The 113,731-nt window shown below is 60.0% G+C and carries 105 protein-coding genes, 1 pseudogene and 1 riboswitch (1 of these 107 cut by a window edge); of the genes and pseudogenes, 63 read left to right on the plus strand and 43 right to left on the minus strand.

The features are described from left to right. Positions 1-226: 226 nt before the first annotated feature. From HU743_RS10820 to HU743_RS10850, 7 genes are all read left to right on the plus strand, one after another. Positions 227-817, plus strand: coding sequence for an amino acid synthesis family protein (locus tag HU743_RS10820; RefSeq protein ID WP_186620466.1), 591 nt, complete (start codon positions 227-229; stop codon positions 815-817). A 32-nt stretch (positions 818-849) separates the two neighbouring features. Then, the gene (locus HU743_RS10825; protein ID WP_186620468.1) at positions 850-1,683 is read left to right on the plus strand and encodes an alpha/beta fold hydrolase; all 834 of its coding nucleotides are present in this window, start codon (positions 850-852) and stop codon (positions 1,681-1,683) included. After that, complete coding sequence (locus HU743_RS10830) at positions 1,680-3,161, plus strand: aldehyde dehydrogenase (RefSeq protein ID WP_186648600.1); 1,482 nt, start codon at positions 1,680-1,682, stop codon at positions 3,159-3,161. The genes HU743_RS10825 and HU743_RS10830 overlap by 4 nt, the downstream gene beginning before the upstream one ends. Before the next feature lie 12 nt (positions 3,162-3,173). After that, positions 3,174-3,659: a flavin reductase family protein gene (locus HU743_RS10835; protein ID WP_186648602.1), complete on the plus strand. Its 486-nt coding sequence runs from the start codon at positions 3,174-3,176 to the stop codon at positions 3,657-3,659. Positions 3,660-3,787: 128 nt separating this feature from the next. Continuing rightward, complete coding sequence (locus HU743_RS10840; protein WP_186648604.1) at positions 3,788-4,192, plus strand: carboxymuconolactone decarboxylase family protein; 405 nt, start codon at positions 3,788-3,790, stop codon at positions 4,190-4,192. Positions 4,193-4,234: 42 nt separating this feature from the next. Then, positions 4,235-4,999, plus strand: a complete 765-nt coding sequence (locus HU743_RS10845) for a GntR family transcriptional regulator (protein WP_186552521.1) — start codon at positions 4,235-4,237, stop codon at positions 4,997-4,999. 1 nt (position 5,000) lies between these two features. Beyond that, positions 5,001-5,564, plus strand: a complete 564-nt coding sequence (locus HU743_RS10850) for an NUDIX hydrolase (RefSeq protein ID WP_186620473.1) — start codon at positions 5,001-5,003, stop codon at positions 5,562-5,564. Between the two features lie 130 nt (positions 5,565-5,694). Here the strand turns inward: HU743_RS10850 and HU743_RS10855 are convergent, their stop codons facing one another. Then, positions 5,695-5,991, minus strand: coding sequence for a DUF1330 domain-containing protein (locus tag HU743_RS10855; protein ID WP_186648606.1), 297 nt, complete (start codon positions 5,989-5,991; stop codon positions 5,695-5,697). 68 nt (positions 5,992-6,059) lie between these two features. On the opposite strand from HU743_RS10855, the gene ribBA reads away from it, so the two are divergent. The 5 genes from ribBA to HU743_RS10880 all read left to right on the plus strand — a co-directional run bounded on the left by ribBA (position 6,060) and on the right by HU743_RS10880 (position 11,415). Beyond that, on the plus strand, positions 6,060-7,169 hold the full coding sequence (ribBA, locus tag HU743_RS10860) for a bifunctional 3,4-dihydroxy-2-butanone-4-phosphate synthase/GTP cyclohydrolase II (protein ID WP_186648608.1): 1,110 nt from the start codon (positions 6,060-6,062) through the stop codon (positions 7,167-7,169). Positions 7,170-7,496: 327 nt separating this feature from the next. Next, a complete protein-coding gene (locus HU743_RS10865) occupies positions 7,497-8,522 on the plus strand; it encodes an ABC transporter substrate-binding protein (RefSeq protein ID WP_186552517.1) in 1,026 nt (341 codons plus the stop codon). Continuing rightward, positions 8,519-9,427 (plus strand): ABC transporter permease, encoded by a 909-nt coding sequence (locus HU743_RS10870; RefSeq protein ID WP_186621415.1) that lies wholly within the window; start codon positions 8,519-8,521, stop codon positions 9,425-9,427. The genes HU743_RS10865 and HU743_RS10870 overlap by 4 nt, the downstream gene beginning before the upstream one ends. A gap of 6 nt (positions 9,428-9,433) precedes the next feature. Then, a complete protein-coding gene (locus HU743_RS10875) occupies positions 9,434-10,243 on the plus strand; it encodes an ABC transporter permease (protein WP_007918021.1) in 810 nt (269 codons plus the stop codon). A gap of 17 nt (positions 10,244-10,260) precedes the next feature. Continuing rightward, positions 10,261-11,415: an ABC transporter ATP-binding protein gene (locus HU743_RS10880; protein ID WP_186648610.1), complete on the plus strand. Its 1,155-nt coding sequence runs from the start codon at positions 10,261-10,263 to the stop codon at positions 11,413-11,415. A 172-nt stretch (positions 11,416-11,587) separates the two neighbouring features. Here the strand turns inward: HU743_RS10880 and map are convergent, their stop codons facing one another. Together map and HU743_RS10890 are read right to left on the minus strand one after the other, a co-directional pair. After that, positions 11,588-12,379, minus strand: coding sequence for a type I methionyl aminopeptidase (gene map / locus HU743_RS10885; RefSeq protein WP_186648612.1), 792 nt, complete (start codon positions 12,377-12,379; stop codon positions 11,588-11,590). Beyond that, positions 12,376-12,603, minus strand: coding sequence for a ParD-like family protein (locus HU743_RS10890; RefSeq protein WP_186552514.1), 228 nt, complete (start codon positions 12,601-12,603; stop codon positions 12,376-12,378). The genes map and HU743_RS10890 overlap by 4 nt, the downstream gene beginning before the upstream one ends. Positions 12,604-12,723: 120 nt before the next feature. Beyond that, positions 12,724-12,916: riboswitch (cobalamin riboswitch) on the plus strand. Between the two features lie 142 nt (positions 12,917-13,058). Here HU743_RS10890 and HU743_RS10895 point away from each other — a divergent pair. The 6 genes from HU743_RS10895 (at position 13,059) to yecR (ending at position 19,280) form a co-directional block, all read left to right on the plus strand. Then, on the plus strand, positions 13,059-14,072 hold the full coding sequence (locus HU743_RS10895; protein WP_186648613.1) for an ABC transporter substrate-binding protein: 1,014 nt from the start codon (positions 13,059-13,061) through the stop codon (positions 14,070-14,072). Continuing rightward, positions 14,069-15,085 (plus strand): iron ABC transporter permease, encoded by a 1,017-nt coding sequence (locus HU743_RS10900; RefSeq protein WP_238351726.1) that lies wholly within the window; start codon positions 14,069-14,071, stop codon positions 15,083-15,085. Before HU743_RS10895 ends, HU743_RS10900 begins: the two co-directional genes overlap by 4 nt. After that, a complete protein-coding gene (locus HU743_RS10905) occupies positions 15,082-15,846 on the plus strand; it encodes an ABC transporter ATP-binding protein (protein ID WP_186552512.1) in 765 nt (254 codons plus the stop codon). Before HU743_RS10900 ends, HU743_RS10905 begins: the two co-directional genes overlap by 4 nt. 367 nt (positions 15,847-16,213) lie before the next feature. Continuing rightward, positions 16,214-17,590, plus strand: a complete 1,377-nt coding sequence (locus HU743_RS10910; protein WP_186630545.1) for a pyridoxal-phosphate dependent enzyme — start codon at positions 16,214-16,216, stop codon at positions 17,588-17,590. Next, complete coding sequence (locus tag HU743_RS10915) at positions 17,587-18,759, plus strand: cystathionine gamma-synthase (protein ID WP_186648614.1); 1,173 nt, start codon at positions 17,587-17,589, stop codon at positions 18,757-18,759. The genes HU743_RS10910 and HU743_RS10915 overlap by 4 nt, the downstream gene beginning before the upstream one ends. Positions 18,760-18,971: 212 nt before the next feature. Next, positions 18,972-19,280 (plus strand): YecR family lipoprotein, encoded by a 309-nt coding sequence (yecR, locus tag HU743_RS10920; protein ID WP_090284101.1) that lies wholly within the window; start codon positions 18,972-18,974, stop codon positions 19,278-19,280. Here yecR and HU743_RS10925 read toward each other — a convergent pair. Continuing rightward, positions 19,252-20,880, minus strand: a complete 1,629-nt coding sequence (locus HU743_RS10925; protein ID WP_186648615.1) for a hybrid sensor histidine kinase/response regulator — start codon at positions 20,878-20,880, stop codon at positions 19,252-19,254. The genes yecR and HU743_RS10925 overlap by 29 nt on opposite strands. Before the next feature lie 115 nt (positions 20,881-20,995). Between HU743_RS10925 and HU743_RS10930 the strand changes: the two genes are divergently transcribed. After that, positions 20,996-21,601 carry a response regulator transcription factor gene (locus HU743_RS10930; protein WP_186648616.1) on the plus strand — a complete coding sequence of 202 codons (606 nt, stop codon included), beginning with the start codon at positions 20,996-20,998 and terminating at the stop codon, positions 21,599-21,601. 556 nt (positions 21,602-22,157) lie between these two features. On the opposite strand, the gene HU743_RS10935 is transcribed toward HU743_RS10930, so the two are convergent. From HU743_RS10935 to HU743_RS10950, 4 genes are all read right to left on the minus strand, one after another. Further along, complete coding sequence (locus HU743_RS10935) at positions 22,158-22,526, minus strand: fe2+ zn2+ uptake regulation protein (RefSeq protein ID WP_186648617.1); 369 nt, start codon at positions 22,524-22,526, stop codon at positions 22,158-22,160. Positions 22,527-22,625: 99 nt separating this feature from the next. Further along, positions 22,626-24,866, minus strand: a complete 2,241-nt coding sequence (locus tag HU743_RS10940; protein WP_186648618.1) for a TonB-dependent siderophore receptor — start codon at positions 24,864-24,866, stop codon at positions 22,626-22,628. A gap of 104 nt (positions 24,867-24,970) precedes the next feature. Then, positions 24,971-25,378, minus strand: coding sequence for a ParB N-terminal domain-containing protein (locus HU743_RS10945; protein ID WP_186648619.1), 408 nt, complete (start codon positions 25,376-25,378; stop codon positions 24,971-24,973). 22 nt (positions 25,379-25,400) lie between these two features. Beyond that, positions 25,401-26,291 (minus strand): CoA ester lyase, encoded by an 891-nt coding sequence (locus tag HU743_RS10950; RefSeq protein WP_186648621.1) that lies wholly within the window; start codon positions 26,289-26,291, stop codon positions 25,401-25,403. Between the two features lie 615 nt (positions 26,292-26,906). On the opposite strand from HU743_RS10950, the gene HU743_RS10955 reads away from it, so the two are divergent. From HU743_RS10955 to HU743_RS11010, 12 genes are all read left to right on the plus strand, one after another. After that, on the plus strand, positions 26,907-28,301 hold the full coding sequence (locus tag HU743_RS10955; protein ID WP_186648623.1) for a Y4yA family PLP-dependent enzyme: 1,395 nt from the start codon (positions 26,907-26,909) through the stop codon (positions 28,299-28,301). A gap of 14 nt (positions 28,302-28,315) precedes the next feature. After that, a complete protein-coding gene (locus HU743_RS10960) occupies positions 28,316-29,359 on the plus strand; it encodes a cysteine synthase family protein (protein WP_186552248.1) in 1,044 nt (347 codons plus the stop codon). Between the two features lie 28 nt (positions 29,360-29,387). Continuing rightward, positions 29,388-30,548 (plus strand): NAD/NADP-dependent octopine/nopaline dehydrogenase family protein, encoded by a 1,161-nt coding sequence (locus HU743_RS10965; protein WP_186621319.1) that lies wholly within the window; start codon positions 29,388-29,390, stop codon positions 30,546-30,548. 36 nt (positions 30,549-30,584) lie between these two features. Further along, positions 30,585-32,435 carry an IucA/IucC family siderophore biosynthesis protein gene (locus HU743_RS10970; RefSeq protein WP_186648625.1) on the plus strand — a complete coding sequence of 617 codons (1,851 nt, stop codon included), beginning with the start codon at positions 30,585-30,587 and terminating at the stop codon, positions 32,433-32,435. Positions 32,436-32,448: 13 nt separating this feature from the next. Next, a complete protein-coding gene (locus HU743_RS10975) occupies positions 32,449-33,693 on the plus strand; it encodes an MFS transporter (protein WP_186648627.1) in 1,245 nt (414 codons plus the stop codon). Between the two features lie 16 nt (positions 33,694-33,709). Then, positions 33,710-34,894, plus strand: a complete 1,185-nt coding sequence (locus HU743_RS10980) for an aminotransferase class V-fold PLP-dependent enzyme (RefSeq protein WP_186648629.1) — start codon at positions 33,710-33,712, stop codon at positions 34,892-34,894. Between the two features lie 86 nt (positions 34,895-34,980). Beyond that, positions 34,981-35,496 carry a sigma-70 family RNA polymerase sigma factor gene (locus HU743_RS10985; protein WP_186552243.1) on the plus strand — a complete coding sequence of 172 codons (516 nt, stop codon included), beginning with the start codon at positions 34,981-34,983 and terminating at the stop codon, positions 35,494-35,496. Next, the gene (locus HU743_RS10990) at positions 35,497-36,474 is read left to right on the plus strand and encodes a FecR family protein (RefSeq protein ID WP_186552242.1); all 978 of its coding nucleotides are present in this window, start codon (positions 35,497-35,499) and stop codon (positions 36,472-36,474) included. Between the two features lie 94 nt (positions 36,475-36,568). Beyond that, positions 36,569-38,983, plus strand: a complete 2,415-nt coding sequence (locus HU743_RS10995) for a TonB-dependent receptor (protein WP_186648631.1) — start codon at positions 36,569-36,571, stop codon at positions 38,981-38,983. Positions 38,984-39,045: 62 nt separating this feature from the next. Further along, complete coding sequence (locus HU743_RS11000) at positions 39,046-40,227, plus strand: ABC transporter substrate-binding protein (protein ID WP_186648632.1); 1,182 nt, start codon at positions 39,046-39,048, stop codon at positions 40,225-40,227. After that, positions 40,224-41,285, plus strand: a complete 1,062-nt coding sequence (locus HU743_RS11005; RefSeq protein ID WP_186630559.1) for an iron ABC transporter permease — start codon at positions 40,224-40,226, stop codon at positions 41,283-41,285. The genes HU743_RS11000 and HU743_RS11005 overlap by 4 nt, the downstream gene beginning before the upstream one ends. After that, positions 41,279-42,034 (plus strand): ABC transporter ATP-binding protein, encoded by a 756-nt coding sequence (locus tag HU743_RS11010; protein ID WP_186648633.1) that lies wholly within the window; start codon positions 41,279-41,281, stop codon positions 42,032-42,034. Before HU743_RS11005 ends, HU743_RS11010 begins: the two co-directional genes overlap by 7 nt. Before the next feature lie 10 nt (positions 42,035-42,044). On the opposite strand, the gene HU743_RS11015 is transcribed toward HU743_RS11010, so the two are convergent. After that, entirely contained in the window at positions 42,045-43,043 is a 999-nt protein-coding gene (locus HU743_RS11015) for a bile acid:sodium symporter family protein (RefSeq protein ID WP_186648634.1), read from the minus strand. Between the two features lie 84 nt (positions 43,044-43,127). On the opposite strand from HU743_RS11015, the gene HU743_RS11020 reads away from it, so the two are divergent. Both HU743_RS11020 and HU743_RS11025 read left to right on the plus strand, forming a co-directional pair. After that, a complete protein-coding gene (locus tag HU743_RS11020; RefSeq protein ID WP_186648635.1) occupies positions 43,128-43,916 on the plus strand; it encodes a helix-turn-helix transcriptional regulator in 789 nt (262 codons plus the stop codon). A 256-nt stretch (positions 43,917-44,172) separates the two neighbouring features. Continuing rightward, positions 44,173-45,147 carry a TerC family protein gene (locus HU743_RS11025; protein WP_186648636.1) on the plus strand — a complete coding sequence of 325 codons (975 nt, stop codon included), beginning with the start codon at positions 44,173-44,175 and terminating at the stop codon, positions 45,145-45,147. 117 nt (positions 45,148-45,264) lie between these two features. Here HU743_RS11025 and HU743_RS11030 read toward each other — a convergent pair whose 3' ends face one another. Both HU743_RS11030 and HU743_RS11035 read right to left on the minus strand, forming a co-directional pair. Then, complete coding sequence (locus HU743_RS11030) at positions 45,265-46,365, minus strand: polyamine ABC transporter substrate-binding protein (protein ID WP_186648637.1); 1,101 nt, start codon at positions 46,363-46,365, stop codon at positions 45,265-45,267. A gap of 330 nt (positions 46,366-46,695) precedes the next feature. After that, a complete protein-coding gene (locus tag HU743_RS11035) occupies positions 46,696-48,102 on the minus strand; it encodes a cytosine permease (RefSeq protein WP_186648639.1) in 1,407 nt (468 codons plus the stop codon). A gap of 324 nt (positions 48,103-48,426) precedes the next feature. Between HU743_RS11035 and HU743_RS11040 the strand changes: the two genes are divergently transcribed. Beyond that, positions 48,427-48,912 (plus strand): flavin reductase family protein, encoded by a 486-nt coding sequence (locus tag HU743_RS11040; protein ID WP_186648640.1) that lies wholly within the window; start codon positions 48,427-48,429, stop codon positions 48,910-48,912. Between the two features lie 152 nt (positions 48,913-49,064). Further along, positions 49,065-50,108: an LLM class flavin-dependent oxidoreductase gene (locus HU743_RS11045; protein ID WP_186648641.1), complete on the plus strand. Its 1,044-nt coding sequence runs from the start codon at positions 49,065-49,067 to the stop codon at positions 50,106-50,108. 91 nt (positions 50,109-50,199) lie between these two features. On the opposite strand, the gene HU743_RS11050 is transcribed toward HU743_RS11045, so the two are convergent. From HU743_RS11050 to HU743_RS11075, 6 genes are all read right to left on the minus strand, one after another. Next, positions 50,200-51,207: a glycosyltransferase family 2 protein gene (locus HU743_RS11050; protein ID WP_186648642.1), complete on the minus strand. Its 1,008-nt coding sequence runs from the start codon at positions 51,205-51,207 to the stop codon at positions 50,200-50,202. A gap of 257 nt (positions 51,208-51,464) precedes the next feature. Then, positions 51,465-51,779 (minus strand): hypothetical protein, encoded by a 315-nt coding sequence (locus HU743_RS11055; protein WP_186648643.1) that lies wholly within the window; start codon positions 51,777-51,779, stop codon positions 51,465-51,467. 117 nt (positions 51,780-51,896) lie between these two features. Next, positions 51,897-52,211, minus strand: coding sequence for a hypothetical protein (locus HU743_RS11060; RefSeq protein ID WP_186648644.1), 315 nt, complete (start codon positions 52,209-52,211; stop codon positions 51,897-51,899). A 486-nt stretch (positions 52,212-52,697) separates the two neighbouring features. After that, positions 52,698-53,276: a hypothetical protein gene (locus tag HU743_RS11065; RefSeq protein ID WP_346656520.1), complete on the minus strand. Its 579-nt coding sequence runs from the start codon at positions 53,274-53,276 to the stop codon at positions 52,698-52,700. A 2-nt stretch (positions 53,277-53,278) separates the two neighbouring features. After that, positions 53,279-64,804, minus strand: a complete 11,526-nt coding sequence (locus tag HU743_RS11070; RefSeq protein ID WP_186648647.1) for a filamentous hemagglutinin N-terminal domain-containing protein — start codon at positions 64,802-64,804, stop codon at positions 53,279-53,281. A 26-nt stretch (positions 64,805-64,830) separates the two neighbouring features. Continuing rightward, complete coding sequence (locus HU743_RS11075; protein WP_186648649.1) at positions 64,831-66,537, minus strand: ShlB/FhaC/HecB family hemolysin secretion/activation protein; 1,707 nt, start codon at positions 66,535-66,537, stop codon at positions 64,831-64,833. A 224-nt stretch (positions 66,538-66,761) separates the two neighbouring features. Between HU743_RS11075 and HU743_RS11080 the strand changes: the two genes are divergently transcribed. Beyond that, positions 66,762-67,580, plus strand: a complete 819-nt coding sequence (locus HU743_RS11080) for an alpha/beta hydrolase (RefSeq protein WP_186648651.1) — start codon at positions 66,762-66,764, stop codon at positions 67,578-67,580. A 114-nt stretch (positions 67,581-67,694) separates the two neighbouring features. Then, a complete protein-coding gene (locus tag HU743_RS11085) occupies positions 67,695-68,318 on the plus strand; it encodes a glutathione S-transferase (RefSeq protein ID WP_186648652.1) in 624 nt (207 codons plus the stop codon). A gap of 1 nt (position 68,319) precedes the next feature. Here the strand turns inward: HU743_RS11085 and HU743_RS11090 are convergent, their stop codons facing one another. Then, complete coding sequence (locus HU743_RS11090; protein WP_186648653.1) at positions 68,320-68,817, minus strand: helix-turn-helix domain-containing protein; 498 nt, start codon at positions 68,815-68,817, stop codon at positions 68,320-68,322. Between the two features lie 99 nt (positions 68,818-68,916). Between HU743_RS11090 and HU743_RS11095 the strand changes: the two genes are divergently transcribed. Then, complete coding sequence (locus HU743_RS11095) at positions 68,917-69,552, plus strand: isochorismatase family cysteine hydrolase (protein ID WP_186648654.1); 636 nt, start codon at positions 68,917-68,919, stop codon at positions 69,550-69,552. Here HU743_RS11095 and HU743_RS11100 read toward each other — a convergent pair. Continuing rightward, on the minus strand, positions 69,530-70,447 hold the full coding sequence (locus HU743_RS11100; protein ID WP_186548076.1) for a LysR family transcriptional regulator: 918 nt from the start codon (positions 70,445-70,447) through the stop codon (positions 69,530-69,532). The genes HU743_RS11095 and HU743_RS11100 overlap by 23 nt on opposite strands. Positions 70,448-70,549: 102 nt before the next feature. Here HU743_RS11100 and HU743_RS11105 point away from each other — a divergent pair, with 102 nt between their 5' ends. Continuing rightward, positions 70,550-71,941: an aldehyde dehydrogenase family protein gene (locus tag HU743_RS11105; protein ID WP_186630577.1), complete on the plus strand. Its 1,392-nt coding sequence runs from the start codon at positions 70,550-70,552 to the stop codon at positions 71,939-71,941. 252 nt (positions 71,942-72,193) lie between these two features. Here the strand turns inward: HU743_RS11105 and HU743_RS11110 are convergent, their stop codons facing one another. Beyond that, positions 72,194-73,363 (minus strand): DUF1624 domain-containing protein, encoded by a 1,170-nt coding sequence (locus HU743_RS11110; RefSeq protein WP_186648655.1) that lies wholly within the window; start codon positions 73,361-73,363, stop codon positions 72,194-72,196. A gap of 209 nt (positions 73,364-73,572) precedes the next feature. Here HU743_RS11110 and HU743_RS11115 point away from each other — a divergent pair, with 209 nt between their 5' ends. Both HU743_RS11115 and HU743_RS11120 read left to right on the plus strand, forming a co-directional pair. Then, positions 73,573-74,169: a paraquat-inducible protein A gene (locus tag HU743_RS11115; protein WP_186547733.1), complete on the plus strand. Its 597-nt coding sequence runs from the start codon at positions 73,573-73,575 to the stop codon at positions 74,167-74,169. Beyond that, the gene (locus HU743_RS11120) at positions 74,166-74,852 is read left to right on the plus strand and encodes a paraquat-inducible protein A (RefSeq protein ID WP_186648656.1); all 687 of its coding nucleotides are present in this window, start codon (positions 74,166-74,168) and stop codon (positions 74,850-74,852) included. Before HU743_RS11115 ends, HU743_RS11120 begins: the two co-directional genes overlap by 4 nt. Here HU743_RS11120 and HU743_RS11125 read toward each other — a convergent pair. Continuing rightward, positions 74,785-77,811 carry an FAD-binding and (Fe-S)-binding domain-containing protein gene (locus HU743_RS11125; protein ID WP_186648657.1) on the minus strand — a complete coding sequence of 1,009 codons (3,027 nt, stop codon included), beginning with the start codon at positions 77,809-77,811 and terminating at the stop codon, positions 74,785-74,787. The genes HU743_RS11120 and HU743_RS11125 overlap by 68 nt on opposite strands. Before the next feature lie 157 nt (positions 77,812-77,968). Here HU743_RS11125 and HU743_RS11130 point away from each other — a divergent pair, with 157 nt between their 5' ends. Further along, positions 77,969-78,853, plus strand: a complete 885-nt coding sequence (locus tag HU743_RS11130) for a LysR substrate-binding domain-containing protein (protein ID WP_186547740.1) — start codon at positions 77,969-77,971, stop codon at positions 78,851-78,853. 97 nt (positions 78,854-78,950) lie between these two features. Here the strand turns inward: HU743_RS11130 and HU743_RS11135 are convergent, their stop codons facing one another. Together HU743_RS11135 and HU743_RS11140 are read right to left on the minus strand one after the other, a co-directional pair. Continuing rightward, a complete protein-coding gene (locus tag HU743_RS11135; RefSeq protein ID WP_186648658.1) occupies positions 78,951-80,225 on the minus strand; it encodes a glucarate dehydratase family protein in 1,275 nt (424 codons plus the stop codon). Positions 80,226-80,255: 30 nt separating this feature from the next. Then, positions 80,256-81,623: an MFS transporter gene (locus HU743_RS11140; protein WP_186648659.1), complete on the minus strand. Its 1,368-nt coding sequence runs from the start codon at positions 81,621-81,623 to the stop codon at positions 80,256-80,258. 119 nt (positions 81,624-81,742) lie between these two features. Between HU743_RS11140 and HU743_RS11145 the strand changes: the two genes are divergently transcribed. Beyond that, complete coding sequence (locus HU743_RS11145) at positions 81,743-82,642, plus strand: LysR family transcriptional regulator (protein ID WP_186648660.1); 900 nt, start codon at positions 81,743-81,745, stop codon at positions 82,640-82,642. 141 nt (positions 82,643-82,783) lie between these two features. Here HU743_RS11145 and HU743_RS11150 read toward each other — a convergent pair whose 3' ends face one another. Both HU743_RS11150 and HU743_RS11155 read right to left on the minus strand, forming a co-directional pair. After that, the gene (locus HU743_RS11150; RefSeq protein ID WP_186648662.1) at positions 82,784-83,389 is read right to left on the minus strand and encodes a DUF6338 family protein; all 606 of its coding nucleotides are present in this window, start codon (positions 83,387-83,389) and stop codon (positions 82,784-82,786) included. A gap of 328 nt (positions 83,390-83,717) precedes the next feature. Beyond that, complete coding sequence (locus HU743_RS11155; protein WP_186621347.1) at positions 83,718-84,053, minus strand: hypothetical protein; 336 nt, start codon at positions 84,051-84,053, stop codon at positions 83,718-83,720. 184 nt (positions 84,054-84,237) lie between these two features. Here HU743_RS11155 and HU743_RS11160 point away from each other — a divergent pair, with 184 nt between their 5' ends. After that, entirely contained in the window at positions 84,238-84,477 is a 240-nt protein-coding gene (locus HU743_RS11160; RefSeq protein ID WP_186547752.1) for a hypothetical protein, read from the plus strand. Positions 84,478-84,539: 62 nt separating this feature from the next. Here HU743_RS11160 and HU743_RS11165 read toward each other — a convergent pair whose 3' ends face one another. After that, on the minus strand, positions 84,540-84,737 hold the full coding sequence (locus HU743_RS11165; RefSeq protein ID WP_186547754.1) for a DUF2188 domain-containing protein: 198 nt from the start codon (positions 84,735-84,737) through the stop codon (positions 84,540-84,542). 222 nt (positions 84,738-84,959) lie between these two features. Between HU743_RS11165 and HU743_RS11170 the strand changes: the two genes are divergently transcribed. Next, positions 84,960-85,322, plus strand: coding sequence for an NUDIX hydrolase (locus HU743_RS11170; protein WP_186621348.1), 363 nt, complete (start codon positions 84,960-84,962; stop codon positions 85,320-85,322). Between the two features lie 4 nt (positions 85,323-85,326). Here the strand turns inward: HU743_RS11170 and HU743_RS11175 are convergent, their stop codons facing one another. The 3 genes from HU743_RS11175 to HU743_RS11185 form a co-directional block, all read right to left on the minus strand. Continuing rightward, positions 85,327-85,569: a DUF1652 domain-containing protein gene (locus HU743_RS11175; protein ID WP_186648663.1), complete on the minus strand. Its 243-nt coding sequence runs from the start codon at positions 85,567-85,569 to the stop codon at positions 85,327-85,329. A 103-nt stretch (positions 85,570-85,672) separates the two neighbouring features. After that, positions 85,673-86,572 carry a polysaccharide deacetylase family protein gene (locus tag HU743_RS11180; RefSeq protein WP_186621352.1) on the minus strand — a complete coding sequence of 300 codons (900 nt, stop codon included), beginning with the start codon at positions 86,570-86,572 and terminating at the stop codon, positions 85,673-85,675. Between the two features lie 130 nt (positions 86,573-86,702). Beyond that, positions 86,703-87,650 (minus strand): ABC transporter substrate-binding protein, encoded by a 948-nt coding sequence (locus HU743_RS11185; RefSeq protein WP_186648664.1) that lies wholly within the window; start codon positions 87,648-87,650, stop codon positions 86,703-86,705. 382 nt (positions 87,651-88,032) lie between these two features. Between HU743_RS11185 and HU743_RS11190 the strand changes: the two genes are divergently transcribed. Beyond that, complete coding sequence (locus tag HU743_RS11190; RefSeq protein ID WP_186621356.1) at positions 88,033-88,305, plus strand: hypothetical protein; 273 nt, start codon at positions 88,033-88,035, stop codon at positions 88,303-88,305. Between the two features lie 44 nt (positions 88,306-88,349). Here the strand turns inward: HU743_RS11190 and HU743_RS11195 are convergent, their stop codons facing one another. Continuing rightward, a complete protein-coding gene (locus HU743_RS11195) occupies positions 88,350-88,496 on the minus strand; it encodes a hypothetical protein (protein WP_186547766.1) in 147 nt (48 codons plus the stop codon). A 109-nt stretch (positions 88,497-88,605) separates the two neighbouring features. Between HU743_RS11195 and HU743_RS11200 the strand changes: the two genes are divergently transcribed. After that, positions 88,606-88,992, plus strand: coding sequence for a DUF2784 domain-containing protein (locus HU743_RS11200; RefSeq protein WP_186547768.1), 387 nt, complete (start codon positions 88,606-88,608; stop codon positions 88,990-88,992). On the opposite strand, the gene HU743_RS11205 is transcribed toward HU743_RS11200, so the two are convergent. Then, on the minus strand, positions 88,989-89,516 hold the full coding sequence (locus HU743_RS11205; protein WP_186621361.1) for a DUF3087 family protein: 528 nt from the start codon (positions 89,514-89,516) through the stop codon (positions 88,989-88,991). The two genes, HU743_RS11200 and HU743_RS11205, sit on opposite strands and share 4 nt — an antisense overlap. A 223-nt stretch (positions 89,517-89,739) precedes the next feature. On the opposite strand from HU743_RS11205, the gene ppnN reads away from it, so the two are divergent. Then, positions 89,740-91,113: a nucleotide 5'-monophosphate nucleosidase PpnN gene (gene ppnN, locus HU743_RS11210; RefSeq protein WP_186648665.1), complete on the plus strand. Its 1,374-nt coding sequence runs from the start codon at positions 89,740-89,742 to the stop codon at positions 91,111-91,113. A 198-nt stretch (positions 91,114-91,311) separates the two neighbouring features. Here ppnN and HU743_RS11215 read toward each other — a convergent pair whose 3' ends face one another. Both HU743_RS11215 and HU743_RS11220 read right to left on the minus strand, forming a co-directional pair. After that, on the minus strand, positions 91,312-92,712 hold the full coding sequence (locus HU743_RS11215; RefSeq protein ID WP_186648666.1) for an FAD/NAD(P)-binding protein: 1,401 nt from the start codon (positions 92,710-92,712) through the stop codon (positions 91,312-91,314). Then, positions 92,713-93,276, minus strand: a complete 564-nt coding sequence (locus tag HU743_RS11220; RefSeq protein WP_186547775.1) for an XRE family transcriptional regulator — start codon at positions 93,274-93,276, stop codon at positions 92,713-92,715. It lies immediately after the preceding gene. A gap of 85 nt (positions 93,277-93,361) precedes the next feature. Here HU743_RS11220 and HU743_RS11225 point away from each other — a divergent pair, with 85 nt between their 5' ends. The 7 genes from HU743_RS11225 to HU743_RS11255 all read left to right on the plus strand — a co-directional run bounded on the left by HU743_RS11225 (position 93,362) and on the right by HU743_RS11255 (position 100,591). Beyond that, complete coding sequence (locus HU743_RS11225) at positions 93,362-94,297, plus strand: DMT family transporter (protein ID WP_186648667.1); 936 nt, start codon at positions 93,362-93,364, stop codon at positions 94,295-94,297. Between the two features lie 236 nt (positions 94,298-94,533). Continuing rightward, positions 94,534-97,452: a monovalent cation/H+ antiporter subunit A gene (locus HU743_RS11230; RefSeq protein WP_186648668.1), complete on the plus strand. Its 2,919-nt coding sequence runs from the start codon at positions 94,534-94,536 to the stop codon at positions 97,450-97,452. After that, on the plus strand, positions 97,452-97,796 hold the full coding sequence (locus HU743_RS11235) for a Na+/H+ antiporter subunit C (protein ID WP_150647313.1): 345 nt from the start codon (positions 97,452-97,454) through the stop codon (positions 97,794-97,796). Before HU743_RS11230 ends, HU743_RS11235 begins: the two co-directional genes overlap by 1 nt. Then, positions 97,793-99,472 (plus strand): monovalent cation/H+ antiporter subunit D, encoded by a 1,680-nt coding sequence (locus tag HU743_RS11240; RefSeq protein WP_186648669.1) that lies wholly within the window; start codon positions 97,793-97,795, stop codon positions 99,470-99,472. Before HU743_RS11235 ends, HU743_RS11240 begins: the two co-directional genes overlap by 4 nt. Next, a complete protein-coding gene (locus HU743_RS11245) occupies positions 99,469-99,957 on the plus strand; it encodes a Na+/H+ antiporter subunit E (RefSeq protein WP_186648670.1) in 489 nt (162 codons plus the stop codon). Before HU743_RS11240 ends, HU743_RS11245 begins: the two co-directional genes overlap by 4 nt. Next, positions 99,954-100,232 (plus strand): K+/H+ antiporter subunit F, encoded by a 279-nt coding sequence (locus HU743_RS11250; RefSeq protein ID WP_003225959.1) that lies wholly within the window; start codon positions 99,954-99,956, stop codon positions 100,230-100,232. The genes HU743_RS11245 and HU743_RS11250 overlap by 4 nt, the downstream gene beginning before the upstream one ends. Beyond that, positions 100,229-100,591, plus strand: a complete 363-nt coding sequence (locus HU743_RS11255) for a Na+/H+ antiporter subunit G (RefSeq protein ID WP_186621373.1) — start codon at positions 100,229-100,231, stop codon at positions 100,589-100,591. The genes HU743_RS11250 and HU743_RS11255 overlap by 4 nt, the downstream gene beginning before the upstream one ends. Before the next feature lie 159 nt (positions 100,592-100,750). Here the strand turns inward: HU743_RS11255 and HU743_RS11260 are convergent, their stop codons facing one another. From HU743_RS11260 to HU743_RS11275, 4 genes are all read right to left on the minus strand, one after another. Beyond that, entirely contained in the window at positions 100,751-101,191 is a 441-nt protein-coding gene (locus tag HU743_RS11260) for a DUF3995 domain-containing protein (protein ID WP_186648671.1), read from the minus strand. A gap of 144 nt (positions 101,192-101,335) precedes the next feature. Then, positions 101,336-102,352 (minus strand): ABC transporter substrate-binding protein, encoded by a 1,017-nt coding sequence (locus tag HU743_RS11265; protein WP_186648673.1) that lies wholly within the window; start codon positions 102,350-102,352, stop codon positions 101,336-101,338. 124 nt (positions 102,353-102,476) lie between these two features. Beyond that, positions 102,477-102,674, minus strand: a complete 198-nt coding sequence (locus HU743_RS11270) for a hypothetical protein (protein WP_186547793.1) — start codon at positions 102,672-102,674, stop codon at positions 102,477-102,479. After that, positions 102,671-103,120 carry a hypothetical protein gene (locus tag HU743_RS11275; RefSeq protein WP_186630643.1) on the minus strand — a complete coding sequence of 150 codons (450 nt, stop codon included), beginning with the start codon at positions 103,118-103,120 and terminating at the stop codon, positions 102,671-102,673. Before HU743_RS11275 ends, HU743_RS11270 begins: the two co-directional genes overlap by 4 nt. A gap of 422 nt (positions 103,121-103,542) precedes the next feature. On the opposite strand from HU743_RS11275, the gene HU743_RS11280 reads away from it, so the two are divergent. Continuing rightward, a complete protein-coding gene (locus tag HU743_RS11280) occupies positions 103,543-103,818 on the plus strand; it encodes a hypothetical protein (RefSeq protein WP_186648674.1) in 276 nt (91 codons plus the stop codon). A 44-nt stretch (positions 103,819-103,862) separates the two neighbouring features. Beyond that, on the plus strand, positions 103,863-104,102 hold the full coding sequence (locus HU743_RS11285) for a DUF2789 family protein (protein WP_186648675.1): 240 nt from the start codon (positions 103,863-103,865) through the stop codon (positions 104,100-104,102). Positions 104,103-104,107: 5 nt separating this feature from the next. On the opposite strand, the gene HU743_RS11290 is transcribed toward HU743_RS11285, so the two are convergent. From HU743_RS11290 to HU743_RS11300, 3 genes are all read right to left on the minus strand, one after another. Next, a complete protein-coding gene (locus HU743_RS11290) occupies positions 104,108-104,311 on the minus strand; it encodes a hypothetical protein (RefSeq protein ID WP_186547799.1) in 204 nt (67 codons plus the stop codon). 114 nt (positions 104,312-104,425) lie between these two features. Next, positions 104,426-106,030, minus strand: coding sequence for a methyl-accepting chemotaxis protein (locus HU743_RS11295; protein ID WP_186648745.1), 1,605 nt, complete (start codon positions 106,028-106,030; stop codon positions 104,426-104,428). A 225-nt stretch (positions 106,031-106,255) separates the two neighbouring features. Next, a complete protein-coding gene (locus HU743_RS11300; protein WP_016775095.1) occupies positions 106,256-106,660 on the minus strand; it encodes a TraR/DksA family transcriptional regulator in 405 nt (134 codons plus the stop codon). Positions 106,661-107,063: 403 nt separating this feature from the next. Here HU743_RS11300 and HU743_RS11305 point away from each other — a divergent pair, with 403 nt between their 5' ends. Genes HU743_RS11305 through HU743_RS11315 form a run of 3 tightly spaced genes read left to right on the plus strand, consistent with a single transcriptional unit; the run spans position 107,064 to position 109,744 of the window. Continuing rightward, positions 107,064-107,972, plus strand: coding sequence for a MurR/RpiR family transcriptional regulator (locus HU743_RS11305; RefSeq protein ID WP_186648676.1), 909 nt, complete (start codon positions 107,064-107,066; stop codon positions 107,970-107,972). Positions 107,973-108,032: 60 nt separating this feature from the next. Continuing rightward, the gene (locus HU743_RS11310) at positions 108,033-108,638 is read left to right on the plus strand and encodes a glutathione S-transferase (protein WP_186648677.1); all 606 of its coding nucleotides are present in this window, start codon (positions 108,033-108,035) and stop codon (positions 108,636-108,638) included. A 2-nt stretch (positions 108,639-108,640) separates the two neighbouring features. Continuing rightward, positions 108,641-109,744 carry a DNA alkylation repair protein gene (locus HU743_RS11315; RefSeq protein ID WP_186648678.1) on the plus strand — a complete coding sequence of 368 codons (1,104 nt, stop codon included), beginning with the start codon at positions 108,641-108,643 and terminating at the stop codon, positions 109,742-109,744. Positions 109,745-109,788: 44 nt separating this feature from the next. On the opposite strand, the gene HU743_RS11320 is transcribed toward HU743_RS11315, so the two are convergent. Further along, positions 109,789-110,955, minus strand: a complete 1,167-nt coding sequence (locus tag HU743_RS11320; RefSeq protein ID WP_186648679.1) for an MFS transporter — start codon at positions 110,953-110,955, stop codon at positions 109,789-109,791. Between the two features lie 94 nt (positions 110,956-111,049). On the opposite strand from HU743_RS11320, the pseudogene HU743_RS11325 reads away from it, so the two are divergent. Continuing rightward, positions 111,050-111,941: pseudogene (locus tag HU743_RS11325) on the plus strand (LysR family transcriptional regulator). A gap of 27 nt (positions 111,942-111,968) precedes the next feature. On the opposite strand, the gene HU743_RS11330 reads toward HU743_RS11325, so the two are convergent. Next, positions 111,969-112,607 (minus strand): hypothetical protein, encoded by a 639-nt coding sequence (locus HU743_RS11330; RefSeq protein WP_186648681.1) that lies wholly within the window; start codon positions 112,605-112,607, stop codon positions 111,969-111,971. Between HU743_RS11330 and HU743_RS11335 the strand changes: the two genes are divergently transcribed. Beyond that, positions 112,590-112,952: a hypothetical protein gene (locus HU743_RS11335; protein WP_186648682.1), complete on the plus strand. Its 363-nt coding sequence runs from the start codon at positions 112,590-112,592 to the stop codon at positions 112,950-112,952. The two genes, HU743_RS11330 and HU743_RS11335, sit on opposite strands and share 18 nt — an antisense overlap. Before the next feature lie 62 nt (positions 112,953-113,014). On the opposite strand, the gene HU743_RS11340 is transcribed toward HU743_RS11335, so the two are convergent. Continuing rightward, positions 113,015-113,470 carry a GNAT family N-acetyltransferase gene (locus HU743_RS11340; protein ID WP_186648683.1) on the minus strand — a complete coding sequence of 152 codons (456 nt, stop codon included), beginning with the start codon at positions 113,468-113,470 and terminating at the stop codon, positions 113,015-113,017. Between the two features lie 166 nt (positions 113,471-113,636). Here HU743_RS11340 and HU743_RS11345 point away from each other — a divergent pair, with 166 nt between their 5' ends. Continuing rightward, a protein-coding gene (locus tag HU743_RS11345; RefSeq protein ID WP_186648684.1) for a PaaI family thioesterase crosses the window boundary here: on the plus strand, positions 113,637-113,731 show its 5' end (the start). The gene runs 319 nt beyond the window's last position; only the first 95 of its 414 coding nucleotides appear in the window; the start codon lies at positions 113,637-113,639; its stop codon lies off the right edge, out of view.

The raw sequence follows: 113,731 nt of genomic DNA on the forward strand, positions 1-113,731 counted from the left end.
CGCGAAGGCGTCGTTTCAGTCAACATCTTCATTGCCTGACCCACCGCTTTCGCGAGCAAGCTCGCTCCCACAAGGGTCGGAGGTGATCTCAGGATTTTGTGGTGGACGTGAATACGCAGCCATTCGGAGGATGGATGACGCAATTTTTGCGGTGGGACTTGCAGGATCGGTATTATGGTATACCATCAGACGCACAGACACTCTCAATCCCCCAACGGAGCAGCTCATGAGTTTCGAAATTCGCAAGATCGTCAGCTATGTCGAAGAAACCTTCATCGAAGGCGGCAAAGGCGCTGACAAGCCGGTAACCATGGTCGGCCTCGCCGTGGTCATGAAGAACCCGTGGGTGGGCAACGGTTTTGTCGAAGACCTCAAGCCGCAGATCCGCGCCAACTGCTCTGACCTCGGCGCAATGATGGTCGAGCGTCTCGTCGGCATCATCGGTGGCGCGGAAAAGATCGAGGCTTACGGCAAAGCGGCGGTGGTCGGGGCTGACGGCGAGATCGAGCACGCTTCGGCGGTGATCCACACCCTGCGCTTCGGCAATCACTACCGCGAAGCGGTGAAAGCCAAGAGCTACCTGAGCTTCACCAACAAGCGCGGCGGTCCGGGCACTTCGATTCAGATCCCGATGATGCACAAGGACGACGAAGGCCTGCGTTCGCACTACATCACCCTGGAAATGCAGATTGAAGACGCGCCGCGTGCCGACGAAATCGTCGTCGTGCTCGGTTGCGCCGACGGTGGTCGTCTGCACCCGCGCATCGGCAACCGCTACATCGATCTGGAAGAACTGGCCGCCGAAAAAGCCCAGTAATCACAACAAGAAAGGCACTGCAGGAGCGCTCCATGATTCGGCTCACCGCTGAACTCACCCCGGCTGGCACCAGTTACCTGGCGACCGGCCAAGGCCAGCCCGTGGTCTTGATCCACGGCGTGGGCCTGAACAAAGAAATGTGGGGCGGGCAGATTGTCGGCCTCGCCAGCCAGTATCAGGTGATCGCCTACGACATGCTTGGCCACGGCGCCAGCCCGCGACCGGCCAGTGGCACCGACCTGCTCGGTTATGCCGATCAGTTGCTTGAGCTGCTCGACCATCTGAACCTGCCGCAGGCGGCGGTGATCGGTTTCTCCATGGGCGGCCTGGTCGCGCGGGCCTTCGCCCTGCACTACCCGCAGCGCCTGCAAAGCCTGGTAGTCCTGAACAGCGTGTTCAATCGCAGCGAAGAACAGCGCGCCGGCGTCATTGCCCGTACCGCCCAGGCCGCCGAGCATGGCCCTGACGCCAATGCAGAAGCGGCGCTGTCGCGCTGGTTCAGCCGTGAATATCAGGCGGCCAACCCGGCGCAGATCGCGGCGCTGCGCCAGACCCTGGCGAACAACGATCCGCAGGGCTACCTGACCACTTACGAACTGTTCGCCACCCAAGACATGTACCGCGCCGACGACCTGAGCAGCATTCAGGCGCCGACGCTGATCGCCACCGGCGAACTCGACCCGGGATCGACCCCGGAAATGGCCGAGCAACTGGCCCGGCGTATCCCCGGTGCGAAGGTTGCCGTGCTGCCCGAGCAACGGCATATGATGCCGGTAGAGTCGCCGCGTCTGGTCAACCAGATGCTGCTGGAATTTCTCCAATACGCAAACGCCCGACAAAACCATATAAAGGGGATCGTTGCATGACGCTCGCACGCTTCCAGATGTGCATCGGCGGAGAATGGGTCGACGCCCTCTCCGGCAAGACTTTCGAAAGCCTCAACCCGGCCTCGGCGCAAGCCTGGGCCGAACTGCCCGACGCCGATGAAGCGGACGTCGAACGCGCCGTGCAGGCCGCGCAAACCGCGTTCGACAGCCCGGCGTGGCGCGGCCTGACCGCCACCGCTCGCGGCAAGCTGCTGCGCCGCCTCGGCGACCTGATCGCGGAAAACAAGGAACACCTGGCGCAGCTGGAGAGCCGCGACAACGGCAAGCTGATCCGCGAAACCCGTGGTCAGGTCAACTATCTGCCAGAGTTCTTTCATTACACCGCTGGCCTCGCCGACAAGCTCGAAGGCGGTACGCTGCCGCTGGACAAGCCCGACCTGTTTGCCTACACCGTGCACGAAGCGATGGGTGTGGTCGCCGCGATCATTCCGTGGAACAGCCCGCTGTACCTGACCGCAATCAAACTGGCCCCGGCCCTCGCCGCCGGCAACACGATTGTGATCAAGCCGTCCGAGCATGCGTCGGCCACCATTCTGGAGCTGGCACGTCTGGCACTTGAGGCCGGGATACCGCCGGGTGTGGTCAACGTCGTCACCGGTTACGGCCCAAGCACAGGCGCTGCACTGACCCGTCATCCGCTGATCCGCAAGATTGCCTTCACGGGTGGCGCGGCAACGGCGCGGCATGTGGTGCGCAGCAGCGCCGAAAACTTCGCCAAGCTGTCGCTGGAACTGGGCGGCAAGTCGCCGAACATCATTTTCGCCGACGCCGATCTCGACAGCGCGATCAACGGCGCGATTGCCGGGATCTACGCCGCTTCAGGGCAGAGCTGCGTGTCCGGTTCGCGCTTGCTGGTGCAGGACGAAATCTACGACGAGTTCGTCAATCGTCTGGTCGAACGCGCTCAGCGCATCCGCATCGGCAACCCGCAGGAAGACCACAGCGAAATGGGCCCGATGGCTACCGCGCAGCAACTGGCGGTGGTCGAAGGTCTGGTCGCCGATGCCATTGCCGAAGGCGCGCGTCTGCGCACCGGCGGCAAGCGTCCGGCCGATCTTGGCGAAGGCTGGTTCTACGAGCCGACGCTGTTCGAGTGTGACCGCAACTCGATGAAGATCATGCAGGAAGAAGTCTTCGGCCCGGTGGCTTCGGTGATTCGTTTCAAAGACGAAGCTGAAGCGCTGGCCATCGCCAACGACTCGCAGTTCGGCCTCGCTGCCGGCATCTGGACCCGCGACCTGGGTCGTGCCCATCGTCTGGCGCGCGATGTGCGCTCGGGGATCATCTGGGTCAACACCTACCGCGCGGTCTCGGCGATGGCGCCGATCGGCGGCTTCAAGAACAGTGGCTATGGACGCGAAAGCGGCATCGATTCGGTGCTGGCCTACACCGAACTGAAAACGGTGTGGATCAACCTCTCTCAGGCGCCGATGCCTGATCCGTTTGTGATGCGCTAGGAGTCCTGCGAAATGATCGAACCCGGCATTTACAAAGACGTCATGAGCTCGTTCCCGTCCGGCGTCACGGTGGTCACCACCCTCGACCCGGACGGCGGCATCGCCGGCATCACCGCCAGCGCCTTCAGCGCGCTGTCGATTGATCCGGCGCTGGTGCTGTTCTGCCCCAACTACGCCTCCGATACCTACCCGGTGCTGCGTGACAGCAAGAAATTCGCCATTCACTTGCTCTCCGCCGAGCAGACCGCCGAAGCCTACGCGTTTGCCGGTAAAGGCAAGGACAAGGCTAAAAACATCGAGTGGCATTTGAGCGAACTGGGCAACCCGATCCTGGCCAAGGCCACGGCGATCATCGAGTGCGAGTTGTGGCGCGAATACGACGGCGGCGACCACGCGATCATTGTCGGCGCGGTAAAGAACCTGATCCTGCCGGCGCAACCGGTGACACCGATGATTTATCACAAGGGCAAGCTCGGTGCGTTGCCGACCCTTGTTTGAGAACAATGCAAAACCCTGTGGGAGCTGGCTTGCCAGCGATGGCGGCGGAACATTCAACATCAATGCTGGCTGAACTACCGCTATCGCTGGCAAGCCAGCTCCCACAGGATTGAGGTGAGGCGAAAGATATGAGTAGCGAGAAGTATGAAAAGGGTCTGAAAATCCGCACGCAGGTACTCGGCGAAGCCTATGTGCAACGCTCTATAGAGAACGCCGACGACTTCACCCGCCCGCTGCAGGAAATGGTCACCGAATACTGCTGGGGCCATGTCTGGGGCCGCGAAGGTTTGTCGCTCAAGGAGCGCAGCATGATCAACCTGGCGATGATCTCGGCGCTCAACCGCCCGCACGAACTCAAGCTGCATGTGCGTGGCGCCTTGCGTAACGGCCTGAGTCGTGAGCAAATACGCGAAATTCTGCTTCAGGTCGGCATTTATTGCGGCGTTCCGGCAGCCGTCGACAGTTTCCGGCTGGCCCGTGAAGCCTTCGCCGAAGCCGACGCCGAGGCCTCAGTCAACCCCTCGGCTGTTTAGATGCCCGTCTGGCATGGACAGCCAACTTAAAGAGCGGACCCTATGAAACGCCAGCCACTCGACGACAGCTTCAAGGTCAATCGCAACCCCGTTACCCTGCGCGAAATCGTGTTGGACAAACTGCGTAGCGCGATCATGAATTTCCAGCTCATGCCAGGCGATCGTCTGGTCGAACGCGACCTCTGTGATCGGCTCGGTGTCAGCCGCACGTCGGTGCGCGAAGCCTTGCGTCACCTTGAATCCGAAGGCCTGGTGGAGTTCGCCGACGCCAAAGGCCCGCGCGTCGCGATCATCACCCTGGCCGATGCCGTCGATATCTACGAATTGCGCTGCGTGCTCGAAGGCCTGATCGTGCAGTTGTTCACCCTGCGCGCCAAGGCCAAGGACATCAAGGCTCTGGAAAAAGCCCTCGACGACAACCGCAAGGCGCTCAAGGATGGCGAGCTGCAGCAAGTGATCGACTCGGTGCAGGGCTTCTACGACGTGCTGCTCGAAGGCTCGGGCAACCATGTCGCGGCCACGCAGTTGCGTCAGTTGCAGGCGCGCATCAGCTATCTGCGCGCGACCTCGGTGTCGCAGGAAAACCGCCGCGGCGCGAGTAATCACGAGATGGAAAAAATGGTCGAGGCGATCAAGAGCGGCGATCCGCTGGCGGCGCATCAGGCGTGTGTCGATCACGTCCGCGCCGCCGCTGCCGTGGCCCTCGATTACCTCAAGCGCAAGCAGGAAGAAACCGGCGTCGCCGTCAAAGGCACCCCGGCGATCACCCTGCCGATTGCGCTGAAAGAACCGCGCATCGGTCACTGACATGTTCAGCCCGAGCTTTTGCCCGAAATGCGGCGGTCCTGATCTGGGTCAGCAATTGCCGCCGGGCGATACGCACGAGCGCCTGATGTGCCGCGGCTGCGGCTACATTCACTACGTCAATCCGAAGATCATTGCCGGCTGCATCATCGAGCAGGACGGCAAATACCTGTTGTGCCAACGGGCGATCCCACCGCGCCCCGGCACCTGGACCTTGCCGGCCGGCTTCATGGAAAGCGGCGAGACCACCGAGCAGGCGGCATTGCGCGAGGTCTGGGAAGAAAGCGGCGTGCGCGCCGAAATCATCTCGCCGTATTCGATCTTCAGCGTGCCGAAGATCAGCGAGGTGTACATCATCTTCCGCGCCATTGCATTGGAGATCACCGGGCAGTTCGGTCCGGAAACGCTGGACTACAAGTTCTTCGCGCCTGAAGACATTCCGTGGGAGCAGATTTACTACCCGGCGATCCGGCAGATTCTCGAGCGCTACATCGAAGAGCGCCAGGCCGGGGTTTACGGGATCTACGTGGGCAATGACGACAGCGGAAAAATCCATTTCATGCGCTGACCCAGTCTGATCGTTCCCACGCTCCGCGTGGGAATGCCTCATCGGACGCTCCGCGTTCGGCTCCGGATGGGACGCGGAGCGTCCCGGGCTGCATTCCCACGCGGAGCGTGGGAACGATCACCATTGAGTATTAAGGCGCAGCAAAGGCCTCGACGATGATGATCTCCGCCCTCGCCCATTCCTCGCGATAGCTCTTCGCGTCTTGATACGCCGCCGAGCGATAGCACGCCACGGCTGTTTCGTAGCTCTCAAACTCGATGATCACGGTGCGCTGCGGCGTTGGCCGCCCTTCCATCGCCTCGCTGCGCCCGCCTCTGGCCAAAAACTTTCCGCCAAACGCAGCAATCGCCTGTGGCGTGCGTTGGGTGTATTGGCTGTAGCGATCGGCATCGGCTATATCCACATGAGCAATCCAGTACGCCTTCATAGTGACCTCTTTGTTGATTCTGTATTATGGTATACCAATATATTTCCAACGAACCCTGAGAGTCCAGCATGGCCTTCAACAGCATCGAAGAAATCATCGAAGATTATCGCCTTGGCAAAATGGTTCTGCTGGTCGATGACGAAGACCGCGAGAACGAAGGCGACCTGCTGCTGGCCGCCGATTGCTGCACACCGGAGGCTATCAGTTTCATGGCTCGCGAAGCGCGCGGATTGATCTGCCTGACGCTGACCGACGAACACTGCCAGCGTCTGGGCCTGGAACAAATGGTGCCGAGCAACGGCAGCGTGTTCAGCACCGCGTTCACCGTGTCGATCGAGGCGGCGGTTGGCGTGACCACCGGCATTTCCGCGGCTGACCGAGCTTGCACCGTCGCTGCCGCCGTGGCGCCGAATGCCCGCGCCGAAGACCTGGTGCAGCCCGGCCACATTTTCCCGCTGCGTGCCAAGGAAGGTGGCGTGCTGACCCGCGCCGGCCACACCGAGGCGGGTTGCGATCTGGCGCGCCTCGCCGGATTCACGCCGGCTTCGGTGATTGTCGAAGTGATGAACGACGACGGCACCATGGCCCGTCGCCCGGATCTGGAACAGTTCGCGCGCAAGCACGGGATCAAGATCGGTACCATCGCCGACCTGATCCACTATCGCCTCAGCACCGAACACACCATCGAGCGCATCGGTGAACGTGAGCTGCCGACGGTGCACGGCACCTTCCGTTTGATCACCTTTGAAGACCGCATCGAGGGCGGCGTGCACATGGCGATGGTCATGGGCGACCTGCGCCGTGAAGAACCAACGCTGGTGCGTGTGCATGTGATCGATCCGCTGCGCGATCTGGTCGGCGCCGAGTACAGCGGGCCGACGAACTGGACGTTATGGGCGGCGCTGCAACGGGTCGCAGCGGAAGGTCACGGGGTTGTGGTGGTGCTGGCCAATCATGAATCGTCTCAGGCGTTGCTTGAACGTGTGCCGCAGTTGACTCAGCCGCCACGGCAGTTCAGTCGCTCGCAGTCGCGGATTTATTCGGAAGTGGGGACTGGGGCGCAGATTCTGCAGAACCTGGGGGTGGGCAAGCTGCGCCACCTCGGGCCGCCGCTGAAATATGCAGGGTTGACTGGGTATGACCTTGAGGTGGTCGAGAGTATTCCATTCACGGAATGACTCTCTGCTATCGGTGATCTCCTGTGGCGAGGGAGCTTGCTCCCGCTGGACTGCGCAGCAGACCCATGCTGTTTGAAAAAGCGAGGGTCGCTTCGCAACCCAGCGGGAGCAAGCTCCCTCGCCACAGTCTTTCAATGGCCGCAAATTTTCAGCCGCAAAAAATCCATCCTCAGATAACCGGTAAGGCAAAGTGCTTGCACAAAGTTTGGAATACCATAATATGATATTCCATAGACCGGACGCTCTAGCAAAACGTCCAGCTACTGCTCCCGACAGGCGGGCAACAACGCAAGGCCCGCTCAAAAACACAACAATGAGGGCGTAAAAATGGTGTTGAACAAAGCTGCAACCGCGATCTTGTTCGCGGGACTGCTCAGCGTTACCGGCCAGGCTGCAATGGCTGCCGAGAGCGTCAATTTTGTCAGCTGGGGCGGTAGCACCCAGGATGCGCAGAAACAGGCCTGGGCCGATCCGTTCAGCAAGGCCAGCGGCATCACCGTCGTGCAGGACGGCCCGACCGACTACGGCAAACTCAAGGCCATGGTCGAAAGCGGCAACGTGCAGTGGGACGTGGTCGATGTCGAAGCCGATTTCGCCCTGCGCGCCGCAGCCGAAGGCCTGCTCGAACCACTCGATTTCAAAGTGATCCAGCGCGACAGGATCGACCCGCGCTTCGTCAGCGATCATGGCGTCGGTTCGTTTTTCTTCTCCTTTGTCCTGGGCTACAACGAAGGCAAGCTCGGCGCCAACAAGCCGCAGGACTGGAGCGCACTGTTCGACACCAAAACCTTCCCCGGCAAACGCGCCCTGTATAAATGGCCAAGCCCCGGCGTGCTCGAACTGGCGCTGCTGGCCGATGGCGTTGCGGCCGACAAGCTCTATCCGCTGGATCTGGATCGCGCCTTCAAGAAACTCGACACCATCAAGAAAGACATCGTCTGGTGGGGCGGCGGCGCGCAGTCGCAGCAACTGCTGGCGTCCGGCGAAGCGAGCATGGGCCAATTCTGGAACGGGCGCGTGCACGCCCTGCAAGAAGACGGCGCGCCGGTTGGCGTGAGCTGGAAACAGAACCTGGTCATGGCCGACATTCTGGTCATCCCCAAGGGCGCGAAAAACAAGGACGCGGCGATGAAGTTCCTGGCCAACGCCAGCAGTGCCAAAGGCCAGGCCGACTTCTCCAACCTGACCGCTTACGCCCCGGTCAACCTCGACAGTGTGGAGCGTCTGGATTCGACGCTGGCCCCCAACCTGCCGACGGCCTACGCCAAGGATCAGATCACCCTTGATTTCGCGTACTGGGCCAAGAACGGTCCGGCCATCGCGACACGGTGGAACGAATGGCTGGTCAAATGAAAATCGCGGCCACTGCGCCCCGTCCCTCCACGGCCACCGGGAGCGCTGGCAGCGCTGCCGGTTCGGCCTTCAAGCAACGCTGGCGCGGCGCCGGCAACCTCGTTCCGGCGCTGCTGTTCCTCGGCCTGTTCTTTCTCGCGCCGTTGATTGGCTTGTTGTTGCGTGGCGTGCTCGAACCTGTGCCGGGCCTGGGCAACTACGAACAACTGTTCGCCAACTCGGCGTATGCGCGGGTGCTGCTCAACACCTTTTCGGTGGCCGGGCTGGTGACGCTGTTCAGCCTGTTGCTGGGTTTCCCGCTGGCCTGGGCGATTACGCTGGTGCCGCGCGGCTGGGGGCGATGGATTCTAAACATCGTGCTGCTGTCGATGTGGACCAGCCTGCTCGCCCGCACTTACTCATGGCTGGTGCTGTTGCAAGCGTCCGGCGTGATCAACAAGGCGCTGATGGCGCTGGGCATCATCGATCAGCCGCTGGAGATGGTGCACAACCTCACCGGTGTGGTGATCGGCATGAGCTACATCATGATCCCGTTCATCGTGCTGCCGTTGCAGGCGACCATGCAGGCCATCGACCCGATGATCCTGCAGGCCGGTTCCATCTGCGGCGCCAGCCCATGGACCAACTTCTTTCGGGTGTTCCTGCCGCTGTGCCGGCCGGGTCTGGCGTCCGGGGGTTTGATGGTGTTCGTGATGTCGCTCGGTTATTACGTCACCCCGGCGTTGCTCGGCGGCGCGCAGAACATGATGCTGCCGGAGTTCATCATTCAGCAGGTGCAGTCGTTCCTCAACTGGGGCCTGGCGAGTGCCGGTGCGGCGTTGTTGATCGCGATCACTTTGGTGCTGTTCTACTTCTACCTGAAGCTACAGCCGGAATCCCCGGTTGGCGCCAGTAATGCGAGGTAAGCCGACATGCTCCTGACTCCCAATGCCATGAGCCGGCGGATGCGCTTCGGCTTGTATGCAACCACCGGGCTGATCGGTCTGTTCCTGCTGTTGCCGATCGTGTTCATCGTGCTGCTGTCGTTCGGCTCCTCGCAGTGGCTGGTGTTTCCGCCGCCGGGCTGGACGCTGAAATGGTACGGCCAGTTCTTTTCCAACCCCGACTGGATGAACGCCGCCGCAGCCAGCCTCAAGGTTGCCGTGCTGACCACGATTTGCGCGGTGGCGCTCGGTTTGCCAACCGCGTTTGCCTTGGTGCGCGGACGCTTTCCCGGACGGGAAATGCTCTACGGCTTGTTCACCCTGCCGATGATCGTGCCGTTGGTGATCATCGCCGTGGCGGTGTACGCGCTGTTCCTCAAGCTCGGTTACACCGGGACGATGTTCGCCTTCGTGGTCAGCCACGTGATCGTCGCCTTGCCGTTTACCATCATCTCGATCATCAACTCGCTGAAGCTGTTCGATCAGTCGATTGAAGACGCGGCGGTGATCTGTGGCGCCTCGCGCCTGCAAGCGGTGTTCAAGGTGACGTTCCCGGCGATTCGTCCGGGCATGGTCGCCGGCGCCCTCTTCGCCTTCCTGGTTTCGTGGGACGAAGTGGTGCTCAGCGTGATGATGGCAAGTCCCACACTGCAAACCCTGCCCGTGAAAATGTGGACCACCCTGCGCCAGGACCTGACCCCGGTGATCGCCGTCGCTTCGACGCTGCTGATCGGCCTCTCGGTGTTGGTCATGGTGATCGCCGCCGCCCTGCGCCGGCGCAACGAAATCAGCGCCTGAGCGCCCTGGAGTACGACATGAGTGCCGTGATCAAAGACGCATCCGCGCAAAACGACAAACCGCTGGTCAGCCTGCGCAACCTGAACAAGCACTACGGCGACTTTGCCGCCGTCGACAACATCTCGCTGGACATCAAGGACGGCGAGTTCCTGACCTTTCTCGGCTCCAGTGGCTCGGGCAAAAGTACGACGCTGTCGATGCTCGCCGGGTTTGAGACGCCGAGCAGCGGCGAGATCCTCGTCAACGGCCAGTCGCTGGTCAACGTGCCGCCGCACAAGCGTGACATCGGCATGGTCTTTCAACGTTATTCACTGTTCCCGCATCTGTCGGTGCGCGACAACATCGCGTTCCCGCTGGCGATCCGCAAACTGGCCACGGCCGAGCGCGAAAAACGTGTCGACGCGATGCTGAAACTGGTGCAGCTCGAACAGTTTGCCCATCGCCGCCCTTCGCAACTGTCCGGCGGTCAGCAACAACGCGTCGCCATTGCGCGCGCGCTGGTTTACGAGCCACGCATCTTGCTGATGGACGAGCCTCTCGGTGCGCTGGATAAAAAGCTGCGCGAGGATTTGCAGGACGAGCTGCGCCAGTTGCACCGACGCCTGGGCATCACCATCGTTTACGTGACTCACGATCAGGAAGAAGCCATGCGTTTGTCACAGCGCATCGCAATCTTCAGCCACGGCAAAATTGTCGGACTGGGCAGCGGCTATGACCTCTATCAAAATCCGCCGAACGCGTTTGTCGCCTCGTTTCTGGGCAACTCCAACTTTCTCAAGCTCAAGGCGCAGGGCAACGCGGCGGCGAGTTTTGAAGGCCAGTCGTTGTCGATTCGGCTGACGTCCGGGTTGCACACTGATCAGGACGTGCTGCTGATGGTGCGCCCGGAAAAAGCGTTGGCGCTGAACGTGCAGCAAGCGATTGATGAGCCGTTGGCGGCGGGTTGGAATGAGGTTTCGGCCAGGGTCGTGGAGGTGCTGTTTCTCGGTGAGAGCCAGACGTGCAGCGTGGTGACGTCGGGAGGGACTTCGATGACGGTGAAAGCGTTGTCAGCCGCTGGCATGCCGCTCAAGGCCGGGGACCCGGTACGGGTGCGCTGGGCCACGGCGGATGCTTGCGTTTATACCGAATGGACCGAGGGAGACCTCAACAAGGCTGCCGGTGCTCATTGAGTTTTCCCTGACACCCCACGCCCCCCTGTAGGAGTGAGCCTGCTCGCGATAGCGGTATGTCAGACACCAACGATGTTGACTTGTAGACCGCTATCGCGAGCAGGCTCACTCCTACAATTGGACCGCATTTCACCCTCGGGTCACCCCAGCGTCGGGCTGCGGTGGCCCTTTTTCAGACGATGGGCGTAAAACCTTCAATCTCATCCGGCCACGCCGTCAGCACTTCAAACCCGGTCTCGGTGACCGCGACCATATGCTCCCACTGCGCCGACAGCGAGCCATCCTTGGTCAGCACGGTCCAGCCATCGGGCATGTTCTTCACATGACGCTTGCCGGCATTGAGCATCGGTTCGACGGTAAAAATCATTCCGGCCTTGAGCTTCAAGCCCTGATTGGGAAAGCCGTAATGCAGAATCTGCGGCTCATCGTGATAGACCTTGCCAATGCCATGGCCGCAATACTCGCGCACCACGCTGAAGCCCTCCTTCTCCGCCAGGCTCTGGATCGCATGGCCAATATCGCCCAGCGTCGCCCCCGGACGCACGGCGCGAATGCCCGCGCACATGGCCTCGTAGGTGGTCTTGATAAGGTGCTGCGCCTCGGGCGTCGCTTCGCCGACGACGTACATGCGACTGGTGTCGCCGAACCAGCCGTCCTTGATTACCGCGATGTCGAGGTTGACGATGTCGCCGTCCTTCAGCGGCGTGCCCGACGGAATCCCATGGCAGACCACGTCGTTGACCGACGCACAGACGGTTTTCGGAAAACCGTGATAACCGACGTTGGCCGGCACGGCTTTTTGCACGTTGACGATGTAATCGTTGCACAGCCGGTCCAGCTCATCGGTGGTCACACCGGCCTTGACGTGCGGCACCAGCATCGCCAGCACTTGCGCGGCGAGTTTGCCGGCAGCGCGGGATTTTGCGATCTCGGCCGGGGTGTTGAGCTTGATCTGGTTTCTCATGCGCTGACGGCTTCCTGGGTCAGTTGATGCAGATCCAGTCCGCCGTTCTGTTCGGCGCGGATCAGCAGGCGGCAAATGGCGCTGTGGTCGAGGTTGGGGTGCAGCTCGGCGAGCATGCCGATGCGCATCCAGTGCTCGGCCTGCGCGTTGATCGAGCGGCTGAGTGCATTGCTGGAGACACGCAGATTCTCGTGCATGTCCTCTGAAATCTTTACGATGCCCATATGTATATCCGATACGATTTGTATATGGATCGTATATTAATCAGCGCACACGACAGATTGCAATGCCAACAGCTAACTCGATGCCGTGGCAGATTCGCCTCCCCCTCCACCGCGTAAATCGACTACCATGCCGCCGCTGGTTCCCAAACGGGATTAATAGGGAATCCGAGGTGCAGCAAGCATCAATCGGAACTGCCCCCGCAACTGTAGGTGCCGAGCCTGCTCGACGACTGCCACTGGGTTGCCCCCGGGAAGGCCGGAGCATGGCGATGACGCATCAGTCAGGAGACCTGCCGGCACAGTGACTGACCAACCGGCGGGGTGTCCGGGAAGGACATCGTGCCGCGCGCGTCTTTGCTTGAGCCCGGCCTTACGCTGTCGCCATGACCGCGTTCGCTGATGTGTTTCCAAACCGTACCCGCCCGCTTCCGTACGGTTTAATTGGAGACTGCTTCATGCTGCTGCCCCGCGTTGTCACCCTGATTACCGGCCTGGGCCTGGGCGCCCTGGCTCAAGCGGCGCCAACCGACTATCCACTGACGATAGAAAACTGCGGCAGCCCCCTCACTTTCCAGCAGACGCCCACCCGCACGGTGACCATCGGTCAGGCCGGCACGGAAATGCTCTATGCCTTGGGTCTGGGCGACAAAGTCGTCGGCACGTCGCTGTGGTTCAACGATGTGCTGGCCGAATACAAACCGCAGAACGACAAGATCGAGCGCCTGGCCGATAACGAACCGAGTTTCGAAGCGGTGATCGGCAAGCGCCCGCAACTGGTCGCCGTGGAGCTGGAATGGATGGTCGGTCCGCAAGGCGCGGTGGGCACCCGCGAGCAGTTTCACGAATTGAAGATTCCGACCTATTTGTTGCCCTCCGACTGCGAGGCCAAGGACAACCTCGTCGGTTCCGACGGCACGCGGCTGGCGCCGTTTCGCATCGACAGCATTTATAAGGGCGTGAGCCAACTGGCGGCGATCTTCGACGTGCAGGCACGCGGCGCACAGCTCAATGACCAACTGAAGGCCAGCCTCGCCCAGTCGATTGCCACCGCCAAACGCACGCAGCGCAAAGACCTCAGCGCACTGGTGTGGTTCTCCAGCGCCGAGATGGACATTGAGCCATTCGTGGCCGGGCACAAAGGCGTTCCCGATTTCATGCTCAGCACGTTAGGCGTGCGCAATGTCGTCGAGTCGGATGAAGAATGGCCGACCGTCGGCTGGGAAACCATCGCCAAGGCCAACCCGACGTTCCTGGTCATCGCGCGCATGGATCGTCGGCGCTTCCCGGCTGACGACTATCAGAAAAAACTCGCCTTCCTGCGCAGCGATCCCGTGACGCGCAACATGGACGCGGTCAAACACAACCGCATCATCATCCTCGACGCCATGGCGATGCAGGCCAGCCTGCGCACCTTCGCGGGTCTCGAACAACTGGCCACAGCCATCAACGGCTTCGATCTTTCGCAATGAGCAGACGCCTGATCCGTTTATTGCTGGTCCTGCTGGTGCTTTCGCTGGCCTTGGTCGGCGGCGTGGCGATTGGCGAAACCGCAATCGAGCCGAGCGTGGTGCTACAGGTGCTGGCAAACAAGCTGTGGGCCGCCGGGTATGTGCTTGATCCGATCGACGAAGGCATCGTCTGGAATTACCGCCTGACCCGCGTATTGGTGGCGGCGGCCTGTGGTGCCGGCCTGGCGACATGCGGGGTGATCCTGCAATCGCTGTTGCGCAATCCGCTGGCCGACCCGTATTTGCTGGGCATCTCGGCCGGGGCTTCGACTGGCGCAGTGATGGTCGCCCTGCTCGGCGTCGGCGCCGGTGTGATTTCGCTGTCGGCCGGGGCATTTGCCGGGGCGGTCACTGCGTTCGTGCTGGTGATTGTACTGGCCCGGATCAGCGGTTCGGCCAGCGGCACCGGGCCAATCATCCTCGCGGGCATTGCCGGCTCGCAATTGTTCAACGCCCTCACGGCCTTTCTGATCACCCGCTCGGCCAGTTCCGAACAGGCGCGCGGGATCATGTTCTGGCTGCTCGGCAATCTCGGCGGCGTGCGCTGGCCTTCGGTGTGGCTGGCGGTGCCGGTGGCCCTGCTCGGGCTGGTGGTCTGCCTGTGGCACCGGCGCGCGCTCGACGCGTTTACTTTCGGCGCGGACTCGGCGGCGTCCCTCGGCATCCCGGTGCGCCGCGTGCAGGTTTTGCTGATCGGCTGCGCCGCGCTGGTGACGGCGGTGATGGTGTCGATTGTCGGCTCGATCGGCTTTGTCGGCCTGGTGATTCCCCACGCCGCACGGCTGCTGCTCGGCACCGGGCATGCTCGGCTGCTGCCGGCCAGCGCTTTGGGTGGCGCGGTGTTTCTGATCGCCGCTGATGTGCTGTCGCGCACCCTGATCAAGGGTCAGGTGATTCCGGTGGGCGTCATCACTGCACTGGTCGGCGCACCGGTATTCGCCCTGATTCTGGTGGGCCGGAGAGCCGCACGATGAACAACGTTCTGAGCTGTGCCGGGCTGGCATTCAACGTGCGCGGTGCGCAATTGCTTGACGGTATCAGTCTGGACGTCCAGCGCGGCGAGACGCTGGGCATTGTCGGGCCGAACGGATCGGGGAAATCCACGCTGCTGAAACTGCTCGCCGGCCTGCGCGAACCGAGCGCGGGCCAGGTGCAGCTTGCCGGTCAGGTACTCGGCAGAATGTCACGGCGCAGCATTGCGCAAACACTCGCCGTGGTTGAACAACAGGCCGACACCGACGATGGCATTCGCGTGTTCGACGCCGTCGCGCTGGGGCGCACACCCTGGTTGTCGGCGCTGCAACCGTGGTCGGACGCCGACGAGAGCATCGTCCAACAAGCCTTGGTCGACGTCGACGCCGTGCACCTGCGCAACCGCCTCTGGCGCAGCCTCTCCGGCGGTGAACGGCAACGCGTGCACATCGCTCGGGCGCTGGCGCAGCGACCACAGATTCTGCTCCTCGACGAGCCGGCCAACCACCTCGACATTCAGCATCAGTTGAGCATTCTGCAAGTGGTGCGCGCACTGCCGGTGACTACGTTGATCGCTCTGCACGACCTCAATCAGGCGCTCAAATGCGATCGCCTGGCGGTGCTGGAGCGCGGGCGTCTGGTCGCGCTTGGCGAGCCGCTGCAAGTGCTGACGCCAGAGCGTTTACAGACGACTTTCGGGGTCAGGGCACACTATCTGACGGACCCGTTCGACGGCGCGCAGATTCTACGCTTTCATTCGTGACCGATTGCCGGGTCTCAAAGACCTGCTCCCACCATCAGGTTTTGCGGCTGTCCTGAAGCCCGAGTACGCCCCGAGCCCCTGTGGGAGTGGGCTTGCTCACGAAGGCGGCGGGTCAGGTATTCATCTGCGGCTGACACTCCGCTTTCGCGAGCAGGCTCACTCCTACATTGGGTTTTGTGGGTTTCCTGAGATTTGGCTACTCACCGGAAATCGGATGATGTGTTGACGTAAGTTTTGTCTGATCGCGGCTCGGGTCTTGGCAGCGTCTATGGATTTTTTGAGTTGCGAGCGATGGCTTCCCGGCCTATGTTGCTTGCGAGATGTTTGCCTGCGCATGAAGCGCTATGACTCACCGAAGGAAACCGAAATGTCAAAAGATTCCCGCCCTGCCGTGCTTGGGCTGATCGGCAATACACCGCTGGTGCGCGTGACCCGTTTCGATACCGGACCGTGCACACTGTTTCTCAAACTCGAATCGCAAAACCCGGGCGGCTCGATCAAGGACCGCATCGGCCTGGCGATGATCGACGCCGCCGAGCGCGACGGTCGCCTGCAACCCGGTGGCACCATTGTCGAAGCCACGGCCGGTAACACCGGCCTGGGTCTGGCGTTGGTCGGACGCGCCAAAGGCTACCGCGTGGTGCTGGTGGTGCCTGACAAGATGTCGACCGAGAAGGTCCTGCACTTGAAAGCCATGGGCGCCGAGGTGCACATCACCCGCTCCGACGTCGGCAAGGGCCATCCCGAGTATTACCAGGACGTCGCCGCCCGGCTGGCGAAAGACATTCCCGGCGCGTTTTTTGCCGACCAGTTCAACAACCCGGCCAACCCGCTGGCGCATGAATGCAGCACCGCGCCGGAAATCTGGGCGCAGACCGAACACGACCTGGACGCCATCGTCGTCGGTGTCGGTTCGGCCGGTACGCTGACCGGGCTGAGCCGTTTCTTCAAGCGCGTGCAACCGAATCTGGAAATGGTGCTGGCCGATCCGGTCGGTTCGGTAATGGCGCAATACAGCCGCGACGGCACGCTGCCCACCCCCGGTTCCTGGGCCGTCGAAGGCATTGGCGAAGACTTCATTCCGTCGATCACCGACCTGTCCAGCGTGCGCCACGCCTACTCGATCAGCGATGCAGAAAGCTTCGACCACGCGCGTCAGCTGCTCAAGGCCGAGGGCATTCTCGGCGGTTCATCGACCGGCACCCTGTTCGCCGCTGCGCTGCGTTATTGCCGTGAGCAGACCGAGCCGAAACGCGTGGTCAGTTTTGTCTGTGACACCGGCACGCGTTATCTGTCCAAGGTCTACAACGACCAGTGGATGACCGATCAGGGCCTGTTGCAGCGCAAGGGTTACGGCGACCTGCGCGACCTGATCGCCCGGCGTTTCGAGGACGGCCGCGTGATCAGCGTCGGTCCCGACGACACCCTGCTGACGGCGTTCCAGCGCATGCGTCTGGCGGACGTCTCGCAGTTACCGGTGTTGGTGGAAGGCAAGCAACTGGTCGGCGTGATCGATGAATCGGACATTCTGCTGGGCGTGCACGAAGACGCCGCCCGCTTCAGTCAGTCGGTGTCCAGCGTGATGACCGACAAACTGCAAACCCTCGCCCCCGGCGCCACGCTGGCCGAGCTGGAAGCGGTGCTCAGCCGTGGCCTCGTCGCCATTATTTCCGACGCCTCAGGCTTCCATGGACTGATCACCCGCACCGACATGCTCAATCAATTACGGAGATCCCTTGCATGAGTCAGCACGACGATAAATCCCAAGGCTTCGCGACCCGGGTGATCCACGCCGGGCAAGTGCCAGACCCGACCACCGGCGCGCTGATGCCGCCCATCTACGCCAACTCCACCTACCTGCAAGACAGCCCCGGCGTGCACAAGGGCTTCGATTACGGCCGCTCGCACAACCCGACGCGCTTCGCCCTGGAGCGCTGCGTTGCGGATCTCGAAGGTGGCACCCGTGCGTTCGCGTTTGCCTCAGGGCTGGCGGCGATTTCCACGGTGCTGGAATTGCTTGATGCCGGTTCGCACATTGTTTCTGGCAATGACTTGTACGGCGGCACGTTCCGCCTGTTCGACAAGGTTCGCCAGCGCAGCGCCGGGCATCGTTTCAGCTTCGTCGACCTGACGGATCTGTCGGCGTTCGAAGCCTCGCTGCAGGACGACACGCGCATGGTCATGGTCGAGACGCCAACCAACCCGCTGTTGAGCCTGTCGGATCTGGCCGCGATTGCGCGCATCTGCCGCGCTCGCGGGATCATCTGCGTCGCCGACAACACCTTCGCCAGCCCCTATATCCAGCGACCGCTGGAACTGGGTTTCGACATCGTCCTGCACTCGACTACCAAATACCTCAACGGCCACTCCGACGTGATCGGCGGCATCGCCGTGGTCGGGCAGAACGCCGAACTGGCCGAAAGGCTAGGTTTTCTGCAAAACGCCGTCGGCGCGATTTCCGGTCCGTTCGATGCGTTTCTGACCCTGCGCGGGGTGAAAACCCTGGCGCTGCGCATGGAGCGGCATTGCAGCAATGCGCTGGACCTGGCGCAGTGGCTGGAGCAGCAACCCCAGGTCAAACGCGTCTACTATCCGGGCCTTGAGTCGCATCCACAGCACGACTTGGCCAAGCGGCAGATGTGCGGTTTCGGCGGGATGATTTCTGTTGATCTGAACGGTGATCTGGCCGGCGCGCGGCGCTTTCTGGAGAGCGTACAGATCTTCGCGCTGGCAGAAAGTCTGGGCGGTGTGGAAAGCCTGATCGAACATCCGGCGATCATGACTCACGCGACGATTCCCGCCGAAACCCGCGCGAAACTCGGCATTGGCGATGGGCTGGTACGGCTGTCGGTCGGGGTGGAAGATGTCGAGGATTTGCGCGCCGATCTGGCCCAGGCGCTGGCAAAGATCTAGCACGGCAACAACGCAAATCCCGTCGCTGCCGGGCGGCTCATTCGAGTCGTCCGGCAGCGCGCTAGCACATTTGTGCTAATCGACCGTTCTGTCACCCGGCGCTATATTCGCCGCACTATTCCCCGCCCCCCAAGACGCTCCCCATCGTTGCCCTTTCGCAGCGTGCGGGATCGTTGTGTCTGCAAATCGAAACGAAACCAAGGAAGAAACACATGAAATCCCTGATCGCAACACTCACCCTCAGCGCGCTTTTCCTGACTGGCTGCGCCACGCCGAAACAGTGGGAAGCAACCGGCGGCAGCAAAACCGATGGCATCGTCCAGGTTTCTTATGAGTTGGGTCAATTCGAAAGCGGCCAGACCAACGCCGAGCAGGGCCTGACTATCGCCGCGCAACGCTGCAAAACCTGGGGCTATAAAAGTGCCGAGGTAACCGGCTCGGAAAAAAATATCTGCCGCACCATGGGCAAGTTCAATTGCCTGCAAACCACCATTACTCAGGATTACCTCTGCAAACGATGAACAGGTCGCGCAGCCCTCGCAAAGTTGCGCGCAGCTCGGCCGGTCGCACCGGTTTTGACAGAATCGAAATCTGGCGGTCGTGCAAGGCCGCCTGGATTTTTTCAACGTCGTGACCGGTGATGATCATCGCCGGCACCGCCCAACCTCGCTGCCTGCGCACCTCATCGATGCACTCGATACCGGTCGCGTGGGTGCCGAGGTCATAGTCGGCGACGATGATGTCGCAATCCGTCACCAGGTCCTGCGCCGACCATTCAGCCTGAACCACGCAGCCCCAGCGCTCCAGCAAGGCCGAAGTCGCCAGCAGTACGTTGTGATCGTCCTCCACCAGACACACCTTCAGCCCCGTCAGCAAACCGACCTGACGCGCTTCCTCACGGTTGACCGTGGACGCCGCCGCCAGCGCGATCGGCAAGCCATACAGAGTGACCGCCGTACCTCTGCCAAGCCGCGAGCGCAAGGCAACTTGCACCCCTATCAACGCTCCGAGGCGCTTGACGATCGACAGACCCAGCCCCACACCTTCGACGTCTTTGTCGCGCACTTGGCGCACCCGATAAAACTCCTCGAACACTTGCCCCAAATGCTCTTCGGCGATGCCGTTGCCACGGTCATAAACCACGATGGCGAGGCCTGCGCCACGCCGGCGCACACCAATCAGCACCGGACGCTGCGCGCCGTATTTGAAGCAGTTGGACAGTACGTTCTGCACCATGGTCGCCAGCAGTGCCGGATCGGTTCGCACCCAATACTGACAAGGGCGCAAACGCAGTTCCACGCCGGCCCAACGCGCCGCTTCGGCGTTTTGCCGGATCAGTTCCGCCAGCCATTCACCGAGGTTGACGCTTTGCAATTTCGGCAGGATCCGCCCGTTATCGAGGGTGTACAGATCGAGGATCGAACGAAACAGCTGCGAGACATTCAGCAGTGAACGGTCGATATTATCGACCAGCCGCCGCTCGTCATCGCCCAGGCACGACTCACGTAGGCACGCAGTAAACAAACCGATGGAATGGATCGGCTGGCGCAGGTCATGGCTGGCCTGGGCGAGGAAGCGCGACTTCTCCAGATTGGCCGCCACCGCTTCTTCCGAGGCCTTGCGCGTGCGTTCAAGCAGCAAGTGCGCATAAAACGGAATTACCGTGCTGGTGATCAACAGCATCAACACCATGAACGGTTGCGCCTGCCAGTACGGCGTCAAGCGATAGACCACCAGCAGCGCCAGCAAAGCCAGTCCCGTGGCAATCGCCAGATAGCGCGAGCCGTAGCGCATGCCGTTGCCGAGGTTGACCCAGACCATCACCGCGTACAGCGGCAGCGCCGCCTCGCCACCAATCACCAGGCCGAAACAGGTGCCGGTGTAATCATGGACCATGGCGAAAATCCGCCGCGCCGGGTAGTGCCCCGGCCAGCGCGCAATGGCTTGGCGGAACACGATCGAGGCCAGCAGGAACAGGCCGATGTAGGTAATGACCGGCAGGTAGGTATCGAGGCGATGGCCCGGCAGAAACACCAATATGACCATGTAGACCACCGCGATGGCGGCGATGATGATGCGCAGATTGGCCTGGTCGAGTTCGGTGTTTTTCTCGAACTTCATGGTAAACGTCCTTTTTTACATCGATCGTCAATTTCAGAAGCAGCCTACAGGCAACCCTGGCGCCTGGTGCTATGGTGCAGCCTTGAATAACGCCTGACCCAGGGAGGGTCACGCCATGACATGCCGCATCATCATAGCCGACGATCACCCACTGTTTCGCGAAGCGCTGCAGCGCACCGTCCAGCGTCTACTGCCCGACGCCGATATCGAAGAGGCTGGCGATCTCGCGTCCGTGCTGGCTTTGCTGCCGGTGGGCGCTGAACCGGACACGCTGATTCTCGATCTGCGATTTCCCGGGCTGACCTGCGTCGGTCAATTGGCCGAACTGCGTCAGCATTGGCCGCGCACCACGCTGATTGTGGTGTCGATGGTCGATGACCAGTCGCTGATCAATGAAGTCATGGCTGCCGGCATCGATGGCTTCATCGGTAAGAACATCGCCCCCGACGACATCGGCCAGGCAATTCTGGCGATCCGCGAGGGTGAAGTGTTGGTGAAGTTCGCGCCCTCGGGCTTGCTGCCGCTCGAGGCTGCCAACGCCCTCACCCCTCGGCAACAGGAAGTGTTGCGGCTGATTGCGCAGGGCAAGACCAACAAGGAAATCGCCCGGGCGCTGGACATTTCTCCCTTCACGGTGCGCATTCACGTGTCTTCTTTATTACGCACGCTGGATGTGCCCTCACGGGCTGCCGCCGCGGTGAAGTACGTTGGCCTGGTGTAGGCGCTGTCGCAGGCTGGGCCTGCATCTCTGGCGCAAAGATCGCCTTCGTGAGCAAGCCCACTCCCACAGGATTCCGGGTGGCACTCAGATCCACGGCAACCCACAAAACCCAGTGTGGGAGCGGGCTTGCTCGCCAAAGCGGAGTGTCAGCCGCAGATGAACTACCTGACCCGCCGTCTTCGTGAGCAAGCTCACTCCTACAGGATTTCCGGTGGTACTCAGATTCGCGACAACCCACAAAACCCAGTGTGGGAGCGGGCTTGCTCGCGAAAGCGGAGTGTCAGCCGCAGATGGATTACCTGACCTGCCGCCTTCGCGAGCAGGCTCACTTCTACAGGATTTCCGGTGGTACTCAGATTCGCGGCAACCCACAAAACCTATTGTAGGAGTGAGCCTGCTCGCGAAAGCGGAGTGTCAGCCGCAGATGAACTACCTGACCCGCCGTCTTCGTGAGCAAGCTCACTCCCACAGGGTTTCGCGGTGTGACCAGGATTCAAGGCAACCCACAAAACCGAGTGTAGGAGTGAGCCTGCTCGCGAAAGCGGTCTGCCAGTCACTACAGAGGATGATTGTGCTGCTGCAGGATGGCCCTGGCTTGTCGGGTGAACCGGTAGGTCTTGTCGTTTTCCAGCACGATCAAGCCTTCGAGGCACAGGCGTTTGAGCACTTCGCGCACGCTGATGAACGACAACTGCGGTGACGACGACGCCACCCACGTATGCACCCCGTTGGCTCCCGTCGGATGGCCGTCGCGGCTGGCAAGCACCAGCGCATTGAGCACTTTGAAACGGATCAGGCTGCTGCGCAGTCCGAAGTGGCGCAGCAATTCACGAATGTGTTGATTGGCACTGCGATCGAACTCGCTGGGCAGTCGAGGGGCCGCGGGCCGAACGATAAGCGCTGCAGCGCCCGGATTGTTCAACATAACGAAGACTCCTTTTCTGAAATGTTCACGCAGCTATCTATATAGAGAAGAGTACGCAGTCGCCGAATGATCCGGCGACTGCGCCATTGCCGACTGGCGTCAGAAATCGACGGTGGCCGACAACTGCAAGGTCCGCGGAGAACCCGGCGAGAACGCACCGTAGGACGCCACACCCGACCAGTACTCGCGATCGAACACGTTCTGCACCGTGGCCCGGAACGTCGTCGGCCGGCCTTCAATCTTGGTCGCGTACCGGGCGCCGGCGTCGAAGCGGGTCCAGGCATCAAGCTCCTGGGTATTGGCCTGGTTGACGTACTGGCGATCGGTGTAAATCGCGCCGCTGGTGAGGGTGAAGCCCTCGATCCATGGCGTGTCCCACTCGGCCCACAGGTTGGCTTGCACGTCTGGTACACCGACTGGTTTGTTGCCGCGATTGGCGGCGGTCGCCGAGTCGGTCAACTCGCCGTCGAGTACGGTCACGCCCCCCATCAAGCGAGTGCCCTTGGCGACTTCACCGTACATGCTCAACTCGACGCCACGGTTGCGTTGTTCGGCCTGCACCGAGAACACATTGCCGACACCGACCTCGCCACTCGGCTTCTCGATCTGGAACAACGCCAGGGACGTCATGAACGTGCCGTGTTCGTATTTGACCCCGATTTCATGCTGCTTGGACTCGTACGGCGCGAAGGTTTCCCCGGCGTTGACCGCCGTGCCCGGGGCGATGTCGCCTTTGCTCAAGCCTTCAACATAGTTGTAGTAAAGCGAGACGTCTTCCCAAGGCTTGACCACCACACCGACCAGCGGCGTAGTGGCGTTGTCGCTGTACCTGGAGCTGACTGCACCGCTGGCGTTGTAGTTACGCGACTCGATCTCCTGGCGGCGCACGCCGAGGGTCAGCTGGAAGCGGTCATCGAGCATCGACATCGTATCGGTCAACGCCACGCCCGACAGCTCCGACTCGGACACCCGCAGGACTTTCGGCGCGTTGAGGTACTGCCTTGGCGCATCAACCGGGTGGTAGATGTTCGAAACAATCGCGGTGCCATTGTTGATGCCACGCGACAGCTCATCCTGATAACGCGTGGCCATGACGGTGGTGGTGTGGGTGATCGGGCCGGTGGCGAACACACCACGGATACCGACATCGGCGGTCGAGCGATCGACGTTGAATTTGTAGTAGCCAGGCACGTTGCTGGTGTCGCCCGCGTCGTTGAGGATTCGCGGAACCTGGTCGGACAGGCGCTTGACGTCCGAGCGGCCACCGCCGGCATGCGCAAATACAGTCACCGCGTCATTGAGGTCATATTCGCCGCCGAGCAACGCCGATTGTTCCTTGGTGTCCGACCAGCCCCAATCCTGTGGCAGGTTGGTGCGACCGTTGGGCGCCGAGGGCACGTCTACGCCTGGGGCGATGGTGAACGGTCGCGACGCCGCTTCCCAACTTTCCTTCTGGCTGATGTAGTCCAGGTTCAGGCGCAGGCGTTCGCCACGATAATCCAAGGCAATCGCGCCGACGCCGAGGTCACGGTGCTGATCGTCGATCGCTGTGTCGCCACCCTGCAGGTTGCCGTTGAAGCGCACGCCGAACTGATTTTCCGAGCCGAATCGGCGACTGACATCGAGGTGCCCGCCGACCTGGGAATCGGACGCGTACGAACCGGTAAACCGGGTCAGGTCTTGGTCCAGCGGACGCTTGGGCACGATGTTGATCACGCCGCCAACGCCACTGTTGGGCGACAGGCCGTACATCAGCGCACCCGGCCCCTTGAGCACTTCGACCCGCTCGGCGTAGTCGGTGAACACGCGGTAGTTTGGTGCCACGCCATACACACCGTCGAAGGCCAGTTCACCAATGTTGCCTTCGCCAATCGGGAAGCCGCGGATGAAAAACGAGTCGACGATCCCGCCGGTCTGCCCGGTGGAGCGCACCGAAGGGTCACGCTCCAGCGCATCGGCGACGGTCACGGTCTGCAGGTCGGCGAGGGTCTTGGCGGTGTAGCTGGTGACGCTGAACGGCGTGTCCATCACGTCTTTGTTGCCCAGCATCCCCAACCGCGCCCCGCGCGCCACCTGGCCGCCGGCGAGTGTCTCCGGCAAGGCGGTTGCGCTGTTGTAACGGGCGTTGATGTTGGTGGTGTCGAGGGTCAGCGCGTCCTTGCTGGCGTCGGCCGGCGCCACTGGCGCAGCGTTCGCGGCCTGTTCGGCGGCGGCAGCGGATGGCCCGGCGCCGGCGGCCCAGGCACTGGCGCTTCCTGCGACCAGAACGAAATTCAGCATGGCGGTGCGCACGGCGAGTGTTAACACCCGCTCACCGCAAGGACGACTGACAACAGGCATGACGGTGGGATCCTTTTCATCGAGGGAAAATGGTAATCACTCCTATTGCCAGTCGATTTGCGAAAAAGTATCACCCGCAGTAAAGATTTTTTACCGTAGCGCGATCAGGCGCCGACATAGAGCCGTTGCAGCGGTATTGCGACCACCGGCAGTGCCGGGTCGAACGCGTGACGCGTGGTCTTGTACGGAAAAATCTCGCCACGGGCGATGGTGCTGAAAATCTGCGCCACTTCGAACGCCTGCCCCGTCCGCCAGTGCCGCACGCACACCCGCGGATCGCCGTAGTCGAGCTGGATGCAGGGCACCCGCTTGAGGCCGAGCTGCAACGCCGCAGTGAAACGGTGATTGCCGTCCATGACGATGCCACGCGAACGCTCGACGATGATCGGTTCCAGCCAGTGCCCGACGCGGACAATCGACTCGCACAGCCGCGTCACGTTGGCCGGGTCGACCTGCTCGGACTGCAACACTTCGCACAGCGGCCGCAACGCAATCTGATAACCGTGATCCATGGTGACCTCCTGATTCCGCGACTCAGCAGGCGTCAGCACGGGCAACCGGCGCATGCTGGCTGGCGACGTCGAGCAGGCGCTGGGCGTGCTCGATCAACGGCAAATCGACCATCTCGCCGTCCACTTGCACCGCGTGGCTACCGGTTGCTACCGCGCGCATCACCCGGTCGGCCCACGCCAGTTGGCGCGAGTCCGGCAGGAAGGCGCGCTGCACCGTGGTCAGTTGGCCAGGGTGAATACACAACTTGGCGCCAAACCCCAGCGAGCGGGCGTACTGCGCGTCCTTGGCAACCACCGCCAGGTCGCTGATCGCCGGCGTCACGCCATCGATCGGCGCGGGCAAATCCGCCGTGCGCGAGGCCAGCACGATGCGGTTGCGGGCGAACAGAAACGCCTCGGGAACCTGGCTGCAGTTGATATCGAGGGCGAAATCCAGCGAGCCGAACGCCAGCCGCGCCACGCCGGGAATCGCCGCAATCGCCTCGACCTGTTGCAGGCCCTTGGCGGTCTCGATGATCGCTATGATCTGCAACTGCGGCTGCCACGCCAGCAGTTGCTCCACCACCGATGCCAAAGCCTCGGGGCATTCGGCCTTGGGCAGGAAAATGCCGTCGCAACGCTCGGGATAACACCCGTCGCGCAGCCACGTCAGGTCTTGGCGAAACAGCGCGCTGCTGATGCTGTTCAGGCGGATGTACCGCTCGCAGGCCACGCTCGGCGTCGTCTCCTGCCAGGCCCGGATCGCGGCGCGCGCGGCGGCTTTGCTGTCAGGATGAACGGCGTCCTCGAGATCAAGGATGATCGCGTCCGGCCCCGCTTCGCAGGCCTTGGAAAAACGCTCGGGGCGGTTGCCCGGGACGAACAGGTAGCTGATGGCGAGGCGGGTTTTGCCGCTGAGTCGATCAGATTGCATGGCGTTGCTCCTTGGGTGTGAACCAGTCGTGGTTTCGAACAATTTTCGAGCCCCTGAACGGGCACAAATCCCCATTGTTTCGGGGGTTTGCTGCAACAACCGTTAACACCTTATTGTTCAAGCAATTAACGGTGTTTTTTATCTCGGGGCGAGCGAGTCCTTGAGCGTGTAAATACACGTTCATGGATTCGCCTTGCGCAGGTGTTTATTCAAAAATATTTGAAAACCTTACTTGATAATCGTTCCTGTTCGCAATATTGTTCACGCCGCCAAGAGGAACTATCCTCGGTTCAACGTCAGTCAGCAGCGTCTCGGAAATTACCTGTCAGTGATGTCACTTAAACATCAGCCACGGGTATTCAACAGGGTTTGGTCCGCAACTAACGGCCAATTGATACGTCCGTGCAAACCTTAGGGATTGGGGTGCTCATGTCATTGTTTCGTGAAATATTTATTACGATTGTCAGTTCGGATCCAATAACGACTTTTATTCGGCGTCCGTCACCAAACCGTTTACCGCCTCGTATCTGACGGGTCGAAACAGCACATAAATCGATAACAGACCTGTTATCGAGTTATCTATGGCGAGGTTATTTTCCAGCGCCGGGGTTAACTATGCCTGAAGTAAATAAAGCCTCTATGCAAACAGACACTAAAGTCCATCATCCGCATGCGTTAACACCGCTGATCGACCCGGTTATTTCCGCGTTTATCAACAACTTCCCCGACACTCTTACAGCGCTGGTCGAACAACACGGCTCTCCGCTGAATGTCGTCTGGCCCCATGCCTTTGAACGCAATACTCAAGCACTGCTGGCGGTGCTGAAACAGCACTCAGTAGCCAACGCCATCTTCTACGGCGCCAAGGCGAACAAGTCGCAATGCCTGCTGAGCGCGGCGGCGACTTCGGCAATTGGCGTCGATGTTTCGAGCCTCTACGAACTGCAGGCAGCCCTGCGGGCAGGTACACCAGGAGGAAAAATCTGCGCCACGGGACCGGCAAAAACGGCGGCATTCCACCAGGCGCTGATCAGCGCCGGCGCTCTGATTTGCGTGGACTCGCTGGAGGAATTCGACCATTTGAAAGAGCTGCTCGAAGCTCAGTCCCTGCCGATAAAAGCCCGGATTCTGCTGCGTTATCGGGCGAAAAGCTGCGCAAAGAGCCGATTCGGCATGGACGCGCAAGACCTGCTCGACAGCCTGCAACGCCTCGCGACAGACACCGCGAGCCTGGTCTTCGAGGGGTTTCATTTTCATCTCGGCGGCTATGGCTTCGAATCCCGCGTACAGGCGTTTCGCGAGGTCAGCGGATTTGTCGAGGCGGCGAGGGAAATGGGTTTGAATCCGCAGATGATCGATATCGGCGGTGGTCTGCCGATTCGGTATGTCGACCCACAGGACTACGCCCGCTTTCTGCAAAATGACAATATCCCGAGCCACTATTACCACCAGAAAGTCCCGGCTGATTATTACCCTTACGGCGGTGACCTGACGGCGGCGCAATGGTTAACGTTATTTCTCGAAGCCGAACATTCCGCGGGACTGTCCATTGCCGGTTATTTAAATCAGCAAAATATTACCCTGGCCCTGGAACCCGGTCGGAGTCTGGTCGATCAGGCGGCCATTTCAATCTTTCGCATCACCCGCACCAAGAAACTCGCCGACAACAAGACTGTCATTTTTGTCGAAGGCAGTAGTTTCAGTGCTTGCGAAACCTGGTTTGCTTCTGAATATCTGGTTGACCCGATACTGATCAGTACAGAACAACAGACGTCCGTACCCTGCCAAGCGTATATCGCCGGGCACAGCTGTCTTGACGACGATGTCATTACTTATCGCCTGATTAACTTCGCCTGTGAGCCACGGCGCGGCGACTTGTTGATTTACATCAACACCGCCGGCTATCAGATGGACTTGCTGGAAAACGAGTTTCACCGCCATCCCCTGCCCCGTCGGTTGATGGCGACCTGTTGTACGGAAGGTAACTATGCGTTTACACCTGACTACTGAAGGGAACAATAGCGATGATATTAAATAAAGTTTCAGACTTGATCGGTAACACACCGATGCTGGCCATCGATGTTCCGGACAGCAATGCCCGTTTGCTGTTAAAGATTGAAAAGAATAATCCCGGCGGCAGCATCAAAGACCGCATGGCACGCAATATGGTCCTGGCGGCGCTCAAGTCCGGGCGCCTGAAACCCGGCGGCGTAGTGGTCGAGTCGTCTTCGGGCAACACCGGAATTGGCCTGGCCATGGCCGCTGTCGAATTTGGCCTGCATTTCATCGCCGTGGTCGATCACCACGCCGCGCAAGACAAGATCGCCGTGATGAAGGCCCTCGGCGCTGACATCCGTTTCGTCAAAGGCAGCTATCGCGAAGACGAAGTGGCCGTGGTCGAGCGCCAGCGCCTCGCCGCCGAACTGGCGTCGGAGATCCCCGGCGCGGTGTTCATGAATCAATCCGACAACGCGGCCAATGCCGGCGGCTACAGTGATTTCGTTCGCGAAACCATCGCTCAGGCCAACGGGGTGATCGGTGCTTACGTCGGCTGCGTCGGCACCGGCGGTTCGATGACCGGTATCGCTCGCGGCCTGAAAGTGCACAACCCTGACACCGTGACCGTTGGCGTTGAACCCGCCGGCTCGATTGTTTTCGGTCATCCTGGCTACCCGTACTACCAATCGGGGACCGGCACGCCGGCGGGTGACACCGTCGGTCTGGTGCTCGATTACAGCTGCATTGATCTGGGCGTGCAGGTCACCGATGCCCAAGCGTTCGAAACCGCGCGCTACATCGCCCGCAACCTCGCCCTGCTGGTCGGTGGCTCGACGGGCGGCGCCATTTACAAGGCACTGGAGCTGATCCACAAAGGCGTGCTGACCGGCAACGTCGTAGTGCCGGTGGCCGACGGCGGCGAGAAATACCTGCACACCGTGTTCAACGAACAGTGGCTGCAGGAGCGCGACCTGATCGATCCGGGCATCGCCCCGCAACTGGACGCCTGGCTGGGCAAGACCCAATGGCTGGAATCCGTTTCCGCGCCGCTGCAACTGAGCGTCGCATGACCCACCCTTCACACAGGAACGCCTCTCGATGAATGTGTTGAAAGTCGCCATCTGTGGTGGCGGCAGGACTGGCCATCTCAACGCCATCCTGTTCAAGCAACTGCCCGACGTTCAGGTTTCGCTGCTCACCCATAATCAGGACGTCATTGAACATCACGCGCGGCAGACGCCCATGCAGGCGTTATTGCCTGACGGCTCGACCCTCAGCGCCCGACTGGATCGCGTCACCCGTGACGCCAAAGCGGCGGTGGAGGATGCCGATATCGTCATCGTCACCGTGCCTGCTCATGTCCGTCAGCAAACCCTGCAAGCCATCGCCCCGCACTTGAGTGCGAGCAAACCGGTGTTTATCGGTGCGATTCCGGGCTTCTGCGGTTTCGACTGGCTGGCCGAAGCCACCCTGCCCGACCGGCCGAATGTGGTCATCTGGGGCATGAAGGACGTGCCGCACACGGCTTTCGAGCTGACACCGGGACGCTCGGTGAAAATGGGCGGCGGCAAAAGCCAACTGTATGTGGCGACCCATGCCAGGGAGCCGCAAACAGCGCGCCGCCAACTCGAGAAAATACTGACCAGACTGTACGGTCCCTGCGTGACGATGCTCGATCACTATCTGGAAATCACCCTGACCCCGGGCAACCCGATCATGCACAGCTCGGTGATCTACGGCTTGATCGGCCCTTACGGCCAATGGCATCGCAAGATCTTCCCGCAGCGCATGTGCTGGTGGACAGAATGCCCGGAACTGGGCGCGTATTTTCTCGAGCGCATGGACCAGGAAAGCCAGGCTTTATGCGCGGTGATCAGCCAGCGGCTGGGCATCGACCTGTCTTCGGTGAAATCCTTGAAACAGGAGATCGTCGAGGCCTACGGCGAGCAGATCCGTGATACCAGCAGCATGCTGTCGATCCTGCGTACCAATCAGGCCTACAACGACATCCTCGCGCCAATGGTGCCGGCTGCCGACAACCGCGCCGGCTACGTGATCGAGCGCGAAAGCCGCGCCTTCAACGAAGACGTCGCCTATGGCTTGGTGCTGTTGGTGGAAATGGCCCGACGCTTCGACCTCAAGGTGCCCTACATCGAGGAAGTCCTGCAGTGGAGCGTGGCCTATATGCATGGCCTGCGCGATTCGGCACTCGATTACTTCCCCCGCCAATGGCCCCACACGACAAGCGCCGCCGCTTGATCGCCTATTCAATTTCTCGACGAGCAGACCGCTGATATGGATGACTTCAAGACACTGATCGCCTTCTCCCGCAAAAACGCCATGCGCCGTCTGGTGCGCTGCCTGTTTGCAGAAAACATTCTCGAGCGTTCGGCGCTGCGCTTCAGCGCCGAGGGCAACCAGGCCACTTACCCGCTCAAGGGCGGCCGCGCTCACCTGGCCTTTTCCGACATTGCCAAAGGCCCGGCCGACACCGTGGTCAACGACGGCGACGTGGTGCTGGTCACCGATGAAGGTGTGCGCCAGACCATCACCAGCCACCAGGACATGCTCGATGTGTTGCGCGACAGCTTTGATTTCGCACCGACCGACGAGGGCGTCGCCGGACTCAAGGCGGACATGGAAAACAGCCTGACCAACGACGCGCATGCCCGCCAGCATCGCCAGCAGTGGAACGCGCGGCTGCAACAGGCCATCGCGGATCAGGGCCTCAACAGCTTCACTGACTACCTGCGCCAGCACGTCAAAACCAAGGACGCGGCGATCCTGCTCGACCAGTGGGGCTCGCTGGAGGGCCATCCTTATTACCCGACGTGGAAGGCGCGCCCGGGCCTGAGCGATGACGAGGTGGCGCAACTGTCGCCGGAGTTCAATGCCCAGGTGCCACTGCGCATCGCCGCGTTGCGGGCCGACAACGCAAAAAGCGAAAGCATGCCGCACGTCACCAGCTACCACGCCTGGTTCGCCAGCCACTTCCCCGCGCAGTGGGAACAATGGAAAGCTTCGCTCAACAGCAAGGGCCTGGACGAAACCGAGTGGCTGCCGCTGCCGATTCACGCCTGGCATTTGCAGGCCTACGTGCTGAAGACGTTTGCGGCGGAGATCGAAGAAGGCATTCTGATCACCGACGGCCCGGACCTGCCAACGCTGCCGACCATGTCGTATCGCACCATGATGCCGCTGCTGGAGGATTGCGCGCCGCTGATCAAGCTGCCGATTGCCGTCTGGATGACCAGCGAACTGCGTAGCCTGCAAGCCAAGTCGATTCATATGGGGCCGCGGATCAGCACGGTGATCAGCGCTATCTTGAAAGCCGAAAACGGCTTCGATCAACGCTTGGAAATTTTCCCGGAAGAAATCGGCGTGCGCTACAAAAACGCGGTCACTCAGGACGATCATCCGGGCCGGCATCTTTCGGTGGTCTATCGCGCCAGTGCGCCGGCTTTCGAACGCAACGACGATTGCTTGCCGATCACCGTGGCATCGCTGTTCACTCGTTTGCACGGCAGCGGTCGGCCGTTGTTCACCGACCTGATCGAACGTGACGGCGTGCGGGCCAATGCGACGCAGGTGGAAAACTGGTTTCGCGAGTACGCCAAAGTGGTCACTCATCCCGTGGTGGCGATCTATTTGCTGTACGGAATCGGCCTTGAAGCGCACCAGCAAAACACCATGGTGCTGTTCTCCCCCGACGGTAAAGCACGTAGTCTGCTGATCCGCGATTTTGGCGATGGCCGCACCTACGCGCCATGGCTGGAAGGACGCGGTTACAGCCTGCAACCGCACGTGCAGCCGGGTATCCTGCCGACGGTGTTTGCCGGCGACATCGAGCCGGTGCGCATGTTCGTTCTCGACGCGGCGTTCCTGACGCACCTGCATGAGATCGCCCTGTGGTTGACCAAGGAGTACGGTTTGCACGACACGCGTCTGTGGCAAATCCTGCGCGAGGAAACCGATCTGGCGTTTGCAGCGGTGCGCGAGCGTGTCCCGGCCGATGTGTGGGAAACCGAGCACAAAGCATTCGTCGAAGACCCATGGCCGACGCGTTCGTTGTTGCGCATGCACTTGATGCAGTACAGCAACTATCGTTTGCAACACACCCTGACCAACCCGCTCGCTAGCGTTTAACCGAGGCTGACTCATGTCCCATGCAGGTGCCATCCAGGGTTCGAGAGTACGAATCCTGATTTATCTTCTGTTCGCGATCCAGTTGGTGTCGATGGGCGCGATGGAAATGAGCGGGCCGTTCTGGCCTGTCCATCTGCGTGGGCTGACCAGCTCCGAGTCGGTTTTCAGCTTCGCCAGCATCGCCGTGTACGTCGGGCCGATGCTGGGCATTATTCTGACCAGCGCATTCTGGGGCCGTATCGGCGACCGCTACGGCCACAAGTTGATGATGATTCGTGCGCTCGCCGGGTTGTCATTGACCCAGCTTGGGCTGGCCCTGTTCACGGACATCTGGGTAATTCTCATCCTGCGTTTTCTGCAAGGGGCGTTTGCCGGCTATATCGCTCCGGCCCAGGCCTATGGCGTGAGTATCGAAGCACCGTCGCGCCGCGCCAGGCTGTTCGCCATTCTGCAGATTTCGACCAACGTCGGCTCGCTGCTCGGTGCAGTGGTTGGCGGTCTGATCCTCGATTACGCGACGTTCTTCTGGATCAACATCATCGCGTCGGCATTGTGCGCGGTGTGCACGGTGATTGCCGCCGTGACCTTGCCGGACGTGCCGCCGGTGAAAAAACCGGGGGCCGCGGACCAGACTGCTCCCGTGCGCCGCGCCGGCAGCCTCTGGCAAGGTTCGCCGCTGCTGTCGCTGCTCGGTGTGATGGGCATTCTATTGCTCGCACGGATGCTGCCGCAGACCTCGTTTTCGCTGTATGTCAGCTCGGTCTTCGAGGTCAGCAATTCGGTGGTCGGTCTGTGCTATGGCCTGCTGGCGCTGGGCTTCATTCTGTCGGCCACGGCGTGGTCGCGTTACTTCGAACATCGCGGTCAGCAAGACACCTTGCAGCGCATGACGTACGTGGTGATCGGCTGCATCGTCCTCACCGCTGTGGCGGGCGTCACGCGCAATCCGCTGGTGTTCGTCATTGCCTATTTCATCTGGGGCGTACTGCTCGGGGCCACCACACCGGTGCTGATGGCGCTGATTTCGAAAACCGCCGACAGCTCGCAGCAGGGCCATGTGCTGGGGATTGCCCAGGGCACCGCACAATTCGCATCGATTGCCGGCATCTCGGCTGGCGGCTTGCTCAGTCAGGTCTACGGTCTGCAATACACCTATCTGTTCGTGTGTCTGGCCTACGTGCTGGCGTTGGTCCCGATTGTTGCGCTGCGCTACTGGCCGGCGGCGCTGCAAACCAGTCCTGCCCCACCCGCGGATTGATCAAGGAGTGACGCTTATGGACATCGCACAATTACGCGCTGACACGCCCGCCGTCGCGCAACTGATCCATTTCAACAACGCCGGCGCGGCGCTGATGCCGACGCCGGTGATCGACGCCGTGACGCGCCATATCCAGCTCGAAGCACGCCTGGGCGGCTACGAAGCCGCCGGGCAGCAATCGCGGGAAGTCGAGAACGTCTACACCGCCATCGCCCGGTTGATCAACGCCCGGACTGATGAAATCGCGGTGATCGAAAACGCCACCCGCGCCTGGGACATGGCCTTCTATTCATTGCCATGGCGCCCGGGCGACGTGGTGCTGACGTCCACCACCGAATACGCCGGCAACTACATCCCTTATCTGCAACTCAAGCAGCAACGCGGCATCGAAATCCGGGTGATTCCCAACGATGAGCATGGCCAGGTCTCGCTGACCGCGCTTGAAGCGCTGCTTAATGACCAGCGCGTGGCGTTGATCTCTTTGCCGGTCATCGCCACCAATGGCGGACCGGTGCAGCCAGTCGAGCAGGTAGGCGCCCTCGCCCGCGCCGCCGGCGTGCTGTTTCTGCTCGACGCCTGCCAGGCTGTCGGGCAAATGCCGATCGATGTGCAGAAAATCGGTTGCCACATGCTCACCGCCACCAGTCGTAAATACCTGCGCGGGCCTCGGGGAATGGGCTTTTTGTATGTCGAGCGCGCGCTGTGCCAGAGCCTTGAGCCGGCGTTTCTGGACTTGCACGCAGCGTCGTTGCAGAGCGCTGAGCAGTTCACGATTCGCGCCGATGCGCGCCGCTTCGAGAACTGGGAATGTAACGTCGCGGCCAAACTGGGCCTTGGTGCGGCGGTGCACTATGCGCTGGCGCAAGGCATCGAGCCGATGTGGCAGCGAATTCAGCACCTGGGCGAATACCTGCGCCTGCGGCTGGCCGAGATCCGCGGCGTCACGCCACGGGACCTGGGGGCGCAGAAGTCCGGCATCGTCACCTTCACCCATGATCAGCGCAGCGCGGCCCAGGTTCAGCAATGGCTGGCCGGGCAGGAAACGCGCATCAACGTCAGTACTTCGACGTTCCGCTCGACCCTGCTCGACATGCAGCAGCGCGACTTGCTGGAAGTCAGCCGCGCGTCGCTGCACGCGTACAACACCGAGGCGGAAATCGATACGCTGATTGCCGCGCTGCGCCGTTTGCCGACCGTATGAAAGCAGGCGCCAATCGGCGCTTGCGTCACAGAGGGTTTGTAAACTAGCATTGGGAATACTTCTCAATTGCATGAAAATCTGCAGCCATGAGCGAAACCCTTCCCGCGAATAACGACAAACACCTGCGCGCGATCGAAGCCCTGTACAGCGGCCATCACGGCTGGCTGTACGCGACGCTGAGAAAAAAACTGGGTAACGCCATGGATGCGGCGGATCTGGCGCAGGATACGTTCACCCGCATCCTTGCGTCTCAGGTCACGGTGATCGAGCAGCCACGGGCCTACCTGAGCTGTGTGGCCAAGGGCATTCTGGTCAACTGGTATCAGCGCAAGGCGCTGGAACGCGCTTATCTGGACGCTCTGGCCCATCTGCCCGCGCCCGAAGTGCCGTCGCCGGAATTGCGCTTCATGGTGCTGGAGACGCTGCACGAAATCGACGCGATGCTCGACGCCCTGCCGCCGCTGGTCAAACGCGCGTTCCTGCTGTCGCAGATCAGCGGTCTGAAATACGACGACATCGCCGAGCAGTTGGGGGTGTCGCTGATTACCGTCAAGCGCTACATGAAGCAAGCCTTCGTGCAATGCCTGCTGCTGGTGGAGTGAATGCTCGCCCGGCGCCATGACGCGCGGCCCGATCAACAGGCCCTGGAAGAAGCCGCCGACTGGCTGATCCGCATGAGTGAAGGCGAACTCAGCGACCGCGAGCGCGGCGAGTGGGAATGCTGGAAGGTCAGCACGCCCGAGCGCGCTCGCGCGTGGGCACGTGCGCAACTCTTGCAAACCAAACTGGGCGGCCTGCCGCCGTCATTGGCGATGTCCGCCCTTGATCGCCCAAGCAGTCCGCAACGGCGCGCGGCCATGGGCAAACTGGCGGTGATCCTGGCCCTTGTGCCGGCCGGTTGGGGCAGCTGGAAGCTGGCCGAATCGCAGCAATGGTCAGCCGACTACCGCACGGCCGTCGGCCAGCAACGCGAGCTGAGCCTGGCCGATGGCTCGAAAATCACCTTGAACACCGACACCGCCATCGATGTGCTGTTCGACGCCAGCCAACGCCTCATTTACTTGCGCGAAGGCGAGATCCTGGTGCAGACCGCCGCGGATATTTCCCCGCTCGCCCGGCCTTTCGTGGTCAGCACCTGCCAGGGCCGCATGCAGGCGCTGGGTACGCGTTTCACCGTCCGCGAGCGGCAACCGCAGACCCATCTGGCGGTGCTCGAAGGCGCGGTGAAAGTCGAACTCGCGAACAATCGCCAAGGCACGCCACTGATCGTCAACGCCGGTCAGCGCACCGATTTTTCTTCCTCCACCTTTGGCGCGGTCAGTGCCACCGACCGCAATGTCGGGGCCTGGAGCCAAGGCATGCTGATGGCCGACAAGATGCGCCTGGCCGATTTTGTCGACGAACTCACCCGCTATCGTCGCGGTTTCGTGCGCCTCGATCCGGCCCTCGCCGATCTGCGCATCTCCGGCGCTTACCCGATCAGCGACAGCCAACGCACCTTGAACATGCTGGCGCAGACCTACCCGATTGTTGTCAGCGGCCACCTCAATGGCTACTGGGTCATGCTTTCCCCCGCCTGAGGAAAAAAATCGCCGTCCGGGTGATACTTTTTTCAATCTCGACTGGCAATTGGGGAGAAGCACTTTTCCGTCCTGTTCATAGGCTCATCCATCCATGCTCGCCGCACGCCTCCTGCGCCCGGATCGTCAGTTCATACCAGTTGTTCGCAGTGCGTTGCTCAGCCTTGCCCTGATCGGTGGCGTCTGCCCGTTTGCCCTGGCCGCCGCGCCGGTGCAACTGGACGCGGGCACGGTGCGGGCGTTCAACATTGCCGCCGGACCGCTGGGGGCGACGCTGTCGAGTTTTGCCGTGGACGCGGGCATCGCCCTGTCGTTCCAGCCTGCGCTGACCGAAGGCCTGCGCAATCGCGCACTGGTCGGCAGCTACTCGACACAAGAGGCGGTCAATCGGTTGCTCGACGGCAGTGGCCTGGACATGGTGCTGCGCAGCGACGGCAGTTATACGCTGGTGCCGCGCCGGGTGACGCTGGATGAAACGCCGATCATTGGCACCGACCAACGCGCCAGCTCCCTGCCACCGGAGTATGCCGGCGGCCAGGTCGCCAGCGGTGGGCGTCTGGGCATTCTCGGCAACACCGAGGTGATGGACGCGCCGTTCAGCGTGAGCACTTACACCTCGGCGCTGATCAAGGATCAACAAGCCGTCACCGTGGGCGATGTGCTGGAGCGCGATTCTTCGGTGCGCTCCACCGGCCAGACCGGAGGGATTGTCGACTCGTTCTTCATTCGTGGCTTTCCGGTGGGCGAAGGCAATCTCGGTGAGCTGGCCTTCGACGGCGTGTACGGTGTGGCGCCCAATTACCGCGTGTTCACCGAATACGCCGAGCGCATTGAACTGGTCAAAGGCCCCGGCGCCTTGCTCTACGGCATGTCCCCCAATAACGCGGTCGGCGGCGTGATCAACGTAGTGCCGAAGCGCTCACTCGACGAAGACCTGACCCGTTTCACCGCCAGTTACGCGATGAATTCCCAGCTCGGCGGGCACCTCGACGTCAGCCGGCGTTTCGGTGAAGAGCGCCGCTTCGGCGTGCGCATCAACGGCAGTACGCAGCTCGGCGATACCGCGATTGACGCTCAGTCACGCCACGTCGATATCGGTGCGATCTCCCTCGATTATCAAGGTGAACGCCTGCGCACCAGCTTCGACTGGCTGCAGCAAAAAGAACGCTTCGATGCCGCCTCACGGCCATTCCTGATCGCGCCGGGCGTTGACATCCCTTCCGCGGCCAATGGTCGTACCAGCGTCAGTCAAGACTGGGGCTGGTCGAAAACCCGTGATCAGTCCGCGTTGTTCAGCGGCGAGTACGACCTCAGCGACGCCTTGACGGTGTTTACCCATGCCGGTGGCGGCAAGTCGGATGTCGCACGCATGTCCGACCAGACGCCGACCATCATCAATGCCGCCGGCGACACGTCTTCAACGCCTGGTTATTACAAGTTCGAAGTCGAGCGCTACACCGTTGACGCCGGCGCGCGGCTGCGCTTCGACACCGGGCCAATCAGTCACCGCACCACCGTGCAGGTCAGTCGCTATCGCGACGTGCTGTCACGCGGGATCATTTCCGCCGCGCCAATTTTGTCGAATATCTATCACCCGGTGGACCGTCCGGAACCTTACATTCCAAAACCGGATACGCCGAAAGTATCCGAAAGCGAACTGACCGGCGTGGCGCTGGCCGACACCCTGTCGATTCTCGATGACCGCGCGCAGATGACCCTCGGCCTGCGCAAGCAGAACATCCAGTCCGATAACTACAACGCGGCAGGCAGAGTCACCGCCTCCTACGACGACGGCCGGACCACGCCGCTGTTCGGCGTGGTGCTCAAACCCTGGGAACACGTCTCGCTTTACTACAACTACATCGAAGGCCTGAGCAAGGGCGACATTGCGCCGTCCAGCGCGGTCAACGCCGGCGAAATCTTCGCCCCGTATGTTTCCCGTCAGCATGAGGTCGGGGTCAAGGCCGACTACGGCACCTTCACCTCCACCCTCAGCCTGTTCCAGATCACCAAGCCCAGCGGCGAGCTGGCCGCCGGCGTGTTTTCGGTGCAGGGCGAACAACGCAATCGCGGGCTGGAGCTGAATGTGTTTGGCGAAGTCGTCCCCGGCACGCGCTTGCTCGGCGGCGTGACCCTGCTCGATGCTGAACTGAGCAAAACCGCAGTGGCGGCCAACCGCGGCAATAAACCGGTCGGCGTGCCATCGGTGCAGGCCAACCTCTGGGCCGAGTGGGACAGTACGTGGCTTGACGGCTTGACCCTGACCGGCGGCGCCATTCACACCGGCAGCCAATATGTGAACCAGGCAAACACGCAAAAACTCGATGACTGGACCCGCTTCGATGTCGGCGCCCGCTACAGCACCCGCATCGATGATCGGCCGACCACGTTTCGCGCCACCGTGCAGAACGTGTTCGACCACGAGTACTGGTCGGGCGTCGCCTCTTACGGCGCGTTCTCCCAGGGCTCACCGCGCACCTTATTACTGTCGGCGACTGTCGATTTCTGAAACGTTCAGGCGCAGGACGGCGTGAGTTGTCGGGCGCACTGACTTTTGTAAAGGCTTTGACCATGGTGATTTTCGATCGACGCAGCCTCGCTGTCGCTGCGCTGTTACTGGCAGGACTGCTGAGCCTGTTTTCCCTGGTGCCGCGCAGCGCTCACGCTGACGATGCGCAGGCTGCGCGCACCGAGGTCACCGATCTGCTGGGGCGTAAGGTCAAGGTGCATTTGCCGGTCAGGCGAGTGATTCTTGGTGAAGGCCGGCAGTTGTACCTGGTCGCCGCCCTCGACACGCACAACCCGATCGAACGGATCGTCGGCTGGCGCAAGGACCTGATCCAGTCGGACCCGGACACCTATAACGCTTACCTGCGCAAATTCCCCGACATCGCGAAAATCCCCACCTTTGGCGGCTTCGAAGACGGCACCTTCGATATCGAGCAGGCGATCTCGCAACGCCCGGACGTGATCATCCTCAACATCGAGGCTCAGCACGCCACCGAAGATGCGCGCTACATCGAAAAACTCGACGCCCTCGGCATCCCGGTGGTGTATGTCGATTTCCGCAATAACCCGATGCAGAACACCGAGCCGACCATGCGCCTGTTCGGCCAATTGTTCGGCAAGGAACAACGTGCCCAAGCGTTCATTGATTTCCGCAACCAGCAGATCCACCGTGTTACCGACGTCATCGAAAAACAGCACCCGCCGCGTCCGAACGTATTCATCGAGCGTATTGGCGGTTACACCGACGACTGCTGCCTGAGTTTCGGCAACGAGAACTTTGGCCGGTTTGTCGACATGGCCGGCGGCAACAACATCGCCCGCGGCATCATTCCGACCACTTTCGGCCAGTTGAATCCCGAGCAAGTCATCGTTGCCAATCCGGCCCATGTGGTCGTCACCACCGCCAACTGGGAAGCGTTTGCCCCCGGCGGTCATTGGGTCGGCGTCGGCCCCGGTGCTGACATGGCGCTAGCGCGCAAAAAACTCGCGTGGTACACCCAGCGTCCAGCCTATGCCGGCATCAAGGCCCAGGAAGATCAGGCCTTCCACGCGATCTGGCACCAGTTCTACAACAGCCCGTACCAGTTCGTCGCCATTCAACAATTGGCGAAATGGTTTCACCCGGACTTGTTTGCCGATCTCGACCCGGACGCCTCGTTCCGCGAGTTGCACGAACGCTTCCTGCCCGTGCCGTATGAGTCAGGCTACTTTGTCAGCCTGCGCAACCCTGAGACCAAACCATGAACGCGATGACCGAAACGGTGGTACTCCAAGGCGAAACCTATCGCCGCCTGGTGCTGCGTAAACGCCTGATACTCGCCGGGCTGATGATTTTGCTGCTGTGCAGCGTGCTGCTCGATCTGGCACTGGGCCCGGCGAGCTACAGCCTTGGCGAAGTACTCGGCGCGCTGTTCTCACCCGACAGTGCTTCACCCCAAGTGCGCGTGGTGATGTGGGACATTCGCCTGCCCGTGGCGTTGATGGCGGTGGCCGTCGGCGCGGCGCTGTCCCTGGCCGGCGCACAAATGCAGACAATCCTCAACAACCCGCTGGCCAGCCCGTTTACCCTGGGCATCTCCGCTGCCGCCAGTTTCGGCGCGGCCCTGGGTCTGGCGTTCGGCGTCGCGCTGTTTCCGCTGGCCGCGCAATTCATGGTGCCGCTCAATGCGTTCATCATGGCCATGCTCTCGGCGCTGCTGATTCATTTTCTGAGCATGCGCCGTGGCGTCACCGCAGAAACCATCGTGCTGCTCGGCATTGCGCTGGTGTTCACCTTCAACGCGCTGTTGGCGCTGGTGCAGTTCTTCGCCACCGAACAAGCCGTCGCCGCCGTGGTGTTCTGGACCATGGGCAGCCTTACCAAAGCGACGTGGCCGAAGCTGGGCATCATCTGCCTGGTGATTCTGATTACCCTGCCGATCTTCGCCAAACGCGCCTGGGCCTTGACCGCCCTGCGTCTGGGCGACGACAAGGCCGCCAGTTTCGGCATCAACGTGCGCAGCCTGCGGTTTCAGACGCTGATCATGGTCAGCCTGCTCGCCTCGTTTCCGGTGGCGTTTGTCGGCACCATCGGCTTCATCGGCCTGGTCGGGCCGCACATCGCGCGCATGTTGATTGGCGAAGACCAGCGCTTCTTTCTGCCGGCCTCGCTGCTCACCGGTTCGTTGATCCTGTCCGCCAGTTCGGTAGTCAGCAAGACCCTGATCCCCGGCGCGATTTTCCCGATCGGCGTCGTCACGTCGCTGATCGGCGTGCCGTTCTTCATTTCACTGATTCTGGGCGGGAAGAAAAACTCATGGTGAAGCTGCAACTGGACAATCTCGGCGCGCGTTACGGCCAGCGTGAGATTATTCGCGAAATCTCGACCGCGATGTTTTGCGGCGGGCAAGTGGTCGCGGTAGTCGGGCCGAACGCGGCTGGCAAGTCGACCCTGTTCAAGCGCATGGCCGGTTTGCTCGACGGCCCCGGCCAAGTGATTTTGCAGGATTCGAAAAAAGGCCCGACGGGCATCAGCTACATGCCCCAAGGCCTGAACGCCAGTGCGCGGTTGACGGTGTACGAGTCCGTGTTGCTGGCGCGCAAGCAACTGACGCCGGGCTGGGCGGTGCACGATGACGAGCTGAAACTGGTCGACGAGATTCTCGCCGCGCTGGGCATCACTGCCCTGTCGTTCCGCAACCTCGGCGAACTCAGCGGCGGCCAGCAACAGCTGGTGTCCATCGCCCAGACGCTGGTGCGCGAACCGGAAATCCTGCTGATGGACGAGCCGACCAGCGCCCTCGACATGCATCGGCAAGTGCAGGTGCTGAACTTCATGCGCAGCCTGGCGCGCCAGCGCGAAGTGATTGTGTTCATCGCCATCCATGACCTGAACCAGGCATTGCGTTTTGCCGATCAGGTATTGGTTATCGCCGACGGCACCAGCCAGGGCAGCGGCCCGAGCCATGAGGTGATCACCGAGCAGATGCTGCGCAAGGTCTATAAGGTCGAAGCGCGGATCGAGCAGTGCAGCCGCGGACTGCACCATATCCTGATCGACGATATCGTTTGATGCCCGCAGGTCACGGATCGACCTGCGCCATCAACTCCGGCAGCGACTCCGGCCGTTTCGCGTATCGCTGCGCCAGCACCGCACACACCATCAGTTGAATCTGGTGGAACAGCATCAGCGGCAAAATCAGCACGCCAATGGTGCTGCCGACAAACAAGACCTGCGCCATCGGCACGCCGGTGGCCAGGCTCTTTTTCGAACCGCAGAACAGAATGGTGATGCGGTCTTCCTGATTGAAACCGAAGGCCTTGCCCAGTAGCGTCGAGGCCAGCAGCACCAGCGCCAGCAGGATGCAGCAGACCAGCACCAGCCCCAGCAACTCCCACAGCGGAATCTGCTGCCAGATGCCCTCGTTGACCGCTTCGCTGAAGGCGCCATAAACCACCAGCAGAATCGAGCCCTGATCGACGAACTTCAGCCAGTGCTTGTTGCGCCCGACCCACGCATCGATCCAGCGGCGGGCGATTTGTCCGGCAATAAACGGCAGCAGCAGTTGCACGCTGATTTTGACGATCGCATCCAGCGTCGAGCCGCCGTCGCCGTGGACGTTGAGCAGCAGCGTCACCAGCAGCGGCGTGAGGAAAATCCCGAACAGGCTCGACGCCGCCGCACTGCAAATCGCCGCAGGAATATTGCCCCGTGCCAGCGAAGTGAAGGCGATCGCCGACTGCACCGTGGCTGGCAGTGCGCACAGGTAAAGCATGCCCATGTACAACTGATCGCCGATCAACGGCGACAGCAGCGGTTTCAACGCCAGCCCGAGGAGCGGAAACAGCACGAAGGTCAGGCCGAACACCAGCAAATGCAGGCGCCAGTGGCCGGCGCCGGCAATGATCGATTCGCGGGACAGCTTGGCGCCGTGCAGGAAAAACAGCAGCCCGATGGCCAGGTTGGTCAGCCAGCCGAAACCGACCGCGACCTGCCCGCTGGCCGGCAGGAAGCTGGCGAGCAGGACAACGCCAATCAGCGTCAGGGTGAAGTTGTCAGGCAAAAAACGTGGGCGGGTCATGGTCGGTTCATCCGGGGGTTGCCAGTGCGTGCCAAGGACTCTACCGTGACTGCCGATGACCGACTAACGCCGAAGGGCCACAGAATGCCGCCTAAAGGACATGAGAAAAGCATCCGCCGCAGCATTCCCGGGCTGCACAGCCTGCCGCGTCCGCTCTACGGGCGCACCGAATCGCTGCCCAATCGCGCCCTGACCCGCCGTCACAGTCATCCGTGGGTGCAGTTGTCCTACGCCATTCAGGGCGTGCTGGAAATCCAGACCGGCGTCGGTCGTTTCGTCGCCCCGCCAGAGCGTGCCGTGTGGATTCCGGCGGGTGTGCCGCACCGCGTGTTCAGCGCGCCGCATACCGAGATGCGCAGCCTGTATATCGATTGCAGCGTGACCGGCTGGGCGCTTGAGCGCTGCCATGTGCTCGGGGTCAGCGATCTGCTCAAAGAACTGATCCGCGCGTTCAGCCAAGTCCCAGTGGAATACGACGAGAACGGCGCCCATGGCCGCCTCGCGCGAGTGATCCTCGATCAATTGGCCGAGGCCCCGCACATCGACCTGATGCTGCCGCTGCCGCAGGACCCGCGCCTGCGGCAGATCTATCAGAGCCTCGAACAGCATCCGGAACAACAAACCACGCTGAGCCACTGGAGCGATAGATTCGGTGTTACCGAAAAGACCCTTACCCGCCTGTTTCTGCGCGAAACCGGCCTGACCTTTCGCGCCTGGCGTCAGCGTTTGCGCCTGCTCGGCGCGCTGACGCCGTTGGAGAATGGCGAGCGCGTGACCGACGTCGCGCTCGCCTGCGGTTACGACTCGACTTCGGCGTTTATCGCCGCGTTTCGCCAGCAATTTGGCGAAACACCGGGGGAGTTTTTCCGCTGAAACTTCGGTTTTGCCGAACTATCAGTCAGAAATAAACGATTTTTCTTTCCGGTAAACCCGTCGTTAGCATGGCCCTGTCTGACTTGATCCAGAGGCAACGGTGATCCCTGTGGGAGCGAGCTTGCTCGCGAACGCGGTGTGTCAGGCAGCCTCAACGTCACTGTTCCACCGCATTCGCGAGCGAGCCCGCTCCCACAGGGAGAAGTGCTCGCCGTGAGATCAGCGATAACGCAGCCACCAAGACAGGGAGCGTGCCATGCCCGCCACGAACCTCAATATCGGCGAACCCTGGATGTGGGGCGCCTTCATCGTCTTTGTTCTGGCCATGCTGGCTCTGGACTTGTTTGTCTTCGGCGGCCGCAAGGCGCATCGGGTATCAGTGCGTGAGGCCCTGGCCTGGGTGATTGCCTGGTGTCTGTTGGCCCTGAGCTTCGCCGGTTTGCTCTGGTGGTATCTGCACGGTGAATTCGGCGGCGCAATCGCCCGGCAGAAAACCCTGGAGTTCCTCACCGGTTACCTGATCGAGCAGTCGCTGTCGATCGACAACATGTTCGTCTTCGTCATGATCTTCAGTTACTTCGCCGTGCCGCCGGAATTGCAACGGCGAGTGCTGTTGTACGGTGTACTCGGGGCCATCGTGATGCGCGCGGTGATGATCTTCGCCGGCGTGTGGCTGGTGTCGCAGTTCGAATGGCTACTGTATGCGTTCGGGGTGTTCCTGATCTTCACCGGGATTAAAATGCTGGTGTTCGCCGACCAGCAACCGGACCTCGACAACAACCCGTTGCTGCGTTGGGTGCGCGGGCATCTGCGAATTACCAGCGGTTTTCACGGCGAGAAGTTTTTCGTCCTGCAGAACGGCGTGCGCTGGGCGACGCCGATGTTTCTGGTGCTGGTGCTGATCGAGGCCAGCGACTTGATGTTCGCCGTCGACAGCATCCCGGCGATCTTCGCCGTGACCACCGACCCGTTTATTGTGTTCACCTCGAACATCTTCGCGATCATGGGCCTGCGCGCGCTGTACTTCCTGCTGGCGGACATGGCCGACCGCTTCCACCTGCTCAAGTATGGCTTGGCGATTGTGCTGGTGTTTATCGGCGGCAAGATGGTCGCGATGCCGTGGTTTCACACGCCGGTGGAATGGTCGCTGGTGATAGTCGGGTCAGTGATTCTGGGGTCGGTGTTGTTGAGTCTGGTGACGACGCGCGAGGGCGAGCGCCGCACGGAATAACACCATACACAAACCCTGTAGGCCTTCGCCTGCTCGCGATCGCGGTGTGTCAGACAACATCCAGGTCAACTGACATACCGCGATCGCGAGCAGGCGAAGGCCTATAAGGGATTGGTGTTATTTATCGGATTTGATACTGGTCCACACCCGCGTGCGCACCCGCTCCATTTTCTGCGGTAATGGCTGGACGACGTAAAGGGTTTTCAGCGCCTCGCTGGTCGGCGTCAGATTGGGGTTATCAGTAATCTCCTTGTTGACCAGCGGCATCGAGTCCTTGTTGGCATTCGGGTAACCGAGAAAATCACTGATCGGCGCAATCACTTTCGGCTCAAGCAGATGGTTGAGAAATTCGTGGGCCTCGGCGACGTTCTTCGCGCTCTTTGGGATGGCGAACGTATCGAACCAGATCGGCGCACCCTCCTTCGGCAAGCGCCAGTCGACCACCACGCCGTTGCCCGCCTCTTTGGCGCGATTGCCGAATTGGTAGAAGCTGCCGGAGTAACCGATGGCCACGCAGATGTCGCCGTTGGCGATGTCGGTCATGTACTTGGCCGAGTTGAAGTAGGTCACGTAAGGGCGGATCTTCATCATCAAGGCCTTGGCCTTTTCATAGTCCGCCGGGTTCTGGCTGTTCGGATCGAGGCCGAGGTAATGCAGGGCCAGCGGCAGAATCTCCGAAGGCGAATCGAGCATCGCCACGCCACAGGCCTTGAGCTTTTCCATGTTCTCGGGCTTGAACACCAGGTCCCAACTGTCCACCGGCGCGTTGTCGCCCAGTGCTGCCTTGACCTTGGCCGGGTTGAAGCCGATCAGCACCGTGCCGTACATGTAAGGCATGCCGTACTGGTTGCCGGGGTCGTTGGCATCAAGCAACTTCAGCAACGCCGGATCCTGATGCTGCCAGTTCGGCAGTTTCGATTTGTCGAGTTTCTGAAACACACCGGCTTTGATCTGAGTTTCGAGGAACTGGTTGGACGGCACCACCAGGTCGTAACCGGAGTTGCCGGTGAGCAGTTTGGCTTCCAGCGACTCGTTGGTGTCGAAGGTGTCCCAGGTCACTTTGACGCCGCTTTGCGCGGCGAAATCCTTGGGTACCGATGGCAGGATGTAATCCGCCCAGTTGTACACGCGCAACTCGCGCTGCTCGGCCTGGACCGCGCTGGCCAGCAGCGTCAGCCCACACACGGTGGCACCCAGAATACCTTTCATCGTGACCATGGTTGTTTCCCCATAATGCGGCGTGAGTCGATGGTTTTTATGTTCTGTACACGGCAGCGGCTGTAACGACAGCCAAGGGCAAAGAAAATCGAGCGTCTGGTTATGGCCTCGATTCTTGCTGACAGCGTAGCGGGATCACAGTGGCGGATCGGCCAAAAGGGGATCGATATGGCCAATTTGAGTGACCGCTGAAATACGCAGGAATCACAAATCAAGTATGGCGAGGGAGCTTGCGCCCGCTGGGGCGCGCAGCAACCCCGCTCTTCGCTTGTCAAAGCGGGGCCTGCTGCGCAGTCCAGCGGGAGCAAGCTCCCTTGCCACAGAAATCGGTTACGAGCGATAGCTCAGTTTTGCCGCCCTGCTTTGCTGCGCCTGATCACGGGTCGCCAGGCAGAAATACAGCGGAACCGTCACCACCAGGCCAACCAGCCATGACAAATCGGCTCCCTCCACAAGGTTGGCGTAAGGCCCGACGTACAGCGAGGTGTTGGCAAACGGCAGCTGCACGATGATGCCAATGAAGTAAGCGATGATCGCGTGCAGATTGAAGCGTCCGTAAATCCCGCCATCGGCGCGGAAGATCGAGGTGATGTCGTAGTGGCCGCGCTTGATCAGGTAAAAGTCGATCAGGTTGATCGAGGCCCACGGTACAAGCACCAACAACAACGCGAGAATCAGGCCGATGAACTCGGCGATGAAGTCCTCCGACGCGCCGAGTGCCACCACGCAGCAACCCGCCAGAATCACGCTCGACAACACCACGCGCACTTTGATGCTCGGCGTCCATTGGCTGGCGAAGGTCTGGATCGAGGTGATGATCGACAGCACCGCGCCATACAGATTCAGCGCGTTGTGGCTGATGATATTGAGCAGAAACAGCACCATCAGAATCGGCCCCAGCCAACCGGTCGATTGCTTGACCGCCGCCATCGCTTCGGTGCCTTCCGGAGTTGCCAGCACCGCAACGGCGCCGAAGGTGAACGACAGAATTGTCCCCAGCGTCGCGCCCAGGTAAGTCGCCCAGAACGGCTTGGCAATGCCAATATCGGCCGGCAGGTAGCGCGAATAATCGGACACGTAGGGCGAAAAGCTGATCTGCCAGATGATCCCCAGCGACACCGTCGCCAGCCATCCGGACAGATTGAAACTGCCGCGAGTGAAGAAGTCCGCCGGCAAGTCATGGGCGAAGATGTAAAGGAAGCCGGCGAGCAACGCGCCGCCCATCACCCAGGTGCCAATGCGGTTGAGCGTGTGGATGAAGTTGTAGCCGATCACGCCAATCGCCGTGGCCGCCAGGGCGCCGATCAGAATGCTCAGCGGCGCCGGCACCGACGGCGCAATGCCGACGATGGATTTACCCGCCAGCACGATGTTGGAAATGAAGAAACCGATGTAGATGATGGCCGCGAAGAACACGATCAGCAGCGCGCCGTAGCGGCCGAATTGTCCGCGACTCTGGACCATTTGCGGAATGCCCATGCGCGGCCCCTGGGCCGACGCCAGCGCAATCACCACGCCGCCGATCATGTGCCCCAGCGCAATCGCCAGCAGCCCCCAAAACAGATCGAGATGGAACACCTGAACCACCATGGCGCCGGTGACAATGGGCAGTGGCGCGATGTTGGTGCTGAACCAAAGGGTAAACAGGTCGCGGGCCTTCCCGTGGCGTTCCGCGAGTGGGACGTAGTCGACCGTATGATTCTCGATCAACGGATCTTGCCGGGACATCTGGGACATATGCATGAACTCGAGTTGGTCTGTTTTTATCGTTGTATGAAGCCAAACCGGGGGGGCTCTCTAGTCGCCCCTCAGATGCAGACCATATTATGGTATTCCAAACTTTTCACAAGGCTGATCCGTTGTTTGCAGCGCTATCTGATACGCCATCCTCGTTGATAGAGCGGCTGCTGGACCAGCCGTAAGCCCCGTAAATGCTGAGTTTCCGACGAACGCAGCACGTTTATCGGTTCAGCTTAAAAGCCCTTGCAAAGATTGAATACTGGTATACCATCAGACCAACAAACACATAAAAACAGCGTCACAACACCCGAGGACCGTCCAATGATCGATGCCACCCTCTACAAACAAGTCATGGGCTCGTTCCCGTCTGGCGTTACCGTCATTACCACCCTGGATGACGACGGCCAGATCGTCGGCCTGACCGCCAGCGCCTTCAGTTCGCTGTCGATGGATCCGGCCCTGGTGCTGTTCTGCCCCAATTACGGCTCTGATTCCTACCCCGTTCTGATCAAGAACAAACGCTTTGCGATTCATCTGTTGTCCAGCGGCCAGCAAAGCGAAGCCTATGCCTTCGCCCGCAAAGGCAAGGACAAGGCGCAGGGCATCGAGTGGACCTTGAGCGAACGGGGCAACCCGATCCTCGCCAACGCGACGGCTATCATTGAATGTGAACTGTGGCGCGAATACGAAGGCGGCGACCACGCCATCATGGTCGGTGCCGTAAAGAACCTGATCGTCCCCGAGCAAGTCGCCGGACCGCTGGTGTACTGCCACGGCAAGATGGGCGCCCTGCCCGTTCCGGCCTGATCGTCAGATCCGCACAAATCAACTGTAGGAGTGAGCCTGCTCGCGATAGCGATTTATCCGATGTCGATGTGTTTTCTGACACACCGCCATCGCGAGCAGGCTCGCTCCTACAAGTTTTGTAGCCACAACAACAAAAGATCCGAGGAAGCGTCATGAAATTTTCCCTGTTCATTCACATGGAACGCTGGGACGAAAGCGTCAGCCACCGCCAACTGTTCGAAGACCTCACCGAACTGACCCTGATGGCCGAGGCTGGCGGTTTCAGCACCGTGTGGATCGGCGAACACCACGCCATGGAATACACCATTTCCCCAAGCCCGATGCCACTGCTGGCCTACCTCGCGGCGAAAACCACCACCATTCACCTCGGCGCCGGCACCATCATCGCGCCGTTCTGGCACCCGCTGCGCGTCGCCGGTGAATGCGCCCTGCTCGACGTGATCAGCAACGGCCGCATGGAAGTCGGCCTCGCCCGTGGCGCCTATCAGGTGGAATTCGATCGCATGGCCGGCGGCATGCCTGCCTCCAGCGGCGGCCAGGCCCTGCGCGAAATGGTCCCGGTGGTCCGCGCCCTGTGGCAAGGCGACTACGCCCACGACGGCGACATCTGGAAATTCCCCACCTCCACCAGCGTGCCAAAACCGATCCAGAAGCCCAACCCACCGATGTGGATCGCCGCCCGCGACCCGGATTCGCACAACTTCGCCGTGGCCAACGGCTGCAACGTGATGGTCACGCCATTGATGAAGGGCGACGAAGAAGTCGTCGATTTGAAGAATAAATTCCAGACTGCGCTGGATAACAACCCAAATGTACCGCGCCCGCAATTGATGGTGCTGCGTCACACGCATGTGCACACCGCCGACGATCCGGACGGCTGGAAGGTCGGCGCCAAAGCCATCTCACGTTTCTATCGCACGTTCGATGCGTGGTTTGGCAACAAGGAAACCCCGGTCAATGGCTTTCTTGCGCCGAGTCCGGAAGAGAAGTTCGCCGGGCGTCCGGAGTTTGAACTGGAGAGCCTGCACAAGACGGCGATGATTGGTACGCCGCAAGAGATCATTCCGCGGATCAAGTACTACCAGGAACTGGGCGTGGATGAGTTCAGTTTCTGGTGTGACAACAGCTTGCCGCATGCGGAGAAGAAGAAATCGCTGGAGTTGTTTATCAAGCATGTGGTGCCGGCGTTTCGCTGATAGCACGTTGGCCTGATGCTCAGCAAGCAAGAAAGGGGCGAATTCATTGACCTGAATTCGCCCCTTTTTTGCGTAACTCATCACACAGAAACTAGCCCTGAACGGAAGCTTTTCGCGACCTGCGCAGCTGCTTCAGATTGAAACGCAACCTGCGCATCCCGTGAGCAATGCGCGGAAACAGCAACGTCCAGCGAGGATGCAAGACCACGCCGCAATCACGGCTGTCCTGCCGCGTTAGCGTGGAAATCTGTTCTGGCAACGGCACACCATACTTAATGCATTTGGTGATCAGTGCATCGACATTGCGCTCCATGAACTTCAGCGCAACATCGCGTCCGGCATTGAACGAGCGAATGTGTTTTTTCAACGCGGCCAAGGTGTCGCGATACGCCGCATAACTGCCCAGCACATACTCGGCATCCTTATGGCTTTGCGTCAGCGAACCGCTGCGGACCCGCTGAAAGTAATAGTCCGCCGCCGTCGCAAAAGTGGTTCGGCTGTGCAGGTAAATGTTCATGCTGAACACGTGATCTTCATGGGCGCGCCCTTCCAGGCGCACGGCAAAACGCTCGCACACCGAACGCTTGAAAATGTACTGCCACGTCGCTGCGTGATATTTGCCAGACAAAATCAGATCTTCGAGCAAGTCGCGCCCGGCTTCAAACCAGCCAGCGCGGCTGGCAGCGGTGTTGCGTCGCAACAGCTGCTTGTGGCCGTCCACTTCGGTATAAGAACGCTTGGAGAAATAAAACAACTCCAGCGCCGCGTTGGCCTGGACCTGCTCCACCAGCGTCGCAAAAAACTCGGGGCTGACCACATCGTCCGGGTCACAAAAAAACACGTACTCGCCACTCGCCAAGGCCAGACCATTACGCCGAGCCGCACCGACACCCTGATTGTCCTGAGTGACCACTTTGAGTTCCGGGCGATGGCCAAAACCGGCTTCAATCACTGCCAGCGTGCCATCGGTCGAACCATCGTTGATCAGGATGATTTCGTGCAGCGGCACGGGTTGATTGATCAGCGAATCGAGGGTTTCGGCGATGTAGGACTCAACGTTGTATGTAGGGATGACGACGGAGATTTTTGGAAAAGACACGGAGCGGAGTACCTGAAAAGACTGAGTGAGCGATGGCGTAGATTTGTGAGGCAAAGTTGACGTGCGTAGAGCCTGTGAAGGCGCGCGGGCTTTTGTGACGACTCATAAAAATGATATCAATTTGATGGCCATACTACTCAGTGTTGCTTGAAGCGTCAAAGCGCTATGACGTGGCCTGTCTTTGACTCCCTTTTCAGCTTGCAGAATACAAACATACCCGACATCACTGTCGTGACACTCTTGAACGTGGGCTGGCCTTATTTATTGAAACTGCCCTCGTCTGTAGTCGGCTGTAAATCTCCGGCTCGACGGCGTTCAGCTACTTCTCGAGCCAATGATTCGACTATTGGACCAGGTCCGCGGATCGTTAAACCTATATACGTTTCGGATTCAATATTGATAACTGCACCGTCCAGTCTTGTGCTCGCCGTATAGAGTTCCTGAGAGCCACCAACAGCCCTACTGTCTTCCATCCCTACTGCTCCGCGTGAGTTAAGCACTGCCGTCAAGGCGGCTATCAATACATTGTCGAACTCATCTCCGAGTCGAATGCTCTTGTTTTCTTTACTCATTACTGAATCTCCCATTCCCAGCATATGCGAATATCTCGATCCCCCTTGACACTGTCCTGCAATCGCGGATCTCACACTCAAAAAGAAAAAAGATACCAAGCGCATTAACAATTATCTCTAGTCAAATATTTCTTTCCTGCGATATACAACCCTATCGGCCTCTGGGACGACAGGCAGTTCGCCGCACCCAAAAACAATCTCCCACTTAAGCTGTAAATTAGAATCCTGATAGGCGGAATACCGACAGATAATGTCATTGACCTCCTCCACGTCCTTCTCCAGATCATCTTGGAGATAAAACATTATCACCCATGCGTCATCATCTCGAGAAAGCACCACCATCCTGAAATTGGGAGTAATGGCACCCAGCATCGACTGCACTAGCATCAACACCTGGAAGTTCCAGTCTTTCAACCCGGCATCATTACTCATCTTCGCGTCCATTTAAGGAAAACAAGGGGACAGCACCATTTTGTCTCGTCAAATTATGAAACCTCACCTATTCTGCTGCACCCGCCGTCGACTATGGGCGGTACTCAATGATAGCTGCTCTTTAGGTCTTGTTGTATCAGTATTGCTAGATGCGCCCCAACGGCTTCATGCCGATGTTCTGCCTCAGGCAAAGAGGTCACAGACTGACGGTGCGATCGATCAAAGAACTAACACATGCAAAGATCATTAAAAGAGGGCAACCTTCTTTTGCCATAATAGAGCAAACGCTGCCGTCCAACCCCTAGACGGCAAATCGCTTGATCAGTATGCCAAGATTGTTACAACCATTCCTACCTAGTACGGGAATGTAATTTACTAAGCCTTTCCATTCAATTTACCTACAAACTCTTCAATAACTTCAGGGATGAGCGCAGCCTCTTCCGGAGAAATCAGCGAACAAAAGGGGACAGTCCCCTTTTGTCCATTTTATAAGAACCGTACTTTCCAAAAATCGTTACCAGCCTCTACCCAGTATCTCTCACGCGCGGGAATCAAAAAACTGAAATCACCACATTCACCAATCCAGCCTGGATGTACATACTCTTCATGAAACCTGCCGTCGTCCATATGCATAAAAATTTTTCGATCGAAATTCACGTAAAAAAGAGGTAGCCGTGAGCGTATAACGTTTGCACGCTTGAACAACTCCGAATCCAGGCCGTGGCCTGTGAGATAATAATTCTCTATTCTTTTAAAGACATCTGGCTCCCCCCCGATAAAGCCCTGCAGATCGGAGGGCAAAAGCAATTGCGCACTTGATCCATGAAGATAATTTTGAAAATTTTCAGCTGTTATTTTCAAAATCCCCTCCCTGAATTTCTGACATGACCGTTCGTACTGGGCAGTTGTTATCGTTCCATTCGCCAAAGAAGCTCGAAGACTGATATCGGCATCAAGTATAAAGTTCCGTTTCTCATCAATAACCCAAAAGCACTTTCCTGAGTGGACAAAAAAACCGATGCTTTTTTCACCATCCCACAGATCATCAAAAACTTCTTGATTCATGGTCATCTCCTAAATTCTTTTAAAAACTCGTCCTGCGTATAAACGCGAGCATTGCTAGCGTTATTTTCGAGCAGCGACTCCCATATCTTCGGCAACTCGAGCGAGTAACCCGGTTGGCCCTCGTCGACTCTCTTGGGCGCGTCACGATCCCTTGGACCATCACCGTGCTGAGGTATCACTCTGTCCATGATTTCCTTATGGGTTTTAGCATCAATATCGAAGACCACCACAGAGCCATCAGGACGCTTGTTCGTCAAGTAGTAGGTAGCGTGGTCAGCATTGCCAACGCTGACACACAGTTGGCCGGTACATCCCGGATTGATGGTAATACTCCCATCCTCATTGGCAGTGATTCGGTTCTGGCTCGTTTTAAACCCTGTTCCCCCACCCTCGACGCGGAAATAGGTTACGGCTTCTGCAGAATCGCTTTTCGTATTTCCTGCGCTGCCTTTTGGAACAGTAGATCCGGCGTCCTCTTTCGTCTCAGCTGGGCCTCCCTTCGGTTTGTCCTTGCCTCCTCCCGCGGTTTTGATCGTCGGAGCCATCCCGGATACAGACATTGCCAAGCCTTCGACAGCAGCCATTGCCATTTCGTGGCTGATGCCAAGCGTCTGAACCAGTGTGTCCGCAATCGCTGCGACTGAATGCCCAGCGGTGATACCCGCAAGCATATTCTGGAATCCATGATTCTCCGCAATCAACAGGTCGAAGAGCTTGGCGGCTTCAGGCGACGCAGAAGCTGCCAAGTCTTTAAGTTTCTGGGTTTTCGCCTCGGCCTCCGCGACAAGTCTTGAAAGTCCCTCACAGCTACCGTGGCTGGCCGCGCATTGAGCAACCGCTTCAATGTCTTGCTTCTGACTCAACGCGTGATATTCGGCATATTTCGCATTCGCACAGGCGGCGTCATTGCCACAAGAGGACAAGTCGTGCGCGGCTCGCTCAAGGTCCGAGTGTGAAAGATAATTGTATTGGGTTGCAGTGGCAGCGATACTGGCCGCAATGTTTGGGTCGGTATCTGCAATCACGGCGGAGAGCACCGCGATCAGTTGCGACATCGCCAGGAGGTTGGCTTTGGCCTGATCGGCTCCCGGCCTGTTCGGATCGTAATTCTCCGGCAGTATCAAGTCTGCAAGATACTGAACCATGGCTTCATTGGCGCCGCCAGCCAAGGCGCCCGTCTTGAAATCCCCGCCCATGGCCATGGACTTCAGGCCACCCACCAATGCATGCGCTGCAATCTTCGTCGGACTGCCTTCCACCAGATTAAGATTACCAACCTTATTGGCGGCGATAGCTCCGCCAATATCGATTACGGCCCCTAACAAATTGTTGACGAAGTTGTCGCCCAGGCTTCCACCCTGCAGTGCGGTCTGAGCCAGAGTATCAGCGCTGGTTTTGAGAATGACTTGGCCTGCACTGTTCCAGTCAAAACCAAGCTCAGTCGGGTTATAACCGAGGCCATTCCCAATGCCGCCCAACATTCCAGAGAGCACGTAGCCCTGAAGATTTTCACTGCTGAAGACGTCCTTGAGAACTGAGCCCAGATCGCCTTTATTGCTGATGGCGCTATTAGCTGCGGTTGTTTCTACTGCAATCAGCACTGCGTTGGCGAAGCCCGCAGAGAAGGTGCCAGCTGTAGCGCCAATCAAACCCGCGCCTGCTCCCCCTGTGACTGCAGCCAGCAGAATCGCCAAGGCCAGTTGTGCAGCTACACCAAGTCCGGATGTCGAGTATTTGAAGCTCTTGTGAATTTCTTCGACACGACGCCAGTCCACATCGCCACGTAACTCAGCCTCCTTGAGCCAAGCCAGTTTTGGATCGGCCTCAACCATGGAGTCGATCGTCTGACTGACAGTTTTGTCGTCGATTTGCTTGATATCGATTTTGAGGCCGTCTACCGCCTTGATCACTAACTTCCCGTTAGCAATCAACTCGCTCTGACGTAGAGTTTCATCTGTACTGCCTTTACCTTTCGCAGAGTTCCATCCCGCATTGCTGTTGCTTTTGGTATGACTTTCGTCATGCAGGTCTTTTACCGCTTCAAAGGTTATCGCCCCACCGCTGTCGAGCGTGATGTCATTGCCACTTTCCAGTTTGGCAACCTGATAGCGCTGGTCTCCCCCGCTCTTAAGGGTCAGGTCACCTCCACTGGTGATCTCACTCCCGATGTACTTGATGTCGGTGACTTCGTCATGCTTGGTCTTGAGGCTGCCGAGCTTCCCATTTTTCTTCATGTCGTAGAGTGAATAATCACTGTCCTGCTTGGCCAGGACCTCGAGGTTATCGCCCGCCACCAGATACGCCTCATCCCCCGCCGTCACCCGACTGGAAATCACACTCAGGTCCTTGCCCGCATCCAGCTTGACGTCGCCGCCCGCCGTGATGCCGGACATCACCTGAGTGACATGGTCCTCCTGGCGCTTCTCTTTTTTATTTTTCGAGTCCGAATGTTCCTCGTCCGCCGCCGAGGTAATCACCAGATTCTCAGTAGCCTTCATCGACACATCACGCTTGGCGTCGATCTGGCTGGCGATGACGTTGATGTCGCGTTTGGCCTCGGCCTTGAAGTCACGCCCGGCATCGATCTCAGCACCCAGTTGGGTGATATCGCTGGCATTTGCCCTCGAACCCAGCGACACGCTGTCGTTAACCTGCACCGACGCCACATTCACATCACGCCCTGCATTCAGCGTCATGTCCTGCCCGCTTTTCAGAACGCCGCCGATGACGTTGATGTCCTTCGCCGCTTTGATGGTCAGGTCATTCACGGCTTCGATGCGTGCTGCGTTGTCGGCAAAATCCTGATGACGAGTGACGGAGCCGTACTGGTCGTCCATCGAGGTGATGGTCCGCTCGTTGATCACATCGCCGGTGCGCGTGGTCAGGCTGACATCTTTGCCGGTGATGATCCCGCCGGCCTTGTTGATGATGTTGTTGGTCGCCAGCAGGTCCAGACGATTGCCCGCCTCGATCGAACCGCTGTTGACCAGGTCTTTGCCGGCTGTAGCGGAGAGGTTGTTGGTAGCCTTGAGCGTACCAACGTTGTCGAGATTTTCCCCGGCGATCAGCGTCACGTCGTTACCGGCAATCAACGCCCCGGTCGGGCCGAGACGGCCATTGGCTTGCGCCAGATAGACCACGGGCACCAGCACTTTTTCGCCGTTCACTTCGTGCTCTTCGAGCCAGACGATGTCGTGGGTCAGCGCGGCGACTTGCTGCGATGTCAGGCCGACGCCGACTGACAGGTTGAGCGCGTCCTTGCTGGCGATGGCGTTGTTCATCAAGTACTTGAACATGCCCTCGTTGGAGGTCTGGCCGTCGAGGAACGCCTGGCCGGTGCGTGCGGTGACGGCTTGCTGGATCAGGCGTTGTTCGTAGAGGCCATCGCCCAGGCGCTTGGCGCTTTGGTCGGGGTCGTAGCCGAGTTTGTCGAGCAGGTAATCGGAGCTCATGAACGACTTGAGGTTGGTGAGCGCCGGGTTGGTTTCGATCAGGTATTTATGCGGATTGGACGGTGCCTGGGTGTCGGGCAGGCCAGTCACGCGGGTGACCGGACGAGTGTCGATCGACTCCTTCATGTCGTTGCCACGGTCGTGCAAACCCGGCCCTGCAGAATCCACCGGAACGTTGGCATTGATGCTGCTGGCAGCTGTTTTCATTACGCTCGGTTTGCGGTCGAAGGTGTCGACCATGCGCGTACTGTCGGAGACCGCAGCCGGCGCATCGATGAAGAGATTGCGCGGTCCACCGCTGGTGGCAGCGACTGCGTGCTCTTGGGTATCGACTGCCTCACTGCCAACCGTCCAGGTCGGTGCTGGCCCGATGTTGCCGGCGACAGCGTCGCTGCTGCCCTGCCCGCTCAAACGGAACAGACCGTTCTCACCCGTCGGCAAGGAAAACCCGGGCAGGCTCAGCGGATTGAACTGCTGTTGAGCCAGGTCCGGCGGCAATTGACTGTTGACGCGCACCACGGTGGTGTTGCTGGTACCGACGCTGGTATCGGCGACTTTGTTGGTGCCGCCGGTTGCGCTGTAGTCCTGCTGGATAACGCTGTTTTCAATTTCCTTTGTTGCATTGATCGAGACCTTGCCACCGGCCTGAATCACCGAGTTGCGTCCGGTCGTTGTGCCGGGCGCACCCGCGCCATCGACGCTCACTTCAACCGGGTCGCCCTTCTGAAACTGCGTCAGTTCGGTCGGTATGGCCATCAGGTTATTCGGGTCGTACAACGATGGCGTCGACGTCTCGAACCCAGCGCTGTAACCCGACATGGCCCGGCCATATTTGCTGTTACCGACGTTGGCGCCGGTCTCGGCGTCAACGATGACAACGCTGTTGCCCACGGTTTTGGCAATCGCTTTACGGATCAGACCTTCAGGCGCGATCACGTAATACATGAACGGGAAATCAGGGTTGTTGCGCTGGTTGTACGGCATTATCACGTTGGCCATGAATTGCGCCGTGGTGCCAGTGCCCATTTCGAAGTTGTACTGACGGGTAACCTCGATGGTCCCGCTTTGGGTGCCTATGTTCTTCAGGCTGACCGCGGTGATGTCAATGCCACCACCCGCCGCTATCGTGCTTTTGCTGTTGAGGAACGTACCGCCGTAGAAGACGAAATCCTTACCAACGTTGAGGACGGCAGACGCGCTGTTATCGGTATCGATGAACTGGTACGTCTCGCGAGTCGCAAGGAAGTTGTTGAACGTACTGCCCACGCAGTCACCGCAGGTGGCCGCGATAAAACCAGAAATCAACTTGCGTTCAGCCGACGCCGTCGGGCCTTCGGTACGGTTCTCGAACACATCGGCATCCAGCGTGAACCCGCCGCCGCTCTCCATCGAACCGGAAATGTTGTACACCCCCGCCGCTCGTGTGCCGCCGCTATAGCCGGCGATCACCACGTTGCCCAGACCGTAGAAATCGCCGCTCTGGTTGGTCAGCGTACCGACGCCGAGCGTCATGTCGTTACCGCTGAAAATCAGTCCACGGTCGTTCAGCAAGACAGGCGCCTTGACGATCAGGTTTTGCGCCGCACCGAGGGTGCCGCGGTTGGCGAGGTTGCCAGCGTTGACGGTCAGGTCTTCGCTGGAAGTGATGCGACCGGCATTGACCAGTTGCCCGTCAATCTTGATGGTCGACGTCGCACCTGCGGCAAAACTGCCGGCTGCGCCGAGGTTCATCGAAGCCGCAGACAGATAGGTGTCGCGCAGGCTGGTCAAGCGCCCGTTGCCGCCATAGTTCCCGGACAAACGCATGTCGATCGATCCATCACTGGCGATCAAGCCATCGTTGGTCCAGTTGCCCCCGCGGATCTGCAGCGAATCCGAAGCCAGCAATTTGCCGCTGGCGGTCTGGCTGAACTCGCGCACGTTGACGTTGAGGCGACCGGCCTGAATGACGTTGGAGTTGCTCCACGTATCAGCGTTGAGTTCCAGCAGTCCACCGGTGACGGTGCTGCCCCCAGCACCGATGACATTGGCGGTGGAGATGTCGAATTTGCCGCGTCCGACATGGTTGAGTTGCCCGCCGCCGTTGAGGAAGCCACCGAGGGCGAGGGTCATGTCGACGTTGGCGGTTTCCAATACGCCGTTGCGGTTGTCCAGCAGGCCGCCAATCTGGAACAGGGTCTTGCCAGTATTGCCCAGCGAACGCAGACGACCGTTCTGGTTATCGACGCTGGCGGCTTTTACGCTCAGTTGAGTGTCGCTTTCGATAACGCCCGCGCCGTTGCGCAACGCACCGGTCAGGCCGAAATCAATGCGGTTGGCGGCAATCTGTCCACTGGCGTTTTCCAGATTTGAACCGGTGACGCCCAGCAATCCTTTCGCATACAGCACCCCACTGCTGTTATCCAGCGCTGTCGTGGTGATGCTGCTGTCAGCCGACTGCGCGGAAATGCGCCCGCCGTTGTTGCTCAGCCCGGCCAGTGCCGACAGGGTCAGGCCCTGCGCCTGAATGATGCCGCCCTGACGATTATTGTTGAGGTCGAAGCCGTTGCGCAGCACGCCGACCGTGCGTGCTTCCAGTGCGCCTTTGATACTCGAAAGGATGCCGCCACGGTTGTCGATGTTGGCCGCTTTGACGAAAACATTGCCGTTTTGCGCGATGATCTTGCCGCTCTGGTTATCGAAATCGCCGCTGACGTCGAGTGTCAGTGCGCCTTCGCTCTGGATCGAACCTTTGCCGTTGCGCAGGCTCGCCGCTGCCAGTTGAACGCCGGCCTTCTGGCTGTAGATCAGACCATCGGCGCTGTTGTCGACGGCGCCCGTTGCGGTGATCTGCAACTGATCATTGGCAGCGACCGTGCCCTTGTTGCTGTTATCCAGCGAACCGGTGTGCGCTTCCAGGGTTTTCTGACTGGCGATCTGGCCGTTCTGGTTGCGCAGAGCGGTCACGCCCTTGATGACCAGCGGCCCTGCGGCGGCCAGTTTGCCGGAGCCGTTGTTCAGCTCCCCGCTCAGATTGAGAGTGATCGCCTCGTTACTGGCGATCTGTCCGCCGCTGTTGTCCAGACGGGTTGCCGTGGCCGTGAAAGCCTGTTTGGCATTGACTGAGCCGCTGGCATTGGTGAACGCCGTGCTGACCACATCCAGTGCCGCGCCGCTGAAAATCAGGCCCAGATTGTTATCCAGCGCACCGCCCAGCGTCAGGGTCTGCCCCGCGCCGCTGCTGAGATTGCCCTTGTTGCTGTTGTCGAGACTTCCCGCTTTGACGATCAGGTTACCTTGGGCGACCAGCGCACCGCTGCCGCTGTTGAGCAGCGCCCCCTTGAGGTCAACGGTGACGTCGGCGAACTTGCTTGAGACCGTGCCGCTGTTGCGGTTATCCAGGCTGTCGCCGTTGACGGTGAGTCCTTGCCAGCCCGAAATCAGGCCTTTCTGGTTGTTCAACGCGGTGCCACGCAACAGCAGTTTTTCGCCGCTGATGATCTTGCCGGAAGTGTTGTTCAGCGCTTGTGCAATGAGATCAAAACCTGTGTTGCTGGAAATCTCGCCGCTCTGGTTGTTGAGGTCATGCAGACGTTTGAGCGTCAATGGACCTTTGGCGGTCAGCAATCCGCCCTGGTTGCTGAGATCACCGCCGGCCAGATCCACGGAAACGCCTTGTTCACCCCGCAGGCGTCCGCCGTTCTGGGTCAAGGACGTCAGTTTCAGATCCATGTCGCCACTGGCAGAGACTTCGCCGCCGTCGCTGGAGTCCAGGCCGGTGGCGGTCAGGGTCAGGTTGCCTTGGCTGTTGATCAGTCCACTGTCGCGGTTGTTCAACTCGGCACTGTTAATCTCCATGGATTGCGCCGAACTGATCAATCCTTTCGCGTCGTTGCGCAGCAAACCGTCGACGGTCAGGTCGAGATCGCCACGGCTGATGATGTTGCCCGCGCTGTTGTTCAGGCTTGCCGCGCGTACATCAATCGACGCCGCGCCAATCAGGCCCTTGACGTTGTTCAGCGCCGCCGCAATACGCAAAGTCAGGCCCTGATTGCTCAGGAGCTTGCCGTTGCTGTTATCCAGGCTTTGCGCGGTGAGGGTAAACGCCTCGGCGCTGGAAATCGTACCGCCCTGGTTGTTGACGCCGTTGAGCTGCTTGAGCAGCAGCGCACCCGGAGCGTTGATCAACCCTCCGATGTTGTCCAACTGGCCGTGGTTCAAATCCAGGCTCAGTTGCGTATTGCTGAACAGCTTGCCGCCCTGTTGATCGAAGCCGCTGACCGACGCCGTCAGGGCGTTTTGACTGCCAATACTGCCGTCGCCACCATTGGTGACCTGACCGGCGGTTAGGTTCAACGTGTCGGCGCTGCTGAGCCGGCCATTGCTGTTATCGAATGCACCGGTGGTGATGCTGACGGCGCCTTTAGCGCTGAGGATGCCCTGCGAGCGGTTGTCGAGGCTGGCGCTGTTGAGCACAAGGGCGCCGTCGGTGACGATCTGGCCGCCCTGGTTGTCGACGCTACCGTCACTGTTGACGGTCAGATCGCCGGCGCTGGACAGACTGCCGCCGGTGTTGGTCAATTGCGCTGTTTTGACGGTCAGCGCCTGTTCGCTGCTGACCTTACCCTGACTGTTATCGAAAGCGCCCGTGAGGGTCAGTTGCATGCCGTGCTGACTGAGCAATGATCCGGCATTGACCAGGGTGCGTCCGCGCAGATCCAACGACGTACCGGCGTCGATCAGGCCTTTGCTAAGGTTGATCACCTCATCGACGATCAGGGTCAGCGCCTTGCCGGTGAAGACCTTGCCGCCCTCGCTGTTGTCGAGTTTTGTAGCGCTGATGTGCAGATCACCGTTGGTACTGATTTCACCGCCACGGTTATCCAGATCAGCGATCGTCAGGGTCATGTCCTGGCTTGAACCAAGCAGACCGTTCTGCCGGTTATCGACTTGATCGGCGTCCAGTTTGAGTACGCCAGTGGCGATCAACTGACCTTTCTGGTTGTTGAAAGCGCGTGCCTCAACACTGACGTCCGCTTTACCGGCAATGCTGCCTTCGCCATTGACCAGCTCATCGGCGGTAACCGTCAGTTGACCATCAGCGATGACAGTGCCGAGTTGGTTATCCAGGGATTTATCAGTGGTCAGCAATAAAGCGCCGCGGCTGCTGATCAAGCCCTGCCCGTTGTCGAGGCTGGCGCTGTGGCTGTCCAGCGAGGCGCCGGAAATAGCACCTTTGACGTTGTTCAGCGCCGCTGCAATGCGCAGGGTCAAACCCTGTTGGCTGAGCAGTTTGCCGTTGCTGTTATCGAGGCTTTGCGCCGCGAGCGCGAAGGCTAGCTGACTGGAAATCTCCCCGCCCTGGTTGTTTACGCCGTTGAGGTTTTTCAGCAGCAGCGTGCCGGGGGCATTGATCAAACCGTTCTGGTTGTTCAACTGGCCGTTGTGCAGATCGAGGGTCAGAGCGGACTTGCTGAACAGTTCGCCGCCCTGCTGATCCAGCCCGGTCAGCGAAACGTCCAGCGCCTGTTGGCTGGCGATGCGTCCGCTGGCGTTGTTGACCTGCCCGGCCTTGAGCGTCAGTGCCGCACCGCTGGTGAGCTTGCCGCCATCGCTGTTGTCGAACGCGCCGGTTTCGACGCGGCTGATGCCCTGGCCGAAGATCACGCCTTTGTGGCTGTTATCCAGGCTGGCGCTGTTGAGGGTCAGCGCGGCGTCAGTGCTGATCGAACCGCCCCAATTGAGCAACGCGCCAGTGCTCGTCAGTTTCAGGTTACCGGCACTGCCGAGGCTGCCGCTGCGGTTGTCGATACGCGCGGCGTCGACGCTCAGCACGCCCTCGGTGCTGATGACCCCGGCGTTCATCAGCGCATCGTCCAGCGTAATCACCAGACCGTTGAGGCTGTTGAGCGTGCCGCCGCTGTTGTCCAGCGTCGTGCCACTGATGGTCGCCGCGCCTTTGGCGGCGGAGATCAAGCCCTTGTTCTGGTTGATCAGTCTGGCGACGCTCAGCCCGAGATCGGTACCGGCAAGAATTTCGCCGCCGTCGCTGTTGTCCAGACGCAGGCCTTTGACGTTCAGCAACAGGCTGCTGGAGATCTCACCACTGCGGTTATCGATGTCGTCAACGCTGAGTGTCAGCGCTTTAGTGGTGCCGACCAGACCACCGTTCCGGTTGTCGAGGGTTTTACCGCTGAGGGTCAAATTGCCTTGGGCGACCAGTTCGCCGCCCTGCTGTTGCAGCAGACCGATAGTCGCCAGCAGGTCGCCCTGACTGGAGATCCGCCCGGCAGCGTTTTGAATCTCGGCGGCAGTAAGATTGAAAGGCCCCGCTGCGCTGACCAGACCGCCGCTGTTGTCCAGACGGTTGCCGACGTAAGTCAGGCCGGCCTTGGCGCTGATCACGCCTTTGTCGCGGTTATCCATTTGCGCGATATTCACGCTCAACTGCTGATCAGCCTGAATCACCCCGGCCCGGTTATCGGCCACATCGCCGCGCAACGCCAAGGCGTTTTTACCAATGATTTTGCCGTCGCGGTTATCCAGCGTACCGGCCTGCACATCGATGGCGCCTTTGGCCGAGATATCGCCCTTGTTGCGGTTGTCGAGCGTGCCGCTGATGCGTGCGGTCAGGCTGCCATCGCTGACCAGCGCACCGCCCTGGCGGTTATCCAGACTCGCGGCTTTAACGAACACCGCAGCGCCGGAACCGAGCACGCCGTCACGGTTGTCCAGCGCACCGCGCAGATCGATCGACAGTCCCAGATCACCGAGAACCTGGCCGCTGAGATTGTTCAGCGCCCCGCCTGTTACGGTGATGTTTTTCGCGCTGAGCATGCCGCTCTGGTTGTTCAGGGTTTGCGTGGCGTTGACGCTCAGGTTGCGGCTGGCGGCAAGGCTGTTGCCGGCGTTATCAACGATCTGTGCGCTCAGGCTCAGATCGCCGCTGGCATTGCGGCTGCCGTCAGCATTGACGCCGGCCTCGATAGTGCCAGCGTTGGTCAATTGACCGCCGGCGCTGAGGCTGATGCTGTCGCGCGCGGCGAGGGTCTGGCGGTTGGTCAGGTTGCCCTGGGTTTGCACGGTGAGTGCGCTGCCAGCGTAAACCGTGCCACGTGCATCGAGGCTGGCGGCCTTGACGTTGACCGCGCCGGCCGCCGATGTATCGGCCAGGCTCAGCTGGCCGTTGGCATCGAGCTGAATATCACCGCCGCTGGCAATCAGTTTGCCGTCGAGTTTCACCCCGACGCCGGCTTCGGTGCCGACCAGTTTGATCGCCCCGGCATACATGCCGCCGAGCGCCGAGGAATCGATCGCCAGTTGCGGCTTGGCACTGCCGTCATCGGCGCGGGCCGTCGCGTTCAGGCTGTCTGCATTGACGTCGTTGCGACCGGCAACGATGGTCAGGCTCTGCGCCTGAATCTGCGCGTTGATCTTCGCGCTGCGGGTGATGATCTCGAAGCGATCGACATTGCTGGCGTTAATGCCCGCGCCTTCGATGGCCACCGACCCCTGATCGACTTGAAAGCGATCCAGTCGGCCGTTTTCGATCACCGGTTTGCCGGTGGTCAGGGTGACGCGCGGCGAGTTGATGAAACCGCAACCGTTACAGGTGATGCCGTACGGGTTGGCGACGATCACCCGCGCCGACTGCCCGGCCACTTCGGTGTAACCGCGCAATTGGCTCGGGTTACCGCTGATGACTTCGTTGAGAATCGCCTGCGCCGAACCGCTGTTCTTCAGGTTCGGGTTGCCGATGACGTGGCCGCCCAATTGCGTATTGGAGGTCTGGGTTGCTCCGTTGTTGAGGATGACGCCCTGCGCGCCAACGTTGTAATCATGGAACTGGTTGTGCGACAGGCCGCTGCCGTTGGGCGTGGCGATGTTGATGATCGGCACGCCATTGCCGGCGCGATCCAGCGTGGTGTTCGGGTTGGCGACGACGATGCCGTCGGCCTGCGCCCACATCGGTTGCCAGAACATGACGTTCGCCAGCAGAAAGGCCAGCCCGCGCTTGGGCATGCCAAGAAACGTTTCTTGGTTGTTTGCGGCTGCGCGGGGCTGGTCGGCGAGCGAGACGGGGTGACGAACGTCCATGTGGGCGGTTCTCTAAAAAGTCGTTATCAGATGAAAAAGTCGAGGCGGAAATAGATCGGTGCTTCGCGCTCGGGCAGCGCGTCCGGTCGTTCCAGGGAGTGCGCGAACGTCACGCTGGCAGCGACGTGCTGGCCGCGGGCGAACAGCTCCAGCGAGTTGCTCGACATGCGCCCATGCTGATCGCCGTTGTAGCGATCGCCACGAATCACGCCTTGGTCGTAGCCGAGGCTGGTGCCGTATTCGGCGAACACCGGTTGCAGCCATTCGGCGGTCACCGGACGGCTCCAGCGCAAATCGTTGCGCCAGTAACCACCGCTGTCGCCGGACAGCGACTGGTCCTTGTAGCCACGGATCGATGACGATCCGCCGAGGCTGGTGCGCTGTGAGCTGAACAGCACATCTTCACTGCGCTGACCGGTCATCAGGCTGCTGAAGCTGAACGACTCGCCCCACAGCTTGAAAGGCTGCAAATAGCTCAGGGTTGCGCTGTATTTGCGGTAGCGCGCTTCGGGTTCACCGGGGCCCGGATCGTGACTGCCCTGCGCATCGAAGGCGCCGATGCCTTCCTGCATGCCGGCGTCGAAGTTGACGAACGCGCTGCCGACACGACGGCCATGGTTGAAGCCGAACTGCGCTTCGCTGATGCGGTTGCTGCTCAGTTTGAGCTTGCTGTCTTCGATGAAGTTGTTGGTGCGCAGGTACGACAGGCCGGCGCTGAGGGAAGTCTTGCTGACCGAGTCGCGATGAATCACCCGCTCGGCGCGCAACTGATGGTTTTCGCTATCGCCGGTTTGCTTGAAGTTGTAGCCGTTGGCGGCGATCTGCGATCGGTATTCGCTCTGGCTGTAGGTGTAGCTGAACGTCCACCAGCCCCACGGCAGGTTGTAATTGAGCATGGCGTTGTTGGAGGTGTGCTGATGGTCGGTCATCGCATCGTGACCGCCGCGCAGGCTCAACTGATCGGCGAGGCCCAGCGGGCTGTCCCAATCGAACGATGTGCCCCACTGCTGCTCGCCCGTGCTGCGCTGGCCGTCATTGCTGCGAGAGAGACCGGCGCGCCACGGTTTTTGCGGCGCGTTGGTGACCCGCACTTCGCTGCCGCCGACATTCTGCCCCGGTGCCAGCTCCATTTTTGCCTGATTGGACGGCAGGCGATTGAGCTGATCGACCATTTGCTCGATCTCGCGCAGATTGACCAGCTCACCACTTTTGCCGGGAAAAGCCATCGCCAGTTCGCGATCCGAGAGCCGGCTGTTTTCCGCGCCTTTCATGCCTTCAAGCTTGCCTTCGACCACCAGCACTTTCAGGTGCCCGGCGGACAGATCCTGCTGCGGCAAGTAAGCGCGACTGGTGACCAGGCCTTTCTCGATGTAGTGATCGGTGATGACTTTGAGCAGTTCATTGAGCTGCGGCACGCCGAGGCATTCGCCGATATACGGTTTGAGCAGACGCGCCTTCTCTCGCTCCGACAGGCTGTCGGCGCCCTTGAGTTCGATGTCGTTGATGGTGAAGCAGCGCGTATCGGCGGGGGCCGTCGGTTGCGCCGGCCTGGCACCTTTGCCGGGCAGATCCTTGAGCTCTTCGAGACGCCGCTGCTGCTCTTCGAGCAGGCGGTTCTGGCGTTCGCGGATCAGATCGGTTTCACCGGGGGTGGGTGCAGCAAAGGCAGATTGAAGCGCAGAAAGGCAGAGCAGAGCCAGGCACAACCTCGCCGTAAAGGCGGGTGAAAACATCTTCGATCCCTCGACATAAAAAGTGACATCAAAATAGTGGCGCGATATTAGATGGCCATCATTTTGACGTCAAACTTATGTATCGACCGTTCATCGGGGTCTGCGGCCCTCTTCACACGCATGAAACCAGCACCTGCGTACAAGTGCCCTGCGCGGTTTGCGCGGATAGTGGCCGTTGCCCATTCGGCATCCATGCATCCCACCAGCGATCACAAGGAGTTTTCATGAGCACCTTCAAAACCCAAGACGGCACCGAGATCTATTACAAGGACTGGGGCAGTGGCAAACCCGTGCTGTTCAGCCACGGCTGGCCGCTGGATGCCGACATGTGGGAATACCAGATGGAATATCTGAGCAGCCGCGGCTACCGCACCATCGCGTTCGACCGCCGTGGTTTCGGCCGCTCGGATCAGCCGTGGACCGGTTACGATTACGACACCTTTGCCGACGACATCGCCGGGCTGATCAACCACCTGGACCTGCGCGACGTAACCCTGGTCGGCTTTTCCATGGGTGGCGGTGACGTCAGCCGCTACATCGCCCGCCATGGTGGCGAGCGTGTTGCCGGTCTGGTGTTGCTGGGCGCGGTGACGCCGGTGTTCGGCAAGCAAGCCGATTTTGCCGAAGGCGTCGACAAGTCGGTGTTCGACGGGATCAAGGCCGGTCTGCTGAAAGATCGCGCGCAGTTTATCGCTGACTTCAATACGCCGTTCTTCGGTATCAATCAGGGCCAGAAAGTCTCTGACGGCGTACTCACGCAAACCCTCAACATTGCGCTGCTGGCCTCGCTCAAGGGCACCGTCGATTGCGTCACTGCGTTCTCGGAAACCGACTTCCGTCCCGACATGGCCGTGATTGATGTACCGACGCTGGTGATTCACGGCGACGGCGACCAGATCGTGCCGTTCGAAACCACCGGCAAGCAGGCCGCCGCGCAAATCAAGGGCGCCGAGTTGAAGGTTTACGCAGGCGCGCCGCATGGGTTTGCCGTGACCCACGCGCAGGCGTTGAACGAAGATCTGTTGGCGTTTCTCAATCGATAAATTACGCACCATCAGTCATTAAGTGCTGATGCACCAAGGCCCGCGCGATGCGGGCCTTGTGTTTTGCGCTATGGTATTTCTCTGCGTTCGAGACCACCAAGACAGGGAGAGCCCATGCTGCGAATACTCGGAAAAGCCTCGTCGATCAACGTGCGCAAAGTGCTGTGGACCTGTGCTGAGCTGGACCTTCCATTTACGCGCGAAGACTGGGGTTCCGGCTTCAAATCACCCAACGCGCCGGAATTTCTCGCGCTCAATCCCTGCGCCATGGTGCCGGTGATTCAGGACGGCGATTTCACTCTCTGGGAATCCAACACGATCATCCGTTATCTAGCGACGCGTTACGCGGGCGTCCATCTGTACCCGCCTGAGCCGATCGCCCGGGCTCGGGTCGATCAGTGGATCGACTGGCAGGCTTCGGAGCTGAACCGCTCGTGGTCGTATCCGTTGATGGCGCTGGTGCGCAAATCGCCGGATTACCAGAACCGCGACGCCCTCGCGCAGGGTTGCCGCGACTGGACGCGGAACATGGAAATTCTCGACCGGCAGTTGGACAAGACCGGCGCTTACGTCAGTGGTGAGCAGTTTTCGCTGGCGGACATCCCCATCGGGCTGTCGGTGAATCGCTGGTTCGAAACGCCGCTCGATCATGCGGATTTTGCTGCTGCGCGCGCCTACTATGATCGCTTGGATCAGCGCGACGGTTATCGTCTGTACGGGCGCAACGGCACGCCATGATTCACTTGCTCCGGAAGGCTTCGTGCCGCGCCTGTCGTTCGGCTGCGTAAGGCTCTTGTGGCTGGCTGCTCAAGTCCTCGCGGCGCAACGGTTCGCCGCAGTGCTCGCACAGCGGCCCGAGGCCGGCCGCATGGTTACAGCGTTTGTGCGTGAGGACCACCGCCAGACCTTCCTCGGGTGCCTTGCACCAGGTTTCGCCCCATGCCCGCAGCGCCATCATCACCGGATAGAACGCCTCGCCCTTTGCGCTGAGGTGGTATTCGTAGCGCTTCGGTCGCTCATTGTATAAACGACGTTCGACCAGTCCATCGGCCTCCAGGGTTTTGAGACGGGTCGCGATCATTTGCGGCGTACCGCCGGTCTGCGCCTGAATCTCGTCATAACGATGGCTACCCATAAACAACTCGCGTAGCACCAGCACTGTCCAGCGATCGCCAACGACCTCCTCGGCCCGGGAAATCGGACATAAGGTCTTCGCAGAACTATCGTTTACAGCCATCAACACTTGCCTCTTCTGTAGTTGCTATGATTATCATATTAACAAGTTTGCAGGACAAGCCCTGCACAACGATTCCATTTCCTGACCGGAGTTAACGTGATGTCGAAGCCCCTGTATCCGCTGGACAGAACCGCCTATCTGCTCGTCGACCCGTACAACGATTTCCTCTCCGAGGGCGGCAAGGTTTTCCCGATGATCCAACCGATGGCTGAGCAGAACGGCTTGCTCGACAACCTGCGCAAACTCGATCGCGCCGTACGCAGCCTGAAAATTCCGGTGGTCATCGTCCCCCATCACCGTTGGGAAAAAGGCGACTACGAAGGCTGGGATCATCCCACGCCCACTCAGTGCAAGATCATGCACATGCACCATTTCGCCCGTGGTGAATGGGGCGGCGAATGGCATCCGGACTTCGCCCCGCAAGAGGGCGACATCGTGGTGCAGGAGCACTGGGGTTCCAGCGGGTTCGCCAACACTGATCTGGATTTTCGTTTGAAGCAGCAAGGCATCACCCATGTGATCATCGTCGGCCTGCTCGCCAATACCTGCATCGAAGCCACCGCCCGCTACGCCTCGGAACTGGGCTACCACGTCACCCTGGTACGCGATGCGACAGCCGCCTTCAAAGCGGAAATGATGCACGCGGCCCATGAACTCAACGGACCGACCTTTGCGCATGCCATTGTCAGCACACAGGAGTTGATCGACAGCCTCAACCGGCAACCTGTCGCGTAGATCCGTTTGCGGCAGACTCGGCTTCCGCACGCACCACGCCGCGCTCCTCAAGCAACCGTACAAACATGCTCAAACTGCGTGACACCGTGCCCCGCCGCCACACCAGCCAAGTAGTCAAATAGCGGAAATCCGCCGCCAGCGGCCAGACGCTGACGGTCGCGCTGCCGGGCATGCTTTGCAGCATTTTGCGCGGCATCAGTGCCAGACCGGCACCGGCGCTGACGCAAGCAAGCATGCCGTGGTACGACTCCATTTCGAAGATCTTGCCCGGGACGGCGGCGTCAGTGCTGAACCATTTTTCGAAATGGTGGCGGTAGGAACAGTTGGAACGAAAGGCATAGATATTCTCGCCGTTCACATCCGCCGCACGCTCGACCGACGCGTGATTGAGCGGTGCAATGATGACCATTTCCTCTTCGAACGCCGGCACGCCTTCCAGCGCCGGATGCAGCACCGGGCCGTCGACAAACGCCGCGGCCAGACGCCCGGAGAGCACACCGTCGATCATCGTCCCCGAAGGCCCGGTGGACAGGTCCAGGTCGACCTTCGGATGCTGCTGGTTGTACGCAGCCAGCAATTCGGGAATGCGCACCGCCGCGGTACTTTCCAGCGACCCCAAGGGAAATGCACCTTGCGGCTCCTCACCCGCGACGGTGGCGCGGGCTTCCTGCACCAGATCGAGAATACGTCGCGCGTACTCAAGAAAACTCCACCCCGCCGGCGACAGACGCAAACGACTTTTCTCGCGAATGAACAGATCGACGCCGAGGTCCTGTTCGAGCTGCTTGATCCGCGTGGTCAGGTTCGACGGCACGCGGTGAATCTGCGCGGCGGCAGCGCTGATGCTGCCGTGTTCGGCCACGGCTTTGAACATTTCCAGTTGCACCAGATCCACAGTCATTCTCCAATCGTGAAAGGAACGCTCTGTATTATTCAGTTTCCAGAAAACAAACACCACCCTACTCTAGGCCCATCCACCGAACAGCAGGACGACGCCATGAGCCAGATTTCCAGCCAGACCCACGCTATTTCGATCAACCCCGCCACCGGCGAGCAGATCGGCCACTACGCTTTTGAATCCGCCGCCGACCTCGACGCGGCGCTGACTCGCGCGGCCTTCGGTTTCAACAAATGGAAACGCCAGCCGCTGCAGGATCGCTCCCGCTTGTTGACCGCGCTGGCGGGTGCCCTGCGCGACGGCGCTGAAGCCATGGCAACGATGATCACTCAGGAAATGGGCAAGCCGATCGCCCAGGCCCGTGGCGAAGTCGAAAAATGCGCCCGGCTCTGTGAGTGGTACGCCGAACACGGTCCGGCCATGCTTGATGCCGAAACCACTCAGGTCGAAGGCGGCAAGGCGCGCATCGAATACCGTCCGCTCGGGCCGATCCTCGCCGTGATGCCGTGGAATTTCCCGATCTGGCAAGTGCTGCGCGGCGCCGTCCCGACCCTGATCGCCGGCAACACCTACGTGCTCAAGCATGCGCCTAACGTCATGGGCAGCGCCTATCTGCTGCGCGATGCCTTCACCCGTGCCGGTTTCGCCGATGGTGTGTTTGAAGTGATCAACGTCACCCCAGAAGGCGTATCCACAGCCATCGCCGATCCGCGCATTGCCGCCGTGACACTGACTGGCAGTGTCCGTGCCGGGATGGCTATCGGTGCTCAGGCCGGTGCAGCCTTGAAGAAGTGCGTGCTGGAACTGGGCGGCTCCGATCCGTTCATTGTGCTCAATGACGCCGATCTGGATGAGGCCGTGCAAGCGGCAGTGATCGGCCGCTATCAGAATTCCGGCCAGGTCTGCGCGGCCGCAAAACGTCTGATCATCGAACAAGGCGTGGTCGAGGAGTTCACCCGCAAATTTGTTGAAGCGACACGTCAACTGAAGATGGGCGATCCACTGAACGCCGACACTTATATCGGGCCGATGGCGCGTTTCGATCTGCGTGACGAACTCGATCAGCAAGTGCGCGACACCCTTGAAGAAGGCGCGACGCTGCTGCTAGGTGGCGGCAAGGTTGATGGAGCGGGTAACTACTACGAGCCGACCGTGCTGGCCAACGTCACCGATCGTATGACCTCGTTCAAACAGGAACTGTTCGGCCCGGTAGCGTCGATCATCACCGCCCGCGATTGTGCGCATGCCGTGGCGCTGGCGAACGACAGCGAATTCGGCCTGACCGCCACGATCTACACCGCCAACGTGCCATTGGCCCAGCAACTCACCAGCGAACTGGAAACCGGCGGCGTGTTCATCAACGGCTACTCCGCCAGCGATCCACGGGTGACCTTCGGCGGTGTGAAGAAGAGTGGTTTCGGCCGCGAACTGTCGCACTTCGGCGTGCGTGAATTCTGCAATGCGCAGACCGTGTGGCTGGATCGCAAATAATCCAGGCAGTGTGAAACCTGTGGAAGCGAGCCTGCTCGCGAAAGCTATGTGTCAGCTACAGACAAATCAGCTGACCCGACGCCTTCGTGAGCAAGCTCACTCCCACAGGGGATGGCGGCGCTTGCGATTCGGGGGCACAACACCTGTCCACTGTGGGAGCGAGCCTGCTCGCGAAAGCGGTGTCTCAGCTACAGACAAATCAGCTGACGCGACGCCTTCGTGAGCAAGCTCACTCCCACAAGTCCGCACAACTTACAGATATTTCAACCAACCGATATCGCGGCGGCGCGCTTTCAGTGCCGAGAACCAGCGCACTGCCGGGAACAGCACTACGGCCAGAACCACTGCCGCCAGCCACACCGCCGCCACCGTCGAAAAGCCGAAATAGCTGCCCTGATTCAGCCCGAACAACGCCACGGCGATCAGGTACAAGACTTTCAGCACATACAGATGCAACAGGTAAAAGAACATCGGCGCCGAACCGAAAACGGTCAACCAACGAATCCAGCGGCGATCCTGAACACGCTCGAAAGCCAGTAGCAGCAACAGCCCGAGGCTGACGGTCAGCGCTAGAAACAGCAGCGACGGCGGGTATTTGGTGATATTGAAAAAACTCATCAGGGTCTGCACCAGCGAATCGCTGACGGTCCAGGGTTTTTCGCCGTAGCCATTGAGCAAGCGCAGCCCCACAAACCCCAGCAGTCCACCCACGCCGGCAACCAGCAAACGTTGCTGGCGCACAGCCGCGTCCATTCCCCGGGCAAACCACGGCCCCAGCGCATAGCCCAGACCGATCACGCCAATCCACGGCAACAGCGGATAGGAGGTGCGCAGCCGAAGGGTTTCGCTGATCTCGATCCAGCCACGGTCATGCAGAATTGCCCAAGGCACGTGCATGGCTGATTCGACCGGGAAATGCACTGCGTCGAGCAGGTTGTGCCCGGCGATGATCGCCACGCTCAAAGCGAGCAGTACGGCGCGCGGCAACCAGACCAGCAGCGACAAAGCGATCATGCTCAGGCCGATGGCCCAAATCACTTGCAGGTAGATCACGCTCGGTGGCAACTGGAACGTCCAGGCGAAATTGACCAGGGTGAATTCCAGCACCACCAGGAACAATCCGCGCTTGAACAGAAACGCGCTGACATCGGTTTTGCCGGCGTACTTTTCTCCATACAACCACGCAGACAACCCGGTCAGAAGTACAAACACCGGCGCACACAAATGCGCGAGCGTGCGGCTGAAAAACAACGCCGGCTCGGTGCTGGCGATGTCCATCGGATCGCTGACCTGACGGTGCAGCAAAAAGGTTTCGCGGACGTGATCAAGCAGCATGAACAGGATGACCAAGCCTCTGAGGGCATCGATGGACAACAGCCGGCCAGTCGTCAACGGGGCAGAACGGGGGAGCGCAATCGTCATGGGCATTTCGCAATCGAAGGGAAAAGCCAGGCTTCCTAACAAAGGCCCGGCAAAAAATTTGCGTTACCTTATAACAATACAAGCACTGAATCGAGAGTAATTCTCAGAAAAATGCTCGACCCGGCGGCGTTTCCGAGTTGCCCAATAGCGTCAGGCTTCTATAGTGATCAAGTCCCCCTGCCCTTGTGGCCAGCAGTCGAGCGTTGTCCATGGTCAACACCGAACACCTGATCATCTGCGAGCACTGTGACTGCGTGTACGAAAAAGTCGCACTCGCCAAACATCAGAAAACCCTGTGCGTGCGCTGCAACGGCGTGCTTCAGCGCTACAACGGACTGACCATCGAACAGCGCCTGGCACTGACGTTCACGGCGACGATGTTGTGGCTGTTCGCCAATTTCTATCCGGTGATGAGCATCAGCCTCAAAGGCCTGAAAAACAGTGCGACGCTGTGGGACTCGGTGCTGGCCTTGAGTCAGGGGCCGATCACGTTTATCGCGCTGGTCGCAGCAATCTCCATCATCATTGCCCCGGCGTTTCAACTGGTGCTGCTGACCTGGGTGCTGAGCTTCGCCCTCGGCGGACGCCGCGCGCCGGGGTTCAAGTTGTGCATGCGCTGGCTGGAAACCCTGCGGCCGTGGAGCATGCTTGAAGTGTGTCTGCTGGGAGCCATGGTGGCGGTGTTCAAGCTCGCCGGGCTACTCGATGTCTTGCCCGGCATCGGCCTGTTCGCGCTGGCGGTGCTGAGCCTGATGATGATCCGCATTGCCGGCCGCGACATCCGTGAACTCTGGGACATCCTATGAAGCGACCACCCACCGCCAGCGAGCTGAACCTGTGCCTGTGCCACAGCTGCGGCCTGGCCTGCGACATGACAGACGAGCCGCACCAATGCCCGCGCTGCGACGCGCCGCTGCACCGACGCAAAATCAATTCGCTGGCCCGCACCTGGGCCTACATGCTGGCGGCGCTGGCATTTTACGTGCCGGCCAATCTGCTGCCGGTGATGAACACCACCATGCTCGGCAGCGGCGCCGACAGCACGATCATGAGCGGCGTGCTGGAATTCTGGGAGGCCGGAGCGTGGGACATTGCCCTGATCATCTTCATCGCCAGCATCGCGGTGCCGGGGATCAAGTTTGTCGCCCTCACCTTGCTGCTGTTGACCGTGCAGCGCGACAGCGACTGGGCGCGCAAGGAGCGTTCGAAGCTGTACCGGTTCGTCGAGCTGATCGGCTACTGGTCGATGCTCGACGTGCTGGTCGTCGCGCTGGTCGCGGCCCTGGTGAAGTTTCAGGCTCTGGGGGATATCGAGCCACGACCGGGCATCCTGTTTTTTGGCCTGGTCGTGGTGTTTACCATGCTCGCGGCGATGAGTTTCGACCCGCGCCTGATCTGGGACAACGACGCCGACGAGCGCCTCAGCGACGCAGCACCTCAAGCACCACCTGCAATGGATGGCGTAGCGCCTGATCCGACTGGCGCTTGACCTGACTGCGGCAGGAATAACCGGTGGCCAAGGCCTCGCCCTGCTCCGCCGGCGCCTGCACCTGTCGCGCCCACGATTGCTCGTAAATCAGCGCCGACGTCTCGCGGTTGCGCGCCTCGTGGCCGTATGTGCCTGACATGCCACAGCAACCGGTGGCCTGGGTGGCGAGTTTCAGGCCAGCGCGCTCAAACACCTGCTCCCATTGCCGGGTCGCGGCGCCAACGTTGGTTTTCTCGGTGCAGTGGGCGAGCAGTCGGTACTTTGCAGATTGGTCCAGAGGCGCCTGCTGCGGCATGACCTTAAGCAGCCACTCCTGCACCAGCGCCACTTCCGGGCATTGCTGCATGCCGGGAACCTTGAGGTACTCCTGGCGATAAACCAAAGTCATCGCCGGATCGAGCCCCAACAGCGGTACACCGACATCGGCCAGTTCGCGCAACTGCCGGGCGTTGCGCAGCGCAGCGCGATTGAACGCCGACAGAAATCCCTGCACGTGCAACGGCTTGCCGTTGGCACTGAACGGGGCCAGATAGACCTGATAACCCAAACGCGAAATCAGCTCGACCAAATCAGCCAGCAACGGCGCCTCGAAGTAGCGGGTAAAGGCGTCCTGAACGATCACCACGCTGCGCTCACGTTGCGCCGGCGTCAGCGCCGACAAGGCCGCGACCGTTGCCGACTGCACCTGCCAACGGCGCATCGCTGCGTGGAAATCAAAGCGGCTGAGCAGCGGCACATCGACCATACCCCCCAAGCGCTGCAACAGGCGGCGAACGAACGCAGCGCCCATCAATCCGTTATACAGCGTCGGAATCCGCGCCATGTAGGGGATGCTGTATTCCAGCGAAGCGATCAGATAATCCCGCGCCGGACGCAGGTAACGGCTGTGGTACAGCTCCAGAAACCGCGAACGGAACTCCGGCACATTGACCTTCACCGGGCACTGCCCTGCGCACGACTTGCACGCCAGGCAACCGGCCATGGCGTCGTAGACCTCATGGGAAAAGTCCTGGACCTTAGCGCGACTGTTGCGCCAACGCTGCCACAGCGTGCTGAAAAAAGCCGGGGTGCGCACGGCATCGGACAACACGTCGACGCCCGCCTCGCCCTGCAAACGCAGCCACTCGCGAATCAGCGAGGCGCGGCCCTTGGGCGACTGCGCGCGCTCGCGGGTGGCCTTCCACGACGGGCACATCGCATCGTCAGGATCGAAGTTGTAGCAGGCACCGTTGCCGTTGCAATGCATCGCCGCGCCGTAGTCCTGCCAGACTTTTTCGTCGATCTGCCGGTCGAGTTCGCCACGCAACGTGACGCCATCGATTTTCAGCAACGCCGCCTCGCTGTTGGCCGGCGTGGCGATCTTGCCCGGGTTGAACTGATTGAATGGGTCGAACGCCGCTTTCAGCGCTTGCAGCGCCGGATACAGTTCGCCGAAAAACTTTGGGGCATATTCCGAGCGCAACCCCTTGCCATGCTCGCCCCACAACAGGCCGCCGTAACGCTGGGTCAGCGCCGCGACGCCGTCGGAAACGGGACGCACCAAGGCCGCTTGTTGCGGATCCTTCATGTCGAGAATCGGCCGTACGTGCAAGACGCCCGCGTCAACGTGGCCAAACATGCCGTACTGCAAGCCATGGCTGTCGAGCAGTTCGCGCAGTTCGGCGATGTACTCGGCCAGGTGTTGCGGCGGCACCGCGGTGTCCTCGACGAACGGCTGCGGCCGCGCTTCACCGGCGACGTTGCCGAGCAGGCCCACCGCCCGTTTGCGCATGCCGTAGACTTTGCTCACCGCCGCTTGCCCGATAGCGAGCGTGTGCCCCAGGCGCTCAACCGTCTGGTCATTTTTGAGGTGTTCGATGAAGGCTTCGACGCGGCGTTGCACATCCTCGGGATCATCGCCGCAAAACTCGACGAGGTTGATGCCCAAGGTTGGTCGTCCGCCGCTGTCTGGAAAATACTCGGCGACGCCGTGCCAGACGATGTCCTGCATCGCCAGCAGCAAAACCTTCGAATCGACGGTTTCAATCGACAGCGGTTTGAGCGCCATCAACGCCCGCGCATCGCGCAACGCATCCATGAACCCGGCATAGCGGATATTGACCAGCATCGTGTGTTTGGGAATCGGCAACACGTTCAGCCGCGCCTCGACAACAAACCCCAGCGAACCTTCAGCCCCGCAGAGCACGCTGTTGAGATTGAAGCGGTTGTCGGCCTCGCGCAGGTGCGCCAGGTCATAGCCGGTCAGGCAGCGATTGAGATCGGGAAAGCGCTCTTTGATCAACGCGCCTTGCTCATCGATGATCTTGCGTGCGCAACGATAGACCTCACCGACACGATCCTGACGGGCGCAGTGCGCTTGCAGTTCACCTTCCTCCAGCGGCGTGCTGTGCAGACGCTCGCCGCCGCGCAGGACCATGTCCAACGCGAGTACGTGGTCGCGGGTCTTGCCGTAGGTGCAACTGCCCTGGCCGCTGGCATCGGTGTTGATCATGCCGCCGACGGTGGCGCGGTTGGAGGTCGACAGTTCCGGCGCGAAAAACAGCCCTGCGGACTTCAGCGCCGCGTTCAACTGATCCTTGACGACGCCGGCCTGTACCCGCACCCAGCGCTCTTGCACGTTGATTTCGAGAATGCGGTTCATGTGCCGCGACAGGTCAACGACGATGCCGTCAGTCAGCGACTGGCCGTTAGTGCCAGTGCCGCCGCCACGCGGGGTGATCACCACCTGCGCATAAGCCGGCTCGGCGATCAGTCGCGCCACCCGCGCGACGTCATCGGCATCCATCGGAAACACCGCCGCTTGCGGCAGGCGCTGGTAGATCGAGTTGTCAGTGGCCAGTACCACGCGGCTGGCGTAATCGGCGCTGATTTCACCGCGGAATCCGCTGGTTTTCAGCGCTTTGAGAAATTGCTGGTAATCAGTGGTCAGGGCTTTGGCGGGCGACAGCTGGGCAATCATCGGTCAGGCATCTCGGTCAAAATCGGGCCGTGTGGCGGTGAACAGTTGTACGCAACGAATGATTGCGTCAGGCTCCGCCATCTCATGCCGTCCATGTTCATTGCCTGGCGCTGTGGGGACAACCGTAAATTCCACCCGCTAATCATGATAATTACGAATGAATCCGCGCACCCTCACGCCATCCATGTCGCTGCTGCTGGCTTTCGAAGCCGCCGCCCGCCACGAAAGCTACACCCGCGCCGCCCATGAGCTTTCGCTGACGCAAAGCGCGGTCAGCCGTCAGGTGCAGATTCTGGAAAAAATGCTTGGCATGCGCCTGTTCAACCGCGAGGGCCGCAAGGTCGTGCTGACCGATGTCGGCCGCATGTATCAACGCGAACTCGCCGAGGCACTGGGACAGATTCGAAGTGCAACCTTGCAGGCCATGGCATTTGGCTCAGGCATTCATAGCCTGCGCCTGGCGACGTTACCGACCTTCGGCTCGAAATGGTTGCTGCCGCGCCTGAAAGATTTCTACACGGCGCACCCGGGCATGACCGTGCATTTGCATTCACGCATCGAGAGCATCGATTTCGATACCAGCGAAATCGATGCCGCGATCTGCGTCGGGGGCGGTGAGTGGCCGGGGCTGAGCGCCCTGCCCCTGCACACCGAGGAACTGGTGGCGATCGCCAGCGCGCAGTTATCGGCCGCCGAGCGCGATGACGCCGAGCAGCACATCGCCGGACAGTTGTTGCTCAACGTCAGCAGCAACACGCAGGCCTGGGCCGAGTGGTTCAGCCAGCACGCACTACCCCATCGCAGCATGCGCATCGGCCCCAGTTTCGAGATGACGGCCCATTTGATTCAAGCCGTACGGGCCAATATCGGCGTAGGCCTGGTGCCGCGGATTCTGGTCGAGGAGGAATTGCTCAAGGGCGAGTTGCTGCAACTGGGCGAGGCGATTACCAGCCGCCGCCGCTACTATCTGGTGTATCCGCCGCGTAACGAGAATTTGCCGTCGTTGAAAGCGTTTCGGGACTGGTTGATAGAAACGCTTTGACAGGTCGGGCCCCATCGCGAGCAGGCTCACTCCTACAGGGGAACGCATTTCAAAATGCAGGAGTGAGCCTGCTCGCGATGGGGCCCGACCCGGAACCTCAAAACCGCGGCTTGACCGCTTTCCAATCCGCCTTGTAACGCTGCATCTGCCGCACGTCATCACGCTGACGAATCCCGCAGCTCAGGTACTGGTCATGCAGTTTGCCCAATTGATCACGGTCCAGTTCCAGCCCCAGCCCCGGCGCACGGGTGATCTTCACGCAGCCATCGACAATCGGCAATTTGCCGCCCCTGATCACTTCCTCGTCCGGCTCTTGCCACGGGTAATGGGTGTCGCAGGCGTAATCGAGATTCGGCACTGCCGCCGCGACGTGAGCCATCGCCATCAGGCTGATGCCCAAGTGTGAATTGGAATGCATCGACACACCGAGACCAAACACATCGCACATTTTCGCCAAGGTCTGGGTGTCGCGCAGGCCGCCCCAGTAATGGTGGTCGGCGAGGACAATCTGCACGCTGTCCTGCGCAATGCTGCGGCGTAGTTCATCGAAATCGGTGACCACCATATTGGTCGCCAGCGGCAACCCGGTGCGCTTGTGCAGTTCGGCCATGCCGCCGAGGCCCGGAGTCGGGTCTTCGTAATACTGCAAGTCATCGCCGAGCAGTTCGGCCATGCGGATCGCTGTCTCCAGCGACCAGTTGCCGTTCGGATCAATGCGCAGCGGATAGCCGGGAAAGGCTTTTTTCAGCGCCTTGACGCAAGCCACCTCATGCTCTGGCGGCAGGGTACCGGCCTTGAGCTTGATACTCTTGAAACCGTACGCCTCGATCATCCGTGCCGCTTGCGTGACGATTTGCTGCTCGCTCAGCGCCTCGCCCCAGCTATCCGGCTTGTAGGGTGTATCGATATGTTCGGCATATTTGAAAAACAGGTACGCGCTGAACGGCACCTCATCGCGTATCGCACCGCCGAGCAGATCCACCAGCGGCACATTCAGGTAATGCGCCTGCAAATCGAGGAAAGCCACCTCGAACGCCGAATAAGCATTGCTCACCGCCTTGCTGGCATGGGAGCCGGGGGCCAGTTCGGCGCCGGCGATACTGGCGGGTTTATTTGCCGCAACTGTTGCCTGGACGATGGCGCGCAACTGGTTGAGGTTGAACGGATCAAGTCCGATCAATTGCGCCTGTAACTGCTGCTGGATCGCCAGCGCCGGGGCATCACCGTAGCTTTCGCCAAGGCCGATGTAGCCGTTGTCACTCTCGATCTCGATGATCGAGCGCAGGGCGAAGGGTTCGTGGATGCCGCTGGCATTGAGCAGCGGTGGATCACGAAAGGCGATTGGAGTGACGCTGACACGGGTGATTTTCAAGATAACGCTCCTGACAGATCAACAATCAATTCAATGGTTCGCCGCCGGACGGGCCGTCGCGACGACGGCGGCCACGTCAGCGGGCTTTGCCCCGGTGTTGCCTTTGGCCCCCGGCGCGGTGCGGGCGAAGAAGATCACCACGGCAGCGATCAGCGATGTCGCCGCCAAGCCATACAAGCCGCCCTCAATGGAGCCAGTGGTCTGCTCAAGAATGCCGAACGCAGTCGGCGCAACGAAGCCGCCGAGGTTGCCGATGGAATTGATCAACGCGATCACCGCCGCCGCGATTCGCGCATCCAGATAGCTCTGCGGAATCGGCCAGAACAGCGCGGATGCCGCTTTGAAACCGATCGCCGCGAAGCAGATGGCGACAAAGGCAAACACCGGCCCGCCGGTGGTCGACATGAACATGCCGATGGCCGCGATCACCAGGGTCAGCGCGACCCAGGCCTGCTGGAATTTCCACTTGCCGGCCATCGCCGCAAAACCGTACATGGCGACAATCGAAATGATCCACGGGATGGAGTTGAGCAGACCGACTTCAAAGTCGCCGAGATTGCCCATCTTCTTGATCATGCTCGGCAACCAAAAGGTCGCGCCGTAAATGGTCAGGGCGATGGAAAAATAGATATAGCAGAACAGCGCAATCTGCCGGTCGGCCAACAGTTTGAACATCGATGGCTTGGCGGCCTGCACCGCTTCGCGGGCGCGCTGCTCCTCGGCAATCGCGGCCACCAGCGCCTCACGCTCCTCCTCGCTCAACCACTTGGCTTGCCGCGGATGCGACTGCAACCAGAACCAGACAAACGCGCACAGCACCACCGACGCCGCGCCCTCGATGAGGAACATCCACTGCCAGCCGTGCAGGCCCAGACCGCTGATGTGCAACAGCGCGCCGGACACCGGCCCGGAGATCACCGAAGCAATCGCCGAACCACTGAGAAACACCGCCATGGTTTTGCCGCGCTCGGAGGCCGGCAACCACTGGGTGAAGTAATAAATGATCCCCGGGAAGAACCCGGCCTCGGCGGCACCGAGAATAAAGCGCAGCACATAGAAACTGGTTTCACCCCGAACAAACGCCATCGCCATTGCAGCAGCGCCCCAGGTGAACATGATCCGCGTCAGCCAGACCCGCGCACCGTAGCGCTGCAGAAGCAGGTTGGACGGCACTTCGAACAGCGCGTAGCCAATGAAAAACAAACCGGCACCCAGACCGTACGCCGCCGCACCGATACCAAGATCGGTCTCCAGGTGACTGCGCACGAAACCAATGTTGACCCGATCGATGTAGTTGACGATGAACATCACCACAAACAGCGGCAATACGTGGCGCTTGACCTTGGCGGCAGCGCGGGCCAGTACCGTGACGTCCGAGGGACTCTGGAGGGTTTTCAAGGGGCGACTCCCGATCTTGTTTTTTTAGGGATGACTTGAGGCGATGGACCGATCATGGACGCCAGGTATTGATCCCGTCTAATCTAAACTCGCACTCGATTGATACCTGGATTAGATCAATGTTTGAATTGACCCAACTGCGCTGCTTCACCACGGTGGCCACCGAACTGAACTTCCGCCGCGCCGCCGAGCGCCTGAACATGACCCAGCCACCGCTGAGCCGGCAGATTCAATTGCTGGAACATCATCTGGGTGTGGAGTTGTTCACCCGCAGTACCCGCAGCGTTGCACTGACGGCGGCTGGCCGGGCGTTTTTCGTTGAAGCGCAGAATTTGCTGGAGCGCGCCCAGCAGGCAGCCGTCACCGCTCGCCGGTTTGCCGAGGGCGACATCGGCACGGTGAACATCGCTTTTGTCGGGAGTGCGGTGTATGAGTTTTTGCCGAAGGTGATCGCCGAAGCACGCCTGAAACAGCCGCAGGTGAAAATCGATCTTTCAGAGATGAACACTTATCAGCAGCACGAGGCGTTGCGTGCGCGCCGCATCGATCTGGGGATCGCCCGCGCGCCGTTACTGGAGCCGGGCTACGCCACCGAGTGCCTGGTGCGTGAACCGTTTGTGTTGGCGGTGCCACGTGAACACGCGCTGGCGAACGCGGTCGACGTTTCGGTCGCCGACCTCGACAAGCAGCCCTTCCTGATGTACTCCCACGCCGCGTATCCGCCGTTCAACGAACTGTTGACCGGCATGCTGCGCTCGGCGCGGGTCGCCCCCGATTACGTGCAATGGCTGGGGTCGTCACTGACGATTCTGGCGCTGGTCAACGCCGGCATGGGCCTGGCACTGGTGCCACGTTGCGCGACCAGTGTGGTGTTCAAAGATGTGGTGTTTCGCGAGATCAACCTCGGCGAAGGGGTGCAAAGCGAACTGCACCTGATCTGGCGGGAGAACAACGACAACCCGGCGTTTGCGATGCTGCTGGAGGCGATTCGCCGGGCTGTAGCGCAGGGTTGGGGCTAAGGCGTTATCGTGGCGTCCAGTGCTTCAGCGGCGGCGGAGCACTGGGTGCTTTGATCAACGGCTGCTCCAGCGGTTTGCCGTCCGGCCCTACGAAAAGGCGTTCGTATTGCTTTGGCATTGGTTGCGGTGCTCTGGCAGTCGTCATGATAAACCCTCTGATACCGGGCTGAACTCAACCCATTTCACTTGCGCAGAATCTATCAGCAAAAGTTCGGCACCAAAAGGCGCAGACTCGCCATCATCAGTGACCCAACGCGGATTCTGCATGACGAATTGCCCACGGCTTGACTCGGATGGCCATTCGACAGGCCAGCCAAACACGCGCCTCTCGTCATGCAAATGCAGGGTTATGAAGCGGTTGAATTGTGCAAAGGCGCAGAACCACTCACTCGGGTAAGAAGATTGTTTCGTGACGTTTCGCCGGCGCAGCCAGCCATGCATTTTGTCATTGGTCGCCAGATAACAGGCGAGCAATCCAAGCATCAATGAGAACACAAACGCCCACAGCGTTTGCGCTCGACCATCCCAAACGCCTATAGAGAATCCCTTCGAGCCGATCCACAGGCACAAGGTGCCAATCGCCAACACGGCGCCCTGAATCACAAACGTAAAAATCAATGCCTGCACAATCTGTCCGAACGTATCCGGTCGCTTGAACGCCGTGAGGGAATAAAAGATCCAAGTCGATAAAAACCCGGGGACGAGGTACTGCAACAACGGAATAATATCTTTGACCAGATCATCCATGATCCGAGGCTCCTTGAACGAAGTGCCGGGCAATTATCGACCGGCAATCAAAAGCCTAGTGCACTCAGGGAAAACCCTTGGCGGGTAACTGTCACCGCTCATTGCGAGCGTTTAACAGGGTCTATGGGTGCGCTAACCCTTTTCAGTGTCAACCCCACTTCGGCACAGTGAACCGCTCGAGTACACGCGCACCGCCATCGGCAAAAACAACATCTCACCTTCACACTGCGAGTCTGCGCATTGTTATGAACGCGAAAAGTTGCTCGATCTGAAAACGCAGACACCGTCGCTGCGGTCTCTGCTTTTTTTGCCGATCAAGGCGCCTTCGTTACAAGCAATCACGTACCGACTGGCGCAGCGAACCTGATTTGGCCCACGGCGGCCCCTGATACAATGACACCTTGCTGCCGTTCTTGTATTTGACGATATCGAGAATCTCATCCGCGGTGATGATGCTCGGCGCGGTGATGCGATAGCCATTGGAAATCGATGTCTGCGAAGTCTTCGCGACATCCCGCTGCCACAACGGCAATACGCACGCGGCATAGTCCCTGGGGGGCTTGTCACTGGTCTTGCTGACGTTGGGTTCACCCGGTACCAGCGAGGCCGGTAAAGAGCAACCCGTCAACAGGGCCAATGCCAGACTGCCGATCCATATCCGCATGTTATTTACCTGTTCGTAAAAACCGCGAATGTACCGTTAAACCGTCTGCACATCCATCGTGGCACCCCGCTGTTACGGGTGATTGGAGGTTTTTTTACATCCGTTCAGCCGGGCGTCAGACGATCGCGCACGACCGCCGTAAATGCGGCTACTCTTTTCTACCGACAATGTTTCGGAGGTGATCATGCGGCTTAATGAATACGAACACGAACTTCAACGCGACCTGCAAAGTGTTGCATCGGACTTGCGCTGGTCGGCCGTCGACCTCAAGCGAATCGCCGAGCAGTTGCGCAAATCAGGCAACGAAGCGGACGCCCAGGCCGTGCTCAGGTCTTGCGAGATCCTGCAAACCGACGAGGAAAGACTGCAGGTCTATGCCAAGGAGGTAAAAGCCCGGGCCATCAGCCGAACCAAAGTCCACTGACATCTATCGATTTTTGCCAAACAAAAGCCCCGGAAAAACCGGGGCTTCTTTTTGACAGCCGGTCAACCGGCGCTGTGATCCTGCACACGCTTGGCGCGTTTTTTATAGCCGGGGAGCGCCGCCGCATACGCCATCGCCTCTTCCCGGCTCGAGAACGAAGCCAATCGATCGCCCTGGGTGCAGACCCGCCAGGGGCCGTTGTTCACACTGAGCACGTCGTAACCGTTCATGTGCAGCTTGTTCAGCATTGGAATGCTCATGAGCACCTCCCTTTTGCCAACGGTAGTTTCAATCTTGCGCAATTACCTTACACCCGGTTCCGGCGCGGGTGTGGACCAGCTGTCGCGGCACCTGTCCGTCAATTCACTGGCACTTTTCGCTCAGGCCACAGTTCCCAACTCTAAGGGAACCTTTAAATCACCGCCCGGCTCGAATATTGCAGTTTAATTACAGTTTTGTGACAGGCATTCAATGAGTAACAGATGAAAGTACGCGCAACCGTCATTTGCGAACAGGATCGACATATTCTCCTAGTGCGCAAACCTCGCCATCACTGGTCGCTGCCCGGCGGCAAGGTCGAGCCTGGAGAAACCCGGGCAGATGCCGCCGTACGCGAACTGCAAGAAGAAACCGGGCTGGATGCCGAAGAGCTGCTGTACTTGATGGAGCTTGAGGCCGGCAGCACGCGGCATCACGTCTACGAAGCGTCAGTGGTGAATATCGATGAGGTGCGCCCACAGAACGAAATCAGCGATTGCATCTGGTTTCCGCTGGATGCCGTACAGAACCTCAACACCAACGAAGCGACGCGGCGCATCGTTCAGGCTTTCCAGCGACGTTTATAAAGCACTAGCCGGCGAACGCCCTGCGACCCGCGCTGATCTCGGTGCGCAGCTCTGCGATGAAATTGGAGATATCACGTATCGTGACGAGGTGCTCGGGGGAGACGCCATCGAGCAGCAGTTCGACGCGCCCTGTCTTCGGGTCATAAATCTTGATGGACAACAGCCCTTGCCCGGTTGGCATGCAATCGCACTCATAAGCGGGAAACCCCGATTCGACGATGCGGCAAATGTCGGCAATGGCAAGCATGGACGGCCGCCTCGCAGGCGATGAGCTATCCAGCAAGCATAGGCGAGCCTACTGCACTTGCCTGCCCCGAAAACGCCAACTGGCTCACAAACTGCGCAAGCACTCAGTGGGCATCCTGGTCCCAGATCCAGTTCCACAGGCCCGGCAAATTGACCGGTTCGCTGCTTTGCTGAACCGTGCGCGCCAGCGCCGCCCTTTCCAGCGTAGCCCTTTCGTCATAGAACGGCTTTGCGTCCAGCCTCACCCCGGTGGCCGCCGCACTGTCCAGCAGAATCTGCAAATACTCACGGGTGTGCCGTGCGGTATAGCGATTGAGGTCATGAAACGTCACCACGACCGGAATCACCCCCTCCACCGTCGGGAACTGGCCAAGCGCAATACGCTCACGCACCTCGGAGAGCTGGCGCAACATGTTCGCTCGGCGCCGCGGACTGGCGTTGAAGCCCCAGATCTTGCCGTCATTGGCACTCAAGTCGGTCAGCAAAACGCGCAAGCCATGCTGTTGATAGGCCGCGAAGGTGCGTTTGTCGTAGTTCCAGAATGGCGGGCGCAGCAGCGTCGGCGGCGCGCCCGTAACGGCGGCGATGTCTGCTGTGCCATCAGTCAGCGATTGTTCGAGTTCCTGCGGATCAAGCAACCGATGGTTGGTGTGCCAGTGGGTCGCCGTGTGGAAAGCCAGAATATGCCCCTCGTCGTGTTCGCGACGCATGAGGCTGCGGCCAATTTCGCTGTTGCCGGCCCTGGGCGCACGGGTCTGCACGAAAAACACCGCTTTGATGCCCGGTTGCACCGGATTGGTCTTGAGGCTGTCAAGCACGGTCGCCGTGGGATTCCACCACCCCGACGCACTCGGGCCATCGTCAAATGTCAGCAGAAAACGCACAGGCGCCTGGGTTTGCAGGCGGCTTTCGGTTTGCGCGGTCATTTCGATGGGCGCCGCGATGCAACCTGCCAGACCGAGGGCGATGAGCGCTGCACAAAGAACTTTGTATCCGGGGATCATGTTTTGCCTTGGGTCCGGCGCTAGCCGTCATGTTGTCGATTGGCAAAACTCCCTCGCCTTCGTCCATCCCTGCGCGGCGATGCGCGCGCAGGTTGGATAAGGTACACAGGGTTTGGTTCCGGCGCTCGTTTCAGTGCGTCAAGGCTTGTTGAAATGACGTGTCGATGATGCCTGCCGTGGCCAAGGGCGCTGGCAGCGCTTTGACTTTAAACAGGAAGTCCGCGGTGCTTTGCAGATCCGCTGCCGCCTGCTGGTCTACCGGCCCAACGGTCATGTGCGCCTGGCGCAGCCAATGGCGCGAGACTTGCTGATCGAGATTGGCCTTCTTCGCCCAGAGATCGGCGTATTCATCGGTGTGGCTGTCAACCCAGGCCCGTGCCTGTTTCAAGCGCCCGAGAAAATCGGCAATTGCCTCACGCTTGCTGTCGATGGCTGGCGTGGAAGCGGCGATGGCGCTGAGCCCCGGCATCAGGTTTTTGGCGGTCAGAATCGGCCGGGCGCCAGAGAAAACGATCTGTTGCGAAATATACGGTTCCCAGACCGGAAACGCGTCAATGCTGCCTTGCGGCAACGCCGCGGCCGCATCGATTGGCATCAGCTTGACGAACTCAACGTAGTCCTCCGCCAGCCCGCCCTGCTCCAACGCACCCAACGTCAACTGCTGACTCCAGGCGCCGGGCCAATACGCAACTTTCTTGCCTTTAAGATCGGCAATGGTTTGCACCGGAGAATCCTTTGGTACCAACAAGGCGATGGTGTCCGGATTCTGCCGCGACACACCGATCAATTTGACCGGCGCCTGTTTCGCCGCGAGGAACAGGAAGCCTGAGTCGCCGAGAAAGCCCAGGTCCAAGGCACCGGTCTGCAAGGCCTCGGCCAGCGGCGCTGCGGCCTGGAAATGCTTCCAGTCGACCGTATAATGCGCGCCCTTCAACACGCCGGACGCTTCTATCGAGGCGCGGATGTTGTAGTAATTCTGATCTCCAACGTGCAGGACCAAAGGCTCGGCAGCGTACGCAAATGGAGAGGTCAGCACGGCAGCGGTCAGCACGCTGCACAGAATACGAGAGAGCTTCATGGGGAGTCCTGAGAAGAGATTTCCATAGACCATAACGCTCTTGATTTTTATTTTTAAATTCTATTTGTGCATAACCTAAGCACCGTGCTGTCGACGAAGGCCTGACGACGCCCGCCTAAATAACCGAAGCACCAGCGCGTTATCCAGACATGCGTTCTACTGAATCCGTCGCGTTACAGTCGCTGTATCAATGGCGAAACAACTTCCCACAAAACAGTCGTTTGAGCGAACCAACCGCTTGTCTGACATTTGGATCGTCATACATACATTTTCCTGCGCTACGGATAGCATGCGCGCCGCCTTTCCGATTGGTATACCAGTTGACCAAAGCGTCAACAAATCAGGAATCCCCCAACAACTTTCAAGCCTTGCAGAGAAATACGTGAGCGACGATTTTGCAATCAAACAGGTCAACGGCCTGGAGTGGATCCATCTGTCCAAGACAGAGCGCCTGGAACTCGACTGTTTTATCGGCCATTACATCAAGACCCGAAACCTGCACAGTGTTGCCGACATCGAACGCACCCTGCGCAGCACCCTCGAAAGCTATCCTGGCCATCCGCCGGTGATGGTCAACGAACTCAATGCGTGGATCGACAAGACGCTGGGATATCGGGCAACACACCCGGACTTCACACAGCACGAAGACCTCTGAAATGCGAAAAGCCCCGCTCAGGCGGGGCTTTTCGTATCCATGGTTCAGGGTTTCAGCGGACGTTCCTGATCGCGGTCCGACAGTTCTCTGCTGTCGTCGCGCTTCCAGGTTTTCTCGTCCCGTTTCTTTTGCTGCTCGATCTCTTCTTCCGTAGGTTCATCATCGTCCGGTTGCGTTTGGTCGGTCCTCATATGCACCTCGCTTTCACGTTGCTCGCTTGGACAAACTTGCGCACTGGCGCCGAATTCCCCCCAGACCGGCGTACCATGGCGCTATCTAATCATACGTCAGGGAAACGACATGCTGTACCGAATCGCAGCCGACGGGCTGGTGCTGTTCCATCTGGGTTTTATTGTCTTCGTACTGCTCGGCGGGCTGCTGGTGCTGAAGTGGCCACGGTTGCTGTGGCTGCATGTGCCGGCCGCTGCCTGGGGGGTCGCGGTCGAAGTGTTGCACCTGACCTGCCCGCTGACCTATTGGGAAAACCTGATGCGTCACGCTGCCGGGCAAACCGAATACGCCGGCGGTTTCATCGAGCATTACATTTGGCCGATCATTTATCCGGCGGGGCTGACCCCGCAGATTCAACTGGCACTGGGCAGCGTAGTGCTGGCAGTGAACCTGCTGGTGTATGGGCGCCTGTTTCGCTTATGGAAACTGCGCCGCGCCCGACGTATCCCGTTTTAACGCGAGGCCGGTTTCAGCGCTTCGAGCCATTGCGGATCGAGGCGCGACTGATCAAGCTCCAGACCCAGCGCCTGCATCCGCTCCTTATGGGCTTCGACTTCGCGAAACAGTTGCCCGTGGTCACTGGAGTTGCCGTCCAGCTCATGCATCTGCATCAACCCCAAGTGGTAGAAACGCAGCACCTTCATCGCCGTCGGATCGTTATTCTCCACCGCCGCCGTGACGTGGTGCATCACATTGGTGATGCTCATGAGATTGCGTTTGAGCCGCCAGCCATACACCGCTGGCGCCATCCAGCTCTGGTGCCAGAAACGACCGCGCAGCAACGCCGCAGTCAGCAGAAACGCCAGGAACACCCCGCCGACATTGAAGCGCAGATTATCCCCGCCCGGTTCACCGAACAGCGCCACCGCCGCACTGGAAAACAACATCGCCAGCACCAGGAACAACACCGCAATGATCACCGTGCTGCGGCGGGTCTGCTGGCGAAAGCTTGTGGCGTCCATCGGCTGAATCTCGAACATCTGCTGTGACTTCCTTGAACGACAAAAGGGGCAACGGAAAAAACTCGCCGGCGCATTATCGCATCGAAGAGGGATTTAGCTATGCTGGGGCTCCTTTTCATCTTTGCAGCGTCCAACGGGAACATGGCGGTACAGCGCAGATCGTGCCATCTTCATTCATGGATACACACTATTCAGATGCCATCCGCCCGGTTCTGGATGACATCGTTTTAAGGATCATTGCATGACCCAACGACACGTAATCAATGCTTCGGTCAGCCCGAAAGGCAGCCTGGAAACGCTTTCTCAACGTGAAGTCCAGCAACTGAGCGAAGCCGGTTCCGGCAGCATCTACAATCTGTTCCGCCAGTGCGCCCTGGCCATCCTCAACACCGGCGCGCATGTCGACAACGCCAAGACCATCCTTGAAGCCTACAAGGACTTTGAAATCCGCATTCACCAGCAAGATCGCGGCGTACGCCTGGAGTTGCTGAACGCTCCGGCCGATGCTTTCGTTGACGGCGAAATGATCGCCAGCACCCGAGAGATGCTCTTCAGCGCCTTGCGCGACATCGTCTACACCGAAAACGAACTCGACAGCCAACGTATCGACCTGAGCAGTTCCCAAGGCATCAGCGACTACGTCTTCCACTTGCTGCGCAACGCCCGCACCCTGCGCCCGGGCGTCGAGCCGAAGATCGTGGTGTGCTGGGGCGGCCACTCGATCAATACCGAAGAATACAAATACACCAAGAAAGTCGGTCACGAACTGGGCCTGCGCAGCCTCGACATCTGCACCGGCTGCGGCCCCGGCGTGATGAAAGGCCCGATGAAGGGGGCAACCATCGCCCACGCCAAGCAGCGTATTCACGGCGGCCGCTACCTTGGCTTGACCGAGCCGGGCATCATCGCCGCCGAAGCGCCGAACCCGATCGTCAACGAGCTGGTGATTCTGCCTGACATCGAAAAACGCCTGGAAGCCTTCGTGCGCGTAGGCCACGGCATCATCATCTTCCCGGGCGGCGCCGGCACGGCGGAGGAGTTCCTGTACTTGTTGGGCATCCTCATGCACCCGGACAACGAGGGCCTGCCATTCCCGGTGGTACTGACGGGGCCGAAACATGCCGCGCCGTATCTGGAGCAGCTCGACGCGTTCGTCACCGCAACCCTCGGCGAAGCAGCGAAGCAGCATTACGAGATCATCATCGACGATCCGGCCGAAGTGGCGCGGCAGATGACTCAGGGCCTGAAAGCGGTGAAGCAGTTCCGCCGCGAGCGCAACGACGCGTTTCACTTCAACTGGCTGTTGAAGATCGACGAAGGCTTCCAGCGCCCGTTCGACCCTACCCACGAAAACATGGCCAACCTCAAACTGCACCGCGACCAGCCACCGCACGAACTGGCGGCCAACCTGCGCCGGGCGTTCTCCGGGATCGTCGCCGGCAACGTCAAGGACAAAGGCATCCGCCTGATCGAAGAGCACGGGCCGTACCAGATCCGTGGCGATGCGGCCATCATGCAACCGCTTGATGCACTGCTCAAAGCCTTCGTCGCCCAACACCGGATGAAACTGCCGGGTGGCGCGGCGTATGTGCCGTGTTACCAGGTCGTCGCGTAACTTTCAGCCACCACGCAACAAATGCAGGCCTTCGTCTGCTCGCGATAGCGGTCTATCAGTCACTTTTTATATCGACTGAACAACCGCTATCGCGAGCAGGCTCACGCCTACAGGATCCAGGGTGTGACGCATATTTTGTTCGCAACCCAAGCCCCTGTGGGAGCGAGCCTGCTCGCGAAGAGGCCTGAAAGACCACCATCAACCTCGGCTCGCCAACCGCCCCGCCAATGCCTTGGCCTGCAACGCCACGTCCGTCACCGCCGTACTCTCCCACCACATCCCTCGCAACGGTGGCCCCATGGCGAACAAACGATTGCTGGCCTGCCCTTCGGCATTCAGTACCGCACCCTCCGCCGCTGCCGCAATCCCCAACGCCAACGGCCCCGGCTGCACCAGACCGCGCGCCAGCAACTGCTGTGGCAAAGGTCTGGCGACGCGTCGCCAGTCGTATTCGATACCGCTGGAATTGATCAATGCTGCGCCCTTAACCACCCGGCTTTCGGATTCGCCGCGGGGACGTACGCGAATGTTCACACCGTCATTGCAGCTGGCTTCAAGCCCCATGAACGATGCCGCATGGATGCGCAAGCGCCCTTCGCCGTGCAGGCGCTCGACCAGCGCCGCACTCAACGGCGGCGAACGATGGTGATGGCTCTCCCACCACGGCCGCACATGCCGTACGAATTGTCGACGCTGCACGTCAGTCGCCTGGCTCCATAACCGCGCGATATGCACGCGGACCGTGTCCAGCGGCGCCTGCCAGTCGATCCCCTGGGCTATGGCGTCGCGACAGTGCCGACGCAATTCGTGCAATAACTGGCGTGGCGTGCGGATGTTGTGATTCTCTGCCAGAAAATCCACCCAGGCCGGCGGTTGACGGCGCACATGCGGCAGCAAACCGTGGCGCGAGAACACCTCGATCGGACCGCGATGCCCGGCCTGCTCCAGCGACACCACGGCATCGACCATGGTCAGGCCGGAACCGATGATCAGCACGGTGGATTGTGGATCAAGCTCGCGCATCGCAGCGACATCCCAAGGATCGAGCGCGGCGGCGTTGAGGCCACTGGATTGCGCCTGCGGCGTGCGGGCGGCGGGAAACATGCCGGTGGCAAGCACTGCGCGTTTGCCGCGTAACCGTTGGCCGTCGCGCAATGTCAGCAGCACTGAATCGGCGTCGTCTTGCAAATCGATGGCTTCGGCGCAGACATGCTCGAGCGTCGAACCGTGCTGCGCGCCGACAACCCGAGCCTCAGCGAGACGCTGCTGCACATACACACCGAACAAACCACGGGGCGGAAACAGCTCACTGACCGGGACCTTCTGCTCCCGGGATTGCGGCCAGCCGCCTGCGGCGATGTGTTTGGTCAGCCATTGCGTCAGATCATTGGGGTTATCCGGGTCGACACTCATTCGTGCCGCATTGCCGTTGAGCGTGTGGCCCAGTTCGACGGCACTGTAGGCCTCGCCACGGCCCAGTTCGGCACGCGGCTCGATGACCAGAATGCTGCGTTGTCCTGGTAACCGCAGCAACTGCACCGCCAGCATTGTGCCGCTGAGACCGCCACCGATGATCAGAATGTCCGCGCGCTGCTCCATTCAGATCACCACATTACGCACAAACCACGCCGCGACATCACCATCGTTGCGATAGGAGTGCGGCTGATCGCTGGCAAACATAAAGAACTCGCCTTTGCCGATGTGTTGCGGCTGATCCCCGAGCATGAGCGTCAGACGCCCTTCAAATACATAGATTTGCTCGCTCCAGCCTGCGGCATCCGGTTGCGAGGGATACACCTCGCCCGGTTGCAGGCACCATTCCCATTGTTCGACCTCGCGAGTGGCGGTGGCTTTGGACAGCAAGACCGCTTTGCTGCCCGGGATCGCTCCCGCCCAGGCGACTTCGTTGATGCGGCTGGGATCGCGGGAATCTGCGGCCTGAATCAGGTCGCTGAACGCCACATCCAGCGCCTCGGCAACGCGGTCGAGGGTGGTCAGGCTGACATTTTTCTCGCCGGCCTCAATCGCCACCAGCATACGCCGACTGACCCCGGACTTTTCCGCCAGCGCGGTCTGGCTCATGTCCGCCGCGTGACGCAGGCGCCGCACGTTCTGGCTGACATGCTGAAGCACGGAAGTTCTTTGGCTGGAATCTTTGGGCACTATATTGCTCACTTGGTGGGATTGGGCAGTATACTGCCCAACGTTGGATGCATTGTGCGTCCTGCCTTTTATAGTGCGCAAGGTCATGACGTCGGCAAACAACTCCCCCACTTCCCTCCGTTTCTCCAGATTCAGCAAAGCCGAGTGCGTGCTGGTGCTGATCACCATGGTCTGGGGCGGCACCTTTTTGCTGGTGCAACACGCCATGACCGTCAGTGGGCCAATGTTTTTTGTCGGCCTGCGCTTTGCCGCTGCGGCGGCGATTGTCGCGATGTTTTCCTGGCGTCACCTGCGTGAACTGACCTTGTTCGAGGTCAAGGCCGGGTCGTTCATCGGCGTCGCAATCATGCTCGGGTACGGACTGCAGACTGTCGGGCTACAGAGTATTCCGAGCAGTCAGTCGGCTTTTATTACCGCGCTGTACGTGCCGTTCGTGCCGCTGTTGCAGTGGCTGGTGCTGGGCCGCCGCCCCGGATTGATGCCGAGTATCGGCATCATGCTGGCGTTTACCGGACTGATGCTGTTGTCAGGCCCGTCGGGTGCCGCGTTGAATTTCAGCCCCGGTGAGATCGCTACGCTGATCAGCGCCGTCGCCATTGCGGCCGAAATCATCCTGATCAGCACGTTCGCCGGCCAGGTGGATGTGCGGCGAGTGACAGTGGTGCAACTGGCGGTGACAGCGGTGTTGTCGTTCCTGTTGGTAGTGCCGACCGGTGAGGCGATTCCGGATTTTTCCTGGCTGCTGCTTTCGAGCGCTCTGGGGCTGGGCGCGGCGAGTGCGGCGATCCAGGTGGCGATGAACTGGGCGCAGAAGAGCGTTTCGCCGACTCGGGCCACGTTGATCTATGCCGGTGAGCCGGTCTGGGCAGGGATCGTCGGGCGGATCGCCGGGGAGCGACTGCCGGCGATTGCGCTGGTCGGCGCGGGGTTGATTGTTGCGGCGGTGATTGTCAGCGAGTTGAAGGCCAAGGGGAAAGCTGCCGGGGCGGAGACTGAGCTGGAACGGGAGACGCTTGGTTAACGCCGTGCCTGACATATGGCTATCGCGAGCAGGCTCACTCCTACAGGTGGATGCGTTTCAAATTGTAGGAGTGAGCCTGCTCGCGATGAGGCCATTGCACGCAACATCGATCTACCTGAAACAAGGCCAAACATAAAATCCCGGACTACTTTGTAGGATTCTGAGACATCCTCGCGTTTGGTAATCGGGGAGCTGGCACGTATGATGCTTCACAAACTTCCGCAGATTAGAAGCCTATGTCCCTGATAGTTCTACTGCTTCTGCCATTCATTGGCAGCTGTCTGGCAGCGGTGCTGCCACACAACGCGCGTAATGCCGAATCCCTGCTGGCAGGTCTGGTCGCTCTGATCGGCACCGTTCAGGTCGCGTTGCTGTACCCGCAGATCGCCCACGGCGGCGTCATTCGCGAAGAATTCATGTGGTTGCCCAGCCTGGGCCTGAACTTCATCTTGCGCATGGACGGCTTCGCCTGGCTATTCTCGATGCTGGTGCTCGGCATCGGCACACTCGTGTCTTTATATGCCCGTTACTACATGTCGCCGGACGATCCGGTGCCGCGTTTCTTCGCGTTTTTTCTGGCCTTCATGGGCGCCATGCTCGGTCTGGTCATCTCTGGCAACCTGATCCAGATCGTGTTTTTCTGGGAGCTGACCAGCCTGTTCTCATTTCTGCTGATCGGCTACTGGCACCACCGCGCCGACGCCCGGCGTGGCGCCTACATGGCGTTGATGGTCACCGGTGCGGGGGGATTGTGCCTGCTGGCGGGGGTCATGATCCTCGGCCATGTCGTCGGCAGCTATGACCTGGACAAGGTCCTGGCCGCCGGCGAGTTGATTCGCGCACATGCCCTCTACCCTATCCTGCTACCCCTGATCCTGATTGGCGCGCTGAGCAAAAGCGCGCAATTTCCCTTCCACTTCTGGCTGCCCCACGCAATGGCGGCACCCACCCCCGTTTCGGCGTATCTGCATTCGGCGACCATGGTCAAGGCCGGGGTCTTTCTGCTGGCACGTCTGTGGCCATCGCTGTCCGGCAGTGAAGAATGGTTCTACATCGTCAGCGGGGCCGGCGCCTGTACGCTGTTGCTTGGCGCGTACTGTGCGATGTTCCAGAACGACCTCAAAGGACTGCTGGCGTACTCGACCATCAGTCACCTCGGCCTGATTACTTTGCTGCTGGGTCTGAACAGTCCGCTGGCCGCCGTCGCGGCGGTGTTTCACATTCTCAACCATGCCACGTTCAAGGCCTCGCTGTTCATGGCCGCCGGCATCATCGACCACGAAAGCGGCACGCGTGACATCCGTAAACTCAGCGGCCTGGTCAAACTGATTCCATTCACCGCGACCCTGGCCATGGTCGCCAGCGCCTCGATGGCCGGCGTACCGTTGCTCAATGGCTTCCTGTCGAAGGAAATGTTCTTCGCCGAAACGGTGTTTATCAACGCCACGGCCTGGGTCGAAACCAGCCTGCCGATCGTGGCGACCATCGCCGGCATGTTCAGCGTCGCCTATTCCTTGCGGTTCACCGTCGACGTGTTCTTCGGCCCAACCGCTACCGACCTGCCGCACACGCCGCACGAACCGCCGCGCTGGATGCGCGCACCGGTCGAACTGCTGGTGTTCACCTGCCTGTTGGTGGGGATTTTTCCGGCACAGATTGTCGGGCCGTTGCTCGCCGCTGCGGCGCTGCCTGTGGTCGGTGGTGAATTGCCGGAATACAGCCTCGCTATCTGGCACGGTCTGAACGCGCCGATGATCATGAGCCTGATCGCCATGTCTGGCGGCATCGTGCTTTATCTGTTGTTGCGCAACCAGTTCAAACTCGGCCGTTTCAAGTACCCGCCACTGGTGGGCCGCTTCAACGGCAAGCGCCTGTTCGAGCGCAGTCTGGTGATCATGATGCGCCTGGCCCGACGGGGCGAGCGGCGACTCGGCACCCGACGCCTGCAGATGCAGTTGTTCCTGATGGTCTCGGCAGCGGTGCTTGCCGGCCTGATCCCGATGTTGCACAGCAGCCTGAGCTGGGGCGACCGACCGAAGATACCCGGTTCCATCGTCTTCGTGACGCTCTGGCTACTGGCGATCGCCTGCGCCCTGGGCGCCGCTTGGCAGGCCAAGTATCACCGTCTCGCCGCCCTGACCATGGTCAGCGTCTGCGGGCTGATGACCTGCGTAACCTTCGTCTGGTTCTCCGCGCCGGATCTGGCCCTGACGCAACTGGCGGTCGAAGTGGTCACCACCGTGCTGATCCTGCTCGGCCTGCGCTGGCTGCCGCGGCGGATTGAAGAGGTCTCGCCACTGCCGAGCAGCTTGCGCAAGGCACGCATTCGTCGTCTGCGCGACTTGCTGCTGTCGATAGCCGTGGGCGCCGGCATGGCGCTGCTGTCCTACGCCATGCTCACCCGGCAGACGCCCAACGACATTTCCTCGTTCTACCTCAGCCGCGCCTTGCCCGAAGGCGGCGGCAGCAACGTGGTCAACGTGATGCTGGTGGACTTCCGTGGTTTCGACACCCTCGGCGAAATCACCGTGCTGGTTGCCGTGGCGCTGACCGTATTCGCCCTGCTGCGCCGCTTCCGCCCACCGAAAGAAAGCCTGCAGTTGCCGGCTCAGCAACGCCTGCTCGCACCCGATGTGGTCACCGACCTGGTCAACCCACGGTCGGCAAGCGATACGGCGTTGGGTTTCATGATGGTGCCGGCGGTGCTGGTGCGCCTGTTGCTGCCGATTGCGCTGGTGGTGTCGTGCTATCTGTTCATGCGCGGGCACAACCAGCCAGGTGGCGGTTTTGTCGCAGGGCTGGTGATGTCGGTAGCGTTCATCCTGCAATACATGGTCGCCGGTACGCAGTGGGTCGAGGCGCAAATGAGCCTGCGCCCGCTGCGCTGGATGGGCACCGGGCTGCTGTTTGCGACCGCCACCGGGCTGGGGGCGATGCTGGTCGGCTATCCGTTCCTGACCACCCATACCTGGCATTTCGCATTACCGCTGTTGGGTGATATTCACATCGCCAGTGCGCTGTTCTTCGACATCGGTGTGTACGGCGTGGTGGTTGGCTCAACACTGTTGATCCTTACCGCCCTCGCCCACCAGTCGGTGCGTGGCCATAAAACCGCATCGCTGCCCAAATCCGTCGCCAGCAAAGGAGCCGTCTGATGGAAGAAGTCATCGCAATCGCCATCGGCATTCTGGCTGCGTCCGGCGTCTGGCTGATCCTGCGGCCACGGACCTTCCAGGTGGTCATGGGCCTGTGCCTGCTGTCGTACGCGGTCAATCTGTTCATCTTCAGCATGGGCAGCCTGTTCATCGGAAAAGAACCGGTGATCAAGGAGGGTGTGACCCAGGACCTGCTGCATTACACCGATCCCCTGCCCCAGGCACTGGTTTTGACTGCGATCGTTATCAGCTTCGCCATGACTGCCCTGTTCCTCGTCGTGCTGCTCGCCTCACGCGGGCTGACCGGCACCGACCACGTCGACGGCCGGGAGCCTAAGGAATGATGGCGATGACTCACCTGATCGCTGCGCCGATTCTGCTGCCGTTGCTGACGGCGGCGATCATGCTGATGCTCGGCGAGCGACACCGGCCGCTGAAAGCGAAAATCAACCTGTTCTCCAGCCTCGTCGGCCTGTTCATTTCGGTGATGCTGCTGCAATGGACGCAAACCACTGGCGTGCCCGGGAGCATCGGCGTGTACCTGCCGGGCAACTGGCAAGCGCCCTTCGGCATCGTGCTGGTGGTCGACCGGTTGTCAGCACTGATGCTGGTGCTGACCGGGATTATCGGTGTCAGCGCCCTGCTGTTCGCCATGGCGCGCTGGGACGGCGCGGGTTCGAGCTTCCATGCCCTGTTCCAGATTCAGCTGATGGGTCTGTATGGCGCGTTTCTGACGGCGGATCTGTTCAACCTGTTCGTGTTCTTCGAGGTACTGCTCGCGGCATCCTACGGTCTGTTGCTGCATGGTTCGGGCCGGGCACGGGTGTCATCGGGGCTGCATTACATCTCGATCAACCTGCTGGCGTCGTCGCTGTTTTTGATCGGTGCGGCGCTCATCTATGGCGTCACTGGCACCCTGAACATGGCGGATCTGGCGCTGAAGATTCCTCTGGTGCCGGAAGCCGATCGGGGCTTGCTGCACGCGGGTGCAGGGATTCTGGCCGTCGCGTTCCTGGCCAAGGCCGGTATGTGGCCACTCAACTTCTGGCTGGTCCCGGCCTATTCGTCCGCCAGCGCCCCGGTCGCGGCGATGTTCGCAATCATGACCAAGGTCGGCGTCTACACCCTGCTGCGCCTGTGGACGCTGCTTTTCTCGGGACAGGCCGGCGCCTCGGCATTCTTCGGTGGCGACTGGTTGATCTACGGCGGCATGGCGACCATGGCTTGCGCAGCGTTGGCGATTCTCGCCGCACAACGGCTGGAGCGCATGGCCAGCCTGAGCATTCTGGTATCGGCAGGTATTCTATTGTCAGCCGTCGGTTTCGCCCAACCGAACCTGATCGGCGCCGCGCTGTTCTATCTGGTCAGCTCGACCCTGGCGTTGAGCGCGCTGTTCCTGCTGGCCGAATTGATCGAACGCTCGCGTTCGGCCAACGAAATCCCGCTGGAAGACGAAAGCGAGCTGCTACCGCGCCCGCAGGAGTCGCTGCAACCGCCCAAGGGCATCAACCTCGACGACGAGCAGAAAGCCGTGGTCGGCCAGGTGATCCCATGGACCATGGCGTTTCTCGGCCTCAGCTTCATTGCTTGCGCGCTGTTGATCATCGGCATGCCACCCTTGTCGGGTTTCATTGGCAAGCTCAGCCTGATCGGTGCCCTGCTCAACACGCAGGGACTGGGCAGCGACGCACCGATCTCCAGCGCGGCATGGGCGCTGTTGGCACTGTTGATCCTGTCGGGTCTGGCCTCCTTGATGGCCTTCTCGCGCCTGGGCATCCAGCGTTTCTGGACACCGGAGGAGCGCCCGTCGCCGCTGCTGCGCAAATTTGAATGCGCGCCGATCTTCTTGCTGCTGGGGCTGAGCATTGCGCTGACATTCAAGGCTGAGCCGCTGCTGCGCTATACCCAGGCCACCGCTGATGCCCTGAACAATCCACAGCAATACGTCATGGCAGTCCTCGGCACCCGCGCTGTACCCGGCCCGGATGCCGCAGCCGCCACGCTGGAGGTGCAACCATGAGGCGTCTGTTTCCCGCCCCCTGGCTGTCGCTGGCGCTTTGGGTTCTGTGGCTGACATTGAACCTGTCGGTCAGTCCGGGCAATTTGCTGCTCGGCGCCGCGCTGGGTTTCGCGGCGCCGTTGATGATGCGCAAATTGCGCCCGAAACGCGCACGCATCCGTCGGCCGGGGACGATTCTGCGTTTGTTCTGTCTGGTCGGTCGTGATGTGGTGATGTCCAACCTGATCGTTGCCTGGGGCGTACTCAATGCCGGGCGCCGACCGTTGCGCCCGGGCTTCGTCAAAGTCCCGCTGGACCTGCGCGATGCCCACGGTCTGGCGACGCTGGCGATGATCTGCACGGTGGTGCCCGGTACGGTCTGGTCAGAGCTGGCACTGGATCGCAGCATCCTGTTGCTGCACGTCTGGGATCTCGATGACGAGGCGCAATTCATCGAACACTTCAAGACCACCTACGAGCGGCCGCTGATGGAGATTTTCGAATGAGCCCATTACTGTCGAACGCAATCCTGCTGACACTGTTCCTGTTTTCGCTGGCGATGGTGCTCACCCTTATCCGCCTGTTCAAAGGCCCTTCCGCCCAGGATCGGGTATTGGCCCTGGATTACCTGTATATCGTCGCCATGTTGATGATGCTGACCCTGGGCATTCGCTACTCCAGCGACACCTATTTCGAAGCAGCGCTGCTGATCGCGCTGTTCGGCTTCGTCGGCTCGTTTGCCTTGGCGAAATTCCTGTTGCGTGGCGAGGTGATCGAATGAGTGCGCCATTGTCTTTGTGGGTCGAGATTCCCGTGGCGATTCTGCTGGTGCTCAGCGGCGTTTTCGCGCTGATCGGCGCCACCGGGCTGTTGCGGATGAAAGATTTCTTCCAGCGCATGCACCCACCCGCCCTGGCTTCGACGCTGGGTGCCTGGTGCGTGGCGCTGGCCTCCATTATCTGCTTTTCCGCGCTGAAGTCCGGGCCAGTGCTGCATGCCTGGCTGATTCCGATTCTGCTGGCAATCACCGTACCGGTAACCACACTGCTGCTGGCGCGAGCGGCGCTGTTTCGCAAGCGTATGGCGGGGGATGATGTGCCGGCGGAGGTCAGTAGCCGGCGTACCGAAAGTGGTAGCTAAGTCAGATTTTTGTGGTGTCGGTGCAGGCCTCTTCGCGGGCAAGCCCGCTCCCACAGTGATTGTGGGTTTACACAAATTCCGGGGGCAACCCAAGTCCCTGTGGGAGCGGGCTTGCCCGCGAAGAGGCCAGTTCAGCAACCACAAAAATCCGATCTGATCTCAAACCCAGGCAACCGCCAACAACCCCGCCCCCAGTGCCGCACACAGCGGCGAGTACACCCAGGTATCCAGCCGGGCAAACCGTGAATCCTTCACTTCCTTGAAGAAACCTACCAGATTGGAATCGCCAATCGCCCGGGCAAACATCAACAGCGCAATCGCGCTGATGACCCATTGCAGCGCTTTGTGGCTCACCGCCGGTATTCCCCAGCCAACCCGCATACATACCAATACCGCAATCACCAGCAATGCAGCCGCGACTATCAGCGTGAACCAGCCAGATGGATTGAAGGCCGGTCGCACGGTTTCCACAAAGCCCTTCACCGGCACTTGTGGCACCACCGCCGCTGCCGCCCATTGCCCACCCAGCGCCCAATACACGTGCATCAGACTGATCGCCGCGAAAATACTCACCAGCCATTGAGCCAACACAAAGGTCATGGTTGAAATCCTTGAAAGGGATTTGAACAAACCATCGTAGTCGGATTTTTTGCGCCTGCACGACCGGTCGGCGGTACGCTGCCTTGCACCTCCTATCGCCGGGCGGCTGCACGACCGACGCTAATCATGCAGCCGGAACCACTGTCAGTTCAGACCAGCCGCGACCTTGTCAGCCACATCCTTGGGCAACCATGCCTGCCACACCTGCGGATGTTCCTTCATGAACGCCAGCGCGGCATCCCGAGGCGCGGTGTGCTTCTCACTCATCTGCGCCAGCGCTTTGTTCAGCGGCTCGATGGGGAAATCGACCTTGCTGAAGAATTCGGCTATTTGCGGGTATTGCTTCTGAAAAGGTGTTGAAACACCGATCGACAGCTTCGACGCCAGCGACCGCGTCGGTTTCGGATCGGGATTGTCGGCATCCGTCAGGGTCTTCCACGCCTCGGCATCAAACGGCGGCTCTTGCAGTTGCACCAGTTTGAACTTGCCCAGCAACGGCGTCGGCGACCAGTAATAGAACAACACCGGTTTACCCCGACGAATCGATGAACTGATCTCGGCATCGAGCGCGGCACCCGAGCCGCTGCGAAAGTTGGTGAAATCGTTCTGCAAGCCATAAGCCGTCAGCTTCTGCTTGTTGACCACCTCCGAGGTCCAGCCGATCGGGCTGTTGAGAAAGCGCCCCTTGCCTGGATTCTCCGGGTCCCTGAACACGTCCTTGTATTGTTTCAGATCACTGACACTGCGCAGCTCCGGCGCCAGCGGCTTGATGCCCTTGGCCGGGTCGCCCTTGATTACGTACTCCGGCACCCACCAGCCCTCGGTGGCGCCCTTCACGATATCGCCCAGGCTGACAACCTTGCCCTCGGCCTCGGCCTTGATCCACACCGGGCTGCGTCCGGCCCACTCTTCGCCGATGACCTGAATGTCATTGTTGGCCAGCGCGGTTTCCAGGGTGATGGTGGTGCCCGGCAAAGTGTCGGTGGGCAACCCGTAGCCCTTTTCGACGATGATGCGCAGTACATCGGTGATCAGGCTGCCGCTTTCCCAATTCAGATCGGCAAAATGGATCGGTGCCTGAGCGGCCATCAGCGTTGGCGTTGAAGCCAGCAATGTCCATGCAGCCACACAGGCGGCCAATAACCGTCGAATTCCGTTCATGCATTGCACCTCGTGCTGTCCACAGCAATGACAGGATGGCCTGCCAGACCGCAAGCCTCTGAGTACTCAGTCAACTCACTGTAGCCGAGGTTCCTGCATTTTCAGGGACATGCACTGCGTGACGCTACGATTCAGAATTTTCCTGCAGGATTTGCAGCTCGCGTCTGACCATGCTCGCGTACTCCGCCGGGCGCAATGTATAGATCTGCGCAGCCACCCAGTTCAGCCACGCCCCTTGCAGCTCAGCCTTGGCCGCCAGCAAACGCCGGGCTTCCTGGCGTGCCGTGTCGAGATTGTGCGAATGAAACTGCGCCCTGTTCACTCGCTGGCCTTGAACGTAATCAGCTCGCCCTTGCGCCACTTGGCTGCTTTGGCGGTGACAGCCTTCAAGGTTTTGGTCAGGCCTTCCTGCAATTGCTCATTTGCGGCGAATACGGTCACCACACTGTGGCCTTCCTTGAACAGGATCGCTTGGCCTTCGGCGGTCGTGACGAACGCGTAATCACCCAGACCGTAGACCGTCAGTTTGATATCGCGGAAACGAATGTCCAGCTTGCCGCCTTCACGACTGGGCAGGACCGAGGCGCTGAAATGATCGCCGACTTTAAGTTTGAGACCCGGTTTGTCATCGACCACCAGGGCACTTTCGGTATCGATTTCGGCGACGTAAATGCCTTCCGCGTTTTGCTCGGTGATGTAAACAAAACGTGATTGAAACTGCTTGACCAGCTTTGCACGTAAATCACCCAGCACGAACAAAGCATGCATATCGAGGTTACTGACTGCCAAAGAAACATCCCCACATCTGAAAAAGCGCGTACGGAAAACGCGCACGGCAAAGAAACGGCCAGGCCGATGGAACTGCCAGATAACTCAAAAAATACCCGAAGTGAACAGAGCGCTCATTAATCGCGAGGTTCGTAGACTACTGGATTGTCAGTCACGAAACCTGCCCGGTAGTTCGACAAACCTTGAAGGAAAAAGCCTCAAGAGCGACCAGAGCAAAGCTGACTACGAACTTTAGGGAAATTTCTCACGAAAAAAAGCACTTTTCCGACATATCCCTCGCGAAAAATTGCTTTAGATAAGCCCGGTCGTCAACAGGTATTGGCGATTTTAGAGCAGCGTTCCTCATTACGACTACCCGAACCGACCGGTAAATGCCGGCCGACTGACGAAAAGGACTTCATATGTGCACACTGACTCACTTTGCCATGTTGCCCGACGAACGTGTCACTGCCTCGATGATCATGCAGGTGGCCGACATGGACAACCCGCCAACACCGACCTGGAGCCACCGAACGCCGCGCTTTCGGGTCGTACCCGCCGGCAACGCTTTTTTTCACATCAAGGAAACGTCTACCGGGCTTGTAAGAGGTTTCCGCGAAAACCACAACGAAGCCTGTGCCCTCGCGCGCTGGCTTGAATCAAAAATCGAACTCCATGGCGATGCTTGCCTCAGATAAAGAAGTATCGACAAGCCGTACCGGCGCCCACCGAGGAGTACATGATGGAACTGCCTACAGAACTGAATCTGACCACCGTTTTCGAACAACTGGGCCTGCCTTCGGATGAGGCGTCCATTAATGATTTTGTCGAAGCACATCCGCTGGACCCGGATACTAAACTCATCGATGCGGACTTTTGGGAACCGCAACAGGCGCAGTTACTAAAGGAATGGTTACTCGCCGACGGCGAGGAAGCGCCCTTTGTCGATGAACTGAACGTACGTCTGCACCGCGGCAAATAGTACGCTCAGTGCAAGCGGTCGCCCGACTCGATGTTCAGTTGCTCGAGCCAGGCGGCCCTGCATTCCTCTGCTTCACCCCGGCTGGCGAACGCGGTCCCGCGACGCTCGCCGTTGAGCAACACCACCCAGCAGACGCTTTGTCCCCTCGCACGCAAGCCAGCGGGCACGCCGCTGCCAATCATCACTGCAACATCAACCCTGCACTGCACGCCGGCCTCCGAGAAATAATTAGCTACCTAACTAAGCGGGCAGATTAATGGTTTCCCCCGGACGGAAACAGCAACCGCCGTGCACAGCTTCATTGCGTCAACCGTAACAATCACTTAGCGCGGACTCTCCGGCCTGTAGCCCAGACGCAAACCACCCCAATGCCTGCCCTTGATCATGATCGGTACCGACAGATCGTGCATCAGCTCGCCGGTATCGCGGGTGTACGTCTGCAACAGCACCGGTTGCTGGTGACTGCCGCAGCGGATTCCGGTGCGATCGGCAAATTTGCGCTTGGTGCGATTGTTCACCGTGTCGACGGACGCATCCCCGGTCAATGGCTGGCTGAAAACCTGGTTATGCGTAGGCACATACCCTTGCTGCGTACAGGCAATCGCGAACACCAGCCCTTCATGGCGCCGCAGCAATGGCTCCTGGATCGCAGACAAGACCTGATCGGTGTAACGGTCGAAACGGGTCTGATACTTGGCCGGCTCCGTACCGGGAATCAGCTGGTAGTTGCGATCGAAAAGATCGTCCAGGCTGATTCGGCCCTGCTCGACATCCGCTTCGAACCGCGCCGCAATCTGACTCGCACCTTCGCGGGCCAGGTCGTAGACGCGCTGGTGATAGTCGTCCAGCCCCACTTCGGCGAGGCGCTCGCTGATGGTTTCGGCCTGGCCTTCCATTTGCACCGCCGCCTCGGCCAGGCGTCGGGTCTGTTGATCGCTGATTGCCAGATCACTGCGCATCTGCTCGACGGCCTTGAACAAACTGTCGAGCTGCTCGCGATTGGTTTGTGCGCCACGGGCGATCTCGCCGACTTGCCCTTCCACCCCGGCCGCCAGGCGAGCGATATTTTCCAGGTGCTGGCCGGTGCGCTCGACCTGTTCGACGCCGGTGTGCAAATCGCTCGACAACTGGCGAATCTGCTCGACCACCTGCGCAGTGCGCTGCTGGATGTCAGCGACCATTTCACCCACCTCACCCGTCGCCGACGCCGTGCGCGCCGCCAACCCGCGCACTTCATCCGCCACCACCGCAAAACCACGACCATGCTCGCCGGCCCGCGCCGCTTCTATCGCCGCGTTCAAGGCCAGCAGATTGGTCTGGCTGGCAATCGATTGAATCACCAGGGTCACTCGCTGGATATCGTCACTGCGCACGCTCAACGCCTCGATCAGTTCGCGGCTGGCATTGGCACGCTGGCTGAGCTGATGCATGCGCGAAATCGAATCAATCAGTTCGTTGCGCCCCGCCGCGCTGCTCTGATGCGCCTCGCTGGCCGCCTCCAGGGCTTCGCGGCTGAGCTGCGACGTCGCGTGCTCGGTGGCAATCATCACCTCGGCGTTACTGACGATCCGTGCCGCCGCATCAAGTTGCGATTGCAGCTTGCTCGCCAGCGCCTTGACCGAAAATGCGACACCGGCCGCCGACAGCGCGTTATGGCTGGTGGTGCAGGAAAGGTCTCGGGTCAGTTCGGCGATGGCACTGCCGGTATCGACAGGCGCGGCCTCAGGGGTGGCGCGGGAACGCAAGCGCGGCAGCCAGACAATCAGCATCGCCAGCGGCATGCCGACGTACAACGACCATTCAGCCAGCGTCGTGGCGGCCAGCAACAGCATCAGGGCGATGCTTTGCAAGGTCGGAGCGATCCAGCGGTTTTTCGGCAAAAGCACTGGTGCAGGCAGAGCCGCAACCAGAGATCCGTCTCTCGTCATCTTCATCACCCCACGCTTGTTCTCATTGTTGTGACTGCATTAAACGCCACTACAACGCCATTATCCATGGTCCGTTAGTCGTGGGGCTGTGGCAGGTCAATGGAACGACGCAGGATTGCTGCAGACGAGCAAAAGCAAAGATCGCAGCCGCCGGCAACCCATGTGGGGCTGCCGACGGCTGCGATCTTTTCGGGGTAGTCCCTATTCAGGGCCTACCGCACAGAATCAGGCCTGACGCTGGTGCTTGTCGATCTGCTCGTGACGCTCTTGAGCTTCGATGCAGTACTTGGTGGTCGGACTGATCAGCAGGCGCTTCAGGCCGATGGCCTCGCCGCTGTCGTCGCACCAGCCAAAGCTGTCGTCCTTGATGCGCTCAAGGGCTTGTTCCAGTTGCGGCAGCATGCGCTGGTCGCGATCGATCGCGTTGACCAGCCAGGTGCGCTCTTCTTCAACCGAAGCCGCGTCCGCCGGGTCAGCCGGGGTGTCCAGGCTTTCGATGGCGATACGATTTTGCTCAATGCGCTCGTGGGTTTCGACTTTCATGTTCTGCAACAGCTCAGTGAAGAAAGCGTGTTGCTCTGCATTCATGTAGTCATCTGCCGGCATAGCCAGCAACTTGTCCTTTGTCATTGATATCTCTATAAAAAAACGTGCATTAAGGCGAATTAGGGAGCGTTTCGGCGATCCGTGTCCGGTCGACGAAAAGGCATCGTTTATTGCAAACGCCACCCGGCACTCAATTTACGAAGGGGCGGCAGTCTAAGGCCCGATTGAGGCCTCAGCAACTCTAAATACGGGAATTTGTCCGACACAGCCCGGAAACTGCTCTGACACTAGCGTCGCAGCGGTCATCGGAGTGCGTTTATAGCAAGAAATTCAGTCCAGCGGCGTTATATAGAAGACAAACGGCTAACTGCGCCGCGCCTGAGCGCGAAATTTTCCGCGGTCGGTGCATCGTTTCAGCACAGCAGACCCCGCACAGCCCCACTACTATCAGGCCCAACGTGCGATCAATCAGCCTGAAGGATGCCTTATGCCCCGCCCCGATCTGTCGGCCACCGACGAGGTTTCGCTCGCCAGCCCCCCGATCAATGCCGAGCGCTTGCTGCAACTGATCAGCGAAGAATATGAAGCCCTCCCGCGTCAACTCAAACGCGTCGCCAGCTATATGAGCCAGCAGAGCGACCGGATCATGGTCGACCGCATCAGCGACATCGCGCGCGAGTGCGAAGTCCATCCGTCCGCCATCGTGCGATTCTCGCAACGCTTCGGTTTCAGCGGCTTCAGCGAAATGCAGTCGCTGTTTCGCAGTGCCTACACCAACAAAGCCTCGCCGGTGCAAAACTACCAGCAGCGCATTCGCAGCATGATCGCCAACCAGACACAAAAGGCCAGCGACGGCGACCTCGCCCGCGAGTGCATTGATGCCACTCGCTCAGGCATCGAGCGCCTGGGCCGCGAACTCGACGACAGCGCCTTCGAAAGAGCCGTCAACCTCATCACCCACGCCGAGAACATTTATGTGATTGGCGTGCGTCGCTCCTTCGCCGTGGCCGACTACCTCGTTTACAACCTGCAACACACCGGGAAACGCATCCACCTGGTTTCGGGCCTCGGCGGCAGCTATCGGGAGCAAATGCGCAGCGTACGCGCCAATGACCTGGTCATCGCCATCAGCTTCGTACCTTATGCCAAGGAAACCCGGCACTGCCTGCGCTTCGCCCGTCAGCAACAGGCCAACACGCTGATACTCACCGACAGCGCGCTCTCGCCGCTGGCAAAACTGGCCGACAGCGTGCTGCTGGTCAACGAAGGCAGCGCCCTCGCCTTTCGTTCACTGAGCGCGACGCTGTGCCTGTGTCAGGCATTGTTTGTCGCGGTGGCGTATCGGTTGGGACTGAATGTCGATGAGATTCACGAACAGGCTGGATTCGATGACTGACAATTGCCGCCGGCTCGGCTAGGTTATGTGTCCCACCGATTCGACTTGAAGGAACGCGTCATGAAACTGATCGGCATGCTCGACTCCCCTTACGTGCGCCGCGTGGCCATCTCAGCCAAATGCCTGGGCATCGACCTAGAACACGAGTCGGTCTCGGTGTTCCGGCATTTTGAGCAATTCCAGCAGATCAACCCGGTGGTCAAAGCGCCAACGCTGGTCCTCGACGACGGCCTCGTGTTGATGGATTCCACCCTCATCCTCGACTACCTCGAAAGCGCTTGCGGCAAGAGCCTGTTGCCGACTGAATTGACCCGGCGCGCGCAAGCCTTGCGCCTGATCGGCCTGAGCCTCGCCGCGTGCGAAAAATCCGTGCAGCTCTACTACGAACGCAACCTGCGTCCGGCCGACATTCAATATCAACCTTGGGTTGAGCGCGTTGAAGGCCAACTCGCCGCCGCGTTTAGTGCACTGGAAAAGGAACTTGAGCACAGTGCCTTGCCCGAGGATGGCTCGCTCGTCCAGGACGGCATCAGCCTGGCGGTCGCGTGGAGCTTCGCCGCACTGGTCGTGCCAGATCAGATCGATGCCACCCGCTATCCGCGAATTGCCCGCTACACCGCTTACGCTGAAGGCACCGACGCGTTTATCAGCACGCCGATGAACTGAGCATGAGCACCACCGACACCGCCGCCCCGGCGTTAAAAGAGATTTTCAACGCCGAACGTCTGCAGCACATCGCTACCGAGACGGCCGCCGTCTACCCGGCGTTTAAAACCGAGGTGTTCCTCAAGCATGCCAGTCACGGCCTGGCCGAGCTATCGGTAATGCAACGCATGGCCCGCGTCGCCGAGAGCCTGCACGCCGTGCTGCCGCTGAATTACGAAGATTCCCTCGATGTATTACGCGCACTCGCGCCACGGCTGAACAGCGGATTCGTCAGCATGTGCCTGCCGCACTACGTCGCCAGCTACGGCGGGCATGCGTTCGAAACGTCCATGCAAGCCCTGAAGTACTTCACCACCTTCGGCTCCTCCGAATTCGCCATCCGCCACTTTCTGCGCACGGACCTTGAGCGCTCGCTGGAATTGATGCACGACTGGACCCGAGACGAAAACCACCACGTCCGCCGCCTCGCCAGCGAAGGCAGCCGCCCTCGCCTGCCATGGTCGTTTCGACTGGAGACGGTGCAGGCGAATCCGCAATTGGCCGCCGGAATACTGGATCGACTGAAAGCGGATGAGAGTTTGTATGTGCGCAAGTCCGTGGCGAATCATCTGAATGACGTAACCAAGGTGCATCCGGCGTGGGTGCTGAGTGCGGTTGAAGGGTGGTCGCTGGAGAACAGGCACACGGCCTGGATCGCCAGGCATGCGTTGCGCAGTTTGATCAAGCAGGGCGATGTCCGGGCGCTGACGGTCATTGGCGCGGGGGCGAAGGCCGAAGTTCAGTTGCTGGATTTTACGGTCACGCCGACGGCAGTTCGGCTAGGCGAGACAATTACTTTATCGCTCAGGGTCAAGTCGACGGTGGCGCATGAGCAGAAGTTGGTGATTGATTATGCGATTGACTATGTAAAGTCGAATGGCAGTGTTTCGAGGAAGGTGTTCAAGTTGAAGACGTTGGCGTTGCTGGGGTTTGGCGAGGAACGCGTGAAGCGCAGTCAGCAGATCAAGGACTTTACGACGCGCAAGCATTTTACCGGGCGACATGCTGTGCAGGTGATGGTGAATGGGGAGGTATTGGCTAACGCCGCATTCAGCGTTCTGACCTGAGGCCTATCAGGAGGAGTGAAGGTTGCCCCCACTCCCCCTCGTCGTCACGCCACTGCCGCAGTACGTGTTCTGGAGCGCCAGGCAAAAGCCAATACCATCAGCAGGCCCAGAGCGGCCATCGCCGCGCCGGCCAGGGAAATTGACGGATAACCCAACCCGGCGTTGATCACCGCTCCGCCCAGCGCCGCACCGATCGCGTTGCCAAAGTTGAAGGCACCGATATTCACCGCAGAGGCGAGATTGGGCGCGTCCTTGGCAGCTTCCATCACTCGCATCTGCAGCGGCGGCACCAGGGCGAAGCTGGCAATACCCCAGATCAGGATGGCAACAGCGGCTGGCAGCGGCCAGCGCATCAGGAGCGTAAACGCCAGCAAGACCACAATCAGCGCACTCAGCGAGACGATCAGGGTGCGATCGATCGAGCGGTCGGCAGCCTTGCCGCCCCACATGTTGCCCAGTGTCAACCCCACACCGAACAGCACCAGCATGGCGGTGATGTAAGCGGTGGAGGCGTGGGTCTCGCTGCTGAGAATCGGTGCGATGTAAGTGAAGACGGTAAACATGGCACTTGATCCGACGACGGTCAGGGCCAGCGCTGCCAGCACCGGCCCTCGGCCCAGTACGCGAATTTCCGCCAGCGCACCCACACTTTGTGGTGCCTTCAAGTTGGGCAGGGCGAACCACAAGGCAGCCATGGTCAACACGCCGAGGCCGGTAATCCCCCAAAATGCCGTGCGCCAACCGAACAACTCGCCAAACCAGGCGGCCAGCGGTACACCGCCAATGGTCGCCAGGGTCAGGCCCATGAACATCGCCGCGACGGCGCCGGCACGTTTCTCTGGCGCGACCACACTGGCGGCGACAATGGAGCCAACGCCAAAGAACGCACCGTGGTTCAGTGAAGTCACCACCCTGGCGATCATGAGACTGTAGTAATCGGTCGCCAGGGCTGACATCAGATTGCCCAGGGTGAAAATCGCCATGAGTCCGATCAGCAGGTAGCGCCGGGGAATCCTGCCGGTGGTCAGCGTCATCAGCGGCGCGCCGAGCAGTACGCCCAAGGCGTAAGCACTGACCAACAGCCCCGCAGCAGGAATGGAAACGCCGAGATCGGCCGCGATGCCGGGCAACATGCCCATGGGCGCGAACTCGGTCACGCCGATGCCAAAGGTACCGATGGCGAGTGCAACAAGGGGTGGATTGATACGCATGGAAATCTCCTCATCTATGCCGCCAATGCTACGATCCATCGTTTTCAGGCGGTAGATAGCGATTTTGGCAATCACCTTTGCGCAAGAGGCACAAATGGACTTCAACGGCAGGTCAGGTGAAATGAGCGTATTCGTCACCGTGGCCCGGGAAGGCAGCCTGTCGGCTGCTGCGCGTGCATTGGGACTGACACCCTCGGCGGTCAGCCGGATCATTGCCCGCGCCGAACAACGTCTCGGCACGCGCTTGTTGTTGCGCACCACCCGCGCGCTCACGTTCACCGCCGAGGGCGAGGCGTTCCTGCGCGGCGCGCGGCGCATTCTGGCCGACATGGACGAGGTCGAAGAAGCCATCGCCGATCAGGGCGTGCCCAAGGGCCGGTTGCGGGTCAGCGCCGCACTTGGCCATGGGCGGCTGGCGATCGTTCCGCTGGTCGCCGACTTCAGCGCGCTACCCGAACATCGTCGTTGACCTCAGCCTCGGTGACGAAGTGGTCGACATTCTCGCTGGCCAGGCGGACGTGGCGGTGCGCTTTGGTCACCTGCCCGACAGTCCGCTGACGGCACGCCGGATCGGCCATACCGGCCAGGTCGTGGTGGCGTCGCCCGACTATCTGCGGCGGCACGGCACCCCAAACGAACCGGAGGACCTGCTCCAGCACAACTGCCTGCGCTTCAATTTCCGGCGCGCCGAACCCGACTGGCCGTTTGTCCGCGACGGAAAAGAATTCTCGCTGAAGGTCAGTGGCAACATCGAATGCTCCAGTGGTGAAGCACTGGCCCAATTTGCCAGAGTCGGTGCCGGCATTGCGCGCATTGGCGAGTTCAGCGTGAGAGAGGATTTGCAGCGCGGCGACTTGATACCGCTGCTCGAAGACTGCAACCCCGGCGACCAGGAGCCGATTCACGCGGTGTTCGTGGGTGGCTTGGCAATGCCGGCGCGGGTGCGGTTGTTCGTGGATTTCTTGCTGGAACATCACCGGATGTGAGTGGGGGTTTCGCGGGGCTATGTCCGCTTACTTCGCCGGAAACGCTTCAAACACGGGGATATTTTTGGCATTTACTTCAATGGCGGCTGCCTTGAAAACTACCATAGCGCCTGTGCAAGAGGCCGTAGGCCGCCCCCCTTTGGCTCCGTTCAAGTACACCATGTCGGTGCCGGCATATAACACAGTTGCCTCGGCGGCTTGACGGATTGCCGTCGCAACACTTGCCGCTTCTTTGCGAGCGAAATAACAGGATAGAACCGAGATAGACAAACCAGGGCCGAAGATTTCCTTGAGGAGGGTGCCAAACGTTACTGGCGAAATGAAAGCCTTTCCCTGCTCGGGCTCTGCAACCACCCATTCGTGTTTGATTTCGTTCGGATTGCCCAGCCAGAGTTGCCCCTGATTTCCGTGCGTTGCAATGATAAGACGATACACATGATCCTTTCGGGCCCTGCCTATGTCACGAAGCGCGGAGATCAACGCCTCATAGCTGCCATTGGCGTGAACAAGGTGCGCTGTCCCACCCAAGGATTCTTGATAGGCCTTGACGCATGCTGCAAATTCCTCACCCGAGATGGCGCCCTTTTCGATTTTATTAAAATCATGATAAATGACGACCAAGTCGTTTTCATAAGGGTCAAGCAGCAGTTGTTCTTTGATTTTCAAGTGGAAGGTGCCGCGCAAAGACGCATACACCATCTGCCATTTACCCTCCGAGTTCAGCTCGTCTTCAACCGCAACAATCAGTTGTTGACCAATTTTGCCGTCTCTGAACAGGAGCGACGGTTGATCAGTGCTATAGATCTTGTTGGCATCTTGATCGAGGACTTCAATGCCTCGGACGTTTTTATGAAGAATGGCAAATTTATCCGAGCTTATGTCTCTGACGCCGACACCAATTTTATCTTGCTATCAATGATCGCATTCCAGATTTGCATGATCTTTGGGTCCTTCGCAGCACGCCAGGCCATCCCTCGAAGCGGATCGTCAGACGAAAGGCAGGCGCTGTGAGCCCTTCATCGGCCTTTCAATATAGGCGGCATTGATTCCGATCGCTTCCGGGGCGGTGAAGATCACCGTTGCAATGTCTTCGTCATGACGACCGTACGCTCCGATTGATGGAATTCGTCGCGGATCTTTTTAAAGCCAAGCGAAGCGTAGAAGCCTTCTGCCGTGATTGAAGAGGGAACGCAGAGAAGCTCAAGCCCCATGTCCATGGCGATCGATTGAATCCTCTCCATCAAGTGCCTTCCAATCCCCCTTCCTTGATGGATCGGGTCGACAAACACGCTGCGAACAACGTTGTTATCGAGACTGGCCGTGGCAACGATACGACTGTCGATAGCAGCCACCAGCACGTGACGCCCGGTCATCCGCTGAAGCACCGCTGCTGGCGAAAAATCTTGAACCAGTTGATCGATGATGTCGGATGAATAGTCCTGGGCATTTGATTCACGCAGCGCGTCAACGATCGTTCTACTGATAGCCGGCGCATCCGCATTCGTCGCGTTTCGAATCTGAACTTCCATCACGTAGCTCCCTGCTTGCGCGCCGCCCATTCAGGGCACATGACTTATCGCTACCAATTCCCCATACGTATAGCGCTTGCGTCAGTGCGCGACTACCCATAAACCGATGTTGAATCGACGTATTCCAGTCAATGAAACCAGCTAATCGCCAGCAGAGGGGACGATCATGAACACTACGGCAATTCCTGAGGGTTTCGCTCCGTTTACCCGCTCCAGTCCGTTGCTTGATTTGCTTGGCCCGATTTACGCGAAGGGCCATGG

This window comes from Pseudomonas sp. SWRI99 (genome assembly GCF_014270125.1).
Taxonomy (GTDB): Bacteria; Pseudomonadota; Gammaproteobacteria; order Pseudomonadales; family Pseudomonadaceae; genus Aquipseudomonas; species Aquipseudomonas hamedanensis.

Excerpts from the sequence above, each read along its gene's own strand:
- HU743_RS10820 (WP_186620466.1), top strand. The coding sequence starts at position 227 with ATGAGTTTCGAAATTCGCAAGATCGTCAGCTATGTCGAAGAAACCTTC.
- HU743_RS10825 (WP_186620468.1), top strand. The coding sequence starts at position 850 with ATGATTCGGCTCACCGCTGAACTCACCCCGGCTGGCACCAGTTACCTG.
- HU743_RS10830 (WP_186648600.1), top strand. The coding sequence starts at position 1,680 with ATGACGCTCGCACGCTTCCAGATGTGCATCGGCGGAGAATGGGTCGAC.
- HU743_RS10835 (WP_186648602.1), top strand. The coding sequence starts at position 3,174 with ATGATCGAACCCGGCATTTACAAAGACGTCATGAGCTCGTTCCCGTCC.
- HU743_RS10840 (WP_186648604.1), top strand. The coding sequence starts at position 3,788 with ATGAGTAGCGAGAAGTATGAAAAGGGTCTGAAAATCCGCACGCAGGTA.
- HU743_RS10845 (WP_186552521.1), top strand. The coding sequence starts at position 4,235 with ATGAAACGCCAGCCACTCGACGACAGCTTCAAGGTCAATCGCAACCCC.
- HU743_RS10850 (WP_186620473.1), top strand. The coding sequence starts at position 5,001 with ATGTTCAGCCCGAGCTTTTGCCCGAAATGCGGCGGTCCTGATCTGGGT.
- HU743_RS10855 (WP_186648606.1), bottom strand. The coding sequence starts at position 5,991 with ATGAAGGCGTACTGGATTGCTCATGTGGATATAGCCGATGCCGATCGC.
- ribBA (WP_186648608.1), top strand. The coding sequence starts at position 6,060 with ATGGCCTTCAACAGCATCGAAGAAATCATCGAAGATTATCGCCTTGGC.
- HU743_RS10865 (WP_186552517.1), top strand. The coding sequence starts at position 7,497 with ATGGTGTTGAACAAAGCTGCAACCGCGATCTTGTTCGCGGGACTGCTC.
- HU743_RS10870 (WP_186621415.1), top strand. The coding sequence starts at position 8,519 with ATGAAAATCGCGGCCACTGCGCCCCGTCCCTCCACGGCCACCGGGAGC.
- HU743_RS10875 (WP_007918021.1), top strand. The coding sequence starts at position 9,434 with ATGCTCCTGACTCCCAATGCCATGAGCCGGCGGATGCGCTTCGGCTTG.
- HU743_RS10880 (WP_186648610.1), top strand. The coding sequence starts at position 10,261 with ATGAGTGCCGTGATCAAAGACGCATCCGCGCAAAACGACAAACCGCTG.
- map (WP_186648612.1), bottom strand. The coding sequence starts at position 12,379 with ATGAGAAACCAGATCAAGCTCAACACCCCGGCCGAGATCGCAAAATCC.
- HU743_RS10890 (WP_186552514.1), bottom strand. The coding sequence starts at position 12,603 with ATGGGCATCGTAAAGATTTCAGAGGACATGCACGAGAATCTGCGTGTC.
- HU743_RS10895 (WP_186648613.1), top strand. The coding sequence starts at position 13,059 with ATGCTGCTGCCCCGCGTTGTCACCCTGATTACCGGCCTGGGCCTGGGC.
- HU743_RS10900 (WP_238351726.1), top strand. The coding sequence starts at position 14,069 with ATGAGCAGACGCCTGATCCGTTTATTGCTGGTCCTGCTGGTGCTTTCG.
- HU743_RS10905 (WP_186552512.1), top strand. The coding sequence starts at position 15,082 with ATGAACAACGTTCTGAGCTGTGCCGGGCTGGCATTCAACGTGCGCGGT.
- HU743_RS10910 (WP_186630545.1), top strand. The coding sequence starts at position 16,214 with ATGTCAAAAGATTCCCGCCCTGCCGTGCTTGGGCTGATCGGCAATACA.
- HU743_RS10915 (WP_186648614.1), top strand. The coding sequence starts at position 17,587 with ATGAGTCAGCACGACGATAAATCCCAAGGCTTCGCGACCCGGGTGATC.
- yecR (WP_090284101.1), top strand. The coding sequence starts at position 18,972 with ATGAAATCCCTGATCGCAACACTCACCCTCAGCGCGCTTTTCCTGACT.
- HU743_RS10925 (WP_186648615.1), bottom strand. The coding sequence starts at position 20,880 with ATGAAGTTCGAGAAAAACACCGAACTCGACCAGGCCAATCTGCGCATC.
- HU743_RS10930 (WP_186648616.1), top strand. The coding sequence starts at position 20,996 with ATGACATGCCGCATCATCATAGCCGACGATCACCCACTGTTTCGCGAA.
- HU743_RS10935 (WP_186648617.1), bottom strand. The coding sequence starts at position 22,526 with ATGTTGAACAATCCGGGCGCTGCAGCGCTTATCGTTCGGCCCGCGGCC.
- HU743_RS10940 (WP_186648618.1), bottom strand. The coding sequence starts at position 24,866 with ATGCCTGTTGTCAGTCGTCCTTGCGGTGAGCGGGTGTTAACACTCGCC.
- HU743_RS10945 (WP_186648619.1), bottom strand. The coding sequence starts at position 25,378 with ATGGATCACGGTTATCAGATTGCGTTGCGGCCGCTGTGCGAAGTGTTG.
- HU743_RS10950 (WP_186648621.1), bottom strand. The coding sequence starts at position 26,291 with ATGCAATCTGATCGACTCAGCGGCAAAACCCGCCTCGCCATCAGCTAC.
- HU743_RS10955 (WP_186648623.1), top strand. The coding sequence starts at position 26,907 with ATGCCTGAAGTAAATAAAGCCTCTATGCAAACAGACACTAAAGTCCAT.
- HU743_RS10960 (WP_186552248.1), top strand. The coding sequence starts at position 28,316 with ATGATATTAAATAAAGTTTCAGACTTGATCGGTAACACACCGATGCTG.
- HU743_RS10965 (WP_186621319.1), top strand. The coding sequence starts at position 29,388 with ATGAATGTGTTGAAAGTCGCCATCTGTGGTGGCGGCAGGACTGGCCAT.
- HU743_RS10970 (WP_186648625.1), top strand. The coding sequence starts at position 30,585 with ATGGATGACTTCAAGACACTGATCGCCTTCTCCCGCAAAAACGCCATG.
- HU743_RS10975 (WP_186648627.1), top strand. The coding sequence starts at position 32,449 with ATGTCCCATGCAGGTGCCATCCAGGGTTCGAGAGTACGAATCCTGATT.
- HU743_RS10980 (WP_186648629.1), top strand. The coding sequence starts at position 33,710 with ATGGACATCGCACAATTACGCGCTGACACGCCCGCCGTCGCGCAACTG.
- HU743_RS10985 (WP_186552243.1), top strand. The coding sequence starts at position 34,981 with ATGAGCGAAACCCTTCCCGCGAATAACGACAAACACCTGCGCGCGATC.
- HU743_RS10990 (WP_186552242.1), top strand. The coding sequence starts at position 35,497 with ATGCTCGCCCGGCGCCATGACGCGCGGCCCGATCAACAGGCCCTGGAA.
- HU743_RS10995 (WP_186648631.1), top strand. The coding sequence starts at position 36,569 with ATGCTCGCCGCACGCCTCCTGCGCCCGGATCGTCAGTTCATACCAGTT.
- HU743_RS11000 (WP_186648632.1), top strand. The coding sequence starts at position 39,046 with ATGGTGATTTTCGATCGACGCAGCCTCGCTGTCGCTGCGCTGTTACTG.
- HU743_RS11005 (WP_186630559.1), top strand. The coding sequence starts at position 40,224 with ATGAACGCGATGACCGAAACGGTGGTACTCCAAGGCGAAACCTATCGC.
- HU743_RS11010 (WP_186648633.1), top strand. The coding sequence starts at position 41,279 with ATGGTGAAGCTGCAACTGGACAATCTCGGCGCGCGTTACGGCCAGCGT.
- HU743_RS11015 (WP_186648634.1), bottom strand. The coding sequence starts at position 43,043 with ATGACCCGCCCACGTTTTTTGCCTGACAACTTCACCCTGACGCTGATT.
- HU743_RS11020 (WP_186648635.1), top strand. The coding sequence starts at position 43,128 with ATGCCGCCTAAAGGACATGAGAAAAGCATCCGCCGCAGCATTCCCGGG.
- HU743_RS11025 (WP_186648636.1), top strand. The coding sequence starts at position 44,173 with ATGCCCGCCACGAACCTCAATATCGGCGAACCCTGGATGTGGGGCGCC.
- HU743_RS11030 (WP_186648637.1), bottom strand. The coding sequence starts at position 46,365 with ATGGTCACGATGAAAGGTATTCTGGGTGCCACCGTGTGTGGGCTGACG.
- HU743_RS11035 (WP_186648639.1), bottom strand. The coding sequence starts at position 48,102 with ATGTCCCAGATGTCCCGGCAAGATCCGTTGATCGAGAATCATACGGTC.
- HU743_RS11040 (WP_186648640.1), top strand. The coding sequence starts at position 48,427 with ATGATCGATGCCACCCTCTACAAACAAGTCATGGGCTCGTTCCCGTCT.
- HU743_RS11045 (WP_186648641.1), top strand. The coding sequence starts at position 49,065 with ATGAAATTTTCCCTGTTCATTCACATGGAACGCTGGGACGAAAGCGTC.
- HU743_RS11055 (WP_186648643.1), bottom strand. The coding sequence starts at position 51,779 with ATGAGTAAAGAAAACAAGAGCATTCGACTCGGAGATGAGTTCGACAAT.
- HU743_RS11060 (WP_186648644.1), bottom strand. The coding sequence starts at position 52,211 with ATGAGTAATGATGCCGGGTTGAAAGACTGGAACTTCCAGGTGTTGATG.
- HU743_RS11065 (WP_346656520.1), bottom strand. The coding sequence starts at position 53,276 with ATGAATCAAGAAGTTTTTGATGATCTGTGGGATGGTGAAAAAAGCATC.
- HU743_RS11070 (WP_186648647.1), bottom strand. The coding sequence starts at position 64,804 with ATGGACGTTCGTCACCCCGTCTCGCTCGCCGACCAGCCCCGCGCAGCC.
- HU743_RS11075 (WP_186648649.1), bottom strand. The coding sequence starts at position 66,537 with ATGTTTTCACCCGCCTTTACGGCGAGGTTGTGCCTGGCTCTGCTCTGC.
- HU743_RS11080 (WP_186648651.1), top strand. The coding sequence starts at position 66,762 with ATGAGCACCTTCAAAACCCAAGACGGCACCGAGATCTATTACAAGGAC.
- HU743_RS11085 (WP_186648652.1), top strand. The coding sequence starts at position 67,695 with ATGCTGCGAATACTCGGAAAAGCCTCGTCGATCAACGTGCGCAAAGTG.
- HU743_RS11090 (WP_186648653.1), bottom strand. The coding sequence starts at position 68,817 with ATGGCTGTAAACGATAGTTCTGCGAAGACCTTATGTCCGATTTCCCGG.
- HU743_RS11095 (WP_186648654.1), top strand. The coding sequence starts at position 68,917 with ATGTCGAAGCCCCTGTATCCGCTGGACAGAACCGCCTATCTGCTCGTC.
- HU743_RS11105 (WP_186630577.1), top strand. The coding sequence starts at position 70,550 with ATGAGCCAGATTTCCAGCCAGACCCACGCTATTTCGATCAACCCCGCC.
- HU743_RS11110 (WP_186648655.1), bottom strand. The coding sequence starts at position 73,363 with ATGACGATTGCGCTCCCCCGTTCTGCCCCGTTGACGACTGGCCGGCTG.
- HU743_RS11115 (WP_186547733.1), top strand. The coding sequence starts at position 73,573 with ATGGTCAACACCGAACACCTGATCATCTGCGAGCACTGTGACTGCGTG.
- HU743_RS11120 (WP_186648656.1), top strand. The coding sequence starts at position 74,166 with ATGAAGCGACCACCCACCGCCAGCGAGCTGAACCTGTGCCTGTGCCAC.
- HU743_RS11125 (WP_186648657.1), bottom strand. The coding sequence starts at position 77,811 with ATGATTGCCCAGCTGTCGCCCGCCAAAGCCCTGACCACTGATTACCAG.
- HU743_RS11130 (WP_186547740.1), top strand. The coding sequence starts at position 77,969 with ATGAATCCGCGCACCCTCACGCCATCCATGTCGCTGCTGCTGGCTTTC.
- HU743_RS11145 (WP_186648660.1), top strand. The coding sequence starts at position 81,743 with ATGTTTGAATTGACCCAACTGCGCTGCTTCACCACGGTGGCCACCGAA.
- HU743_RS11150 (WP_186648662.1), bottom strand. The coding sequence starts at position 83,389 with ATGGATGATCTGGTCAAAGATATTATTCCGTTGTTGCAGTACCTCGTC.
- HU743_RS11155 (WP_186621347.1), bottom strand. The coding sequence starts at position 84,053 with ATGCGGATATGGATCGGCAGTCTGGCATTGGCCCTGTTGACGGGTTGC.
- HU743_RS11160 (WP_186547752.1), top strand. The coding sequence starts at position 84,238 with ATGCGGCTTAATGAATACGAACACGAACTTCAACGCGACCTGCAAAGT.
- HU743_RS11165 (WP_186547754.1), bottom strand. The coding sequence starts at position 84,737 with ATGAGCATTCCAATGCTGAACAAGCTGCACATGAACGGTTACGACGTG.
- HU743_RS11170 (WP_186621348.1), top strand. The coding sequence starts at position 84,960 with ATGAAAGTACGCGCAACCGTCATTTGCGAACAGGATCGACATATTCTC.
- HU743_RS11175 (WP_186648663.1), bottom strand. The coding sequence starts at position 85,569 with ATGCTTGCCATTGCCGACATTTGCCGCATCGTCGAATCGGGGTTTCCC.
- HU743_RS11180 (WP_186621352.1), bottom strand. The coding sequence starts at position 86,572 with ATGATCCCCGGATACAAAGTTCTTTGTGCAGCGCTCATCGCCCTCGGT.
- HU743_RS11185 (WP_186648664.1), bottom strand. The coding sequence starts at position 87,650 with ATGAAGCTCTCTCGTATTCTGTGCAGCGTGCTGACCGCTGCCGTGCTG.
- HU743_RS11195 (WP_186547766.1), bottom strand. The coding sequence starts at position 88,496 with ATGAGGACCGACCAAACGCAACCGGACGATGATGAACCTACGGAAGAA.
- HU743_RS11200 (WP_186547768.1), top strand. The coding sequence starts at position 88,606 with ATGCTGTACCGAATCGCAGCCGACGGGCTGGTGCTGTTCCATCTGGGT.
- HU743_RS11205 (WP_186621361.1), bottom strand. The coding sequence starts at position 89,516 with ATGTTCGAGATTCAGCCGATGGACGCCACAAGCTTTCGCCAGCAGACC.
- ppnN (WP_186648665.1), top strand. The coding sequence starts at position 89,740 with ATGACCCAACGACACGTAATCAATGCTTCGGTCAGCCCGAAAGGCAGC.
- HU743_RS11215 (WP_186648666.1), bottom strand. The coding sequence starts at position 92,712 with ATGGAGCAGCGCGCGGACATTCTGATCATCGGTGGCGGTCTCAGCGGC.
- HU743_RS11225 (WP_186648667.1), top strand. The coding sequence starts at position 93,362 with ATGACGTCGGCAAACAACTCCCCCACTTCCCTCCGTTTCTCCAGATTC.
- HU743_RS11230 (WP_186648668.1), top strand. The coding sequence starts at position 94,534 with ATGTCCCTGATAGTTCTACTGCTTCTGCCATTCATTGGCAGCTGTCTG.
- HU743_RS11235 (WP_150647313.1), top strand. The coding sequence starts at position 97,452 with ATGGAAGAAGTCATCGCAATCGCCATCGGCATTCTGGCTGCGTCCGGC.
- HU743_RS11240 (WP_186648669.1), top strand. The coding sequence starts at position 97,793 with ATGATGGCGATGACTCACCTGATCGCTGCGCCGATTCTGCTGCCGTTG.
- HU743_RS11245 (WP_186648670.1), top strand. The coding sequence starts at position 99,469 with ATGAGGCGTCTGTTTCCCGCCCCCTGGCTGTCGCTGGCGCTTTGGGTT.
- HU743_RS11250 (WP_003225959.1), top strand. The coding sequence starts at position 99,954 with ATGAGCCCATTACTGTCGAACGCAATCCTGCTGACACTGTTCCTGTTT.
- HU743_RS11255 (WP_186621373.1), top strand. The coding sequence starts at position 100,229 with ATGAGTGCGCCATTGTCTTTGTGGGTCGAGATTCCCGTGGCGATTCTG.
- HU743_RS11260 (WP_186648671.1), bottom strand. The coding sequence starts at position 101,191 with ATGACCTTTGTGTTGGCTCAATGGCTGGTGAGTATTTTCGCGGCGATC.
- HU743_RS11265 (WP_186648673.1), bottom strand. The coding sequence starts at position 102,352 with ATGAACGGAATTCGACGGTTATTGGCCGCCTGTGTGGCTGCATGGACA.
- HU743_RS11275 (WP_186630643.1), bottom strand. The coding sequence starts at position 103,120 with ATGCATGCTTTGTTCGTGCTGGGTGATTTACGTGCAAAGCTGGTCAAG.
- HU743_RS11280 (WP_186648674.1), top strand. The coding sequence starts at position 103,543 with ATGTGCACACTGACTCACTTTGCCATGTTGCCCGACGAACGTGTCACT.
- HU743_RS11285 (WP_186648675.1), top strand. The coding sequence starts at position 103,863 with ATGGAACTGCCTACAGAACTGAATCTGACCACCGTTTTCGAACAACTG.
- HU743_RS11295 (WP_186648745.1), bottom strand. The coding sequence starts at position 106,030 with ATGACGAGAGACGGATCTCTGGTTGCGGCTCTGCCTGCACCAGTGCTT.
- HU743_RS11300 (WP_016775095.1), bottom strand. The coding sequence starts at position 106,660 with ATGACAAAGGACAAGTTGCTGGCTATGCCGGCAGATGACTACATGAAT.
- HU743_RS11305 (WP_186648676.1), top strand. The coding sequence starts at position 107,064 with ATGCCCCGCCCCGATCTGTCGGCCACCGACGAGGTTTCGCTCGCCAGC.
- HU743_RS11310 (WP_186648677.1), top strand. The coding sequence starts at position 108,033 with ATGAAACTGATCGGCATGCTCGACTCCCCTTACGTGCGCCGCGTGGCC.
- HU743_RS11315 (WP_186648678.1), top strand. The coding sequence starts at position 108,641 with ATGAGCACCACCGACACCGCCGCCCCGGCGTTAAAAGAGATTTTCAAC.
- HU743_RS11320 (WP_186648679.1), bottom strand. The coding sequence starts at position 110,955 with ATGCGTATCAATCCACCCCTTGTTGCACTCGCCATCGGTACCTTTGGC.
- HU743_RS11340 (WP_186648683.1), bottom strand. The coding sequence starts at position 113,470 with ATGGAAGTTCAGATTCGAAACGCGACGAATGCGGATGCGCCGGCTATC.